The organism is Streptomyces sp. NPDC028928 (assembly GCF_055564915.1).
The window spans coordinates 11,361-124,538 of record NZ_JBVHVI010000013.1; the positions used below are offsets into that span (position 1 = coordinate 11,361).

Genomic DNA, 113,178 nt, shown 5'->3' on the forward strand with positions numbered 1-113,178 from the left:
GGAGAAGAAGATGTGGGAAGAACGATGGGAAAAAGAAGGTCCGAGAAACAAACGACCCCCCCCCACCCAGCCAAAAGAAAACGGACGGGGGGGCCCCCCCCCCCCTGGTCCCCCCCCCTCACGCGTGCCCTCAGCCCCGCTGCCCCGACGGCCGGCGCAGCGTCGGCCGGCGCAGCGTCGGCCGGGCCGCCGCGGCCCGGGTCCGCAGCGCCGACCAGCGGGCCGCGACCGCCCACAGCACCCGGACCGAGGAGCGGGGCAGGAACAGCGCCCGCAGCCGGGTCCCGGTGCCCACCGTGGCCCGCAGCCCCTCGACCACCCGGCGCACATCCTCCGCCGCTCCCGCCGCCGGGCGCGGCCGGGGCGCGTACAGCACCTGCTCCACCGCGTCCGCCACCCGGTGAACGGCGCCGCCGGCGGCCGGATCGAGCCGCCCGAGCCGGACGATCCGGTCGGCGGCCCCCCGCGGGGTCAGCGACTCGTCCGGCGTGATGCCGTGGTCCCAGGCGCTGTCCGTCAGCTCCTGCCAGGCCGCCAGGGTGTGCGCCGCCGCACCCTCGGCGGTCCGGGCGTGTCCGCCCAGCCGCCGCGCGCGCACCCGCTGCCGCCACAGCAGCGGCGACAGCGGAACGGCCAGGACCACCAGCGCGCCCAGCCCGATCAGCAGCCAGCCCCACCAGTCCGTACCGCCGTCCTCGTGGTGCGGGACCGCCGCCGCGGACGGGCTGTTGCAGGCCTGCAGCCGGCGCAGCTCACCGGCGCAGCTCTCGCTCGGCGAGGCCGCCGCCGAGGGTGCCGAGGACGCGCCCTTGGACGGCAGCGCCTCCTCCGGCAGCGAACTGCCGGGCGTGTCCGGCTGGGTGTACGACGGGGTGGTGCCGCGGGTCGGGGTCGGCTCGAACCGGGTCCAGCCCACGCCCTCGAAGTACAGCTCGGGCCAGGCGTGCGCGTCCCTCTGGTTCACCGCGATCGTGCCGTCGGCCTGCGGGGTGCCGGGCGCGAAGCCCACCGCGACCCGGGCCGGGATGCCGAGGGTGCGGGCCATCGCCGCCATCGCGAAGGAGAAGTGGACGCAGAAGCCCTCCTTCTGCTTCAGGAAGTTCGCTATGGCGCCGGGACCGCGGCCCACCTTCACGGAGGTGTCGTACTGGAAGCCCCCGGTGACGGCGAACCAGTCCTGGAGCTTGACGGCCTCCTCGTAGTGGCTGTCCGCGCCCTCGGTGATCTCCTCCGCGGTACGCGCCACCACCTTCGGCAGCGAGGACGGCACCTTGGTGTACTCGCTCTGCAGCGCGGCCGGCGGCTCGGGCGCGGCGGCCAGCTGCCGCGCGGTCGGCTGCACGTCCAGGCTGGTCACCTGGTAGGTCTCGCCGCGGGTGGTCTGGCCGCGGTCGCCGACCACGGTCATCCCGACGGGTTCGTACCGCCACCGGCCGCTGACCTTCACCCCGCTCGGCGGGTAGGGCATCGGCAGCCAGTTCTGGGCGTACCAGTCCGCGGCCCGGACGGTCGTGCGCACCGTGCCGCGCTTGACGTCCTGGCCCAGGCCGGCGGGCGTGGGCAGCTGGTCCGGCACGCCGATGATGTGCCGCTGCGCCGGGGTCCAGGTGGTGCCGTCGAACTCGTCCAGGGAGACGATCCGCAGATACAGGTCGGAGATGTCGTTCGTGCTGGTCCGCAGGGACAGCACCTGGCGGTCGTCGTTCGTGTTCAGGTTGTCGCGCAGCGACACCAGCGGGTTGACCGCCGAGACCGTGCCGCCGTTGCCGCTGCCCCCTCCCACGCCGGTGCCGGCGGCGTCCAGCAGGCCGCCGTGCATCGCGGGCAGGGCGAGCGGCACCATCAGGGCCACGCCGAGCGCGACCGCGCCGATCCGCCGTCCCGTGCGCACCGGTGCCAGGGCGCCCGCCTCCGGGGCGCCCGGGGCGCGGGGCGCGCCGCCGAAGACCCGGCCCCACTGGGCGAGCCGGTCCCGGCCCTCCGCGAGCAGCAGCATCAGATAGCCGCCCGCCGCCACCAGGAACCACAGCCCGTCGGCGCCGCCGTCGGAGAGCCCCGCGGCCACCGAGTACAGCGCGAGCAGCGGCAGCCCGGCCGGGGCCGCGCTGCGGAAGGTCACCGCGAGCGTGTCCACCAGCAGCCCGATGATCAGCACGCCGCCGATCAGCATCAGCTTGATGCCGTCGGTGACCGGCGCCGGTATCGCGTACCGGCTGACGTCGTCCGCGCCCTGCTGGAGCAGCTCCGCGAAGTACCGGAAGGTGTCCGGGCCGGGGACCAGCCCGGCGACGGCGTGCTGCCGGGCGAACACCAGGGTCAGCAGCACCAGGGTGACCAGGGCCTGCGCCGCCACGGTCAGCGGCCGGCCCAGCGGCACCCGCCGGGCCGCCGCGCCCACCCCGGTCTGCACGGCCACCAGCGGCACCAGCTGCAGCAGCCAGGTCGGCTCGGCGACCAGCGGCAGCAGCGCGCAGGAGGCCATCAGCGTGGCCGCCGCCGCGCACAGCGCCAGTCGTGCCCGCCCGCTCATCCCCGTGCCTCCCCGTTCACCGCGGCCAGGCCCGAGCGCTCCCGGTCCGCCTGCCGCCACAGTCCGTCCAGCGAGGCGCCGCGCGGCACGCTCAGCGCCGTCCAGCCCGCCTCGCGCAGCATCCGCAGCCGCTCCGCGTGCCGGTCGCCCGGGCGGGGCACGTCGGTCGCCTCCCGCGTCCAGGTGTCCGGGTCCAGCACGAAGGCGACGGCGCCCCCGCTGCGCCGGCTCATCTTGGCGACCGTCGTCGCCTGCTCCTCGTCCAGATCGCCGAGGAAGGCGACCAGCAGCCCCTCGTTGCCGCCGCGCAGCACGTCGTACGCCCGGGACAGCCCGGTGCCGTCGGAGTGGTCGATCACCGCGAGGGTGTCCATCATCAGCCCGGCCGCGTCCGCCGTCTCCTGGCCGCTGCCCGCGAAGCCGTCGCCGCCCTCGCCGGGCACCGCGCTGCCGCTGTCGGTCAGCAGCCGTACCGAGAAGCCGCGTTCCAGCATGTGCACCAGCACCGAGGCGGCACCGGAGACGGCCCACTCGAAGGCCGCGTCCGGGCCCGCGCCCTCGTAGGCACCGCCGCGGGTGTCCAGGAGCACGGTGCACCGGGACCGCCGGGGCTGCTCCTCACGGCGCACCATCAGCTCGCCGTAGCGGGCGGTGGACCGCCAGTGCACCCGGCGCAGATCGTCGCCGTAGCGGTATCCGCGCGGGATCACGTCGTCCTCGCCGGCCAGGGCCAGCGAGCGCTGCCGCCCGTCGCCGTAGCCCTGGGCCTCGCCGCCGAAGCGGACCGGGGCCAGCGGCTCCACGCGCGGGATCACCGTCAGGGTGTCGTACGTCGAGAAGGAGCGGGTCAGCTCGCACATGCCGAAGGGGTCCGTCAGCCGCAGCTGGAGCGGGCCCAGCGGATAGCGGCCCCGCAGGTCCGAGCGGACCCGGTAGGACACCTCGCGGCGGCCGCCCGGCTCGACCCGGTCCAGCACGAACCGGGGCCGCGGCCCGAGGACGTACGGCACCCGGTCCTGGAGCATCAGCAGACCGGTGGGCAGCCGGGAGACGTTGTCCATGCGCAGGTGCACCCGGGCCTCGCTGCCGGCCGGGACGCGCGCGGGGGCGAGGCGGCGGCTCGCGGCCACCCGGTAGCGGGTGCGGTACAGCACGGCCGCGCAGATCAGGGGCAGCACGGCGAGCAGCAGGCCGACCCGCAGCAGTTCGCTCAGACCCAGCACGAACGAACAGATCGCGGCGGCGATCCCGGCCGCGAGGAAGGAGCGGCCCCGGGTGGTGAGACCCGCCAGGGCCGTCCGCACCCCGCTCGCCTCACCGCGGTCGGCCTCGGCCGGCGCCGGCCCCCCGGAACTCATCACAGACTCCGCGGCGGCTGCTGGGGATAGGCCGGGACGTTCCGGCCCAGGCCGCCGAAGCCGCTCTGCCGGCCCGGGGCCGCGGGCACCGGGGTGTGCTGCAGGATCTCCAGCACGACCTGCTCGGCCGTACGGCGGTTGAGCTGGGCCTGGGCGGTGGGCAGCAGGCGGTGGGCGAGGACGGCGACGGTGAGCGCCTGCACGTCGTCCGGCAGCGCGTACTCCCGGCCGGCCAGGGCCGCGGACGCCTTGGCCGCGCGCAGCAGGTGCAGCGTCGCGCGCGGGGAGGCGCCGAGTCTGAGGTCGGGGTGGGTGCGGGTGGCGGCGACCAGCTCGACCGCGTACCGCCGGACCGGCTCGGAGACGTGCACCCCTCGCACCGCCTCGACCAGCTTCACGATCTCGTGCGCGTGCGCCACCGGCTGGAGGTCCTCCAGCGGGCTGACCCCGCCGTGGATGTCCAGCATCTGCAGCTCGGCCTCGACGCTCGGGTAGCCGACGGAGACCCGGGCCATGAAGCGGTCGCGCTGCGCCTCGGGCAGCGGGTAGGTGCCCTCCATCTCGACCGGGTTCTGGGTGGCCACCACCATGAACGGGCTGGGCAGTTCGTACGTCTGCCCGTCGATGGTGACCTGCCGCTCCTCCATGGACTCCAGCAGCGCGGACTGGGTCTTGGGCGAGGCGCGGTTGATCTCGTCGCCGATCACGATCTGCGCGAAGATGGCGCCCGGCTTGAACTCGAAGTCCCGGCGCTGCTGGTCCCAGATGGACACACCGGTGATGTCCGAGGGCAGCAGGTCCGGGGTGAACTGGATGCGCCGCACCGAGCAGTCGATGGACCGCGCCAGCGCCTTGGCGAGCATCGTCTTGCCCACTCCGGGGACGTCCTCGATCAGCAGGTGGCCCTCGGCGAGCAGCACGGTCAGCGCGAGCCGTACGACCTCGGGCTTCCCCTCGATCACGCCCTCCACCGAACCGCGTACCCGCTCCACCGTGGCGGTCAGATCAGTGAGGCTCGCTCGATCGTCATAGGTCGTCACCCGGCCCTCCTCGGCCCGTTCATTACGGGCCGACGCTCTGTCGTGCGCAACCGGCCCACCCCGAAACACGGACACCACGCGGGAAAGGTTCCGCGTGACGTCACACCCCGCATTCTTGCTGCCGTTACCGATTCGTGTCACTCGCCTGTGGACAACTGCCCGCACGATGTCGGTCTTACGGAGTTTTCGACCGTGTTTTCGACACGGCACGGCAGGGTACGGAGCGGCAGGATACGGGGCGGGGCGGCCGGCCGGTTCGCTCGCACGCCCGGATTCAGGCCGGGTCGACCTCGCGCAGCAGACCGGTGCGCACGTCGAAGACGAAGCCGCGGACGTCGTCCTTGTGCAGCAGGAAGGGCGAGGTGCGCACCCGCTGCATGGACTGGCGCACGTCCTGGTCCACGTCCCGGAAGGACTCCACCGCCCAGGCCGGACGCTGGCCGACCTCCATCTCCAGCTCGGTGCGGAAGTCCTCGGTGAGGGACTCCAGGCCGCAGCCGGTGTGGTGGATCAGCACGATGCTGCGAGTGCCCAGCTTGCGCTGGCTGATGGTCAGGGACCGGATGACGTCGTCGGTGACCACACCGCCCGCGTTGCGGATCGTGTGACAGTCGCCGAGCTCGAGGCCGAGGGCCTGGTGCAGGTCGAGGCGGGCGTCCATGCAGGCGACGACGGCGACGTGGAGCACGGGACGGGCGTCCATGCCGGGGTCCGTGAAGGCCTCGGCGTAGCGCCGGTTGGCCTCCACGAGGCGGTCGGTCACGGCGTCGCCAGGAGTTATGGCGCCTTCGGATCCAGTGGGCACTGCTGCAGAAGTCGTCATACCGACGACGTTACTGGTCACGCACCGTTCCGGCCTGCTGTGAGAGGGGACAAAGAACGTCATCGTGGCTTGTTGTGAGCTAACCCACAGGGTGGGCAAAGCCGTGCTGAACGGGTGGATCGGCCCGAATCGCGGTTCCCGCTGTGTCGCGGTGCACGACGCGCAGGCCGGTTGATTGACCATGGGACACCGTGGACTAAAGTGACGCGAAAGCGGGAGACGAGTCTCTTCCCGCTGACGAAACCCCCGGAGACCCCGGCAGCCCGGACCCGTCTCCCCGCGCGCGCGGCGCGTACGTACGGCTCGGGGGACCGACGGTGCGTACGGCCCGCCGGAACTGAGAGGCCCCCTTGAGCCAGAGTCGACACGTCCCGGTGATGCTCCAGCGGTGCCTGGACCTGCTGGCGCCCGCCCTGGAGCGCCCCGGAGCGGTGGTCGTCGACTGCACACTCGGCCTCGGCGGGCACAGCGAGGCACTGCTCACCCGGTTCCCCGAGGCCCGGCTGATCGGCCTCGACCGGGACAAGGAGGCGCTGCGCCTGTCCGGCGAGCGGCTGGCTCCGTACGGGGACCGCGCCACCCTCGTGCACGCCGTCTACGACGAGCTGCCCGACGTACTGCACCGGCTCGGCATCGCGCGCGTGCAGGGCGTGCTGTTCGACCTCGGGGTCTCCTCCATGCAGCTGGACGAGGCCGACCGCGGCTTCGCCTACGCGCAGGACGCGCCGCTGGACATGCGCATGGACCAGACGACCGGGATCAGCGCCGCCGAGGTCCTCAACACCTACCCGGCCGGGGAACTGGTGCGGATCCTGCGCGCGTACGGCGAGGAGAAGCAGGCCAAGCGGATCGTCGCCGCGATCGTGCGGGAGCGGGAGAAGGAGCCGTTCAGCAACAGCGCGCGGCTCGTGGAACTCATCCGGGACGCGCTGCCGCAGGCCGCCAAGCGCACCGGCGGCAATCCGGCCAAGCGCACCTTCCAGGCGCTGCGCATCGAGGTCAACGGCGAACTGTCCGTCCTGGAGCGGGCGATCCCGGCCGCCGTGAAGGCGCTGGACGTCGGCGGGCGGATCGCCGTGCTGTCGTACCACTCGCTCGAAGACCGGCTCGTCAAGCACGTGTTCGCGGCCGGGGCCGCCTCCACCGCGCCGCCCGGGCTGCCCGTCGTGCCCGAGCGCTACCAGCCGCGGCTCAAGCTGCTCACCCGTGGTGCCGAACTTCCCACCGAGGAAGAGATCGCCGAGAACCGCCGGGCCGCGCCGGCCAGGCTGCGGGGTGCCGAGCGCATCAGGGAGGACGTCGAGTGAGCGAGACGGGTCGGAAGGTCTCCCCCGCGCACCGGGGAAGCGGCTGCCCCCACGCACCGGGGGAGCAGTGAGCAGGAAACCCGAGCTGAAGGGGAGGGCCGCCCGGCTCGCCCGGCTCCTCCCGGCCGGCCGCGCCCAGGCGGCCCGTACCCCGTTCGTCCTGCTCGTCGTCGTGCTCCTCGGCGGCGGCCTGATCGGGCTGCTGGTGCTGAACTCCGCGCTCAGCGAAGGCTCGTTCGAACTCGACGACCTGCAGAAGCAGACGAAGAACCTCACCGACCAGGAACAGGCGCTCCAGCGGGACATCGACGCCTACTCCTCCCCCGACGCCCTCCAGCGCCGCGCCCGCGAACTCGGCATGGTCCCCGGCGGCGACCCGGCCTTCCTCGGCCCCGACGGCTCCGTCAAGGGCGTCCCCAGCGCCGCCGCCCCCGAGCCCGCGGCCCTCACCGCCCCCGCCGCCCAGCTGCCCCCGGCCGCCCCCCTCGCCACCACCCCGCAGCCCTCCGCTCCGCCGTCCCAGCCCCAGGGCACCCCCGCACCCGCTACCCCGGCCGCCGCCCCACCGGCCCCGCCCGCCTTCCCCCAGTCCGTTTCGACCCCGACTCCCGGCAGGTGACGGAAGTGTCCGACAGGGAACGCCGCCGTGTGCCCGGGTCCGCGTGTGCGCTCCGCTCGGCCGGGCGGAATGGTTGTGGCGGGTTCGGGTGCGGTGTGCGGCCGGCCGCGCGTGGGGGGCGGCGATGTCCGGTCGTGCGGCCCTGTGCCGCGGCAGGCGCGATGACGCCGCCCGCCTCCCCCCAGTCCGTTTCGACCCCGACCCCCGGCAGGTGACGGAAGTGTCCGACAGGGAACCGCGCCGCCGTGTGCCCGGGCCCGCCAAGCCTCCGCGGCCGCGGGGTGCCGTCCGGCGGCAGGCCGGGCCCGGTGCCCGGCCGGTGCGCCGGCCCGGTGGGGCCCGGCCCCCGGCCACGCCTCCCCTCCGGCTCGGCAGCCCCCGGCCCCGGCTGCGCCTGGTCAGCCTCGCCCTGACCCTGGTGCTGCTCGCCTTCGTCGTACGGCTGCTCCAGGTCCAGGCCGTCGACGCCAGCTCCTACACGGCACGGGCCGAGCAGAACCGGTACGTGGTGCACACCCTGGCCGCCGAGCGCGGCGAGATCACCGACCGCAACGGGGTCGCGCTCGCCGTCAGCGAGGACGCCTACGACATCACGGCCGACCCGACCATGTTCAACGCCAAGCAGCTGAAGATCGCCGACGGCCCGGAGCAGGCCGCCGCGCTGCTCGCCCCGATCCTCGGCCAGGACCAGGCCGCGCTCGTCAGGAAGCTGCGCCCCGAGAACAAGAACTCCCGCTACACCCGGCTCGCCACCCGGCAGACCCCCCAGGTCTGGAAGCAGATCAAGGACCTGAAGACCGCGCTCGCGAACAAGGCCGAGACCGACCACACCACCGTCAACGTGCTGGCCGGCGTCTTCGCCGACCCCAGCAGCCAGCGCGTGTACCCCAACGGCGACCTGGCCGCCGGGATACTGGGCTGGGTCAACGCCGACGGCCAGGGCGGCGGCGGCATCGAGCAGCAACTGAACAAGCAGCTCAGCGGGAAGGACGGCAAGGTCCGGTACGCGCAGGCCGGCGGGCGCGAGGTCCCCACGGCCGGGTCCACCGAGACACCCGCCGTGCCCGGGGCCGACGTCGAGCTGACCATCGACCGCGACATCCAGTGGGCGGCGCAGAACGCCATCACCGAGCAGGTGAAGAACTCCAAGGCGGACCGCGGCTACGTCATCGTCCAGGACACCCGCACCGGCCAGATCCTGGCCATGGCCAACTCGCCCGGCTTCGACCCGAACGACCTGTCGAAGGCCGACGGCGACGCCATGGGCAACGCGGCCCTCCAGGACGCCTACGAGCCCGGCTCCACCGCCAAGGTGATGTCGATGGCGGCCGTGCTGGAGCGGAACGTGGCGACGCCGCTCACCCACGTCGTCGTACCCAACCGGCTGCACCGCGGCGACCGCCTCTTCCAGGACGACATCGACCACGCCACCTGGTACCTCACGCTCAACGGCGTGCTCGCCAAGTCCAGCAACATCGGCACCATCCTGGCCACCGGGGAACTCGCCAAGAGCCAGCCCGAGGCCAACAAGGTCCTCTACACATACCTGCGCAAGTTCGGCATCGGCGGCTACACCGGCCTCGGCTTCCCCGGCGAGACGCCCGGCATCCTCGCGCCGCCGCAGAAGTGGTCCACCTCTCAGCAGTACACGATCCCTTTCGGCCAGGGCTTCTCCATCAACGCCATGCAGGCCGCCTCCGTGTACTCGACCATCGCCAACGGCGGCGTCCGCGTCGAGCCCACCCTGGTGCGCGGCACCAAGGGCGCCGACGGGCGCTTCACCTCGGCGCCGAAGCCCGAGCAGACCCGGGTCGTCAGTGAGAAGACCGCCAAGAGCCTCGCCCAGATGCTGGAGTCCGTCGTCGACGACGAGCAGGGCACCGGCGTGAAGGCCCGCATCCCCGGGTACCGGGTCGCGGGCAAGACCGGCACCGCCAACCGCGTGGATCCGGCCACCGGCCGCTACCGCGGCTACACCTCGTCGTTCGCCGGTTTCGCCCCCGCCGACAACCCGCGGATCACCGTCTACTGCGCCATCCAGAACGCCACCTCGGGCAACTACTTCGGTGGCCAGATCTGCGGCCCCATCTACAAGCAGGTGATGGAGTTCGCCCTGAAAACCCTCCAGATCCCGCCGACCGGGGCGAAGGCCGCCAACCTGCCCGTCGAGTACAAGCCCTGATCAGCATCCCTGATCAGCACGGAAACACCAGGAACAGCTCGTGACAACGATCACCCCGGACCCCGGGAACCAAGGCGCCCCGAGCCCCTCGCTTCGCTCCGGAGCGGGTGCGCCCGGTACGCTCACCGCCGTGCCACACGCTGATCAGTCCCAAACCACCCAGAAGGGCCAACCCGTGACCTATCCGGGACTGCCCAGGCCGACGCAGCTCCCCGCCACCCCCCTCGCGGAGCTCGCCGACCAGCTGGGTGTCACCGCGCCGGAGGGCGCCGCCGAGATCACGGGTATCACCCACGACTCGCGCGCCGTCCGCCCCGGCGACCTGTACGCCGCCCTCCCGGGCGCCCGTCTGCACGGCGCGGACTTCGTCGCCCAGGCCGCGAGCCTGGGCGCCGTCGCCGTGCTCACCGACCCCACGGGCGCCGAGCGCGCCGCCGCGACCGGACTGCCCGTCCTGGTCGTCGCGGACCCGCGCGCGCGGATGGGGGAGCTGGCGGCCACCATCTACCGCCACCCGGGCCGCGACCTGCTCCAGATCGGCATCACCGGCACCTCCGGCAAGACCACCACCGCCTACCTCGTCAAGGGCGGCCTGGACGCGTCCCGCCCCGCCGGGCTCATCGGCACGGTGGAGATCCGCATCGGCGACGAGCGGATCAAGTCCGAGCGCACCACCCCCGAAGCCACCGACCTCCAGGCCCTGTTCGCCGTCATGCGCGAAGGCGGCGTCGAGGCGGTCGCCATGGAGGTCTCCAGCCACGCCCTGGTCCTCGGCCGGGTCGACGGCTGCGTCTTCGACATCGCCGTCTTCACCAACCTCAGCCCGGAACACATGGAGTTCCACTCCGACATGGAGGACTACTTCCGGGCCAAGGCACAGCTCTTCACGCCGCAGCGCAGCAAACTCGGCGTGGTCAACGCCGACGACGACTACGGCCGCCGGCTCGCGCGCGAGGCGACCGTGCCGGTCGTCACCTTCTCCGCCGAGGGCCACCCGGACGCCGACTGGCGCGCCGAGGACGTCCAGGTCGGCCCCATGGACTCGACGTTCACCGTGCTCGGCCCGAACGGCGAGCGCGTGCACGCCAAGTCGCCGCTGCCCGGCCCGTTCAACGTGGCGAACACCCTCGCCGCCATCGTCGCCCTCTCCGTGGCCGGCCTCGATCCGCAGGCGGCCGCCGACGGCATCGCCGCGGTACCGGGCGTCCCGGGCCGCCTGGAGCGCGTCGACGCCGGGCAGCCCTACCTCGCGGTCGTCGACTACGCCCACAAGACCGACGCCGTCGAGTCGGTGCTCAAGGCGCTGCGCAAGGTCACCAAGGGCCGGCTGCACGTCGTCCTCGGCTGCGGCGGCGACCGCGACCAGACCAAGCGCGCCCCGATGGGCGCCGCCGCGGCCCGGCTCGCCGACACGGCCGTACTGACCTCCGACAACCCCCGCTCCGAGGACCCCCTCGCGATCCTCGCGACCATGCTCCAGGGCGCGGCCTCCGTGCCCGCGCACGAGCGCGGCGAGGTCCTCCTCTTCGAGGACCGGGCCGCCGCCATCGCCGCCGCCGTGGGCCGTGCCCAGGCCGGCGACACCGTGCTGGTCGCGGGCAAGGGCCACGAGCAGGGCCAGGACATCGCCGGCGTGGTCCGTCCCTTCGACGACCGCCAGGTGCTCCGCGAAGCCATCCAGAACACCCAGGGATGAAAATCCAGAAGACCCAGGGGATGAACTTGTGATCGCCCTCTCCCTCGCCGAGATCGCAGCAGTCGTCGGCGGGCAGACGCACGACATACCGGATCCGTCCGTAGCTGTCACGGGACCGGTCGTCCGGGACTCCCGCGAGGTGGTGCCCGGCAGCCTGTTCGCCGCCTTCGTCGGCGAGCGCGTGGACGGCCACGACTACGCCGCGCAGGTCGTCGCGGCCGGCGCGGCCGCCGTACTGGCGTCCCGCCCGGTCGGCGTCCCCGCGATCGTCGTGGAGGACGTCCAGACGGCCCTCGGCGCCCTCGCCCGGCACGTCGTACGCCGGCTCGGCGCGACCCTCGTCGCCCTGACCGGCTCGGCCGGCAAGACCAGCACCAAGGACCTCATCGCGCAGGTGCTCCAGCGCAAGGCGCCGACGGTGTTCACGCCCGGCTCGCTCAACAACGAGATCGGGCTGCCGCTGACCGCCCTGTCCGCCACCGAGGAGACGAAGTTCCTCGTGCTGGAGATGGGCGCCCGCGGCATCGGGCACATCCGCTACCTCACCGGCCTCACCCCGCCGAGGATCGGCCTGGTGCTCAACGTCGGCACCGCCCACATCGGCGAGTTCGGCGGACGCGAGCAGATCGCCCAGGCCAAGGGGGAACTGGTCGAGGCACTCCCCGAGGACGGCGCGGCGATCCTCAACGCCGACGACCCGCTGGTGAAGGCCATGGCCTCCCGTACCAAGGCGAAGGTGGTCCTTTTCGGAGAGTCGGCCGAAGCGGACGTACGCGGTGAGAACGTACGACTCACGGACAGCGGACAGCCCGCCTTCAGGCTTCACACACCCTCCGGTGCAGCCGATGTGACCATGCGCCTGTACGGTGAGCACCACGTGTCGAACGCGCTCGCCGCGGCCGCCGTCGCCCATGAGCTGGGCATGTCCGCGGAAGAGATCGCCACCGCGCTCTCCGAGGCGGGCTCCCTCTCCCGCTGGCGCATGGAGGTCACCGAGCGCCCGGACGGCGTGACCATCGTCAACGACGCCTACAACGCCAACCCCGAGTCCATGCGGGCCGCCCTCAGGGCGCTCGCGGCCATGGGCAAGGGGCGCCGCACGTGGGCGGTGCTCGGCAAGATGGCCGAGCTGGGGGACGAGGCGCTCGCCGAGCACGACGCCGTCGGACGGCTCGCCGTCCGGCTCAACGTCAGCAAGCTCGTCGCTGTCGGGGGGATCGAGGCCTCCTGGCTGCAATTGGGCGCATATAACGAGGGTTCGTGGGGTGAGGAGTCGGTGCACGTGTCCGACGCACAGGCGGCGATCGACCTGTTGCGCAGCGAGTTGCGCCCGGGGGACGTCGTGCTCGTGAAGGCGTCCCGTTCGGTGGGGCTGGAGAGCGTCGCCCAGGCGCTCATCGAGACCGGTGCCGAGGGTGAGGTTGCCGCCCGATGATGAAGCAGATCCTGTTCTCGGGAGTCATTGGCCTCTTCCTGACGCTGGTCGGCACCCCGCTGCTGATCAAGCTTCTCGCCCGCAAGGGCTACGGCCAGTACATCCGTGACGACGGCCCGCGCGAGCACGCCAGCAAGCGCGGTACGCCGACCATGGGCGGCATCGCCTTCATCCTGGCGACGATCGCCGCGTACTTCCTGAGCAAGCTCATCACCGGTTACCCGCCGACCTACTCCGGACTGCTGGTCCTCGGCCTGATGTTCGGCATGGGCCTGGTCGGCTTCCTCGACGACTACATCAAGATCGTCAAGCGGCGGTCGCTGGGTCTGCGGGCCAAGGCCAAGATGGCCGGCCAGCTGATCGTCGGCATCGCCTTCGCCGTGCTGTCGCTGCAGTTCGCCGACGCCCGCGGCAACACCCCGGCCTCCACCAAGCTGTCGTTCATCACCGACTTCGGCTGGTCGATCGGCCCGGTGCTGTTCGTGGTCTGGGCGCTGTTCATGATCCTCGCGATGTCGAACGGCGTGAATCTCACCGACGGTCTGGACGGCCTCGCCACCGGCGCCTCCGTCCTCGTCTTCGGCGCCTACACGTTCATCGGGGTGTGGCAGTTCCAGGAGTCCTGCGCCAACGCGGGCACCCTGACCAACCCGGGCGCCTGCTACGAGGTGCGCGACCCGCTCGACCTCGCGGTCGTCGCCTCCGCGCTGATGGGCGCCTGCCTCGGCTTCCTGTGGTGGAACACCTCGCCCGCCAAGATCTTCATGGGTGACACCGGTTCGCTCGCCCTCGGCGGTGTTCTGACGGGTCTGGCCATCCTCTCCCGCACGGAGCTGCTGGTGGCCATCATGGGCGGCCTGTTCGTCCTCATCACCATGTCGGTCGTCATCCAGGTCGGCTCCTTCCGGCTCACCGGGAAGCGCGTCTTCCGGATGGCACCGCTCCAGCACCACTTCGAACTCAAGGGCTGGTCCGAGGTCCTGGTGGTGGTCCGCTTCTGGATCATCCAAGGCATCTGTGTGATCGTCGGACTGGGCCTCTTCTACGCGGGATGGGCAGCGGACAAGTGACCTCCTCGGTGCCTTCTGAATCGCCTTCCGGATCGTCTTCCGCGTTCCAGGGCAAGCACGTCACCGTCGCCGGACTCGGCGTCTCCGGCATCCCGGCGGCGAAGGCGCTGCACGCGCGCGGGGCGGTCGTCACGGTCGTCAACGACGGCGACGACGCACGCGCGCGCGAACAGGCCGCGGAACTGGAGGCGCTCGGCATCACCGTGCGCCTCGGCGACGGGGCCACGCTGCCGGAAGGCACCGAACTGATCGTCACCGCGCCCGGCTGGAAGCCCGACAAGCCGCTGTTCCTCGCCGCCGAGAAGGCCGGTGTACCGGTCTGGGGCGACGTGGAGCTGGCCTGGCGGCTGCGCGGGCCCGACGCGGCCCCCTGGCTGGCCGTGACGGGCACCAACGGCAAGACCACCACCGTCCAGATGCTCGCCTCCATCCTGAAGGCGGCGGGCCTGCGCACGGCCGCCGTCGGCAACATCGGCGTCTCCCTGCTGGACGCGGTCCTCGGCGAGGAGGAGTACGACGTCCTCGCCGTGGAGCTGTCCAGCTACCAGCTCCACTGGGCGCCCTCCCTGCGGGCGCACTCCGCGGTGGTCCTCAACGTCGCGCCGGACCACCTGGACTGGCACGGCTCCATGGAGGCGTACGCGCGCGACAAGGGCCGTATCTACGAGGGCAACAAGGTCGCCTGCGTCTACAACGCCGCCGACAAGGCCACCGAGGACCTGGTGCGCGAGGCCGACGTCGAGGAGGGATGCCGGGCCATCGGGTTCACCCTGGGCACGCCCGGACCCTGCGAACTCGGCGTCGTGGAGGGCATCCTGGTCGACCGTGCCTTCGTGGAGGACCGGCAGAAGAACGCCCAGGAGCTGGCCGAGGTCTCCGACGTCCACCCGCCGGCCCCGCACAACATCGCCAACGCCCTTGCCGCGGCGGCCCTCGCACGCGCCTTCGGGGTGCCCGCCACGGCCGTACGGGACGGTCTGCGGGCCTTCCGCCCGGACGCCCACCGCATCGCGCTCGTCGCCGGCATCGACGGCGTCGCGTACGTGGACGACTCCAAGGCGACCAACACCCACGCCGCGGAGGCGTCGTTGGCGGCATATGAGTCGATCGTATGGATTGCGGGCGGTCTGGCGAAGGGCGCGACCTTCGACGAACTGGTCGCCAAGTCGGCGAAGCGGCTGCGCGGTGTGGTCCTGATCGGCGCCGATCGTGCCCTGATCCGTGAGGCCCTCGCGCGACACGCGCCGGAAGTACCCGTGGTCGACCTCGACCGGACCGACACTGGGGCGATGCTCCAGGCGGTGACGGAAGCGAAGCGGCTGGCTCAGCCCGGCGACACGGTGCTGCTGGCCCCGGCCTGCGCCTCCATGGACATGTTCACCAACTACAACCAGCGCGGTGACGCGTTCGCGGCGGCGGTCCGCGAACTCGAAGCCGGAGCCTGACCCGGCCGCCCGCCGGGCGGATCTTGGGAGGGACGCGTGGGACGGTCGACGTTCAGTGGAGGCGCCGATGCCCAGTAGCCGTACCGGAAAGCCGCCCGTGCAGCGGGCGTCCCGGCGCCCGCGTCCCGCCGTTCCCCGGCCCCCGCGCGAGAACCCCGTCCAACGGCTCTACACGCGTGCGCGCAGGGCCTGGGACCGGCCGCTGACCGCCTACTACCTGATCGTCGGCGGCAGCGTGCTGATCACCGTGCTGGGTCTGGTGATGGTCTACTCGGCCTCCCAGATCACCGCGCTCCAGCTCTCGCTGCCCGGCTCGTACTTCTTCCGCAAGCAGGCCCTCGCCGCGCTCATCGGCGGCGCACTGCTGTTCGTCGCCTCCCGCATGCCGGTGAAACTGCACCGGGCGCTGGCCTACCCGATCCTCGCCGGCGCCGTCTTCCTGATGGCCCTGGTGCAGGTCCCCGGGATAGGGATGGCGGTCAACGGCAACCAGAACTGGATCTCCCTCGGCGGCTCCTTCCAGATCCAGCCCAGCGAGTTCGGCAAGCTCGCCCTGGTGCTGTGGGGCGCGGACCTGATCGCCCGCAAGCAGGAGAGGAAGCTGCTGACCCAGTGGAAGCACATGCTGGTGCCGCTGGTCCCGGTCGCCTTCCTGCTGCTCGGGCTGATCATGCTCGGCGGCGACATGGGCACCGCGATCATCCTCACGGCGATCCTCTTCGGCCTGCTGTGGCTCGCGGGGGCGCCGACCCGGCTGTTCGCGGGCGTGCTGTCCGTCGCCGGCCTGATCGGTGTGACCCTCATCAAGACCAGCCCCAACCGGATGGCCCGGCTCGCCTGCATCGGCGCCACCGAGCCGAAGACCGGGGTCGCCGACTGCTGGCAGGCCGTGCACGGGATCTATGCTCTCGCCTCCGGCGGACTCTTCGGTTCCGGACTCGGTGCGAGTGTGGAAAAATGGGGCCAACTCCCGGAAGCCCACACCGACTTCATCTTCGCCGTCACCGGTGAGGAACTGGGCCTGGCGGGGACGCTGTCGGTGCTCGCCCTGTTCGCGGCTCTAGGCTATGCGGGTATCCGCGTGGCCGGACGCACGGAGGACCCCTTCGTGAGGTACGCCGCGGGAGGCGTGACCACCTGGATCACCGCCCAGGCGGTGATCAACATCGGTGCGGTGCTCGGTCTGCTGCCGATCGCCGGCGTCCCGCTCCCGCTGTTCTCCTACGGAGGGTCCGCCCTGCTGCCGACCATGTTCGCCATCGGGCTGCTGATCGCCTTCGCGCGCGACGAGCCCGCTGCGCGGGCAGCGCTTGCGATGCGGCAACCTCGCTTTGGTAGAAAGCGGGCGGGAGGCTCCGGTGCCGAGCGGGGGCCTCGGAGATGGAACACGATGCGACGGCGTGCCTCGGCGGCGCGTTCGTCCGGAGAGCGGTGAATTTCGGTGCATGTCGTACTCGCCGGTGGGGGGACCGCCGGCCACATCGAGCCCGCGCTCGCCCTCGCGGACGCCCTGCGCAGGCAGGACCCGACCGTGGGGATCACGGCCCTGGGCACGGAGCGCGGCCTGGAGACCCGGCTCGTCCCGGAGCGCGGCTACGAGCTGGCGCTGATCCCGGCGGTTCCGCTGCCGCGCAAGCCCACCCCTGAGCTGATCACCGTCCCGGGCCGGCTGCGCGGCACGATCAAGGCCGCCGAGCAGATCCTGGAGCGCACCAAGGCGGACGTCGTGGTCGGCTTCGGCGGTTACGTCGCCCTGCCCGGCTACCTGGCCGCCAAGCGCCTCGGCGTGCCCATCGTGATCCACGAGGCCAACGCCCGCCCGGGCCTGGCCAACAAGATCGGCTCGCGGTACGCGGCCAGGGTCGCCGTCTCCACCCCGGACAGCAAGCTGCGTGACGCCCGCTACATCGGCATCCCGCTGCGCCGCTCCATCGCCACGCTGGACCGCGCCGCCGTCCGGCCCGAGGCCCGCCACCGCTTCGGGCTCGACCCGAACCTGCCCACGCTGCTGGTCTCCGGCGGCTCGCAGGGCGCCCGCCGGCTGAACGAGGTGACGCAGACGGTCGCCCCGTGGCTGCAGCAGGCCGGCATCCAGATCCTGCACGCGGTCGGCCCGAAGAACGAACTGCCGCAGGTGCAGCAGATGCCGGGGATGCCCCCCTACATCCCGGTAAGTTACCTGGACCGGATGGACCTCGCGTACGCCGCGGCCGACATGATGCTCTGCCGCGCGGGCGCGATGACCGTCGCCGAACTCTCCGCCGTAGGGCTCCCGGCCGCCTACGTCCCGCTGCCCATCGGCAACGGCGAACAGCGGCTCAACGCCCAGCCGGTGGTCAAGGCGGGCGGCGGACTCCTCGTGGACGACGCGGAGCTGACGCCCGAGTGGGTGCAGCAGAACGTGCTGCCCGTGCTCGCCGACCCGCACCGGCTGTACGAGATGTCCCGCGCGGCAAGCGAGTTCGGCCGCCGGGACGCCGACGACCTGCTCGTCGGCATGGTGTACGAGGCGATCGCCTCGCGCCGATAGGACCGTATGACGAAAGGGCAGTGAGCAGCGTGGCCGGACCCTCCACCGCCGAGCGCGGTGAACGCCAGCAGGAGTCGTCCGGCCCGCCGCCCGCCCGTGGGCCCAAGTGGCCCCGCGTTCGTACGATCGTCATCCTGGCCGCCGTTCTGGTGCTCCTCGTGGCCGGTTCCGCCTGGGCGTTGTACGGCTCGCGGTGGCTGCGCGTCGACCACGTCTCGGTGTCGGGCACGCGCGTGCTGACGCCCGCCGAGGTGCGGGCGGCGGCGGCCGTGCCCGTCGGGAAGCCGATGATTTCCGTCGACACGGAGGGCATCGAGGCCCGGCTCCGCCGGAAATTGCCCCGAATCGACACCGTGGATGTGGTTCGTTCCTGGCCGCATGGAATCGGTCTGAAAGTGATCGAGCGCACTCCGGTTCTGCTGGTCCGAAAGGGCCGGAACTTCGTCGAAGTCGATGACGAAGGTGTCCGGTTCGCTACGGTTTCGCAGGCGCCGAACGGCGTTCCGATGCTGGAATTGTCCGCTTCCCGGACCGGTCCGGGCGCCGCGAGCTTCCGGCGCTTCGGCAGGGACCGCCTGGTGCGCGAGGCCGTCCGGGCCGCCGGTGACCTGCCCGCCGCCGTGGCGCGGGCCACCCGGAACGTCCGAGTCCGCTCCTACGACGCCATCTCGCTGGAGTTGGGCGACGGCCGCACGGTGGCATGGGGCAGCGGCGAGAACGGCCGCGCCAAGGCACGAGCCCTCACGGCTCTCATGAAAGCAGCTCCCGGCGCGCGGCACTTCGATGTCAGCGTTCCCACCGCCCCTGCGTCATCGGGGAGTTGACGCACATCAGCGCAGGCCAGCACCCTGGTTGGGCACTGCTACGGCTGATCACATAGGGTGAAAAGAAAAACGGGAGGTTCGGCGTGTTCGTTGAACGGGCGCCACTTGTCGACTTAGTGTCCTGTTCAGAAGACTCCAGGGAACAGACACACTGGTAACCCTAAACTTCAGGGTTAGGGTTCGGGTCGGCGCTACGGACCGTCCCATTCGGCATCCGTCGTCCCGGCGCGGGGCACCGCCCGGCGGCGACAACGTAATTCGAGGCGAGAGGCCTTCGACGTGGCAGCACCGCAGAACTACCTCGCAGTCATCAAGGTCATCGGTGTCGGCGGCGGTGGTGTCAATGCCATCAACCGGATGATCGAGGTCGGTCTCAAGGGCGTCGAGTTCATCGCCATCAACACCGACGCACAGGCGCTGTTGATGAGCGACGCCGACGTCAAGCTCGACGTCGGCCGCGAACTCACCCGCGGACTCGGCGCCGGAGCCAACCCGGCCGTCGGCCGCAAGGCCGCCGAGGACCACCGCGAGGAGATCGAGGAGGTCCTCAAGGGGGCCGACATGGTCTTCGTGACGGCCGGTGAAGGCGGCGGCACCGGCACCGGCGGGGCCCCCGTCGTGGCCAACATCGCGCGCTCGCTCGGCGCCCTCACCATCGGCGTGGTCACCCGCCCGTTCACCTTCGAGGGACGGCGCCGTGCGAACCAGGCCGAGGACGGCATCGCCGAACTCCGCGAAGAGGTCGACACCCTCATCGTGATCCCGAACGACCGGCTGCTGTCCATCTCCGACCGCCAGGTCTCGGTCCTGGACGCCTTCAAGTCCGCCGACCAGGTCCTGCTCTCCGGTGTCCAGGGCATCACCGACCTCATCACCACCCCCGGCCTGATCAACCTCGACTTCGCCGACGTCAAGTCGGTCATGTCCGAGGCCGGTTCGGCCCTCATGGGCATCGGCTCGGCCCGCGGCGACGACCGCGCGGTGGCCGCGGCCGAGATGGCGATCTCCTCGCCGCTGCTGGAGGCGTCCATCGACGGCGCCCGGGGCGTGCTGCTCTCCATCTCCGGCGGCTCCGACCTCGGCCTGTTCGAGATCAACGAGGCCGCCCAGCTGGTCAGTGAGGCCGCCCACCCCGAGGCCAACATCATCTTCGGCGCGGTCATCGACGACGCCCTCGGCGACGAGGTGCGGGTCACCGTGATCGCGGCCGGCTTCGACGGCGGCCAGCCGCCGGCCCGCCGGGACAACGTCCTCGGCTCGGCCTCCTCCGGCTCGGCCTCCGCCCGCCGCGAGGAGCCCGCCCCGGCCGCCCGGCCGAGCGAGCCCAGCCGTCCGTCCTTCGGCTCGCTGGGCAGCGTCAAGCCGAAGGAGGAGCCGGAGCCGGCGCCCGAGCCGGTGGCCGACATCCCGGTCCCGCCGCCGGTCACGCCGGCGCCGCGGCCCGCCTACTCGGACAGCGCGGCCGAGGAACTGGACGTCCCGGACTTCCTCAAGTGATAGGACAGCGCGAGAGCGTGAGCGGCGCGCACTTCGCCTTCACCGACCGGTGGGGCGGGGTGAGCGCCGCTCCGTATGAGGAGCTGAACCTCGGCGGCGCGGTCGGCGACACGCCCGAGGCGGTGCGGGGCAACCGGGAACTGGCGGCCAAGTCGCTGGACCTGGACCCCGCCCAGGTCGTCTGGATGAACCAGGTGCACGGGGCCGATGTCGCCGTGGTGGACGAGCCGTGGGGCGAGAAGACGGTGCCGGAGGTCGACGCGATCGTCACCGCCCGCCGCGGACTCGCCCTCGCCGTCCTCACCGCCGACTGCGTCCCGGTGCTGCTGGCCGACCCCGTCGCCGGGGTCGCCGCCGCGGTCCACGCGGGCCGGCCCGGCATGGTCAAGGGGGTCGTCCCCGCCGCCGTACGGGCCATGGCCGAACTCGGCGCCGAACCGGGCCGGATCGTCGCCCGCACCGGACCGGCCGTCTGCGGCCGGTGCTACGAGGTGCCGGAGGCGATGCGCGCCGAGGTGGCCGCCGTGGAGCCGGCGGCGCACGCCGAAACGAGCTGGGGCACGCCGGCGGTCGACGTGAGCGCCGGCGTGCACGCGCAGCTCGACCGGCTCGGGGTGTGCGACCGGGCGCAGGCGCCGGTGTGCACGCTGGAGTCGGGCGACCACTTCTCGTACCGCCGCGACCGCACCACCGGGCGGCTCGCCGGCTACGTCTGGCTGGACTGATGGGGCATGACGGACCGTAAGACCGAACTCGCCGCGAATCTGGCGAAGGTGGAGGAGCGCATCACCGCCGCGTGCGCGGCGGCCGGGCGCGCGCGGGAGGAGGTGACCCTGATCGTGGTCACCAAGACCTACCCGGCGAGCGATGTGCGGATGCTGTCGGAACTCGGTGTGCGCCATGTCGCCGAGAACCGCGACCAGGACGCGGCCCCGAAGGCCGCCGCCTGTGCGGATCTGCCCCTGAAGTGGCACTTTGTCGGTCAGTTGCAGACCAACAAGGTGCGATCCGTGGTCGGTTACGCCGACGTCGTGCAGTCCGTCGACCGGTCCCGGCTGGTCACCGCGCTGTCGAAGGAGGCGGTGCGGGCGGGGCGCGAGGTGGGCTGTCTCATCCAGGTCGCGTTCGACGCCGGCGCGAGCGGCAGGGGTGACCGTGGTGGCGTGGCCCCGGAAGGAATCGAAGAGTTGGCCGACCTCGTCGCCGAGGCGCCCGGGCTGCGGCTCGACGGGCTGATGACCGTCGCTCCGCTCACCGGGGAGTACGCGGGGCGCGAACAGGCGGCGTTCGAGCGGCTCATGGATTTGTCGACTGACCTGCGCCGAGCTCATCCGGCTGCAACCATGGTGTCGGCAGGGATGAGCGCGGACCTCGAACAGGCCGTGGCCGCCGGGGCGACACATGTGCGCGTCGGCACCGCGGTACTCGGAGTCCGCCCCAGGCTCGGGTAACGTCGCCAGGAAGTCGGACCACAGCAGAAAATATGGTCAATGCGCGCCAAGGCGGGCGCAAGGACCACGTGGATCGCGGGCACTTGGCAGTCGTCAGTCGATCCACCACAGAGCGGAGGACTCAGAGCATGGCCGGCGCGATGCGCAAGATGGCGGTCTACCTCGGCCTCGTGGAGGACGATGGGTACGACGGCCGCGGATTCGACCCCGACGACGACTTCGAGCCCGAACTGGACCCGGAGCCGGAGCGGGACCACCGACGGCACGAACCGTCACACCAGTCGCACGGCGCACATCAGTCCCAAAGGGACGAAGAGGTGCGAATCGTGCAACCGCCCGCGCCTCGCGAGCCGGTGGCCCGTTCGGCTTCGCTCGCCGCGGAATCCGGACGTCCGGCGCGCATCGCGCCCGTGGCATCCATCACACAAGAACGTCAGTCCCTGGAGAAGAACGCACCGGTGATCATGCCCAAGGTCGTGTCCGAACGAGAGCCTTACCGGATCACCACGCTTCACCCGCGGACCTACAACGAGGCCCGTACCATCGGGGAACACTTCCGTGAGGGCACCCCGGTGATCATGAATCTGACTGAGATGGATGACACAGACGCGAAGCGACTTGTCGACTTTGCGGCCGGTTTGGTGTTTGGTCTTCACGGCAGCATCGAGCGGGTGACGCAGAAGGTGTTCCTGTTGTCTCCTGCTAACGTCGATGTCACGGCGGAGGACAAGGCCCGCATCGCAGAGGGCGGGTTCTTCAACCAGAGCTGAGACGTACGACCGGACCGAAGCACGGAAGAGCACGGACAGGGGAGAGGGAACCACAGGCCATGAGCGTGTTCGCGCAGGTGATCTACATCGCGCTGATGGTGTTCCTCGTCGTGCTCATCTTCCGGCTCGTCATGGACTACGTCTTCCAGTTCGCCCGCTCGTGGCAACCCGGCAAGGCGATGGTGGTCGTACTGGAGGCCACCTACACTGTCACCGATCCACCGCTGAAGCTTCTGCGGCGGTTCATCCCGCCGCTGCGTCTCGGGGGCGTGGCGCTCGACCTGTCCTTCTTCGTACTGATGATCATCGTCTACATTCTCATCTCCATCGCGCAGAGCTTCGTGAGATGAGGGTGGGGACGATCCGGTCTTGCCGACTGCCGATGACTACGTTGAGGTGAAGAGATGCCGTTGACCCCCGAGGACGTGCGGAACAAGCAGTTCACGACCGTCCGCCTCCGAGAAGGCTATGACGAGGACGAGGTCGATGCCTTCCTCGACGAGGTCGAAGCCGAACTGACCCGTCTGCTCCGCGAGAACGAGGACCTGCGCGCCAAGCTGGCTGCGGCCACGCGGGCTGCCGCGCAGAACCAGCAGAACATGCGCAAGCCCCCGGAGCAGGACCAGCAGCAGCATCCTCAGCAGCAGGGCATGCGAGGACCCGGCCAGCCGGTGCCCGCCGGCATATCGGGCCCGCCGCAGCAGCAGATGGGCGGCCCCATGGGTGGTCCGCCCCAGCTGCCGAGCGGTGCCCCGCAGCTGCCCGCCGGCCCCGGCGGTCAGGGCGGCCCGCAGGGTCCCGGCCCGATGGGCCAGGGTCCGATGGGTCAGGGCCCGATGGGCGGCCAGCCGCCCATGCAGCAGCAGATGGGTGGTCCGATGGGCGGCCCCATGGGCGGTCCGATGGGCGGCCCCGGTCAGGGCCCCGGTGGCGACAGCGCCGCCCGTGTCCTCTCGCTGGCCCAGCAGACCGCCGACCAGGCGATCGCCGAGGCCCGCTCCGAGGCCAACAAGATCGTCGGCGAGGCCCGCAGCCGCGCCGAGGGTCTGGAGCGTGACGCCCGTGCCAAGGCCGACGCCCTGGAGCGGGACGCGCAGGAGAAGCACCGCGTCGCCATGGGCTCCCTGGAGTCCGCGCGTGCCACGCTGGAGCGCAAGGTCGAGGACCTGCGCGGCTTCGAACGCGAGTACCGCACGCGCCTGAAGTCGTACCTGGAGTCCCAGCTGCGTCAGCTGGAGACCCAGGCCGACGACTCCCTGGCCCCGCCGCGCACCCCGGCCACCGCGTCCCTGCCGCCGTCCCCGGCGCCCTCCATGGCCCCGGCCGGTGCGAGCGCCCCGTCCTACGGCGGCAACCAGACGATGGGCGGTTCGCCCGCTCCGTCGGCTCCGTCCTACGGCGGTCAGCAGCAGATGACCCCGGCCATGACCCAGCCCATGGCCCCGGTCCGTCCGCAGGGTCCGTCCCCGATGGGTCAGGCTCCCTCGCCGATGCGTGGGTTCCTGATCGACGAGGACGACAACTGACGGGTCACGAAGACCGGTACGACAACGGCGTCGGCAGCGTCTGATAGGGCGGGCCCCCCGGACTTCGGTCCCGGGGGCCCGCCCTATTTACGCGGGTTGCGGTGTCGGTGCCGGGTCAGTGCCCCAGGGGCGCGGGGCTGATCGTTTCCGGTAGCGTTCTCCGTGCGCCGGGGCGCGTAGCGCAGATGGTCGTCGCGCCTCGATGGCATCTAGGAGGACGCCGGTTCGAATCCGGCCCGCCCCGGCGCACCTGGTCGCTCTTCCGTGACACCGAAGGCCCGGCCCCCGTACAGGGACCGGGCCTTCCGGCTGCTCGGCGCTTACGCCTTGCGCAGTCGGAACGTCAGCGACAGACCCTCGTCGGTGAACGGCTCACCGAAGCTGTCGTCGGCCTCACCCTGGCCGAAGTCCGTCGCGAGGACCTCGTCGGCGATCAGGCCCGCGTGCTCGGTGAGCGCCGCGACGACCGCGGTGTCCGTGGAGGTCCACCGCAGAGCGATCCGGTCGGCCACGTCCAACCCGCTGTTCTTGCGGGCCTCCTGGATCAGCCGGATCGCGTCACGGGCCAGGCCCGCCTGCCGCAGTTCCTCGGTGATCTCCAGGTCCAGCGCCACCGTGGCACCGGAGTCGGAGGCCACCGACCAGCCCTCGCGCGGGGTCTCGGTGATGATCACCTCGTCCGGGGCGAGGGTGACCGTCTCACCGTCGACCTCCACGGAGGCCGTGCCCTCGCGCAGGGCCAGGGACAGCGCGGCGGCGTCGGCGGCGGCGATCGCCTTCGCCACGTCCTGCACCCGCTTGCCGAACCGCTTGCCGAGGGCCCGGAAGTTCGCCTTGGCGGTCGTGTCGACCAGGCTGCCGCCGACCTCGGACAGGGAGGCGAGCGACGAGACGTTCAGCTCCTCGGTGATCTGCGTGTGCAGCTCCGGGTCCAGGGCCTCGAACCCGGTCGCCGCGATCAGCGCCCGGGACAGCGGCTGACGGGTCTTGACGCCCGACTCCGCGCGTGTGGCGCGGCCCAGCTCCACCAGCCGGCGGACCAGGACCATCTGCTTCGACAGCTCCGGGTCGATCGCCGACAGGTCCGCCTCCGGCCAGGCGGCCAGGTGCACGGACTCCGGTGCGCTCGGGGTGACCGGGACGATCAGGTCCTGCCACACCCGCTCGGTGATGAACGGGGTGATCGGCGCCATCAGCTTGGTGACCGTCTCCAGCACCTCGTGCAGCGTGCGCAGCGCGGCCTTGTCGCCCTGCCAGAAGCGGCGGCGGGAGCGGCGGACGTACCAGTTCGAGAGGTCGTCCACGAACGCGGACAGCAGCTTGCCGGCGCGCTGGGTGTCGTACGCCTCCAGCGCCTGGGTGACCTGGTCGGTCAGCGCGTGCAGCTCGGACAGCAGCCAGCGGTCCAGCACCGGGCGCTCGGCCGGGGCCGGGTCCGCCGCGGAGGGCGCCCAGTTCGACGTACGGGCGTACAGCGCCTGGAAGGCGACCGTGTTCCAGTAGGTCAGCAGCGTCTTGCGGACGACTTCCTGGATGGTGCCGTGGCCGACCCGGCGCGCGGCCCACGGGGAGCCGCCGGCCGCCATGAACCAGCGCACCGCGTCCGCGCCGTGCTGGTCCATGAGCGGGATCGGCTGCAGGATGTTGCCCAGGTGCTTGGACATCTTGCGGCCGTCCTCGGCCAGGATGTGGCCGAGGCAGACCACGTTCTCGTACGACGACTTGTCGAAGACGAGGGTGCCGACGGCCATCAGCGTGTAGAACCACCCACGGGTCTGGTCGATCGCCTCGGAGATGAACTGCGCCGGGTAGCGGCTCTCGAACAGCTCCTTGTTCTTGTACGGGTAGCCCCACTGCGCGAACGGCATCGAGCCCGAGTCGTACCAGGCGTCGATGACCTCCGGCACGCGCGTGGCCTTCTTGCCGCAGCCCTCCTGCGGGCAGGCGAAGGCGACCCCGTCGATGTACGGGCGGTGCGGGTCCAGGCCCGACTGGTCGGTGCCGGTCAGCTCGGTCAGCTCCGCGCGGGAGCCGACGCAGGTGAGGTGGTCGTCCTCGCAGCGCCAGATCGGCAGCGGGGTGCCCCAGTAGCGGTTGCGGGACAGCGCCCAGTCGATGTTGTTGTTCAGCCAGTCGCCGTAGCGGCCGTGCTTGACCGTCTCGGGGAACCAGTTGGTCTTCTCGTTCTCCTGGATCAGCCGGTCCTTGACGGCCGTCGTGCGGATGTACCAGGAGGGCTGCGCGTAGTAGAGCAGCGCGGTGTGGCAGCGCCAGCAGTGCGGGTAGCTGTGTTCGTACGGCAGGTGCTTGAAGAGGAGGCCGCGCTGGTTCAGGTCCTCGGTGAGCTTTTCGTCCGCCTTCTTGAAGAAGACGCCCCCGACCAGCGGGACGTCCTCCTCGAAGGTGCCGTCCGGGCGGACCGGGTTCACGACCGGCAGGCCGTAGGACCGGCAGACCTTGAGGTCGTCCTCACCGAAGGCCGGGGACTGGTGGACCAGACCCGTACCGTCCTCGGTGGTGACGTAGTCGGCGTTCACCACGAAGTGCGCGGGCTGCGGGAACTCGACCAGCTCGAACGGACGTTGGTACGTCCAGCGCTCCATCTCGGCGCCGGTGAAGGTCTGGCCCGTGGTCTCCCAGCCCTCGCCGAGCGCCTTGGCGACGAGCGGCTCGGCGACGACGAGCTTCTCCTCGCCGTTGGTCGCGACGACGTAGGTGACCTCAGGGTGCGCGGCGACCGCCGTGTTGGACACCAGGGTCCAGGGGGTCGTCGTCCACACCAGGAGCGCGGCCTCGCCGGCGAGCGGACCGGAGGTGAGCGGGAAACGGACGTACACGGACGGGTCCACGACCGTCTCGTAGCCCTGCGCCAGCTCGTGGTCGGACAGGCCGGTGCCGCAGCGCGGGCACCAGGGGGCGACGCGGTGGTCCTGGACCAGCAGGCCCTTGTTGAAGATCTCCTTCAGCGACCACCAGACCGACTCGATGTACTCGGGGTCCATGGTGACGTAGGCGTCGTCCAGGTCGACCCAGTAGCCCATGCGGGTCGTCAGGTCGGAGAAGGCGTCGGTGTGGCGGAGCACGGACTCCCGGCACTTGGCGTTGAACTCGGCGATGCCGTACGCCTCGATGTCCTTCTTGCCGGAGAAGCCCAGCTCCTTCTCGACGGCCAGCTCCACCGGGAGGCCGTGGCAGTCCCAGCCGGCCTTGCGGGCCACGTGGTAGCCGCGCATGGTGCGGAAGCGGGGGAAGACGTCCTTGAAGACGCGGGCCTCGATGTGGTGGGCGCCGGGCATGCCGTTGGCGGTGGGCGGGCCCTCGTAGAACACCCACTCGGGGCGGCCCTCGGACTGCTCCAGGCTCTTGGCGAAGATCTTCTGCTCGCGCCAGAAGTCGAGCACGGCGTGCTCAAGAGCGGGCAGGTCGACCTGTGCGGGCACCTGGCGGTACGTCGGCGCTGTCATCTGCGAGCATCCTCCAACGGACTTGCTGCCTTCCGTCGGAGGGACGAGAGCCTTCATTCCTGTCTACGCCGTGTGCGGCGCGCTCCCGCGGTACCACCCTCCTTGGCCCTCCGCCGCGCCGTACGCGCCGGTGAGCCCCCTCATTGGGGTCGCGAAGCCGGTTCTACTCGCCGTCGCCCTGCGGCTGCGGCTTTCTTCCGGCGGCTCCGGGGTGATCTTCACGTCGCGCTCGCCCCCGGGCTCACACCGTCCCCGGGTCGCTGTGGGCTGCGTACGCCGCTACTCGTCCCCATCCACGCTTTTCGCTCCGCCCAGTGTACGGCGCCGCGCGGACAGCGGCGGACCGGTTTTCCGCGCGGCGCCGGCGGACGCCGGGTGACCGGGGCGGATGACCCGAATGGCGAGGGGGCGGGCGTCCGGGTCCGGGCGGCGCGGGCCCGCCGGATTACCCGGCGGGGAGCTGGGCACAACGGATGCAGGCCCGCGGCTCGGGGGGTGCGGGCGGGCGAATCGGGCGGTGTGCCCCGTTGCCGCGGGACTCGAGTCGATTTATCGTCCCAGCACGATTCGCGAGCAAGATCACAATATGTGAAGGGGCCGCGGCCATGGTGGCGAAGAAGACCGCCGTACAGCAGCCGGCGACCGGGAAGACCGGCGCGAGGCCTGCCACCAAGAAGGCGGCCCCCGGCAAGACGGCCGCGACGAAGACGGCTGTCGAGCAGGCGGCTGCCGAGAAGACGGCCGCGACGAGGACGGCTGCCAAGAAGGCGGCTGCCAAGAAGGCGCCTGCCGGGAAGACGGCGACTGTCGACGCGGTCGCCAGGAGGAGCGCGGCTGCGAAGACGGCCGACAAGAAGGCGGTCGCCGACAGGAAGGCGGTCGCCGAGAAGACGGCGCTGAAGGAGGTGGCGGCGAAGAAGACGGCTGTAGCCGTGAAGGCCGGAGCGAAGAGGACGGCCACGCAGCAGACGGCCACGAAACAGGCGGTTGCGAAGAAGACGGCCGTGAAGAAGACGGCCGTGAAGAAGACGGCCGACGCCGAGACGACCGTCAAGAAAGCGGCTGCCAAGAAGGCTGCCGAGAACGCGGTTGCCAAGAACGCGACCGTCAGGGAAACCGTCGGCAAGGAGACGGTCATCGAGGAAACGGCCGGCGAGAAGACCGGCGCCGAGAAGAGCACGGCCAAGAAAGCGGGCGCGGCGCGGGCCGCGAAGCAGACGGGAGCCACGACAGTGGTTGCGAAGAAGACTCCTGGCACGGCCACGGCGGCACAGTCCGCCGTTCCCAAGGCACGCGTCGCCGCGGCGGATCCCGGCGAGCTGGCGGTGCGCCCCGGCGAGGACCCCTGGACCCCGGAAGAGGTCGCCGAGGCCCGCGCGGAGCTGCAGTCCGAGGTGGAGCGGCTGCAGGAGGAGATCAGCTCGTCCGAGGCGTCCCTGGTCGGCCTGATGCGGGACTCCGGGGACGGCGCCGGCGACGACCAGGCCGACACCGGCACCAAGAACATCACGCGCGAGCACGAACTGGCGCTGGCCGCCAACGCGCGCGAGATGCTGATCCAGACCGAGCGCGCCCTGGAACGGCTGGACGCGGGCACCTACGGCCTGTGCGAGAACTGCGGCAAGCCCATCGGCAAGGCCCGTATGCAGGCGTTCCCGAGGGCCACCCTGTGTGTGGAGTGCAAGCAGAAGCAGGAACGTCGCTCCTGAGCGTGAGGGGCCCTCGGGGCGTGCCGTAGTCTCGTCCTCAGTCAGGCACCTAGGTTGAGGGACTCACGTGGCAGAGGCGGAGCGCATCATCGGTACGCCGGACACCCCGGACGGCGGCGGCGAGCAGACGGCGGCGGCCGGAGCACCCGCCGGCTCGGCCGCGCCCGGCCAGGGGGCCCCGGCGCGGCGGCCCGGCCGCGGGCGCCGGATCGCCGTGCTGTTCGCGGTGGCCGCGTTCGCGTACGCCGTCGACCTGATCAGCAAGATGCTCGTCGTGTCCCGGCTGGAGGGCCGTGCGCCGATCCAGGTCGTCGGGGATCTGCTGGAGCTGCACGCGATCCGCAACCCCGGTGCCGCCTTCGGGTTCGGCGCGGCCTTCACGGTGATCTTCACGCTGATCGCCGCGGCCGTGATCGTGGTGATCATCCGCCTGGCCCGCAAGCTGTACAGCTTCCCCTGGGCGGTCGCGCTCGGCCTGCTGCTCGGCGGCGCGCTCGGCAACCTCACCGACCGGATCTTCCGGGCGCCGGGCGTCTTCGAGGGCGAGGTCGTGGACTTCATCGCGCCCAAGGGCTTCGCGGTGTTCAACCTCGCCGACTCGGCGATCGTGTGCGGCGGCGTCCTGATCGTGCTGCTGTCCTTCCGCGGCCTGGACCCCGACGGCACCGTCCACAAGGACTGAGCCCGGGTTTTCCACAGGCCCGTGCGGGGCCGTCCGCCCCGTCCGGCATACTCGACGGGTGAGCACGATTCCCGAGATCCGTACCCTGCCCGTGCCCGACGGCCTGGAGGGCGAGCGCGTCGACGCCGCCATCTCCCGCATGTTCGGCTTCTCCCGCACGAAGGCGGCGGAGCTGGCCGCGGCCGGCAAGGTCCAGGTCGACGGCGCGGTGGTCGGCAAGTCCGAGCGAGTGCGCGGCGGCGCCTGGCTGGAGGTCGAGATGCCGCAGGCGCCCGCGCCGGTGCAGGTGGTCGCCGAACCGGTCGAGGGCATGGAGATCGTGCATGACGACGATGACGTGGTCGTGATCGTCAAGCCGGTCGGCGTGGCCGCGCACCCGTCGCCGGGCTGGTCCGGCCCCACCGTCATCGGTGGCCTCGCCGCCGCCGGATACCGGATCTCCACCTCCGGTGCCGCCGAGCGCCAGGGCATCGTGCACCGACTGGACGTCGGGACCTCGGGCCTGATGGTGGTCGCCAAGTCGGAGTACGCGTACACGTCGCTCAAGCGCCAGTTCAAGGAGCGCACGGTCGACAAGCGCTACCACACCCTGGTCCAGGGCCACCCGGACCCGACGAGCGGCACCATCGACGCCCCGATCGGCCGCCACCCGAACCACGACTACAAGTGGGCGGTCACGGCCGAGGGCAAGCCGTCCGTGACCCACTACGACCTCATCGAGGCGTTCCGCGCCGCCTCCCTGCTGGACGTGAAGCTGGAGACGGGCCGCACCCACCAGATCCGCGTCCACATGGCCGCCCACCGCCACCCCTGCGTCGGCGACCTCACCTACGGCGCCGACCCGACCCTCGCCAAGCGGCTGCGCCTGACCCGCCAGTGGCTGCACGCCGTACGCCTCGGTTTCGAGCACCCGGGGGACGGCAGCTGGGTGGAGTTCGAGAGCGACTACCCCGAGGACCTCCAGAAGGCCCTCGACCAGGTCCGGGAGGAGACGTACGCGTGAGCCTGCCGTACACCGTCCGGGTCGCCGAGGACCCCGCCGACCGCGAGGCCTGCTTCGCGGTCCGCAAGGAGGTCTTCGTGGTCGAACAGGGTGTCGCCGAGGACATCGAGTACGACGCCCACGACGCCGTGGCCGTGCATGTGCTGGCGGTGCGCGCGGACGGCGTGCCGCTGGGCACCGGGCGGCTGCTGTACGGCGAGGCGGCGGCCGCCAAGACCGGCGGTGACCCGGCGGTGGGCTCCCTGGGCCGGCTCGCCGTCTCCCGCGAGGCGCGCGGGCTCGGCGTCGGCGCGGCCCTGGTGCGCGCCATCGAAGACGCGGCACGCGCGCGGGGCCTCACCGCCGTGGACCTGCACGCCCAGACCCATGCCCTGGGCTTCTACGAACGGCTCGGCTACGAGGCGTACGGCCCGGAGTTCCCGGACGCAGGGCTTCCGCACCGGGCGATGCGCCGGTCGCTGTAGCGGCCCGGCACCGCCGGGGGAGGCCTCGGAACGGGGCCGGGGTGCGGGCGTCATGGCAGGCTTGAGGTCTGCCGTGTGATCGTCGACCCCCGGAGCGCCGTCCGTGGATCAGCTGGCTCTGTTGTTCGTACTGCTGCTCGGGGCCCTGGTGAGCGTCCCGGTGGGGGACCGGCTCGGGGTGCCGGCGCCGGTGCTGATGACCCTGTTCGGCGGGGCCCTGGCGGTAGCCGAGTTCGTGCCCAACGTGGACATCCCGCCCGAGCTGATCCTGCCCGGGCTGCTGCCGCCGCTGCTCTACGCCGCCGTACGCCGGACGTCCTGGCGGCAGTTCGCGGCCAACGTCCGTCCGATCTTCCTGCTGGCCGTGGCCCTGGTCTTCGTGACGACGGTGTGCGTGGCGTTCGTCGCGGGCGCGATCGTGCCCGGGCTGCCGATCGCCGCCGCCGTCGCGCTGGGAGCCCTGGTGGCGCCGCCCGACCCGGTCGCCGCGACCAGCGTCGCGGGCCAGCTGGGGCTGCCGCGCCGTCTGGTGTCGATCCTGGAGGGCGAGGGACTCTTCAACGACGTGACCGCCATCGTGCTGTACCACGTGGCGATCGCGGCCGCCGTGAGCGGTGCGTTCTCCCCCTGGCAGGCCGGGCTCGACCTGGTGCTGTCCGCCGTGGTCGCGGTGGCCGTCGGCCTGGTGCTGGGCTGGGGCGCGAACAAGCTGATGGACCTGCTGGGTGATCCCACCCTGCAGATCGGCATGACCCTGCTGGTGCCGTACGCCTCCTACATGCTCGCGGAGAAGCTGCACGGCTCCGGGGTGCTCGCCGTGCTCACCACGGCCCTCTTCCTCGCCGAGTACGCCAGCGACGCCGACGACGTGATGACCCGGCTCGCCGGGCACACCTTCTGGGACATCATCGACACCCTTGTTACGGGCGTCGCCTTCGGACTCATCGGGCTCGAACTGCACAACGCCATCCGCACGGCCCAGGGGCGGTGGGGCGAGATGCTCGGCTGGGCCGCCGCCGTCGTGGGCGTGGTGGTCGTCGTACGGCTGCTGTGGCTGCTGCCGGCGACCTGGCTGACCAAGCGGCTGCACGCCCGCCGGGACTACGACGAGGAGATCCCGGTGAGCTGGCGGGAGACCGTCGTGATGTGGTGGTCCGGGATGCGCGGGGTGGCCTCGGTGGCGCTGGCGCTGGCCGTGCCGCTCACGACGGAGGACGGATCTCCGTTCCCGGACCGGGACGAGATCGTCTTCATCGCCTTCGGGGTGATCATCGCCACGCTGGTGGTGCAGGGGCTGACGCTGCCGTGGCTGGTGAAGCGGCTCGGGGTGCGCGCCGACTCGGAGCGGGAGAAGGAGTTCGAGAAGGAGCTGGCGGTGCGGGCCGCGAAGGCGGCGAAGCGCAGGCTGCGGGAGATCGAGCAGGTGGAGGAGCTGCCCGAGGACCTGTCCGAGCAGATGCTGCGGCGGGCCTTCGACATCGGCATCCGGATCAGCCCGGACATGGGGGAGGAGGAGCGGCGGGAGGCACAGCACCAGCGGGTCAAGCGCCTCAAGCGGGTGCGGCGCATCCAGAACGAGATGCTGAGCGCCGCGCGCCACGAGGTGCTGGCGGCGCGCAGCGAGCCCGGCGCGGATCCGGAGATCGTGGACCGGGTGCTGCGGCACCTCGACGTCCGCAGCCTGCGCTGAGCGGCACGGCCAGATGTGCCCCATCAGTCATACAAATGTGCCGACCCTGTGGACAACTCCCGACGCCGCCGACGCCTGGCTCGTACGCTCGGATCATGACTCGCAACATCGTGATCAGCGGCGGCGGTACGGGCATCGGGCTGGCCGCGGCGCATGCCTTCGCGGCGGACGGGGACCGTGTGCTGTTGCTCGGGCGGCGCGCCGAGGTGCTGGAGAAGGCCGGGGTGGCCGGGGCCCTCACCTACGCCGCGGACCTCTCCGAGCCCGGCCAGGTGCGCGGTGTCGCCCGCTTCGTCGCCGAGGAGCTGGGCACCGTCGACGTGCTGGTGAACAGTGCCGGGGGCGCCGGATACCTGGAGCCCGCGGCCGGCAGCGACGACCCCCTCGACCGGGTCGCCCACGACTGGACCCTCAACTTCCGCCTGAACACCCTGACCGCCGCCCTCCTCACCGAGGCGCTGAAGCACCGGCTCGCCGAGCCCGGCGGGCGGGTGCTGTTCCTGAGTTCCATCGCCGCCTACCGCGGTTCGGGCACGGGAGCCTACGCGGCGGCCAAGGCGGGGCTGCACCCCTACGCCCACGACCTGGCCCGTGAGCTGGGCCCGCGCGGCATCACCGTGAACGTGGTCGCCCCCGGGTACGTGGAGGACACCGAGTTCTTCGGGGACACCATGGACGAGGCCCGGCGGAACAGGCTCATCGCCGACACCTCGACCGGTCGTGCCGGCATACCCGGGGACGTGGCCGAGACCCTGCACTGGCTGGCCTCGCCCGCCGCCGGCCACATCACCTCGCAGGTGATCCAGGTGAACGGCGGCGCCGAACGCGGCCACTGAGCACCGGCCGGTCAGCCGCGGAGGTCAGCCCCTGCCGGTGCGCGGGAAGTCGTAGGCCCGGCGCAGGGAGGTGCCGTCGGGAGACGGGACGCGGGACGGCGGGAGCACCGACTCCGCGGTGTTGACACGAGGCAGCGCGTAGGGGTGCTCCGCCGACAGCCAGCTGATCATCTGCTCGCGGACCGTGACCCGCACCGTCCAGATGTCGTCGGCGTCCTTCGCCGTCACCAGCGCGCGCACCTGGACGGTGTTCGGTGTGGTGTCCGTCACCTGGAGGTTGCAGGCGCGGCCGTCCCACGCGGGGCACCCGCGCAGGATGTCCCGGAGCTTCTCACGCATTGCCTCGACGGGCGCGCTGTGGTCGAGGTGCCAGTAGACGATCCCGGTCATCTGCGGGGTGCCGCGGGACCAGTTCTCGAAGGGTTTGGAGGTGAAGTACGACACCGGCATGGTGATCCGGCGCTCGTCCCAGGTCCGTACCGTCAGGAAGGTCAGGGTGATCTCCTCGACGGTGCCCCACTCGCCGTCGACCACGACGGTGTCGCCTATGCGCACCATGTCGCCGAAGGCGATCTGCAGCCCGGCGAACATGTTCGAGAGGGTCGACTGGGCGGCGACACCGGCGATGGCGGCGATGATGCCCGCGGAGGCCAGCAGGGAGGCGCCCGCCGCGCGCATCGCCGGGAACGTCAGCAGCATCGACGAGACGGCCACGACGATCACGATCGCGGACACCACCCGCATGATCAGTTCCACTTGGGTGCGCACCCGGCGGACCCGAGCCGCGTCGCGGTGGGCGCGGGCATAGCGGGTGTAGGAGGTCTCGACGATCGCCGCGGCGATCCGGATCACCAGCCAGGCGGCCGACCCGATCAGCACCAGCGTCAGTGCCCGGCCGATGCCGACCTGGTGCCGCTCCAGCAGCTTCGTCTGGTCGTACGACCCGCGCAGCATGGCGCAGCACAGTACGAGCTGGTAGGGGATGCGGGCACGGCGCAGCAGCCCCCACAGGGGGGTGTCGTGGTCGCGTTCGTCGGCCTTGCGCAGCAGCAGGTCGGTGCCCCAGCCGATGGCCAGGGTCAGCAGCACCGTGCCGCCGAGCACGATCAGGGGGCGGAGTACGTTCTCCATGCCTCCGCTCCTAACCGGCGCGTGGAGGGCATGAACATGTGAGTTCGGCGCGTTCCTGGGTACGGCACGCCGCCACTGTCGTACCTGACTGGCACCATGGCCTCATGAACATCATGCTCTTTCACTCGACCTACGGGCTGCGGCCCGCGGTGCGCGAGGCCGCGGACCGGCTGCGCGCGGCGGGCCACGAGGTGTGGACGCCGGACCTCTTCGAGGGGCGCACGTTCGACACCGTCGAGGAGGGCATGAAGTTCAAGGAGGGGATCGGCAAGGAGGAGCTGCTGAAGCGGGCCGTGCTGGCGGCGGCGCCGTACTCGGACCGGGGGCTGGTGTACGCCGGCTTCTCGCTCGGTGCCTCCATCGCCCAGACCCTCGCCCTCGGCGACGACAAGGCGCGCGGGCTGCTGCTCCTGCACGGCACGTCGGACATCGCGCCGAACGCGCAGGTGGACGAGCTGCCGGTGCAGCTGCACGTGGCCGAGCCGGACCCGTTCGAGACGGACGACTGGCTGAGCGCCTGGTATCTGCAGATGGGCCGGGCGGGCGCCGATGTGGAGATCTACCGGTACGCCGGGGCCGGGCACCTCTACACCGACCCGGAACTGCCGGACTACGACGCCGAGGCCGCCGAGGCCACCTGGCGGGTGGCGCTCGGCTTCCTCGAAACGCTCGGCTGAGCGGTTGCACCGGGGCGGTTACATCCGGGCGGTTTACACCGGGTCGTAGGTCCGCTCGACCTTCTGCGTGCCGCTGCGGGTGCGGTAGGAGCGCGCCCAGCTCGCGGTGGCGTTCGGGTCGGTGCGGTCGGACAGCACGTAGTAGTCCATCTGCGCGCGCTGCGCGGTGATGTCCAGCACGCCGTAGCCGTGCCGGTCGGTGTCCACCCAGTGGACGTGCCGGTTGGCGGCCTTGATGACCGGCGCGGCGACCGCGGAGACCGTGCCCTCGGGCACCTTCACGATGTCGTCCAGGTTGTCGGAGGTCACCGAGGTCACCACGAACTCGGTGGCCGCCGACGCCGACAGCGGGTAGGTGCCCGCGTCCACCGGCACGTCGTTGGCCCATGCCATGTGGATGTCACCGGTCAGGAAGACGGTGTTGCCGATGGCGTTGGAGCGCAGATGGGCCAGCAGTTCGCGGCGGTCGTCGGTGTAGCCGTCCCACTGGTCGGTGTTGGCGGCGATGCCCTCCTGCGGCAGCCCCAGCAGCTTGGCGAGCGGCTTGAACAGGTCGGCGGAGAGCGAGCCGAAGGAGAACGGCGAGATCATCACCGAGTTGCCGACCAGCCGCCACCTGGTGTCGGAGGCCTTCAGCCCGGCCTTGAGCCAGTCGAGCTGGGCGCGCCCGGTCAGGGTGCGGTCCGGGTCGTCCACGGAACCGCTGGCCGTGGACGCCTGCTGGGAGCGGAAGGAGCGCAGGTCCAGCAGGGACAGGTCGGCGAGCTTGCCGAAGCGCAGCCGCCGGTAGGTGGTGCCGGCGATGGCCGGGCGGACCGGCATCCACTCGAAGTAGGCCTGCTTGGCGGCGGCCTGACGGGCCGACCAGGTGCCCTCGGCGCCCTCGGTGTGGTTGACCGCGCCGCCCGGCCAGGCGTTGTCGGCGAACTCGTGGTCGTCCCAGATCGCGACGACCGGCGCCTTCAGGTGCAGGGCCTGGAGGTCGGGGTCGGTCTTGTACTTGGCGTGCCGGATCCGGTAGTCGGCGAGGGTGAGGATCTCGTTGGCCGGTGCGTGCGGGCGGACGACCTTGCCGCGGTTGGCGTACTCGCCGGACTTGTACTCGTAGATGTAGTCGCCGAGATGGAGCCAGGCGTCGAGGTCGTTGCGGGCGGCGAGGTGGCGGTAGGCGGAGAAGTGGCCCGCCTCCCAGTTGGCGCAGGAGACCACGCCGAAACGCAGGGAGGAGACGTCCGCGTCCGCCGCCGGCGCGGTGCGGGTGCGCGCCACCGGGGAGTCGGTGCCGCCGGCCGAGAAGCGGAACCAGTAGTCCGTGGCCGGTTCCAGGCCGCGGATGTCGGCCTTCACGGTGTGGTCGGAGGCGGCCGTCGCGGTGACGGAGCCCTTGGCGACGATGCTGGTGAACGCCTTGTCCTTGGCGACGACCCAGCTGACCTCGGTGTCCGGGCCGAGTCCGGAGCCCGGTATGGCCTCCGGGGCCGGGGTCACGCGGGTCCACAGCAGGATGCCGTCGGGCAGCGGGTCGCCGGAGGCGACGCCGTGCAGGAAGGCGGGGGCGTCCGTGGTGGCGTGGGCCGGCAGGGCGGCGGCCAGCGGGCCGGCCAGGACAGCGGTCGCCGCCGCGGCCTTGACGACCGTACGGCGGCGGGGCGAAAGCGAGCCGAGGCCCTGGGAGGCCTCGGATGATCTGTATCGACTGGTCACGGACGATCAGGTTACTGATCGGTATGCGCAAGGGCGGGCAAACTCGCAAAAGTTCGCCCGCCCTTTGACTGAACGTCGGCTCAGCCCTTGAGGGCCGCCTCGATCGCGGTGTTGAACTCGGCGACCGTCATGGGCGGGTTCTCGCCGTCGGCGCCCGTCAGCTTCTTGCCGTCCATCTTCAGGGTCGGGGTGGCGGAGACGCCGTCCTTGTCGAAGATCTTGGACTCCTCCAGCGCCCAACGGTCATAGGTGCCCTGCTTCACGGCCTTCTGGAAGGCCGCGTTGCCCTTCAGGGCGGGGACCGTGTCGGCGATCTTGATGAGGTAGGCGTCGTCCTTGAACTCGTCGGTGGTCTCCGCGGGGTGCCACTTCTTCGCGTACATCGCGGACTTGTACTCGAGGAACGCCTCCGGGCTGACGTTGAGCGCGGCGCCCAGCGCGCTGAGCGCGTTCTTGGAGCCCTCGCCGGTCAGGTTCTTGTCGAGGAAGGTGGCACCGACGTACTGGATCTTGAACTTGCCGGCGTCGAGGTCCTTCTTGAGGGTCGGGCCGACCGCCTGCTCGAAGTCCGCGCAGACCGGGCAGCGCGGGTCCTCGTACATCACCAGGGTCTTCTCGGCGCTGCTCTTGCCGATGACGATCGTCGTGCCGTTCTTGCCCGTGGTGTTGGCCGGCTTGACGAGCCTGTCGTCCTTCGCGGCCTCCCAGTGGGCGGGCTTGTTGGCCTGGACGACGGCGTAGCCGATGCCGCCGGCCACGGCCAGGACGCCGACGACCGAGGCGGCCACGATCAGCTGCCGCCTGATCTTGTCGCGCTTGGCCTGCCGCTCGCGCTCCTGGCGCAGCCGCTCCCGGGCCGCCGTCTTCGCCATCTGGCTGTTCCGCTTGCTCATGTTGGTGATCTCCATGTGGGACGCGCACATGTCGTACGCGGGATACGTGTAGGGGACTGACCGTGCTCAGGCGAATGCCGGTGAGCACGGCGGTCCACGCCGTCCCAGGGAGTGCACGAGGAGCCGGTCGCGGGCTGCGGCCCGGCGCGGGGCCGGGCGGGGCAGCCGGCGGGCCGGGAGCGGCCGTACGGCGACCGCGGCCACCGCCAGCAGCAGGGGCCGGAAGGTGGTGGCGGCGACCGCGCACAGCAGCTGGGTCAGCGCCCGCTCGCCCCGGCGCAGCCAGGCGGCGGCGAGCAGGCCCACGCCGATGTGCGCGGCCAGCAGCAGCCAGGCGGCGGCCGGGCTGGCGTGCGCGAGCAGCGCTCCGGTCCGGTCGGTGCCGCCCGTCATCTGGGCCAGCGGGGTGCCCACGCGGCCCTCGCACAGCACGTCCAGGCCGACCGCCCGCAGCGGGCCCGCGACCGGACCGCCCGCCCGGCCGTAGCAGGCGTGCTGGCCGGTGGTGAACACCGTGTCGGCGGCCAGTTCCAGCGGGATCAGCAGGGCCGCGATCCGGCCGAAGCCGCGCTCGCGGCCCGCCAGCGCGTACGCGGTGACGAACACCCCGGCGGCGACCGCGCCGACGGTCGCCAGCGGCAGCGGAGCACGGGACAGCAGCACGTGGGACGCGGTGCTGAGCGTCACGACGAAGGCCGTGAACAGCACCGCGCGCACGGCTCTGAGCTGGATCCCGGATATGTCCATAGCGAGAGGAGAGTGTGTCACGTACGCGAGTAAGGGACCCCTAAAGGGTGCCTGTGAATCCGCGGGGACTACAGCCCCGGAATCCGGCCGTTGCGGAACAGGTCGACGAAGATCTGGTGGTCGGCACGCGCGCGTGCGCCGTAGGCGTGCGCGAAGTCCACCAGCAGGGGCGCGAAGCCCTCCTCGTCGGCCGCGATCGCCGCGTCGATGGCCCGCTCGGTGGAGAACGGCACCAGGGACTCGCCGGAGGTGTCGTCCGCCGCCGCGTGCATCGTGGCGGTGGCCCGGCCCAGGTCGGCGACGACGGCCGCGATCTCCTCCGGGTCGTCGATGTCGTCCCAGTCCAGGTCCACGGCGTACGGCGAGACCTCGGCGACCAGCTGGCCGGCGCCGTCCAGCTCGGTCCAGCCGAGCCACGGGTCGGAGTGCGCCTGCAGGGCGCGCTGGGAGATCACCGTGCGGTGGCCCTCGTGCCGGAAGTACTCCGCGATGGCCGGATCCGTGATGTGCCGGGAGACGGCCGGCGTCTGGGCCTGCTTGATGTAGATCACGACATCGTTCTCCAGGGCGTCGCTGTGGCCCTCCAGGAGGATGTTGTACGACGGCAGGCCCGCCGAACCGATGCCGATGCCCCGGCGGCCCACGACGTCCTTGACCCGGTAGGAGTCCGGGCGGGCCAGGGAGGAGTCCGGCAGGGTCTCCAGGTAGCCGTCGAAGGCCGCCAGGACCTTGTAGCGGGTCGCCGCGTCCAGCTCGATGGAGCCGCCGCCCGGCGCGAAGCGGCGCTCGAAGTCGCGGATCTCGGTCATCGACTCCAGCAGCCCGAACCGGGTCAGGGAGCGGGCGTCACGCAGCGCGTCCAGCAGCGGACCCTGCGCGGTGTCCAGCGTGAACGGCGGCACCTCGTCCCGCTTGGCGCCCGTGGCCAGGGCGTGGACGCGCTCGCGGTAGGCGGCGGCGTAGACCGTCACCAGCTCGGTGATCTGCGCGTCACTGAGCGCCTTCGCGTACCCGATCAGCGCGACGGAGGCCGCGAAGCGCTTGAGGTCCCAGGTGAACGGGCCGACGTAGGCCTCGTCGAAGTCGTTGACGTTGAAGACCAGGCGGCCGTTGGAGTCCATGTACGTGCCGAAGTTCTCCGCGTGCAGATCGCCGTGGATCCACACGCGCGAGGTGCGGTCGTCCAGGTACGGACCGCCGCGCTTCTCGGCGTCGAGGTCGTGGTAGAAGAGGGCCGCCGTGCCCCGGTAGAACGCGAAGGCCGAGGCCGCCATCTTCCGGAATTTCACCCGGAACGCTGCCGGGTCGGCGGCCAGGAGCCGGCCGAAGGCGGTGTCGAAGACGGCGAGGATCTCCTCGCCGCGCTGCTCCTCGTCGAGCTGGGGGACCGACATCGCGGGGTGCCTCCTGGTGCATTGCCTGTACGACAGCGTTTCTGCCGTGTCCAACGCACGAAGGTACGCGTAGGTGCCCACCCGTCGCCCGACCGCCACCCCTCGTCGAGGCGCTTCGCGCCACAGTGTTCTGTCTCGGATGTCAGTGCCGGGGCATAGACTTCGACGCTGTCCCCCAGAGTGTCCGCCCACCTGTCGCCGAGTGTTTCCGTTGGAGGCCAAACCGTGTCGAAGCCGCCCTTCACGCACCTGCACGTCCACACCCAGTACTCGCTGCTGGACGGTGCCGCGCGGCTGAAGGACATGTTCAACGCGTGCAACGAGATGGGCATGACGCACATCGCCATGTCCGACCACGGCAACCTCCACGGGGCGTACGACTTCTTCCACTCCGCGAAGAAGGCCGGAATCACCCCGATCATCGGGATCGAGGCATATGTCGCCCCCGAGTCCCGGCGGAACAAGCGCAAGATCCTCTGGGGCCAGCCGCACCAGAAGCGGGACGACGTCTCCGGTTCCGGTGGTTACACCCACAAGACGATGTGGGCCGTGAACAAGACCGGCCTGCACAACCTCTTCCGGCTCTCCTCCGACGCCTACGCCGAGGGCTGGCTGCAGAAGTGGCCCCGGATGGACAAGGAGACCATCGCCCAGTGGTCCGAGGGCATCGTCGCCTCCACCGGCTGCCCCTCCGGCGAGGTGCAGACCCGGCTGCGCCTCGGCCACTTCGACGAGGCCCTGAAGGCCGCCGCCGAGTACCAGGACATCTTCGGCAAGGACAAGTACTTCCTGGAGCTGATGGACCACGGCATCGAGATCGAGCGCCGGGTCCGCGACGGCCTGCTGGAGATCGGCAAGAAGCTCGGCATCCCCCCGCTGGTCACCAACGACTCGCACTACACGTACGCGCACGAGGCGGGCGCCCACGACGCCCTGCTGTGCATCCAGACCGGCAAGAACCTCTCCGACCCGGACCGCTTCAAGTTCGACGGCACCGGCTACTACCTGAAGTCCACGGACGAGATGTACGCCATCGACTCCTCGGACGCCTGGCAGGAGGGCTGCGCCAACACGCTCCTCGTCGCCGAGATGGTGGACACCACCGGCATGTTCGAGAAGCGCGACCTCATGCCCAAGTTCGACATCCCCGAGGGCTACACCGAGGTCACCTGGTTCAAGGAGGAGGTCCGCCGCGGCATGGAGCGCCGCTACCCGGGCGGCATCCCCGAGGACCGCCAGAAGCAGGCCGAGTACGAGATGGACACGATCATCTCGATGGGCTTCCCGGGCTACTTCCTCGTGGTCGCCGACTTCATCATGTGGGCCAAGAAGCAGGGCATCGCGGTCGGCCCCGGCCGAGGCTCCGCCGCCGGCTCGATCGTCGCCTACGCCCTGGGCATCACCGACCTCGACCCGATCCCGCACGGCCTGATCTTCGAGCGGTTCCTCAACCCCGAGCGCATCTCGATGCCCGATGTCGACATCGACTTCGACGAGCGCCGGCGCGTCGAGGTGATCCGGTACGTGACCGAGAAGTACGGCGCCGACAAGGTCGCCATGATCGGCACCTACGGCACCATCAAGGCGAAGAACGCGATCAAGGACTCCGCGCGCGTGCTGGGCTACCCGTACGCGATGGGCGACCGGATCACCAAGGCCATGCCCGCCGACGTCCTCGGCAAGGGCATCCCGCTGTCCGGCATCACCGACCCCAGCCACCCCCGGTACTCGGAGGCGGGCGAGGTCCGCGCGATGTACGAGAACGAGCCGGACGTGAAGAAGGTCATCGACACCGCGCGCGGTGTGGAGGGCCTGGTCCGGCAGATGGGTGTGCACGCCGCCGGCGTGATCATGTCCAGCGAGACCATCACCGAGCACGTCCCTGTGTGGGTGAGGCACACCGACGGCGTGACCATCACCCAGTGGGACTACCCGAGCTGTGAGTCGCTCGGCCTGCTGAAGATGGACTTCCTGGGCCTGCGCAACCTCACGATCATGGACGACGCGGTCAAGATGGTGAAGGCCAACAAGGGCCTCGACATCGACCTGCTCTCCCTGCCGCTCGACGACCCCACGACCTTCGAGCTGCTCCAGCGCGGCGACACCCTCGGCGTCTTCCAGTTCGACGGCGGCCCCATGCGCTCCCTGCTGCGCCTGATGAAGCCGGACAACTTCGAGGACATCTCCGCCGTCTCGGCCCTGTACCGGCCGGGCCCGATGGGCATGAACTCCCACACGAACTACGCGCTGCGCAAGAACGGGCAGCAGGAGATCACGCCGATCCACCCCGAGCTGGAGGAGCCGCTCAAGGAGGTCCTGGACGTCACCTACGGCCTGATCGTCTACCAGGAGCAGGTGCAGAAGGCCGCCCAGATCATCGCGGGCTACTCGCTCGGCGAGGCCGACATCCTCCGCCGCGTGATGGGCAAGAAGAAGCCCGAGGAGCTGGAGAAGAACTTCGTCATCTTCCAGGCCGGCGCCCGCAAGAACGGCTACAGCGACGAAGCCATCCAGGCGCTCTGGGACGTGCTGGTCCCGTTCGCCGGCTACGCGTTCAACAAGGCGCACTCGGCCGCGTACGGCCTGGTGTCGTACTGGACGGCGTACCTGAAGGCGAACCACCCCGCCGAGTACATGGCCGCCCTGCTCACCTCGGTGAAGGACGACAAGGACAAGTCGGCGGTCTACCTCAACGAGTGCCGCCGCATGGGCATCCGCGTGCTCCCGCCGAACGTCAACGAGTCGGAGGCGAACTTCGCCGCCCAGGGCGACGAGGTGATCCTCTTCGGCCTCTCCGCCGTCCGCAACGTCGGCACCAACGTGGTCGAGTCGATCATCAAGTGCCGCAAGGCGAAGGGGAAGTACACCTCCTTCCCCGACTACCTCGACAAGGTCGAGGCGGTGGTCTGCAACAAGCGCACCACCGAATCGCTGATCAAGGCCGGCGCCTTCGACTCCATGGGACACACCCGCAAGGGCCTCATGGCGCAGTACGAGCCGATGATCGACAACGTGGTCGCGGTCAAGCGCAAGGAGGCCGAGGGCCAGTTCGACCTCTTCGGCGGCATGGGCGAGGAGACCAGCGACGAGCCCGGCTTCGGCCTCGACGTGCAGTTCACGGACGAGGAGTGGGACAAGACCTATCTGCTCGCCCAGGAGCGGGAGATGCTCGGTCTGTACGTCTCCGACCACCCGCTCTTCGGCCTGGAGCACGTGCTGTCCGACAAGGCGGACGCGGGCATCGCCCAGCTCACCGGCGGCGAGCACGCCGACGGCGCGGTCGTCACCATCGGCGGCATCATCTCCGGCCTCCAGCGCAAGATGACCAAGCAGGGCAACGCCTGGGCGATCGCCACCGTGGAGGACCTGGCGGGCTCCATCGAGTGCATGTTCTTCCCGGCCACCTACCAGCTGGTGTCGACCCAACTGGTCGAGGACGCCGTGGTGTTCGTCAAGGGCCGGCTCGACAAGCGCGAGGACGTGCCCCGGCTCGTCGCCATGGAGCTGATGGTCCCCGACCTGTCCAACGCGGGTGCCAACGCCCCCGTGGTGCTCACCATCCCGGCCGTGAAGGTGACCCCGCCGATGGTCAGCCGCCTCGGTGAGATCCTCAGCCACCACAAGGGCGACAGCGAGGTCCGGATCAAGCTCCAGGGCCCGCGCAAGACCACCGTGCTCCGCCTGGACCGGCACCGGGTCAAGCCCGACCCGGCCCTGTTCGGTGATCTCAAGGTGCTCCTCGGTCCGTCCTGCCTGGCCGGCTGAGCCACGCAGCGGTAACCGCAGCGGCACAGGCAGCGGTAAGCAGGGCGAAGGGGCGCACCCGTGACGAGTGCGCCCCTTCCATGTGCCTGGGCTTCAACTGCCCTTTAGTTGTGGCCGAAGCTCTTCTGCTTCTTGCGAGCAACATCCGCCGGGCTGCCCTGGATGTGCGACACCGGCGACTCGTGCTCCTCCGCCGGAGGACGCTGTGCGTGCTCGTTCTGCCGATCGCGGTTCTGCGGGCCGGCCTGCTTGCGGTTCTTGTTCTTGGCCATGGTGATCTGCCTCCTGTGGGGGATCTAGGGGCCAGGGCCGGGACCAGATTCACATACGCTGACATCAGGCGCATGTCGGATAATTACCGTCTGTGACAGGGCAGCTGGGCGCAGAAGAACCGGAAACGCCACGCCGAAGATCGAGTTCGGGCCGTTAACCCCCGCGCGGTCGGGCAGACTCGAAGGAAGTCCGAAGCAAAACCTCCCGGGAAGAGGGTGAGTCGCGTGGACCGCTGCATCGTCCTGGTGGACGCCGGGTATCTGCTGGGCGCCGCCGCCAGCCTCCTCGCCGGCGAGCCCTCGCGGTCCCGGATCACCGTCGACCACGCCGCGCTGATCCAGGCCCTGCGGGAACGCGCGGAGTCCGACACCGAGCGTCCCCTGCTGCGCATCTACTGGTTCGACGGCGCCCCCGATCGCGTCCCCCAGCCGGAGCATCGCCGGCTGCGCGTGATGCCCCGGGTGACCGTCCGGCTGGGCGCCCTCACCCGCAGTGACGGACGCTGGGCCCAGAAGGGCGTGGACGCCGCCATGCACGCCGAGCTGACCGAGCTGGCCCGCAACCGCGCCTGCTCCGACGTCGTCCTGGTCACCGGCGACGGCGATCTGCTGCCCGGCATGATGGCCGCCAAGGAGCACGGCGTCGCCGTCCACCTGTGGGCCGTCCAGGCCGCCGACGGCGACTACAACCAGTCCGAGGACCTGGTCGCCGAGGCCGACGAGCGGCGCGTGCTGGACCGGGCCTGGATCACCCAGGCCGTCCGCGCCAAGGAGCTGACCGGCGTCTGCGCCCCGCCGCCCGCGCCCCGCCCGGAGATCGCCGCGATCCTCTCCGCGCCGCTGCCCGAGTCCGCGCTCGCCGGAGCCGAGCGGGCCGCCGAACAGCCCGCGCACCCGCCGGCCGCCGCGGCCGCGCAGAACGGCGCCCCGGAGCGGGTCCCGGCCCCCAAGGGCGTCCCCACCCCCAAGGACCTGGCGGCGCTGCGCGCCCACGGCACCCAGCCCGTGCAGCCGGCGACCGCGACCCTGCGCTGGTCCTCCGACAAGGGCTGGGTCGACCGGCCGGGCGTGGTCGCCGAGCCCCCCGAGGTCGCCTCCATGCCGACGCTGGCCCAGCTGACCACCGCCGAGCAGCGGTGGGCCGACCGGGAGGAGGACATCACCACCGTCGGCGGCGATCCCTACGAGGTGGGGCAGGTCTTCGCCCGCCGCTGGATGTCCCGGCTCGGCGACCAGAGCCATCTGCAGCGGCTGTCGCAGATGTACCCGCGCATCCCGCACCGGATCGACGGGGAGCTGCTGCGGTACGCGGCCCGGTTCGGGCTGCTCGCGCACAAGGACGACCAGATCGACGAGCACGACCGTTACGCCATCCGGGCGGGTTTCTGGCGGGAGATCGACGTCCCGGCGGCGGCCGAGCAGCAGGCGCCCGCCGCCGACTGACTCCGCGGAGCTCCCCCCGAAGGCGAGTAAAGGCCCCCGACCCCGTAGGCTCGTCCCTTGTGAGTACGCGCGCGGGAGAGGCACTTCGGTACGACGAGGTCGTACGCGTGCGTGGGCTCGGCAAGACCTACCCCGCCGTGAAGGGCCGGCGGGGCACACCGGGCATCCCCGCGGTGCGGGCCACCGACGGGGTGGAGCTGGACGTGCGGCGCGGTGAGGTCTTCGGGCTGCTCGGCCCGAACGGCGCAGGCAAGTCCACCCTCGTACGGCAGCTCACCGGCCTGCTCCGGCCGGACACGGGCAGCGTCGAGATCCTCGGCCACGACATCGTGCGCCACCCCGAGCGGGCCGCCCGGATCCTCGCCTACCTCGGCCAGGAGTCGACCGCCCTGGACGAGCTGACCGTCTCCCTCGCCGCCGAGACCACCGGACGCCTGCGCGGCCTGGACGTACGGCGGGCGCGGGCCGAGCGGGACGCCGTACTGGATGAGCTGGGGCTGACCCCGATCGCCGGGCGGGCGCTGAAGAAGCTGTCCGGCGGGCAGCGGCGGCTCGCCTGCTTCGCCGCCGCCCTCGTCGGCGAGCGTCCGCTGCTCGTGCTGGACGAGCCGACCACCGGTATGGACCCGGTGGCCCGGCGCGCCGTCTGGGCGGCCGTGGACCGGCGGCGGGCCGAGCACGGTACGACGGTGCTGCTGGTCACCCACAACGTCATCGAGGCCGAGACGGTCCTGGACCGGGTCGCCGTTCTCGACCAGGGCCGGGTCATCGCCTGCGACACCCCCGCCGGACTCAAGGCGCAGGTCGCCGGCGAGGTGCGGGTCGAGCTGGTGTGGCGGGAGCGGGCGCCGCTGGACGTGCCCGAGGTCGCCGTGCTGCGCGAGCGGGCCGTGGCCTCCGGCCGGCGCTGGACGCTGCGGCTCGCGCCCGAGGAGGCCCGCGCCGTCGTCGCCACGGTGACCGGCGGTGCCGCGTTCGCCGCCCTGGACGACTTCACACTCGCCACGCCCAGCCTGGAGGACGTCTACCTGGCGCTGGGCGGCGCGGCCCGGCAGGGGCTGGTGAAGGCGTGAGCGCACCGGCCGCGGAATGCGTAAGGGTCTGTGCGACTGCCGTAGGAAAGAGGAGCAGCTCGTCGTGAGTGTCGTACCCGCCGAGGTCCTGCCGGGCGGTGCCCGGGCCGTGCCGGAGACGGCGCCCGGCGCGGCCGAGCTGGGGCCGCCCGCGCGGCTGTGGCCGTCGCTGGCGGCCGTCTACCGGGCGCAGCTGTCCCGGGCCCGGGTGGCGCGGATCCCGCTGCTGTTCGTGGCGACCTTCCAGTCCATCGGCATCACCGTGATGATGCGCGGTGTCGTCGACAGCGGCCATGAGGCCCAGTCCGTCGTGGCCGGCTCCTCCGTGCTGGTCGTCGCGTACGTCGCGCTGAACCTGCTCTCCCAGTACTTCGGGCAGCTGCGGGCCAGCGGCGGACTCGACCACTACGCCACGCTGCCGGTGCCGCCGGCGGCCGTGGTGCTGGGCGCGGCGGCGGCGTACGCGTCCTTCACCGTGCCGGGCACCCTGGTGACCGCCGTCTTCGGCTGCGTGCTCTTCGGGCTGCCGTTGTCCAACCTGTGGATCCTGGTGGCCGTCATCCCGCTCGCCGGAGCCGCGCTGGCCGGGCTCGGCGCCGCCTGCGGGCTGCTCGCGCCCCGGCCGGAGCTGGCCACGCTGCTCGGCCAGCTGGGCATGTCGGCGGCGCTGCTGCTGGGGGTGCTGCCGGCCGACCGGATGCCGGAGATCGTACGGCTGGCCCGCGATCTGCTGCCGTCGACCTACGGCGTGGAGGCGTACGCGCGGACCTTCGGGGCACACCCCGACTGGGCCGTCGTCCTTGTTGACCTGGGGGTGTGCGCGGGTGTCGGAGTGGTCTCGCTGGCGGCGGCGACCTGGGCGTACCGCAGGGCCGCCGTCCGGTGACGCGGCGCACAGCGCGACCTGGCACGATGTTCAGGTGACCGCACCGCTGACTCCGCCTCCGCCGCCGCACGACAACTCCGCGCACCAGGTCTGGCAGGCGCCGCCGCCCGCCGGGGCGCCGGGCGCGGGCGCGTACGAACAGGACGGCCCCGGAATGAAGACGGAACTGCGGGAGGCCGCCGTGGTCACGGTCGCGGTGGCGCTGGGCGGGGTGCTGCTGGGACTGCTGTGGTGGTGGCTGGCGCCGCACGTGCCGCTGGTCGGTGACGAGATCGACAAGAACTGGGTCGTCTACCTCAAGGACACCGAGGGGGAGCAGGCGGTCGGGGTGGACGGTACGTTCGCCCTGCTGGGGCTCGCCTTCGGGCTGGTCAGCGCGGTCGTGGTGTTCCTGCTGCGGCGGCGTGGGGGCGTGCCGCTCGTCGTGGCCCTGGGCCTCGGCGGGCTGCTGGGGTCCCTGCTGGCCTGGCGGCTCGGGGTGTGGCTCGGACCCGAGTCCGACGTGCTCGCACACGCACGGGCCGTCGGCAAGGGCGTGACGTTCTCGGCCCCGCTGAAGCTGTCGGCCAAGGGCGCGCTCCTGGCCTGGCCGCTCGCCGGACTGCTGGCGCATCTCGGGCTGACGGCGCTGTTCGGCCCCCGGGATCCCGAGCCGCCCTTCCCTCACCAGCCGTAACGTTTCCCACCCACCCGACCCGGTCGCCCGACGGGTGTGTGCCGCGCCCGGTCCGCGCCGGCACCGTGAGGGGCGAGCCCCTTGCCGATCGGTGCCGGCGTCGTGAGCGGCCGGCTTCTCAGCCCCGGCCGATCGGGGCCAGTACCGCCTCCGTCAGTTCGGCCAGGTCCGTGGGGGTCAGTTCGACCTCCAGGCCGCGGCGGCCCGCGGATACGCAGATCGTGGGGTGGGACTGTGCCGAGTCGTCGAGGACCGTCGGGAGCTTCTTGCGCTGGCCGAGGGGGGAGATGCCGCCGCGGACGTAGCCCGTGGTGCGTTCGGCGAGGGCCGGGTCGGCCATGGTGGCCCGCTTGCCGCCCACCGCCGCCGCGAGGGCCTTGAGGTCCAGGGAGCCGGCCACCGGGACGACGCCGACCACCAGGGAGCCGTCCACGTCGGCGACGAGTGTCTTGAAGACGCGGTCGGGGGAGACGCCCATGGCCTGTGCCGCCTCCTCGCCGTAGGAGGGGTGGGAGGGGTCGTGGTCGTAGGCGTGGACCGTGAAGTCCACTCCCGCGGCCGTCAGGGCGACCGTCGCGGGCGTGCCCCCGGACTGCTGCTGCTTCTTCGGCTTCTTCGCCATCAGGGTCGGGCTTCCCTCAGTTCAGACTCGTCGGCGTCCGCGTCAGCTCGAACGCGGGCAACGACGGCAGGTTACGGATGATGGCCGTCTCCGCGCGAAGGAGTTTCAGTTCGTCCCGCAGCCGGGACGCGGTGTCCGGGGCCTGGAGCAGCCGCTGCTTGGTCGGCGTGTCGTGCACCATCGCCGCGGCCACCAGGTACGACACCACGCTCGGGTCGTCCGGCAGGTCGGCGCCGGTGGACAGTGAGCGCTCGCGGGCGCCGGCCAGCCGCTTCTGGTACTGGCGGAAGGAGCGCAGCACGCCCTCGGCCAGCGCGCCGGCCTCGTCCCCGGGCTCCTCCGGCAACTCCTCCAGCTCCGCGGTCAGGAACGGCCCCGACGCGTCCACGGACAGCAGCCGGACCCGGGTCGTGCCCGTCGCCAGCACCTCGAACGTGCCGTCGGGCCGCTCCCGGATGGTCGCCGCGTCCGCCACACAGCCCACCCCGTGGAAGGCCCTGAGCGGGTCGGGGCCGAAGCCGGCGGCCGGGCCCCGCTCGGGCTGGGCCGTGGGATCCGGCATGCCCGGGTCGCTCGGCGCGACCTCGTGGCCGTCACGGATGGCGACGACGGCGAACCGGCGCGGCTCGTCCTCGGGGGCCTTCAGCAGCTCGCGCATCATGGCGCGATAACGCTCCTCGAAGACGTTCAGCGGCAGCACGAGCCCCGGGAACAGCACCGAGTTCAGCGGAAAGAGCGGGAGACGGACGGTGGTCACGGCGCCCCAGCCTAGTGGTCGTCGGCGCACACGTGTCCGCCCCGGTCGCCGAGGGGCCCCGCGGACGCCGTCAGCAGCCCGGCCGGGGCGGGCCGGGAACCCGCCGTCTCCAGGTGCTCGCGCAGGCGCAGGAAGTGGCCGAGGGGGTCGTCCGAGAACCGGTCCCAGGGGAAGGACGTGGCGTACGGGCCGATCAGGCGCAGCTGGGTGCGGGCGTCCTCGTAGCGGTCCAGCCGCAGCAGCACGTACAGGAGCTTGTTGCGGACCTCGGCGGGCCACGGGTCGGCCGCCGGGAAGCGTCCGGACAGCTCGATCGCGCGGTCGGCCGCCGCGTCCAGCCGCGCGCGCGGCACCTCGGGCCCGCAGCCGTCGGTCAGCCAGCCGAACGCGGCCCGGGCGGGCAGGGCCTGCACGAGCGAGCCGGCCGGGGCGTCCTGCGCGGCCCGGTCGGCGAAGTCGAAGCACGCGCGGTGGCAGCCGTGCCCGAAGGTGGCCAGGTAGCGCAGGGCGGCCACATGGCAGCCGTAGTGGTGCGGGGCGCGCCGGACCGCCGCCTCCCACAGCTCCTCGAAGTAGCGGTGCCCGGCCCGCGAGCCGCGGGCGTGGTCGAGCGCGATCCGCCAGGGCACCGGGTCGCGGTCGTCGGCGCGGGCGGCGGCGGTGATGAGCGGGCTCACCTCGCGCAGCAGCTCGGCGCGGGCCGGCGAGGGCCAGGCGCGGTCCACCGCCAGCTGGGCCCCGACCAGCAGCATCCCGGGGTCGTCCGGGGCGGCGGCGCGCCACTCCTCGTACCACTCGGGGCGTGAGCGGGCGAAGGCGGTCAGGCGTCGTAGGTACCGGTCCCGGTTCTCCCACTCGGCCGCGGCGCGGGTGGCGGCGAGCAGGCCGGCCGCGGTGGCGTACTCGCCCCGGCCGGCCGCGACCAGCGCGGGGGAGAGGCGGTCGTCGGGCGCGTCGAGTACGGCCTCGTCCCCGGCCGGCGGCCGTCCGGCCGGGCGCGTGGCGCGTTTGGTCATCCGGGTGGGGCGGATGAACGAGGGCAGCAGAGCCATGGTGCCGACCATTGAAAGTCCGCAGGTCGGGGCCGCGCCAGTGGGCCTGGACAAGTTACGGAAAGTTGTACGGCCGACGGTCAAGGACCGGTAAAAGGTGAAGGTTCAAGTGGTGACGGAATTGTGTGTTCCGTCAGCACTGCCGTCACAGCCGCTTCACTCCGCCGCGCCGGCCCCGTCACCCCGCCGCGGCAGCACGCGTCAGCTCCGCCGCAGCAGTCGCGTCACTCCGCCCGGGCAGCCGCTGTCAGTTGTGCCGCAGCAGTCGCGTCACTCCCCCGGGCGACCGCCGTCAGCTCCGCCGCAGCAACCTGGTCGCCCCCGCCGCCACCGTCGTCGCCAGGATCCAGCCGAGCAGGATCAGCACCGTCGCCAGCCACTGCCAGCCGCCGCTCAGCTGCCACTGGCCGGCCTGGCCCAGGTCGATCACCGGCAGCAGCAGGTCCAGCGTGAACAGCGCCGGGCTCCAGACCGGATGGCCGCCGGAGTTCAGCGGCGGATGGTCCGCGTGCGCGAACGCCAGCGTGCCCGCCGCCCACAGCACCGCCATCCACACCAGGGCCCGGCCCGGGCGGTAGCCGTAGGCGACCGCCAGGTCCTGGACGTACCCCCAGAACTTGGCGGCCAGCGGCAGCGTCTCGCGCCGCCGGCGCTGCTTGGCGAGCAGCACCTCGCGAGCGTCCTCGTCCTCCCCGGCGGCGCGCAGCACCGAGGCCAGCCGCTCGTACGGCTCCGGCGCGTACTCGGCGGTGGCCGCCGCCACCCAGTCCAGGCGCTCGGTCAGCGGGAACGGGCCCTGCGGCACCAGGGCCTCGTAGGTGAACCCGCCCATGTGCAGCCGGCCCGCGTCCGGCCAGCTGCTCGCCCGGTCCACCAGGTTCACCACCCGCGCACCGGACAGCACCACCTTGCCGTGCTGCGGCTTGTCCCCGAGGAAGCGCAGCTCCGGCGTCTGCACCCGGCGCAGCGACAGCTCCTGGTCGTCGGTGAGGGCGAACCGGGCCCGCTCCAGGTCGACGGCGTCCCCGAACCGGCCGTCGTCCAGGCGCACCCCGCCCCGGCAGTCGAACCGCTGGATACGCGTCCCGCGCGCGGGCGTCGTGCCGCTCAGCAGAGGGCTGCCCACCCCGGCCGGGGTCAGGTACAGGGTGCGCTCGACCGTCAGCTGGGGGGCGTTCAGGGCGAAGCGGGCGTAAGGGTTGGCGAGCTTCGCGCCGCGCAGGCTGAGCGAGACGCCGATCTGGGCGCCGCGCAGGCTGAACTCGCCGTGCGACTCCAGCATCTCCGCCTGGAGGTCCTGGCCGACGGTCAGGCCGTCCGCCGCGATCGACCGCCCGCTGCGGTCGCGGTGCGCGATCACCTGGTTGAGCAGCAGATCGGTGCCGATGTGCGCGTCCGTCAGCCGGACCCCGCTGCGGAACCGGCAGCGCGGCAGATGCAGGTCGCCCTCGGTGTGCACGCGGGCCGCCTCCAGGCGCGGCACCGAGCAGTCCACCAGCCGTACGGTCGTGAACCGGGCCTCCGGCAGCCGCACCTCCTCGTCGAAGCGGCAGCCGGTCAGCTCGACGTACGGCGTGACCTGGCCGCCCGCCAGGTCCAGCGCGCCGGTGATCCGCACCCCGACGAGCTTCAGCGCGGACACCCGGCCGGCCAGCGCCGGCGGGCCGTCCAGCAGCAGCCAGCAGACGATGCGGGCCCGCACGGTCCGCTCGGGACCCCAGGGCTGCCCGCCGTGCGGATCGTCCACCACGAAGTCCCCGCGGCTGAGGTCGTACACGCTGCCGTTGCGGAAGGCCTGCCACATGCCCGCCTCGGTCGCGGTCAGGTCGTCCGGCAGGTCCCCGGTGCGGATGCCGGCACCCTCGGTCACCGTTCTCCTCTCCCGGTTCAGTGGGTTTCAGTGGTTTTCGTACAGCCGTTCATGCCCGCTGCGTGACCCCCGGAACACCACACGTGAAGGTGATCTTCCGCGTTCCGGCCAGCCTATGTACCACCCGTTGGCCCACGTTCTGTATCAGCCATTGATACGCGCGGACGGCTCCCGACACCGGTCTGAGAGAATTGGGACTGTGATTTCCCGAATCGATCTGCGCGGCGACGCCCTTCCCGAGGGCCCCGCCCTGCGCGACCTGCTGCCCCGAGCCGACTTCGACGTTCAGGCCGCCCTGGAGAAGGTGCGCCCGATCTGCGAGGCCGTGCATCATCGCGGCGACGCGGCGCTGATCGACTTCGCCGAGAAGTTCGACGGAGTACGGCTGGAAACCGTCCGTGTCCCGGCCCAGGCGCTCACCGACGCGCTCGCCGGTCTCGACCCGGCCGTCCGCGCCGCCCTGGAGGAGTCCATCCGCCGCGCCCGGCTGGTCCACCGCGCGCAGCGCCGCACGACGCACACCACGCAGGTGGTGCCCGGCGGCTCGGTGACCGAGAAGTGGGTGCCGGTGCAGCGCGTCGGCCTCTACGCGCCGGGCGGCCGCTCGGTCTACCCGTCCTCCGTGGTGATGAACGTGGTCCCCGCCCAGGAGGCCGGGGTCGAGTCCATCGCGCTGGCCTCGCCGGCCCAGGCCGAGTTCGGCGGCCTGCCGCACCCGACGATCCTCGCCGCCTGCGCCCTGCTCGGCGTGGACGAGGTGTACGCCGCGGGCGGCGCCACCGCCGTCGCGATGTTCGCGTACGGCACCGAGTCCTGCCCGCCCGCGAACATGGTCACCGGCCCCGGCAACATCTGGGTCGCCGCCGCCAAGCGCTACTTCACCGGCAAGATCGGCATCGACGCTGAGGCCGGCCCGACCGAGATCGCGATCCTCGCGGACGCCGGCGCCGACCCGGTGCACGTCGCCGCCGACCTGATCAGCCAGGCCGAGCACGACCCGCTCGCGGCGGCCGTCCTCGTCACCGACTCCGTCGAGCTGGCGGAGGCGGTGGAGAAGGAGCTGCAGCCGCAGGTCGCGGCCACCAAGCACAGCGACGACCGGATCGTGCCCGCGCTCAAGGGCAGGCAGTCCGCGATCGTCCTCGTGGACGGCATCGAGGAGGGACTGAAGGTGGTCGACGCCTACGGCGCCGAGCACCTGGAGATCCAGACCGCCGACGCCGCCGCGGTCGCCGACCGGGTCAGGAACGCGGGCGCGGTCTTCATCGGCCCGTGGGCTCCCGTGTCGCTCGGCGACTACGCGGCCGGGTCCAACCACGTGCTGCCCACCGGCGGCTGCGCCTGCCACTCCTCGGGCCTGTCCGTCCAGTCCTTCCTGCGCGGCATCCACATCGTGGACTACACGAAGGACGCGCTCGCCGAGGTCGCCCACCACGTGGTGACGCTGGCGGAGGCGGAGGACCTGCCCGCGCACGGCGCGGCGATCAAGGCGAGGTTCGGTTGGAAGGTGCCTGAGAGCAAGTGAGCTTCGGAATCGACGATCTCCCCGTACGGGACGAGCTGCGCGGCAAGTCCCCCTACGGCGCGCCCCAGCTGGACGTCCCCGTACGGCTGAACACCAACGAGAACCCCTACCCGTTGCCCGAGCCGCTGGTCGAGCGGATCGCGGAGCGGGTGCGGGAGGCCGCCCGGAACCTGAACCGCTACCCCGACCGGGACGCGGTCCAGCTGCGCACCGAGCTGGCCAAGTACCTGACGAAGACCGGCAAGTACCCGCTCGGCATCGAGAACGTGTGGGCCGCCAACGGCTCCAACGAGGTCATCCAGCAGCTGCTGCAGACCTTCGGCGGACCGGGCCGTACGGCGATCGGCTTCGAGCCGTCGTACTCGATGCACGCGCTCATCGCGCGCGGTACGGGCACGGGCTGGATCCCGGGCCCGCGGAACGAGGACTTCACGATCGACCTCGCCGCGGCCGAGCGGGCCATCGCCGAGCACCGGCCCGATGTCGTCTTCATCACCACCCCCAACAACCCCACCGGCAACGCGGTTCCGCCCGAGACGGTCCTCGCGCTGTACGACGCGGCCCAGGCGGCCAAGCCGTCCATGGTCATCGTGGACGAGGCCTACATCGAGTTCAGCCACGGCGACTCGCTGCTGCCGCTGCTGGAGGGCCGGCCGAACCTGGTCGTCTCCCGCACCATGTCGAAGGCGTTCGGCGCCGCCGGCCTGCGCCTCGGCTATCTCGCCGCGCACCCCGCGGTCGTGGACGCCGTCCAGCTCGTACGGCTGCCGTACCACCTGTCGGCGATCACCCAGGCGACCGCGCTGGCCGCGCTGGAGCACACCGACACGCTGCTGGGCTACGTCGAGCAGCTGAAGGCCGAACGGGACCGGCTGGTCGCCGAGCTGCGCGCGATCGGCTACGAGGTCACCGAGTCCGACGCGAACTTCGTCCAGTTCGGCCGGTTCGCCAGCGCCCACGAGGCCTGGCAGAAGATCCTCGACCGGGGCGTCCTGGTCCGGGACAACGGCGTACCGGGGTGGCTGCGGGTGTCCGCCGGCACGCCGGAGGAGAACGACGCGTTCCTCGACGCGGTCCGTGAGTTGAAGAAGGAGCAGAGTTCATGAGCCGCGTTGGACGCGTGGAGCGCACCACCAAGGAGACCTCGGTGCTGGTCGAGATAGACCTCGACGGCACCGGCCGGACCGACATCGCCACCGGCGTCGGCTTCTACGACCACATGCTCGACCAGCTCGGCCGGCACGGTCTGTTCGACCTGACCGTGAAGACCGACGGCGACCTGCACATCGACTCCCACCACACCATCGAGGACACCGCCCTCGCCCTCGGCGCCGCCTTCAAGCAGGCCCTCGGCGACAAGGTGGGCATCTACCGCTTCGGCAACTGCACGGTCCCGCTGGACGAGTCGCTGGCGCAGGTGACGGTCGACCTGAGCGGCCGGCCCTACCTCGTGCACACCGAGCCCGAGAACATGGCGCCGATGATCGGCGAGTACGACACGACGATGACCCGGCACATCCTGGAGTCCTTCGTCGCCCAGGCGCAGATCGCGCTGCACGTGCACGTGCCGTACGGGCGCAACGCGCACCACATCGTGGAGTGCCAGTTCAAGGCGCTGGCCCGGGCCCTGCGTTACGCCTCCGAGCGCGACCCTCGCGCGGCCGGTATCCTCCCCTCCACGAAGGGCGCGCTGTAACCCCATGAACGGTCTGTCGACCCTCCTGATCGTCGTCGGCCTCTTCCTGGTCGGCGGCATCATCTCCTTCGTCAAGCAGAAGATGCCCACCAGCCTGATCGTGCTGCTCTCGATCGGCGCGGGCCTGTGCCTGGTGGCGGGCGTCATGCGGCTGGAGGTGTGGAATTGAGCACCAAGAAGGTCGTCGTCTTCGACTACGGCTTCGGCAACGTCCGCTCCGCCGAACGCGCCCTCGCGCGCGTGGGCGCCGACGTCGAGATCACGCGTGACTTCGACAAGGCGATGAACGCCGACGGTCTGCTCGTGCCGGGCGTCGGCGCGTTCGCCGCCTGCATGCAGGGTCTGCGCGCCGCCCGCGGCGACTGGGTCGTGGACCGCCGGCTGTCCGGCGGACGCCCGGTCATGGGCATCTGCGTCGGCATGCAGATCCTCTTCGCGCGCGGCATCGAGCACGGCGTGGAGGCCGAGGGCCTGGACGAGTGGCCCGGCACGGTCGAACCGCTCCAGGCCGACATCGTGCCCCACATGGGCTGGAACACCGTCGACGCCCCGGCCGGCTCCCAGCTGTTCGCCGGCCTGGACGCCGACGCCCGCTTCTACTTCGTGCACTCCTACGCCGTCCACGAGTGGCAGCTGGAGACCCACAACCCCGTGATCGAGGCCCCCAAGATCACCTGGTCGACGCACGGCAAGCCGTTCGTGGCCGCCGTGGAGAACGGCGCCCTGTGGGCCACCCAGTTCCACCCCGAGAAGTCCGGCGACGCCGGTGCCCAGCTCCTCACCAACTGGATCGGAACCCTGTAGACCATGGCCAAGCTCGAACTCCTCCCCGCCGTCGACGTCCGCGACGGCCAGGCCGTCCGCCTCGTGCACGGCGAGTCCGGGACCGAGACGTCCTACGGCTCCCCGCTGGAGGCCGCCCTCGCCTGGCAGCGCTCCGGCGCCGAGTGGCTGCACCTGGTCGACCTGGACGCCGCGTTCGGCACCGGCGACAACCGCGCCCTGATCGCCGAGGTCACCAAGGCGATGGACATCAAGGTGGAACTGTCCGGCGGCATCCGCGACGACGACACCCTGGCGGCCGCCCTCGCCACCGGCTGCACCCGGGTCAACCTCGGCACGGCCGCCCTGGAGACCCCCGAGTGGGTCGCCAAGGTCATCGCCGAGCACGGCGACAAGATCGCCGTCGGCCTGGACGTGCGCGGCACCACCCTGCGCGGCCGCGGCTGGACCCGCGACGGCGGCGACCTGTACGAGACGCTGGAGCGCCTCAACAAGGAGGGCTGCGCGCGGTACGTCGTCACCGACATCGCCAAGGACGGCACGCTGCAGGGCCCGAACCTGGAGCTGCTGCGCAATGTCTGTGCGGCGACGGACCGCCCGGTCGTGGCCTCCGGCGGCGTGTCGTCCCTGGACGACCTCCGCGCCATCGCCGACCTCGTCCCGCTCGGTGTCGAGGGGGCCATCGTCGGGAAGGCCCTGTACGCGAAGGCGTTCACCCTGGAAGAGGCCTTGGAGGCTGTGTCGTCATGAGCGATGCCGTGCGGCGTGTGCAGAACGGAAGTCCCTGGGAAGAGTCCTTCGGTTTCGCACGCGCCGTCGCGGCGGGCGACCGCGTCCTGGTGGCGGGCACGACGTCCTTCAAGGGCACCGTGCTGTACGGGGAGGGCGACCCCTACGAACAGGCCAAGGTGGCCTTCACCAGCGCGGTCGAGGCGATCGGCGAGTTCGGGCTCGGCATCGAGTCCGTGATCCGTACGAGGATGTACCTGACCCATGCGCGGGACGTGGACGCCGTCGGGCGGGCCCACAAGGAGCTGTTCGACACCGTCCGCCCGGCCTCGACCCTGCTGGTCGTGGAGGGCTTCGTCGATCCGCGCATCCTGGTCGAAGTAGAACTTGAAGCATTCAGAGGAGCCTGAGCAGTCATGACCCTGGCGGTCCGAGTCATCCCCTGCCTGGACGTGGACAACGGCCGGGTCGTCAAGGGCGTCAACTTCCAGAACCTTCGCGACGCGGGCGACCCCGTCGAGATGGCCAAGGTGTACGACGCCGAGGGCGCCGACGAGCTGACGTTCCTGGACATCACCGCGTCCTCCGGCAACCGGGAGACGACGTACGACGTGGTGCGCCGCACCGCCGAGCAGGTGTTCATCCCGCTGACCGTCGGCGGCGGTGTCCGCACGGCCGAGGACGTGGACAAGCTGCTGCGGGCGGGCGCCGACAAGGTGGGCGTGAACACCGCCGCGATCGCCCGCCCCGACCTGATCCGCGAGATCGCCGAGCGGTTCGGCCGCCAGGTCCTGGTCCTGTCGGTCGACGCCCGCCGCACCCCCGAGGGCACCTTCGAGGTCACCACCCACGGCGGCCGGCGCGGCACCGGCATCGACGCGGTGGAGTGGGCGCACCGGGCGGCCGAGCTGGGCGCGGGGGAGATTCTGCTGAACTCCATGGACGCGGACGGCACGAAGGACGGCTACGACCTGGAGATGATCGCGGCGGTCCGCAAGCACGTGACCGTCCCGGTGATCGCCTCCGGCGGCGCCGGCAAGCTCGCCGACTTCCCCCCGGCCGTCGAGGCGGGCGCGGACGCGGTCCTGGCCGCGTCGGTGTTCCACTTCGGCGACCTGAGGATCGGCGAGGTGAAGCAGACCCTGCGGGACGCCGGCCACCCCGTGAGGTGACCGCGTCACCTGAGACCCCGGCCGGGCGCGGCCGGGGTCTTTTCGCGTCCGGATGAGAAAGAAAAATTGCGCAAGGAATATTGTGCAGTTTCGCTTTCGTATCTAGGCTCCAGGGCATGGCACGTGAGGGGAACCGCCGGATCACCGACATCGGCACGCTCAAGGCGCTCGCCCATCCGCTGCGCATGAGGCTGTACCGCCTCCTGTTCGTCGCCGAGGCGGCCACCGCCTCACAGCTGGCCGAGCAGGTGGACGAGGCCGTCTCCCTCGTCAGCTACCACCTGCGCAAGCTGGCCGAGCACGGTCTGGTGGAAGAGGCCGAGGCGCGCAGTGCGGACGCGCGGGAGCGCTGGTGGCAGCCGTCGTCCGAGGGTGTCACCGTCCGCGACGCGGACTTCCAGGACGCCCCCGAGAAGGTGGCCGCGCACCTGGCTGCCTCGCGGCTGTTCCTGGAGCAGCGTGTCGAGATGTACCGCAGGTACCTGGACGAGCGTGCCCACTGGGGTCCCGAGTGGAATGCGGCGGCAGGCGACTCCGAGACCCTGCTGCGGCTCACCGCCGGTGAACTCGCCGCGCTGCAGAGGGACCTGACCGAGCTGCTCGAGCGGTACGACGAGCGGGGGCGAGCGCGGGAGGCGGCCGGGGACACCGAGGGCCGCGGGCATGTCGCGCTGCACGTGTACGGCTTCCCGTTCCGTGTGTGACCTCCGCGTCTGACCTCCGTGTCTGACCTCCGCGTCTGGCCTCCGTGTCTGACTTCCGTGTCTGACTTCCGCGTCTGAGAGGACACCCTCCCGTGACCGCCACGCTCGTGCCGCCGGCGACCGTGCAGGCCCACCGCGACCCCAACGTCCTGCGCTGGCTCGGTGCCTACACCTCCTCGATGCTCGGCGACAGCGTCTACTACCTCGCCCTGTCCTGGGCCGCCGTCCAGGCCGGCACCCCCGCTCAGGCCGGGCTGGTGATGGCGGCGAGCGCCCTGCCCAGGGCCCTGCTGATGCTCGGTGGCGGCGTGATCGCCGACCGGCTGGGACCGAGACGCGTGGTCATCGCCGGCGACGCCGTACGCTGCGCCGCCGTCCTCGCCGTCGCCGCCCTGCTGTTCCTCACCAGCCCCGGGCTGTGGCCGCTCGCCCTGCTGGCGGTGGTCTTCGGTGCCGTCGACGCCGTCTTCATGCCCGCCGTGGGCGCCCTCCCGGCCCGGATCACCGGCAAGGACCAGCTCGCCCGCGTCCAGGGCATGCGCGGCCTCGCCATCCGCTGCGCGAGCGTCGTGGGCGCCCCCCTCGGCGGCCTCGGCGTGGCCACCGGCGGCGCCCCGGCCGCGTTCACCCTCGCCGGGCTGCTCATCGCCGTCTCGGTGCCGCTGCTGGTGGCGGTGCGGGTGCGGGAACTGCCGAAGGACGGCGCCACCGGCACGACGGGGACCGCCTGGAGCGACCTCGCAGCCGGTCTGCGCTACGTCCGCCGGCACCGGGTCCTCGGCCCGCTCATGCTCGCCATCGCCCTCGGTGACCTCGGGTTCGTCGGGCCGCTGAACGTCGGTCTGACCCTGCTCGCCGACCGGCGTGGCTGGGGTGCCGCCGGGATGGGGTGGGTGCTGGCCGGGTTCGGGGCCGGGGCGGGGGCCGCCTCGTTGCTGTTGGCCGTCCGGGGGCGGTTGCCCCGGGCCGGGCTGGTCACCGGGTGCGCCGTCATCGCGGGGTCCGCGGCCATCGGCGCCCTCGCCTACGTGCCGGCCCTCGCGGCCGCCGTCGCCACCGCCGTGCTCGTCGGCCTGCTCACCGGGCTCAGCGGCGCGATGTGCGGGGCCCTGCTCCAGACCCAGGCCGACCCCGCCTACCTCGGCCGGGTCACCTCCGTCTCCAGCCTGGTCAGCCTCGGCCTCACCCCGCTGAGCATGCCGTTCGCCGCCGCGGCGATCGGGGCGTGGGGCCTCGGCCCGGTGTTCGTCGTCAGCGCGGCCGTCTGCGGACTCGGCGGGGTCGTCGCCCTCGCCGTACCGGGCCTGCGCCGCGCGGAACTCCCCGGCTGACCGCCGTCACTCCTTCGGCTGAACCAGCTGCACCAGGTTGCCCACCGTGTCGTCGAACACCGCCGCCAGCATCGGGCCCTGCTCCTGCGGCGGATGCGTGAACCGGACGCCGAGGCCGCTCAGCCGCTCGTACTCGCCCCGGATGTCGTCCACGGAGAAGACGATGCACGGCAGCCCCGCCTCGTGCAGCGCCCTGCGGTACGGCTCCGCGATCGGGCCCTGGCCCGGTTCCAGCAGCAGCTGCAGATCCGGCTGGGCGCCGTCCCGCGCCCCGACCGTCACGAAGAGCGTGCCGTCGCCGAGGTCCATGTGCGTGCGGGTCTCGAAGCCGAGGACCTCGGTGTAGAAGGCGTGCGCCTTCGGCACGTCGTCCACGTACACGCCGGTCATCGCCACCTTGATCATGCCGGTCCTCTCAGATGCCCAGCTGCTTCGACTCGTGCAGCCGGTCGATCGCCTCGGCGTCGCCGTCCAAATCCACCTTGGCCGCGCGCTGCCGGCCGTACGCGAACATCAGCAGCTCCGACGGCTCACCGGTCACCGTGACCACCGGCGTGCCCCGGTGCGCCACCGCCGTCTGGCCGTCCGGCCGGCGCAGCACCAGACCCGTCGGCACGCCCCGGCCCATCAGCCGCGCGGCGCGTTCCAGGCGGGACCACAGCGCGTCCTGGAAGACGGGGTCCAGCTCACGCGGAGTCCAGTCCGGCTGGGCACGGCGGACGTCCTCCGTGTGGACGTAGAACTCCACGATGTTGGCCGCCTCGTCGATCTGCTTGAGCTGGAAGGGCGAGAACCGCGGCGGGCCGGTACGGATCAGCTGGATCAGCTCCTCGTACGGCTTCGCGGTGTACTCGGCCATCACCTTCTCCAGGCGCGGCGCGAGCTGCTTGAGCAGTGTGCCCCCGGCCGCGTCCGGGCGGCGCTCGCGCACGACCACGTGCGCGGCCAGGTCCCGCGTGCGCCAGCCCTCGCAGAGGGTCTCGGCGTCCGGCCCGACGGTTTCCAAGAGGTCGGCGAGAAGAAGCCGTTCACGCTTGGCGAAGGTCGACATGCTGTCAGCCTACGACCACGTAAACATTCCGCCCAATGGACACAGCCCGGGCGATGTCAGTGCCGCGCGGCACAATGGCACCCATGACCAGTACGACCGGTGCACCCCGGCCCAGCAGCCTCGACCCGGAGATCGCCGCGCGGCTCAAGCGCAGCGCCGACGGGCTCCTCCCCGCCATCGCCCAGCAGTACGACACCGGCGAGGTGCTCATGCTCGGCTGGATGGACGACGAGGCGCTGCACCGGACGCTGACCACCGGCCGCTGCACCTACTGGTCGCGCAGCCGCCAGGAGTACTGGGTCAAGGGCGACACCTCCGGCCACTTCCAGCGGGTGAAGTCGGTCGCGCTGGACTGTGACGCCGACACCCTGCTGGTGAAGGTCGACCAGGTGGGCGCCGCCTGCCACACCGGCGCGCGCACCTGCTTCGACGCGGACGTGCTGCTCAAGGACGCCGGTTCCGGCGTACCCGGATCCGATCAGTAAGGTCAGCGGCCATGGAACTGGAGACCTTCCGCAAGCTGGCCACCGACCGGCGAGTCATCCCGGTCACGCGCAAGCTCCTCGCCGACGGCGACACCCCGGTCGCGCTCTACCGCAAGCTCGCCGCCGAGCGCCCCGGCACCTTCCTGCTGGAATCCGCGGAGAACGGCCGTTCCTGGTCGCGCTACTCCTTCGTCGGCGTCCGCAGCGCCGCCACGCTCACCGTGCGGGACGGCCAGGCCCACTGGCTGGGCGCCCCGCCCGTCGGCGTCCCCACGGACGGCGACCCCCTCCAGGCCCTGCGCGCCACCCTCCAGGCCCTGCACACCCCGCACCAGGAGGACCTGCCCCCCTTCACCGGCGGCATGGTCGGCTACCTGGGCTACGACATCGTCCGCCGCCTGGAGAAGATCGGCCCCGGCGAGCGCGACGACCTGGGGCTGCCCGAGCTGACCATGCTGCTGACCAGCGACCTCGCGGTGATGGACCACTGGGAGGGCTCGGTCCTGCTGATCGCCAACGCGATCAACCACAACGACCTGGACACCGGCGTCGACGAGGCGTACGCGGACGCCGTGGCCCGCCTGGACGCCATGGAGGCGGACCTGACCCGCCCGGTCGCCCAGCCCCCCGCCCACCTCCCGCCCTCCGAGCTGCCCGAGTACACCGCGCTGTGGGGCGGCCCGGACTTCCAGGTGGCCGTCGAGGACATCAAGGAGCGCATCCGCGCGGGCGAGGCCTTCCAGGTGGTGCCCTCCCAGCGCTTCGAGACCCCGTGCACGGCGAGCGCCCTGGACGTCTACCGGGTCCTCAGGGCGACCAACCCCTCCCCGTACATGTACCTGTTCCGTTTCGAGGGGTTCGACGTCGTCGGCTCCTCCCCCGAGGCCCTGGTGAAGGTCGAGGACGGGCGCGCGATGGTCCACCCCATCGCCGGCACCCGGCACCGCGGCGCCACCCCGCAGGAGGACCAGGCCCTCGCCGAGGAACTGCTCGCCGACCCCAAGGAGCGCGCCGAGCACCTGATGCTGGTCGACCTCGGCCGCAACGACCTCGGCCGGGTCTGCGAGCCCGGCTCGGTCGAGGTGGTCGACTTCATGTCCATCGAGCGCTACTCGCACGTGATGCACATCGTCTCCACCGTCACCGGCAGGGTGGCCCCCGGCCGCACGGCCTTCGACGTCCTCACCGCGTGCTTCCCGGCCGGCACCCTCTCCGGCGCCCCCAAGCCCCGCGCGATGCAGATCATCGACGAACTGGAGCCGTCCCGGCGCGGTCTGTACGGCGGCTGCGTCGGCTATCTCGACTTCGCCGGCGACTCCGACACCGCGATCGCCATCCGTACGGCCCTGCTCCGCGACGGCACCGCCTACGTCCAGGCGGGCGCCGGCGTCGTCGCCGACTCCGACCCGGTCGCGGAGGACCAGGAGTGCCGGAACAAGGCGGCCGCGGTCCTGCGGGCGGTGCACACGGCGAACCGCCTGGGGCGGTAGGGCGCTTCTCATACCAACCCCGGGTGACGGTTCGCCCGGGGTTCAGGCGATAGTGGAGTACGTGACTGCCGTACCTCACCCCCGTTCCGAAGCCGCCGCGACCGCCCGGTCCGGCCGGCGGAGCCTCGCCGTGGCCCTCCTGTGCGGTGCGCTCGGCGCGGCCGTGGCGCTGCTCGCGACCCGGCAGCGCTGGGCGGAGGGCACCGCGACGGTGGCCGGCGGCGCGTTCCCGCTGACCGCCAAGGGCAGCGATGTCACGGGCGTCCCCGCGGCCCTCGCCATAGTGGGCCTCGCCGCCCTCGTCGCCGTCTTCGCCGTCCGCCGCGCCGGCCGGCTCCTCGTCTCCGGGCTGCTGGCGCTCTCCGGCGCCGGGATCGCCGCCGCCGCCCTGGTGGCCGCCGCCGACGGCTCCGCCCTGGACGAGCAGGCCGCCAAGGCCAGCGGCGACACCTCCGCCACCGTCGACGCGCTCACCCACACCGGCTGGCCCTACGTCGCGGCCGTCGGCGGCCTGCTGATCCTGCTCGCCGGACTGCTCGCCCTGCGCTACGGCAGCCTGTGGCCCGCGATGTCCGGACGCTACGAACGCGGCACCGCCCGCCCGCGGCGCGGCGCCCGCCCGGCCGACCCGGAGCGGCCCGAGGAGATCTGGAAGGCCCTGGACCGGGGCGAGGACCCGACGGGCGCCTGAACCCGGATGTGGTGAACCAGACGCCACCCCCGCGTCCGGCACACGCACGCGTACGGGACAATGGACGGCGAGCGTCCGGCTCGTACGACACACAGACAGCAACGAGGAGCAAGTCATGGCGGGCAGCAGCCACGGTCACACCCCGGCCGCCTGGACCGGTGTCATCATCGCCTTCATCGGTTTCTGCGTCGCGGGTGCCTTCATGGTGATGGCCCAGCCCGTCGGCTTCTGGGCCGGCATGGCTCTCACCCTCCTCGGCGGTGTGGTCGGCGGCATCATGCGCGCCATGGGCCTCGGCCAGCCGAAGCAGGCCCGCGCCCTGCCGCACACCGCGCCCGCCGCGAAGCGCGAGCCGGTGGCCGCGGAGAGCTGAGTCCCGGGTTTCCGCGAGGGGCGGTCCGGCATCCGAAGGGGTGCTGCGGACCGCCCCTCGCGTTTGCCCCGTGAGGCAGGGTCGTGATCGGCGGGGGAGAATGCCCGCGTGAACGTCCACAGCCGACCGGCCGCCGCCCTCGTCCCCGTCTGGCGGCGCATCGCCGTGCCGGTGGGGCTGCTCGCGGCCGTGGCGGGGGCCTTCGGCTACGTGGGGGCCGTGGACCCGAACGAACCCGGCCACTACCCCGTCTGCCCCCTCTTCCAGCTCACCGGGCTGTACTGCCCGGGCTGCGGGGGCCTGCGCAGCGCGCACGCCTTCGTGCACGGTGATCTGCTCGGCGCGCTGCGCGACAACGCGCTCGGTGTGCTGGCCTACCTGGGCTTCGGCGTGCTGTGGACCTTCTGGACGGCCCGCGCGGCACGCGGCCGGCCGGTGCGGATCGGGCTCGGAACGGCACAGCTGTGGGCCCTCGGCGCACTGCTGCTGGTGTTCACCGTCGTGCGTAACCTGCCGTTCGGTGGCTGGCTCCACCCTTGATCGAACAGCGAATGTCCAGGTAGTGGGACCGGCATCCGCTGGATGCGAAGCCTCGGCGTTCCTGCGGATACCATCGCATTGACCACGGGTTTTCAGAACCTGAAGGAACCACCGTCTGGAAGGGGGCCGCTCGCGTGAGTGTGCTCGACGAGATCATCGACGGAGTCCGTGCCGACCTCGCGGAGCGGCAGGCACGCGTCACCCTCGACGAGCTCAAGGAGCGTGCGGCGAAGGCCCCCGCCGCCAAGGACGGGGTGGCCGCACTCAAGGGCGACGGCGTCAAGGTGATCTGCGAGGTCAAGCGCTCCAGCCCCTCCAAGGGCGCGCTGGCCGCGATCGCCGACCCGGCCGGACTCGCCGCGGACTACGAGGCGGGCGGCGCGGCCGTCATCTCCGTCCTCACCGAACAGCGCCGCTTCGGCGGTTCGCTCGCCGACCTGGAGGCCGTCCGCGCGCGCGTGGACATCCCCGTCCTGCGCAAGGACTTCATCGTCACGTCGTACCAGCTCTGGGAGGCCCGGGCGTACGGCGCCGACCTCGCGCTGCTGATCGTGGCCGCCCTGGACCAGCCGGCCCTGGAGTCGCTGATCGAGCGGGCGGTGTCCATCGGCCTTACCCCGCTGGTCGAGGTGCACGACGAGGACGAGGTCGAGCGGGCGGTGGACGCCGGCGCCAAGATCATCGGCGTCAACGCGCGCAACCTGAAGACGCTGGAGGTCGACCGCGGGACGTTCGAGCGGGTCGCCCCGGAGATCCCGGACCACCTCGTCAAGGTCGCCGAGTCCGGCGTCCGCGGCCCGCACGACCTGATCGCCTACGCCAACGCCGGCGCCGACGCGGTGCTGGTCGGCGAGTCCCTGGTGACCGGCCGCGACCCGAAGGCGGCGGTCGCCGATCTGGTGGCCGCGGGCGAACATCCGGCTTTGCGCCACGGGCGGGGCTGAACCTCGGTAGGCTGACCGACGATGACGACTCACACCCTCCCGGCCAGGGACCCGTACGCCCGCCTCGCGCGCGGCTGCCGGCCCCGTGGCTGCCGCGCGCCCGCGAGGCGTGTGCACGGGCGACGGGTGCGGTACGTCATCGGTGACGAACCCGGGCAGGTGAACGGCCGTCGATGGCAGCGCGCCCTGTAGGGGCGCGGGCCTCCGTCCGACCAGCGGCTGCCGCCGCGTGCGCGCGACACGCCACGCTCGGCCGGCAGCCGACAGACAACCCGAGCCCCCACGGCGATTAGTTCTCCCAAGACCACTCACCGTGAGGTTTCCGCATGCCCAGCGACTACTTCATCCCTGACCCCGAGGGTCACATCCCCAGCGCCGAGGGCTACTTCGGCGCGTTCGGCGGCAAGTTCATCCCGGAGGCCCTCGTCGCCGCCGTGGACGAGGTCGCCGTCGAGTACGACAAGGCCAAGAACGACCCCGAGTTCGCCCGCGAGCTCGACGACCTGCTGGTGAACTACACCGGCCGCCCGTCGGCGCTGACCGAAGTCCCCCGTTTCGCCGCGGAGGCGGGCGGCGCCCGCGTGTTCCTCAAGCGCGAGGACCTCAACCACACCGGCTCCCACAAGATCAACAACGTGCTCGGCCAGGCCCTGCTCACCAAGCGCATGGGCAAGACGCGGGTCATCGCCGAGACCGGCGCGGGCCAGCACGGGGTCGCGACGGCCACCGCCTGCGCGCTGTTCGGCCTCGACTGCACCATCTACATGGGCGAGGTCGACACCCGGCGCCAGGCCCTCAACGTCGCCCGGATGCGCATGCTCGGCGCCGAGGTGGTCGCCGTGAAGTCCGGCAGCCGCACCCTCAAGGACGCCATCAACGAGGCGTTCCGGGACTGGGTCGCCAACGTCGACCACACCCACTACCTGTTCGGTACGGTCGCCGGCCCGCACCCCTTCCCGGCCATGGTCCGCGACTTCCACCGGGTCATCGGCGTCGAGGCCCGCCGCCAGCTCCTGGAGCGCGCCGGCCGCCTCCCGGACGCCGCCATCGCCTGCGTCGGCGGCGGCTCCAACGCCATCGGCCTCTTCCACGCCTTCATCCCCGACACGGACGTCCGCCTCATCGGCTGCGAGCCCGCCGGTCACGGCGTCGAGACCGGCGAGCACGCGGCCACCCTCACCGCCGGCGAGCCCGGCATCCTGCACGGCTCCCGGTCGTACGTCCTGCAGGACGACGAGGGCCAGATCACCGAGCCGTACTCGATCTCGGCCGGTCTGGACTACCCGGGGATCGGCCCCGAGCACTCCTACCTCAAGGACAGCGGTCGCGCCGAGTACCGCGCGGTCACCGACGACGCCGCCATGCAGGCCCTGCGCCTGCTGTCGCGGACCGAGGGCATCATCCCGGCCATCGAGAGCGCCCACGCGCTGGCCGGCGCCCTGGAGGTCGGCAGGGAGCTGGGCAAGGACGGCCTGATCGTCGTCAACCTGTCCGGCCGCGGCGACAAGGACATGGACACCGCCGCCCGCTACTTCGGCCTGTACGACACCGACGCCGAGGTGGCCGCCAACGCAGCCGACACCGCCGAGATCGAGGGGGACGCCAAGTGAGCGGGACCATCCAGCTGCTGACCGACACCCTCGCCGCCGCCAAGTCCGAGGGACGCTCGGCGCTCATCGCCTACCTCCCGGCCGGCTTCCCCACCGTGGACGGCGGCATCGACGCGATCAAGGCCGTCTTGGACGGCGGCGCCGACATCGTCGAGGTGGGCCTGCCGCACAGCGACCCGGTCCTCGACGGCCCGGTCATCCAGACCGCCGACGACATCGCTCTGCGGGGCGGTGTGAAGATCGCCGACGTCATGCGTACGGTCCGGGAGGCGTACGAGGCCACCGGGAAGCCGGTGCTCGTCATGACCTACTGGAACCCCATCGACCGCTACGGCGTCGAGCGCTTCACCGCCGAGCTGGCCGAGGCGGGCGGCGCGGGCTGCATCCTGCCCGACCTGCCGGTGCAGGAGTCGGCGCTGTGGCGGGAGCACGCCGAGAAGCACGGCCTGGCGACGGTCTTCGTCGTGGCGCCGAGCAGCAAGGACGAGCGGCTCGCCGAGATCACCGCGGCGGGCAGCGGCTTCGTCTACGCGGCCTCGCTGATGGGCGTCACCGGCACCCGTGAGTCGGTCGGCGAGCAGGCCCAGGACCTGGTCCGGCGCACCCGCGGCACGGGCACCGGACTGCCCGTCTGCGTCGGACTCGGCGTCTCCAACCAGGCCCAGGCCGCCGAGGTCGCCGGCTTCGCCGACGGCGTGATCGTCGGTTCGGCGTTCGTGAAGCGGATGCTGGACGCACCGGACCACGCCTCCGGTGTCGCGGCGGTCCGCGAGCTGGCCGGGGAACTGGCGAAGGGCGTGCGCGGACAGGCGTGACAGGTCGAGCGGACGGGCGTCACCGTCTGCGAATGTCCCGTTTCGGATGATTCGGTCACTCGAACGGGTGGACCTCGGGCCGGGGAGGCGCGCTGCGCCTCCCCGGTTCGTTCTGGGGGTGTGAGCGAGAAGAACCGTGACGGAAAGCGCACCGCCCGGGAGCGGCTGGCGGTCGAGCGCGAGAAGCAGAAGGCCGCGGAGAAGCGACGGCGTGCGCTGATCGTGGGCGCGAGCGTCGTCTGCGTCCTGGGCCTCGCGGCGGTGATCGGCGTGCTCGCCGCGAACGCCGGCAAGGACAGCAAGGACAAGGAGAGCAGCGCCGGCCCGGCCGTGGCACCCTCGGGCGCGCAGGGCAAGGACAGCCTTGCCATCCCGGTCGGCAAGGACGGTGCCAAGTCGACGCTCACCGTCTGGGAGGACTTCCGCTGCCCGGCCTGCCAGGCCTTCGAGGTGGCGTACCGCCCGACACTCCATGAGCTGGCCGACGCCGGCAAGCTCAGAATCGAGTACCACCTGGTCCGGCTCATCGACGGCAACCTCGGCGGCAGCGGCTCGCTGCGCGCCGCCAACGCCGCGGCGTGCGCCCAGGACGCCGGAAAGTTCCGCGACTACCACGACGTGCTGTACGCGAACCAGCCCCAGGAGGCCGACGACGCCTTCGCGGACAACGACAAGCTGATCGAGCTGGCCGGCAAGGTGAAGGGGCTGGACACGCCCGCCTTCCGCAGATGTGTCAAGGACGGCACCCACGACAGCTGGGTGGACAAGTCCCACAAGGCCATGGCGACCGCCGGTTACAACAGCACGCCGACGGTCGTGTTCGGCGGCAAGAACATCTACCAGGACCGGACGATGACCCCGGCCAAGCTCAAGCAGATGGTGGAGGCCGCCGACCGAGGGTAAGCGTTTCTCACGCCCCCGTTATGGACCCGTAGCCGGGCTGCTTGCCGTCCCCACGGCCCGGCACGGTAGCGTCGGACCTGCCATGAACCTTGCCTATATCCCCAGCCCGTCGCACGGGGTGCAGTACCTCGGCCCCATCCCGCTGCGCGCCTACGCCTTCTGCATCATCATCGGCGTCTTCGTCGCCGTCTGGCTCGGCAACAAGCGCTGGATCGCCCGTGGTGGGCAGTCCGGCACAGTCGCCGACATCGCCGTCTGGGCCGTGCCGTTCGGCCTGGTCGGCGGCCGGCTCTACCACGTGATCACGGACTACGAGCTGTACTTCAGCGAGGGCCGTGACTGGGTGGACGCCTTCAAGGTGTGGGAGGGCGGCCTGGGCATCTGGGGCGCGATCGCCCTCGGCGCGCTCGGCGCGTGGATCGGCGCGCGGCGCCGGGGCGTGCCCATGCCCGCGTACGCCGACGCCGTCGCGCCCGGCATCGCGTTCGCGCAGGCCATCGGCCGCTGGGGCAACTGGTTCAACCAGGAGTTGTACGGCCGCGAGACGCATCTGCCCTGGGCGCTGCACATCACCTCCTCCGAGGGCGGCCGGGTCCCGGGCTACTACCACCCGACCTTCCTCTACGAGTCCCTGTGGTGCGTCGGCGTCGGCCTGCTGGTCATCTGGGCGGACCGCCGCTTCAAGCTGGGTCATGGCCGGGCGTTCGCCCTGTACGTCGCCGCGTACTGCGCGGGCCGCGGCTGGATCGAGTACATGCGGGTGGACGACGCCCACCACATCCTCGGCGTGCGCCTCAACGTCTGGACCGCGCTGGTCGTGTTCCTGCTCGCGGTGACGTACCTCGTCGTGTCGGCGAGGAAGCGGCCGGGCCGGGAAGCCGTGGTGGAGCCAGGTGCCTCCGGCGGTTCGGCGGACAGTGTCTCCGACGGTCCGGCCGAGGGTACGCGGGCCGTTGCCGAGGGCGAGGAGAAAGCCGGGGACCCCGAGGAGTCGCCGAAGGACGAGGCGGAGTCGGCCAAGAAGAGCTGACCGCCGGTTCCATGACACCGAGGGCGCCCGGCCGCGCGGCGGTAGCCGCACAGGGAAACGGCCGGGCGCCCTCGGTGTGCGTCGGGCGGAGGGGAACTAACCTCTGCCGACGAGCGACAGTGTGCGCCGGGCCATGGCCACCACCGCCGCGTCGATGAAGCGGCCGTCCGGGAGGGCCTGGGCGCCCTCGTCGGCCGATGCCGCCTTGATGACCGTCTCCGCGTGTTCGATCTCCGCCGCCGTGGGCAGATAGGCCCGCTCGATCACCGGCAGCTGGCGGGGATGGATGGCGGCGCGGCCCAGGAAACCGAGGGCGCGGCCGTGGGCGCAGGAGGCGGACAGACCGTCGAGGTCGCGGATGTCCGGATGGACGGTCTGGGACGGTGGCGCCAGCCCCGCCGCACGCGCGGCGACGATCACCCGGGAGCGCGGCCAGTCCAGGCCCGCGTCGGCCCGTACCCCCAGGTCGGCCCGGAGGTCCGCCTCGCCCAGGGCGATGCCCCGCAGGGCGGGGTGGGCGGTGGCGATGGCGTAGGCGTGCTCGACGCCGAGGGCCGACTCCAGCAGCGCGTAGAGGGGGACCGGGGTGGCCACGGCGACCTGCCGTACCTGGTCCGGGGTCGTCACCTTCGGGAGCCGTAGGCCGGACAGCCCCGGCAGGCTGGCCAGGGCGGTGAGGTCGGCGGCGGCCCACGGGGTGTCCGGGGCGTTGACGCGGACGTGCACCGGAACCGGCTGGGGCTCCGAGAGGAGTTCCGCGGTGGCCGCGCGGGCGTACTCCTTGCGGTCCGGGGCGACCGCGTCCTCCAGGTCGACCACCACCACGTCGGCGCCCGCCGCCAGGGCCTTGGCGACGACGTGCGGGCGGTCGCCGGGGGCGTAGAGCCAGGTGAGCGGGAAGCCGGTCACAGGGCACCCTCCGCGCGCAGGGCCGCGATGTCGGCCGGGGCGAGGCCCAGTTCGGTGAGCACGGCATCCGTGTCGGCGCCGTGCGGACGGCCGGCCCAGCGGATGGCGCCGGGCGTGGCGGAGAGGCGGAACAGGACGTTCTGCATGCGCAGCGGGCCCAGCTCCGGGTCGTCCACGGTGGTGACCGTGTCCAGGGCCTGGTACTGGGGGTCGGCCAGCACGTCCCGGACGTCCTGGACCGGCGCCGCCGCGGCCTCCGCCTTCTCGAAGGCGGCGAGCACCTCGGCGCGGGTGCGGCCGGCGATCCAGGAGCCGACCGCCTCGTCCAGGACGTCGGCGTGGGCGGCCCGGCCCGTGCCGGTGGCGAACCACGGCTCCTCGGTCAGCTCCGGGCGGCCCACCAGCCGGAGCACCCGCTCGGCGACCGACTGCGCGGAGGTGGAGACGGCGATCCAGGAGCCGTCGGCGGTGCGGTAGGTGTTGCGCGGGGCGTTGTTCGCGGACCGGTTCCCGGTGCGCTCCTGGACGTAGCCGAGCTGGTCGTACCAGGTGGGGTGCGGGCCGAGGACGGACAGGATCGGTTCGATGATCGCCATGTCGACCACCTGCCCGGTGCCGGTGCGCTCGCGCGCCGCCAGTGCGGTCAGCACGGCGTACGCGGTCGCCAGGCCCGCGATCGAGTCGGCGAGGCCGAACGGCGGCAGCGTCGGGGGCGCGTCCGGTTCGCCGGTGACCGCGGCGAAGCCGCTCATCGCCTCGGCGAGGGTGCCGAAGCCGGGGCGGCGGGCGTACGGGCCGAACTGGCCGAAGGCGGTGACCCGGGCGAGCACCAGCCGGGGGTTGGCCGCGGACAGCTCGGCCCAGCCCAGGTCCCATTTCTCCAGAGTGCCGGGGCGGAAGTTCTCGATCACCACGTCGGCGGTGGCGGCGAGCCGCAGCAGGGTCGTACGGCCGCCGGGCGTGGACAGGTCGAGGGTGAGGGCGCGCTTGTTGCGGCCGAGCACCTTCCACCACAGGCCGACGCCGTCCTTGGCCGGGCCGTGGCCCCGGGAGGGGTCGGGCCGGCGGGGATGCTCGACCTTGATCACCTCGGCACCGAAGTCACCGAGCAGGGTGGCGGCCATCGGCCCGGCGAAGAGCGTCGCCAGGTCCAGCACGCGCAGGCCGTCCAGAGCGGGGGGTGTCCGTGTCGTCGTACTCATGCGCTGTACTGGGCCTCGATCTCCGGGCGGTACGGCATCGACGCCGACGCGCCTTCGCGCTGGACGGAGATCGCCGCCGCGGCGGCCGCCCAGGACAGGGCCTCCCGTACCGGTTTCTCCTCGGCGAGGGCCACGGCGAGCGCGCCCACGAAGGTGTCGCCCGCGCCCGTGGAGTCCACGGCGGTCACCTGGGGCGCGGGGACCACGAGCGGTTCGGTGCCCCGGGCCAGGTACAGGCAGCCCGTGGCGCCCAGGGTGACGACGACCTCCGGCACCTGGTCCAGCAGGGCGGTCGCCGCCTCGCGCGGGTCGGGGCGGCCGGTGAGGGTGACGGCCTCGTACTCGTTCGGCACCAGCAGGTCGGTGGCGCGCAGGAGTTCGGGGGGAAGCGGCTGGGCCGGGGCGGGGGTGAGGACCGTACGGACGCCGTGCCGGCGGGCCGCCTCCGCGCCCGCGACGACGGCGGCCAGCGGGATCTCCAGTTGCAGCAGCAGGGCGTCGGCGGTGGCGATCACCCCCTCGTCGCCGGGGGAGAGGTGGTCGACGGTGCCGTTGGCGCCGGGGATGACGACGATCGCGTTGCCGCCCTCGTCGTCCACCACGATGTGCGCGGTGCCGGACGGGCCCTCCACGGTGCGCAGGAAGTCGGTGTCCACGCCGGAGTGTTCGAGGGTGTCGCGCAGCCGCGCGCCGTAGGCGTCGTTGCCGACCGCGCCGATCATCGAGACGGTGGCGCCGGCGCGGGCCGCGGCGATCGCCTGGTTGGCGCCCTTGCCGCCGGGGATCGTACGGAACTCCCGTCCCGTCACGGTCTCCCCGCGCTGCGGGGCCTTGGCGACGTAGGTGACGAGGTCCATGTTGGTGCTGCCGAGGACGGCGATATGGGTCATGGGCGGATCGCCTCCAGGTGGGTGAGGTGGGCGAGGGTGTCGAAGCCGGTGCCGTCGAAGTCGGCGACGGTGGTGGCGAGCCGGTTCTTCAGCGGTGTCCGCCAGCGGTCGGGGAGCGCGCCAGGGGCGCCGGCGAGGAGGCCCGCGATGCTGCCGGCGGTCGCGCCGTTGGAGTCGGTGTCCCAGCCGCCCGAGACGGCACGGCGGATCGAGCCGGTGAAGTCGCCGTCGGCGTGGGTGAGGGCGGCGACGGTCAGCGCGGTGTTGGGGACGGCGTGGACCCAGTGGTGGCCGGGCGCGTAGAGGGAGTGGAGTCTGTCCACGACGTCGTCGAAGTCACCGGTCGTCGTGGCCAGGTGGACGGCGTGGTCGATCGCCTTCGCCAGCCGTGAGCGGGACGGGACCACCGTGCGGCCGGTGCGCAGGCAGGCGTGGACGTCCTGGGTGCCGGTGGCGGCCGCGGCGATGGTGGCGGCCGTGAACATCGCCGCGTAGACGCCGTTGGCGGTGTGGGTGAGGACGGCGTCGCGGTGGGCCTGTTCGGCGGCGGCGGCCGGGTCGCCGGGGTTGCTCCAGCCGTGCATGTCCGCGCGGATCAGGGCGCCGATCCACTCACGGAACGGGTTGCGGTGGCGGGCCGTGTGCGGGGGCTCGATACCGGTGAGGAGATTGCGGTACGCGACGCGCTCGGCGGTGAAGGTGCGGCCGGGCGGGAGTTCTTCGAGCCAGAGCCGGGCGACGTCGTCGGTGGTGAAGTCCCTGCCGTGCCGCTGGAGCAGGAGGAGGTTGAGCAGGGGGTAGTTGAGGTCGTCGTCCTCGGGCATGCCGTCGATGTTCTCGGCGAGGGAGGTGGCGGCGGAGCGGCGGTTCCAGGGGTGGGTCTCCAGCAGCTCCCGGGGGACGCCCCGCGCGGTGAAGTAGCCGGACAGCGGCCAGTTGCCGGCGGCCCGGGCCAGGGCGCGGATGCCGTCCAGGGGCAGCTTCTCGACGGGCTTGCCGAGGAGACAGCCGATGGCCCGGCCGAGCCAGGCGGCTTCCAGGGCGCGGGGGTCCGGTGCGGCGGCGGACCGCCCGGTGGGCCAGTGCGGGCACAGGGACTTGATGCGGCCGAGGTCCGTCGGCTCCTCCTCGGCGAAACGGCTGGGCAGGTCGGCGAGTTCGTCCAGCAGGTCCTCGGCCAGCAGCCGCAGATAGCGGGACGCCCGGGGCGCGGACGCGCCCGCCCGCTCCGGGGCCTCCGGGCCGCCCGCCGCCCGCCAGCGCGCCTCGATCGCCGCCGGCTCGCGCCCGTCCAGGCGGGCCTGGCGCAGTTCATGGCCCAGCAGGTCCTCCGGCTGGACCCAGGTCAGTCGGAGCACGGCCGGCCTCCGAGCGCGGTGAACGCCTCCTCATGGGCGCGCCGGCGGCACACGTCCCGGTCGAAGATCTCGCGGGTGACCTCGGTGAGCGTCCGGGCCGGCGCCCACAGGTCCAGGCGGCTGGCGTCGGATACCGTCTTCGCCCATTCCTGTGGTGCCGGCGAGCCGAGCGCGCCCGCGAGGGCACCGGCCATCGTCGCGATCGAGTCGCAGTCGCGGCCGTAGTTGACCGAGCCGAGCACGGCGTGGCGGTAGTCGCCGCCGGAGACGACCAGCATGCCCAGGGCGACGGGGAGTTCCTCGACGGAGTGCAGCCGGGAGGGGCGGCGGGCGGCGAGGGAGGGGGCGCGGTAGTCCGGACCGACGGTGTCGTACGGGGCCACCGCCGCGCGCAGCGGGCCGAGCGCCGACTCGAAGTCCCGGTGGCGGGCGGCGACTTCGCAGACCTTCTCGATCGCCGTGCGGGTGCCGTCCTTGGCCAGGGACAGACAGGCGGCCACCACCGAGTCCGGGGTCGCGCCGGGGGCGGTCGCGGCAGCTACCGCGGCGGCGAGGACCCCGGCCGCCTCACGGCCGTACGACGACTGGTGCGCGCCCGCGATGTCCAGCGCCTCGGCGTAGGCACCGGCCGGGTTGGCCGCGTTGACCAGGCCGACCGGGGCCATGTACATCGCGGCGCCGCAGTTGACGATGTTGCCGACGCCCGCCTCCCGGGGGTCGGTGTGGCCGTAGGCGAGCCGGGCCACCAGCCACTTCTCGGCGAGGAAGAGCCGGTGCAGGGGCAGGGCCTCGGCCTCCAGTTCGGGGATCCAGCGGGGCGCGGTCATCAGGTCCGGGACCAGGTGGTCGGCGATCGCGTACGCGTCGAGGTGGTCGCGGACGCGGTCGTAGACCCGGATCAGCGCGTGCGTCATCAGGGTGTCGTCGGTGACGTGGCCGTCGCCCTTGTGGTACGGCGCGAGGGGGCGGGCGGTGCGCCAGGCGTCGCCGTGCCAGGGGCCGACGACGCCGCGCACGCGACCGCCGTGGCGCTCGGCGATCTGCTCGGGGGAGTAGCCCTCGACGGGACCGCCGAGGGCGTCGCCGACGGCGGCTCCGACCAGGGCGGCGGTGATGCGGTCGGCGAGGGTGTACGAGGTGTTCTGTTCGAGTTTTTCGGGAGATCGGGCTTCTGTTGGTGCTTCGGGTGCCATGCCCCGAATCATCCTCCTGGGCGGGCCGGTTGTGCGGCTTCCAGGAGTCCGGCGAGTTCCACCAGGTCGGTGCCGGTGAGGCGGGGCAGGGTGCAGCCGGGCAGGACACGGCAGGCGTCCCGCCAGGTCTGCGGGACGGCCGCACCGCCGCCGAGGGCACCGGTGAGGGCGCCCGCCAGGGCGGGGGCGGAGTCGGCGACCCGGGACAGGCAGGCGGCGGCCGGTACCGCCTCGGCGATGCGGCCCCGGGCGGCGGTGGCCAGGGCGAGCGCGACGGGGACGGTCTCGGCGGCGGCGATGCCGTAGCTGTAGACGTGGTCGACGATCTGGTGTTCCAGGAGGGGCACGAGGGCGAAGGCGGACTCGCTGTCCTCGGCCAGGGCGAGGGCGTGCCGGGTGTTGCGGCCGATCTCCGTGTCCGCGGGCAGCTCGGCGAGGGCGGCGGTCACGCAGGTGTCGGTCTCCGCGTCGGCGAGGGCGAGGGAGAGGGCCGCCGCCATGGCGCGGGCGCCGTGCACGCCGTCGCCGTCCTGGGTGTAGCGGGCGTCGAACTCGGCGAGCGCGGCCGCCTGTTGCGGGTCGCCGGGGTGCGCCACGGCGAGGACGCAGGCGCGGACGCAGGCCGCGTCGTCGAAGTAGTGCGGGTTGTCGTGGCCGGTGGCGGGCGGGCGCAGCCCGGCGGCGAGGTTGCCGAGGCCGGCGCGGACGGAGATGCGGGCGCGCAGGGGCAGTACGGCGGACTCGATCTCCGGGGCGCGGTCCGCGGCGGCGGCGACCTCGGAGGCCACGGCGGTCCAGGTGAGGTCGATGGCGGCGCGCATACGGCGGGCTCGGCTGAGGTCGCCGAGGACGTCGTCGTCGCCGGCCCTGAGGACCGCCTCCGCGGCGAACGCCGCCCACTCGGCGTCGTCGGAGGGGCCGAGGCGGAGGGGTTCGGGGGGCTGGTTGAGGGCGATCGGCACCGGCAGGGTGGTGGTGGCGTTCTGCTCGGCGAAGGTGTCCAGTTCCCGGGTGAGGCGGCGGGTCCACTCGGGCATACGGGCGGCGCGGTGGCGTGCCGCGGGCCAGCCGGCGGCGTCTCCTGCGGCGAGGCCGAGGAGGAGCCCCTCGATACGGCGCGCGCTCATACCCGACCCTCACTGTCCTGCTGCCCCGCGTTGCCGGCCCCGACCAGCGGGCTCCGCTCCCTGGACCCCGGGTGCCCCGCCCGGGGGTCGGTGGGCTGGGAGGCGGGGGCCGGGGGTGGGGGGAGTTCGGTGGGTGGGGTGGCGGCGGGCAGGGGTGCGAGGGGGGCGGTCGGCGGGGGGAGTTCCGTGGGTGGGGTCGCGGTCGGCAGGGGTGTGAGGGGGGCGGTCGGCTGGGTGGTGGCCGGCAGGGGTGGGACGGGGCCGGTTGCCGTCGCCGCCTCTCCGGTCTCCCCCTCCGCCGCCCCCACCAGCAGTTCCGCCACCTCCAGTACGTGATGGCCGGCCATCGACGGCAGGCAGCGCCCCCGGGCCGGGCCGATGGCGGAGGCCCAGGCGGCGGGGATCGCGGAGGGGCCGAGGGTCGCGCCGGAGAGGGCGCCTGCCACCGCAGCCGTGGTGTCCGCGTCGCGGCCCATGTTGACGGCTGTCAGGACCGCCTCCCGGAAGTCGCCGTCGGCCGCCGCGTACGCGCCGAAGGCGAGGGCGACCGCTTCGGGGGCCAGGTCGGTCCACGGGTAGCCGCCGATGACGACGGCGGAGCGGACCGCGCGTTCGCCGCGGTGGGCGACCGCCACCGCACGCCGCAGGGAGCGGGCCGTCCAGGAGTCGTCCGGTACGACCGCGAGGGCGGCGGCGATCACCACCGGAACCGTGGCTCCGGTCATCGCCGCCGCCACACCGGCCGCGACCGCCTGGCCGCCGTAGATGCCCTCGCCCTCGTGGCTGACCGAGCCGTCGATGGCCACCAGCCGGGCCGCCTCGGCGGGGCGTCCGGCCGCGAAGACGCCGAAGGGCGCCGCCCGCATGGCGAGGCCGTCGCTCCAGGCGTGCCGGTGCTGGGCCGAGATGGGGGCGGCCAGGCCGCGGCGGAGGTTCTCCAGCGTGCCGCGCTCGCTGAAGCCGGCGCCGCGGAAAGGGCCCTCGGCCCGGTCGGCGATCCACTCGTGCCAGGCCGCCTCCACGTCCGCCGGGGTGAGCGCCGAGCCGTGCCGGGCCAGCAGCAGCCCGGAGAAGATCGCGTACTCGGTGTCGTCCGTGCCGTGGGGGTGCTCGGTCACGTACCCGGTGATCCGGCCCCAGCGGGCGCGGATCTCGGAGGGCTTCAGGTTCTCCGCCGGCGCCCCGAGCGCGTCCCCGACGGCCAGGCCGAGCAGCGCACCGCGGGCCCGCTCACGGAGTCCGGCGGTGGCGTCCTCGGGTGCCGGGACCGGGGGAGTGCAGGCGATCGATGCCATGGACGGCCTCCTTCGGCGGGGTCGCGGGGGACCCTTTGCGGATGTGTCCCACGGGAGGTGGCCGGGCGAGCGCGAGGCTCCCTTCTGTCACCCGCTCGGCATGTGAGCTGCCCATCGCACATGTGAGCGTCTGTAAGGAAAAGTGCAGGTTAGCCCAGCCTTTCCTTGCTGGCGCCGAGGGAGGGAAAGGCGTAAGTTCGGTGATGTCGAAAAGTAGAACTCGTCCAAAGTTAGCTTTGGCTAAGCTTCCCTGGGGGGCCCGCATGGCCATCATCGAAACCGAGGCCGCGCTGCACGAGGCGCACCGCGACAACCACACCCACCGGGATGTGAACGGGGGGTGGCTGCGGCCCGCCGTGTTCGGCGCGATGGACGGCCTGGTCTCCAACCTCGCCCTGATGACGGGCGTGGCCGGCGGATCCGTGAGTCAGCAGACCATCGTCCTCACCGGCCTCGCGGGACTCGCCGCGGGCGCCTTCTCCATGGCGGCCGGCGAGTACACCTCCGTCGCCTCCCAGCGGGAACTCGTCGAGGCCGAACTCGACGTCGAGCGCCGCGAGCTGCGCCGGCACCCGCAGGACGAGGAGAACGAGCTGGCCGCGCTGTACGTGGCGCGCGGGGTCGAGCCCGAGCTGGCCCGGCAGGTCGCCCGGCAGCTGTCCAAGGACCCCGAGCAGGCCCTGGAGATCCACGCCCGCGAGGAGCTGGGCATCGACCCCGGCGATCTGCCCTCGCCGCTGGTCGCCGCCGTGTCGTCCTTCGGCGCGTTCGCCCTCGGCGCCCTGCTGCCCGTCCTGCCCTACCTGCTCGGTGCCAGCGCGCTGTGGCCCGCCGTGCTGCTCGCCCTGGCCGGACTCTTCGCCTGCGGTGCCGTCGTGGCCAAGGTGACCGCGCGGACCTGGTGGTTCAGCGGGCTGCGGCAGCTGGCGCTCGGCGGTGCGGCGGCCGGTGTGACGTACGCCCTGGGCACGTTGTTCGGAACGGCCGTAGGATAGCGCGACCGGTACCTATGCGATGGGCCGCATAAGTACCCGTTACTCGCTGGTTTCGAGTCCTTAACCACCGGGCATGAGCCGTAAGCGCTGTGGGCAATGACGCCTGCCGCACCCTTCGGGGCGAGCGATGACGCCCGCCTCGAATTCCGGACCGACAGGCATTGATCTGTCCTGATTTGGTCCCTCATACTTCTCGCCACGGAGTTGCGCGCCACCCCCGCCCGCGCACCCTGCGGCGTCCGCATGCTGGAACGGTGTATCCGGTTCCCGAGAACCGCTCCATCATGTAACCTGCACGAAATTTTGATCTCCTAGCAGATCTCACGCAGAGGGCCAACGTCGTCCCTCGGCACCTGCCACATGCCACATGACGACGACGGGAGAGCCGATGCGTACGCCGCGCCAGCCGTCCCAGCACTCCGAGAACGGCCAGAACTGGTCGTTCATGGATGCTCGCCCTGCTGCGCAGGGTATGTACGACCCCCGCAACGAACACGACGCGTGCGGCGTCGGTTTCGTCGCCACCCTCACCGGCGAGGCGTCCCACACCCTGGTCGAGCAGGCCCTCACGGTCCTGCGCAACCTGGAGCACCGTGGCGCCACCGGCTCCGAGCCCGACTCGGGTGACGGCGCGGGCATCCTCTCCCAGGTGCCGGATGCCTTCCTTCGCGAAGTGGCCGGATTCGACCTTCCCGCGGCCGGTGCCTACGCGGTAGGCATCGCGTTCCTGCCGGAGGAGGGCACCGAGGACGCCGTCTCACGTATCGAGACGATCGCCGGCGAGGAGGGGCTGACCGTCCTCGGCTGGCGCGAGGTCCCGGTCGCCCCCGAGCTGCTGGGCGCCACCGCGCGCTCCACCATGCCGGCCTTCCGGCAGATCTTCGTGACCGACGGCGCCAGCGAGGGCATCGCGCTGGACCGCAAGGCGTTCGTGCTGCGCAAGCGCGCCGAGCGCGAGGCAGGGGTCTACTTCCCCTCCCTGTCCGCCCGGACGATCGTCTACAAGGGCATGCTGACCACCGGCCAGCTGGAGCCCTTCTTCCCGGACCTGTCCGACCGCCGCTTCGCCTCCGCGATCGCGCTCGTGCACTCCCGGTTCTCCACGAACACCTTCCCGTCGTGGCCGCTCGCGCACCCGTACCGCTTCGTCGCGCACAACGGTGAGATCAACACCGTCAAGGGCAACCGCAACTGGATGGTCGCCCGCGAGTCGCAGCTCGTCTCCGACCTCTTCGGCAGCGAGAAGCTCGACCGGATCTTCCCGATCTGCACGCCCGACGCCTCCGACTCCGCCTCCTTCGACGAGGTCCTGGAGCTGCTGCACCTCGGCGGCCGTTCGCTGCCGCACTCCGTGCTGATGATGATCCCGGAGGCGTGGGAGAACCACGACTCCATGGACCCGGCCCGGCGCGCCTTCTACCAGTTCCACTCCACGATGATGGAGCCCTGGGACGGCCCCGCCTGTGTCACCTTCACCGACGGCACCCAGGTCGGCGCCGTGCTCGACCGCAACGGTCTGCGCCCCGGCCGCTACTGGGTGACCGACGACGGCCTCGTCGTCCTCGGCTCCGAGGTCGGCGTCCTCGACATCGACCCGGCCAAGGTCGTCCGCAAGGGCCGCCTGCAGCCCGGCAGGATGTTCCTGGTCGACACCGCCGAGCACCGCATCATCGAGGACGACGAGATCAAGGCCCAGCTCGCCGCGGAGAAGCCGTACGCGGAGTGGCTGGAGGCCGGCGAGATCGAGCTGTCCGACCTGCCCGAGCGCGAGCACATCGTGCACACGCACGCCTCGGTCACCCGCCGCCAGCAGACCTTCGGCTACACCGAGGAGGAGCTGCGCGTCATCCTCGCCCCGATGGCCCGCACCGGCGCCGAGCCGATCGGCTCCATGGGCACGGACTCGCCGATCGCGGCCCTGTCCGAGCGCCCGCGGCTGCTCTTCGACTACTTCACCCAGCTGTTCGCGCAGGTCACCAACCCGCCGCTGGACGCGATCCGCGAGGAGCTGGTCACCTCCCTGCGCTCCTCGCTGGGCCCGCAGGGCAACCTGCTCGACCCGACCGCTGCCTCCTGCCGGTCCGTCGTGCTGCCCTTCCCGGTCATCGACAACGACGAGCTGGCCAAGCTCATCCACATCAACGCCGACGGCGACATGCCCGGCTTCAAGGCCGCGACCCTGTCCGGCCTGTACCGGGTCTCCGGCGGCGGTGACGCCCTCGCCGCGCGCATCGAGGAGATCTGCGCCGAGGCCGACGCGGCGATCGAGAACGGCGCCCGCCTGATCGTCCTGTCGGACCGCCACTCCGACGCCGAGCACGCGCCGATCCCGTCGCTGCTGCTCACCGCGGCCGTCCACCACCACCTCATCCGCACCAAGCAGCGCACCCACGTGGGCCTGCTGGTCGAGGCCGGTGACGTCCGCGAGGTCCACCACGTCGCCCTGCTCATCGGCTACGGCGCCGCCGCCGTCAACCCGTACCTGGCGATGGAGTCGGTGGAGGACCTGCTGCGCGCGGGCACCTTCATCGACGGTCTGGAGCCCGAGCAGGCCATCAAGAACCTGATCTACGCCCTCGGCAAGGGCGTTCTGAAGGTCATGTCCAAGATGGGCATCTCCACCGTCGCCTCCTACCGCGGCGCCCAGGTCTTCGAGGCCGTCGGCCTGGACGAGGCCTTCGTGGAGAAGTACTTCAACGGCACCGCCACCAAGATCGGCGGCGTCGGCATCGACGTCATCGCCCAGGAGGTCGCCGCCCGCCACGCCAAGGCCTACCCGGCCTCCGGCATCGCTCCCGCGCACCGCGCGCTGGAGATCGGCGGCGAGTACCAGTGGCGCCGCGAGGGCGAGCCGCACCTGTTCGACCCGGAGACGGTCTTCCGCCTCCAGCACTCCACGCGCACCGGCCGGTACGACATCTTCAAGAAGTACACGTCCCGCGTGAACGAGCAGTCCGAGCGCCTGATGACGCTGCGCGGCCTGTTCGGCTTCAAGTCGGACCGCAAGCCGATCCCCGTCGAGGAGGTCGAGCCGGTCTCCGAGATCGTCAAGCGGTTCTCGACGGGCGCGATGTCGTACGGCTCCATCTCCAAGGAGGCGCACGAGACCCTCGCCATCGCCATGAACCAGCTGGGCGGCAAGTCCAACACCGGTGAGGGCGGCGAGGACCCGGACCGTCTGTACGACCCCGCGCGCCGCTCGGCGATCAAGCAGGTGGCCTCCGGCCGCTTCGGCGTGACCTCCGAGTACCTGGTCAACGCGGACGACATCCAGATCAAGATGGCCCAGGGCGCCAAGCCCGGTGAGGGCGGCCAGCTGCCCGGTCACAAGGTCTACCCGTGGGTCGCCAAGACGCGTCACTCGACGCCGGGCGTCGGCCTGATCTCCCCGCCGCCGCACCACGACATCTACTCCATCGAGGACCTGGCCCAGCTGATCCACGACCTCAAGAACGCCAACCCGGCGGCACGTATCCACGTGAAGCTGGTGTCGGAGGTCGGCGTCGGCACGGTCGCCGCGGGTGTGTCCAAGGCGCACGCGGACGTCGTGCTCATCTCGGGTCACGACGGCGGTACGGGTGCCTCCCCGCTCACCTCGCTGAAGCACGCGGGCGGCCCCTGGGAGCTGGGCCTGGCCGAGACCCAGCAGACCCTGCTGCTCAACGGCCTGCGCGACCGGATCGTGGTGCAGACCGACGGCCAGCTGAAGACCGGCCGTGACGTGGTCATCGCCGCGCTGCTCGGTGCCGAGGAGTTCGGTTTCGCGACCGCTCCGCTCGTCGTCTCCGGCTGCGTGATGATGCGCGTCTGCCACCTGGACACCTGCCCGGTCGGCATCGCCACCCAGAACCCGGCCCTGCGCGACCGCTTCGCCGGCAAGGCGGAGTACGTGGTGAACTTCTTCCAGTTCATCGCCGAGGAGGTCCGCGAGCTGCTGGCCGAGCTGGGCTTCCGCTCCATCGAGGAGGCCGTCGGCCACGCCGAGGTGCTGGACGTCGAGCGCGCCGTCGACCACTGGAAGGCGCAGGGCCTGAACCTGGAGCCGCTGTTCCACGTGCCCGACCTGCCCGAGGGCGCCGTCCGTCACCGGGTCGTCGAGCAGGACCACGGCCTGGAGAAGGCCCTGGACAACGAGCTGATCAAGCTCGCCGCCGACGCCCTGGCCGCGAACGACGCGACCGAGGCCCAGCCGGTGCGCGCCCAGGTCGCCATCCGCAACATCAACCGCACGGTCGGCACCATGCTCGGCCACGAGGTGACGAAGAAGTTCGGCGGTGCGGGCCTGCCCGACGACACCATCGACATCACCTTCACCGGCTCCGCCGGCCAGTCCTTCGGCGCGTTCCTGCCGCGCGGTGTCACGCTGCGCCTGGAGGGCGACGCCAACGACTACGTCGGCAAGGGCCTGTCCGGCGGCCGGATCGTCGTCCGCCCGGACCGGGCCGCCGACCACCTCGCCGAGTACTCGACCATCGCGGGCAACACCATCGCCTACGGCGCCACCGGTGGCGAGCTGTTCCTGCGCGGCCGTACCGGTGAGCGGTTCTGCGTCCGCAACTCCGGCGCGCTGGTCGTCTCCGAGGGCGTGGGCGACCACGGCTGCGAGTACATGACCGGCGGTCACGCGGTCGTCCTCGGCCCGACCGGCCGCAACTTCGCGGCGGGCATGTCCGGCGGTATCGCCTACGTCATCGACCTCGACCGCGACAACGTCAACGCGGGCAACGCCGGGTCCGTCGAGGCGCTGGACGAGACCGACAAGCAGTGGCTGCACGACGTGGTGCGCCGCCACGCCGAGGAGACCGGCTCGACGGTCGCCGAGAAGCTGCTCGCCGACTGGGACACGGCCGTGGAGCGGTTCAGCAAGATCATCCCCAGCACGTACAAGGCAGTGCTCGCCGCCAAGGACGCCGCCGAGCGAGCCGGTCTCTCCCAGACCGAGATCACCGAGAAGATGATGGAGGCGGCGATCAATGGCTGACCCGAAGGGCTTCCTGAACCACGGCCGTGAGGTCGCCAAGACCCGCCCCGTCGCCGAGCGGGTCAAGGACTGGAACGAGGTCTACGTCCCCGGCTCCCTGCTGCCGATCATCAGCAAGCAGGCCAGCCGCTGCATGGACTGCGGCATCCCGTTCTGCCACAACGGCTGTCCGCTGGGGAACCTGATCCCCGAGTGGAACGACTACGCCTACCGCGAGGACTGGTCGGCCGCGCAGGAGCGGCTGCACGCGACCAACAACTTCCCGGAGTTCACCGGTCGCCTCTGCCCGGCCCCCTGTGAGTCGGCGTGCGTGCTGGGCATCAACCAGCCGCCGGTCACCATCAAGAACGTCGAGGTCTCGATCATCGACAAGGCGTGGGAGACCGGGGACGTCGCCCCGCAGATCCCCGAGCGCCTGTCCGGCAAGACGGTCGCGGTCATCGGCTCGGGCCCGGCGGGTCTCGCCGCCGCCCAGCAGCTGACCCGGGCCGGTCACACGGTCGCCGTCTACGAGCGCGCGGACCGCATCGGAGGCCTCCTCCGGTACGGCATCCCCGAGTTCAAGATGGAGAAGCGGCACATCAACCGCCGTATCGAGCAGATGCGCGCGGAGGGCACCCGCTTCCGCACCGGTGTCGAGGTCGGCCGTGACATCAACGCCCGCGACCTGAAGAAGCGGTACGACGCGATCGTGATCGCCGCCGGCGCCACGACCGCCCGTGACCTGCCGGTGCCGGGCCGCGAGCTCAAGGGCATCTACCAGGCGATGGAGTACCTGCCGCTGGCCAACAAGGTGCAGGAGGGTGACTACGTCACGGCTCCCATCTCGGCCGAGGGCAAGCACGTCGTCGTGATCGGCGGCGGCGACACCGGCGCGGACTGCGTGGGCACCGCCCACCGCCAGGGCGCGGCCTCCGTCACCCAGCTGGAGATCATGCCCCGCCCGAACGACGAGCGGCACCCGACGAACCAGCCCTGGCCGACCTTCCCGATGCTCTACAAGGTCACCAGCGCCCACGAGGAGGGCGGCGACCGCGTCTACTCGGTCTCCACCACCCACTTCGAGGGCGACGAGGACGGCAACGTCCAGTGGCTGCACCTCACCGAGGTCGAGTTCGTGGACGGCAAGCTGACCCCGAAGCCGGGCACCGAGCGCAAGATCCCGGCCCAGCTGGTCACCCTCGCCATGGGCTTCACCGGCACCGACCGGGAGAACGGCCTGGTCGAGCAGTTTGGTCTAGACCTCGATGAACGCGGTAACATCGCCCGCGACGCCGACTTCCAGACCAACGTGCCGGGTGTGTTCGTCGCCGGTGACGCCGGCCGCGGCCAGTCCCTCATCGTGTGGGCGATCGCGGAGGGCCGCTCGGCCGCCCGCGGAGTCGACCGCTTCCTGACCGGAGCCAGCGACCTGCCGGCCCCGATCCGCCCGACGGACCGCGCCCTGGCGGTCTGACACAAGGGACCCGAGGTCCCTCACAGACGTCCCGTACAAAGGCGTACGGAACATGAACGGCGCCTGCCCGCCTGTCCCCGACCGGACGACTGGGCAGGCGTCGTCGCATCTGTGGCGTGCGGGTACGCTCGGGCGTCCGAACAGCCGAGGGGGGAGCCGTGGCCGCGATCAGTCTGCGCAAGGTGGAGGAGGCCGCGCCCGCGCTGGTCGGGCCCTACCGCGAGGCGGGGGTGTCCCTGCGCAAGCACGGTCTGGACGGGCTGCGGGCGGCCGTCTACCTCGTGGTCGACTACTCGGGCTCGATGAGGCCGTACTACCAGGACGGCAGTGTGCAGGCGCTCGCCGACCGGGTGCTGGGCCTGTCCGCGCACCTGGACGACGACGGCCGGGTGCCCGTCGTGTTCTTCTCCACGGACGTCGACGCGGTCACCGACATCGCCCTCGCCGGACACGAGGGCCGCATCGAGCGGATCGTGGCCGGGCTCGGCCACATGGGCAAGACCAGCTACCACCTGGCGATGGACGCGGTCATCGACCACTACCTGGACAGCGGCGCCACCGCGCCCGCCCTGGTCGTCTTCCAGACCGACGGCGGCCCGATCAACAAGCTCGCCGCCGAGCGCTATCTCTGCAAGGCCGCGCGGCTGCCGCTGTTCTGGCAGTTCGTCGGCTTCGGCGACCCGGACAGCCGGCAGTTCCAGTTCCTCCGCAAGCTGGACGAACTGGCGGTGCCCGGCAGACGGATCATCGACAACGCCGGCTTCTTCCACGCCGGCCAGGACCCGCGCCGCGTCTCCGACGCCGAACTGTACGACCGTCTCGTCGGCGAGTTCCCCCAGTGGCTCGCGGCCGCGCGCGCGGCGGGCGTCGTACGGCCGGACTGAGTCATGACGCCCGCGTCGATCCGCCCGAACCGGTCCTCGGTGCGGGTGCGGATGCGGGTGCGGGTGCGGCCGACGGCTGACCGTCTGTTCCCAGGCGCCGGCAGAAGGGACCGCCCGCCTACGTCCGCGTCAGGTCACGCACGAGGCGGGTCAGCCGGGGCGACGGCGCAACCTTCAACTCCAGTTGCAGCAGACGCCGGTACTCCTGGTACCGCTTGACCGCGCAGGCAACGTTGCCTTCGGCCAGGTGCACCTCGACCGCGATCCGGTGCGGGGTCTCGCGGTACGGGTCGATGGATGCGGCGGCGAGCGATGCCTGCAGCGCGGACAGATTGCGGCCCTCGGTCTGGTAGCGCTGGGCGAGAGCCTCGAGGGCGTAGAGCCGTAGCTGGTCCCAGTGTTCGCGTTCGAGAACCAGCCATTCGTCGTCCCAGCCGGGGAGCAGGACCTGGCTGAGATCCGACACCAGTCGGTCCCCGTCGGGGCCGGCGCTGTCACCGACGGCGAGGCGATGGGCCGCGTCGCACGCGTCGTGGAAGTCGACCGACAGGGAGGGCGCGAGGGTGAGGATGTGGTCGGAGCTGTCGATGGCGGGGGCCGATCCGAGTCGTCTGCCCTGGCAGAGCGCGGTGCGCAGATTGGCGGCTGCCCGGCGATACGTGCAGTCGGGCCACAACTGCTCGGCGGCTGAGCGCCGATGCGCTCCCTCGCGGTGCAGGGACAGGTAGGCCAGCAGCCGCTGAGCCCCGGTGGGGACGGTCACGCGCCGCTCTCCACAAGTGGCTTGGAAGGGGCGCAGGATTTCGATCCGGGCTTCTTGCGACACGCTTTTCACTCTGCGCGACGTCATATGCGCCTGCAACCCGAGAGAGGTGGCAGCGCGTTGCGGACCCGGCGGCCCCGCCGTGCACACACATTGCATTAACGTTTCTGCAACGCGTCGCGGCACATTCCCCCAACGCCTCCGCGACGACCGCCGCACGCCTTCCACCGAGCAGCGGCACAGTCTCGAAACGCGCCGATGGGACACCTGAGTTCGGGCCGGGCGCGGCAGAGCGCCTGGCGGACCGCATCGGACCGCATCGGTGCGCGGAGGCTCAGCATGGACATCCGGTCAGTGGTGCGTGGGGTTGTCGGGGAACCACAGGTCCTCGGCAGTCCCGAAGTCCGCGTGGCGGTCCTCGACGGTCCGGTGGACGTGACACATCCCTGTTTCGTGGGAGCGAACCTCACTCGCCTGCCCACGCTGGTGTCCGACCCGGCCGGCCCGGGCCCCATGTCGTTGCACGGCACCCATGTCACGAGCCTGCTCTTCGGGCAGCCCGGTTCGCCGGCACCCGGTCTCGTGCCGCGCTGCACGGGCCTGCTGCTGCCGGTGTTCCGGGAGTCCCCGGACGGCCGGGTCACGCGCGTGCCACAGCTGGACCTGGCGCGGGCCGTGGAACAGGCCGTCGAGGCGGGGGCCCATGTCATCAACATCAGCGGAGGGGAGCGTACCCCGCAAGGAGTGCCGGACAGCATGCTGGCGCGGGCGCTCCGGCTGTGCGAGGAGAACGGGGTGCTGGTGGTGGCGGCCGTCGGGAACGACGGGTGCGACTGTCTCCAGGCCCCCGCCGCCACACCGTCCGTGCTCGCCGTGGGGGCGGCCGACGCCGCCGGAGAGCCACTCGACATCAACAACCGGGGAGCCGCGTACCGGCTGAACGGTGTGCTGGCGCCCGGACAGGACATCCAGGGCGCCGCTCCCGGCGGCACGCTCGCTGCGATGACCGGCAGCAGCTTCGCCACCCCCGTGGTCACCGGGGTCGTCGCACTGCTGCTGGCACGGCAGTTGGCCAGGGGTCGCAAGGCCGACCCCCTCGCCGCCGGCCGTGCCGTACGCGAGTCCGCGATCCGCCCGCCCTGCGCCCCGGACGACGCGCCCGAGTGCCGCAGGCTGCTCGGCGGCCGGCTGAACGCCGCCGGTGCCTTCGCCCTGATCGACAGGGAACAGAACCCGGCTTTTGCCGCGTCCCGGACGATTCACGCCGAACCGAAGGAGAGAGCCATCGCCATGGACACGAACGCCGTACACACCCATGCCGAGGAACCGGGCGAGGCCATGCCCGCCGCCGCGTTCCAGGCACCTGCCGGCACCGGAGCCCAGGCGCCCGCCCCGCAGACCACGTCTTCGCAGCCCGGTTTCGCGCAGCCCGGTTTCGCGCAGCCCGGTTTCGCGCAGCCCGGCTCCGCACCGGCTGCGGCCGCACCGGCTGCGCCGGCACAGGCACCGGTCCCAGGCGAGACGCCCCCTCCCGTGCCCCCGCCGCCGGACTCGTGGCCCGCCATGCCGCAGTGGCAGCCCGCGTCCGCGGCCTCGTGGCCGGCGCCTCCCGCTGCTGGGCCGGCGGTGTCCGCGGCGTCGTGGCCGGCGCCTCCCCCTTCCTGGCCGGCGGCGCCGGCGATGCAGCCTGGCGTACAGGCCGCCGCGCAGACCGCCGCACCCCCTCCCGCTGCCGCCTACGCGGCGAACACGGGCGCCGGCCCGTCGTGCGCCGGATGCGGTGGCACCTGCGGGGGCGGAGGCGGGCATCCCAGCGGGAACGCCGCCGTCGCCCCCGCCCCGTCCGCCTCGGTCCCCACTCCCGGACAGCAGTTGATCTACGCGATCGGCACCATCGGGTACGACTTCCAGACCGAGGCCCGCCGGGACAGCTTCCGCCAGCAGATGCCGAACACCGTGGTGGACGCCACGCCGGACCAGCCGGAGAAGGAGGTCCAGCCGAACATCTACGACCCCAGGCAGATGCACGCCTACCTGAGCAAGAACCCGTGGGCGTCCGACAAGCTGACCTGGACGCTCAACATGGACGCCACCCCGCTCTACGCTCTTGAGGCGGAGATGCCGGTGGGCATGGACTGGACCCGGCCCATCATCACGGACCCCAAGGCGTCGCCGCAGGACGTGGGGGAATCCGCGGAGGACGCGGCGGGCGCTCCCGACAAGCTCGCCCGACTCCTGGAGACCATCTCTTACCCGCCGGTCTCCTACGTGTACCGGACCTTCCGGGACGCCATTCTCGGCCAGGCCAAGAACAAGGAAGACGCCGACTTCATCTCCCGGGTCTCGGTACCCGGAGTCCTCACGGACCGCACGGTCCGGCTGTACTCCGGTCAGATCGTCCCGGTGGTCGAGGTCAAGAGCCGCGGCCTGTTCACCTGGAACGAGACGCTGCTGGTCAATGCCGTGTTCGACGCGGTGGTCCAGAGGCGTGTGCAGGAGGCGCGCAAGGAGGTCGCGGAGGCCGGGGGAACCATGGCGGAGCAGGATGCCGCCGAGGAGAGGGTCCGCAAGGAGTTCAAGGGCGTCAAGGGCAAGTTCCTCAAGAAGTCCATACGCGCTCTGCTGGACAAGATCTACTGGCAGTTCCGCAACCTCGGCCAGAGTTCCGGCGACCGCGCGCTGAACGCGGCGGGCACCAACGCGTTCCTGGTCGGAGCCGAGATCCAGGACGGCATCCTGTCCGCGGAGCACGTCCCCGGCTCGCACAACAACTTCTACTCGCTGAACACCGTCAAGGTCTCCAAGAGCCCCTTCTGCCGACCGGGTTCGGACTGCCAGGACGTCGTCATGACCTTCTTCGACCCGGAGAACGACCAGCGGGCGCCGGTGTCGTACCTGTTCACGTTCGACGTGAGCGACGAACTCCCGGTCAGCCTCGCTCCGGTCCACACCTTCATCGGCGGCGTCTGACCGCCGGACCACACCGAGGAGCCCTCATGGACAAGACCAGAACCCCCGGACTTCCCTCGCCGCCCCTGCAGGTGGCACCGGTCGGCCGCGAACTGTGGCAGGAGCCGCAGCAGCAGCGCGACGGCCACGGTGTGGAGGCGGCCCGCTCGGGCTGCGCGGAGCTGTGGGGCCCTGCCCGGCAGATGTGTTACCTGCAGCGTTCGCAAGAACTCTGAGACCGCCGCAGCGAGACGCGGCACAAAGCCTCCGGCGGCAACCGCCCGCCGGCCGGTCACCAGGTGAAAGGTGGGAAACATGAACCAGCCACTTACGCGGCGCGAGCAGAGGCCGGCTCCGTCCGGCTCTCCGCGGACGCCGTTCCAGACCCCTGCCATCGACCGCGACCCGATCGGGCCCAAGGGATCTGGCGACGGCGCCGACGGCGTCGAGGCGGCCAGCATCTGGGGCAAGATCTTCGACGTCGCCAAGAACGTCCTCTTCTAGAGGCCGTCACGCACCATCCGTCGCAGCGGTGGTGGCGGTGCCTGCACCGTCACCACCGGGCGGCTCCGAGAGGACACAGGGATGAACAGCGAAACCCCGCAGCGCAGGCCGCTGTCTGCCACCCCGCAGACGCCCTTCCAGGCACCGGCGATCCACCGCGGCCCCGCCGCCCCCGCACACGCCGACGACGACTCGACGGGTGCGGAAGCGAACTGGAGCATGCCCTGGCAGCTGATCGGCCACGGGGCCAAGGGCATGCTGGACGCCTGGCTCTCCGGCAAGGCCTAGCACCTCGGCACGTACAGACAGGGATACGGACATGAACGAGGACTTCTCACAGCGAGCGGCCCCGTCGACCGTGCTCCGGGCGCCTTTCCAGGCACCGGCGGTCGACCGCACCCCTGCGGCTCCGAAGGCCGCGGGCCCCGAGAACGGGGGCGGCGTCGAGGCGGACTTCGCCTGGCTGCTGCCTCTGGCCACGAAGGCGATCGGCGCCTTCTTCAAGTGAGGCCGCTTGCCGGCGGCGGGTTGTCCCACGGCCGCCGGCGAGGTCCTGAAAGGACGGCGGCATGAACAAGAAGTCCCAAGCGAGCGCGACGGACTCAGGCGTCCGGCTCAACCTTCCCGTGCTGGGGTCGGTGGAGCGCCGCTGGGACACGTACCAGCCTTTCCTGAAGGCGGTGCGTGTCTACACGTACAAGGACGAGGAGGGCAACAAGCAGACGGGCTACCTCTGGGAGGAGCCCCCGCCCAAGTCCGTCTTCGGCTCCGATGTCTCGGACCCGGCCGCCTTGAACGACCAGGACAACCGGGGTTGGAGCTGTCCGCCGGGTGAGCCGTGCACATGGCTCGGTCCGGTGTAGGACGCGGCACTCTCCCCGGCCCCCGATGATGACGGGCCGGGGAGAGCGAGCGGCACCGCCGGCCGGTCGATCGGCGCCCGTACTTCCAGGCCGCCTCCTAGAGTCCCGCCGCGAGCACCAGCTCCCGGCACTCCTCCGGCGTCCCCCACGCCGAGCGCAGCGCCCGCGCCTTGGTGAGCCACAGCGACAGGTCGTACTCCGCGGTGTACCCGATCGCGCCGTGCAGGTGCAGCGCCGTACGGGCCGTCCGGTACGCCGCCTCGCACGCCGTCAGCTTCGCGGCGGCCACCTCCGCCGGGCGCAGGGACACCGCCGCGCCGAAGAGCAGCGGGCGGGCGAACTCCAGGGCCGTCCTGGCGTCGGCCAGGCGGTGTTTGACGGCCTGGAAGGACCCTATGGGGACTCCGAACTGGGTGCGCTGTCCGACGTGGGTCACGGTCCGGTCGAGCAGGGCGAGGCCGATGCCCAGGGCCTGGGCGGCGGTGGCCAGACGGATCCAGGTGAGCGCCCGGTCGTACGGCACGTCGCGGGCGAGGAGTTCACCGGCGGGGGCGAGCCGGGTCAGCCGGCGGGCGGGGTCCAGGGAGCGGTGCACCGGGCCGGGGGCCGCCGTGGACAGGTAGAGGCCGTCGGGGGCGGGGGACAGGCGCAGTGCGGCCGCGTCCCCGTCGAGGGCGTACCCGCCGGGCGCCGCCACCGTCGCCGGCTCCTTGCCGGCCGTGAGCCCGGGCAGGAAGCGCCCCGCCAGCGCGGGATCGCCGAGGAGTACGGCCGCCCCGACCGTCTCCGCGAGCGGACCGGGCACCGCGTGCCGGCCCAGCTCCACGAAGGCCACCGCCAGTTCCACCGGGTGCCGCCCCGCCCCGCCGTACTCCTCCGGCACCGCGAGGCCGAACACCCCCGCCTCGGCGATCCGTGACCACAGCGCGCGCCCGCGCGCGTGGTCGCCGCGGCTCCAGGACCGGATCACCGCCGGGGTGTCCGCCGTGGTGAGCATCGCGTGCAGCGCATCGGCGAAGGCGCGCTGGCCGGCGTCGAGGAGGAAACGCATCAGCGGCGTCCCTTCGGCAGGCCGAGCAGCCGCTCGGCGACGATGTCCCGCTGGATCTCGTTCGTGCCCGCGTAGATGGGGCCGGCCAGTGAGAAGACGTACCCCTCGGACCAGGCGCCGTCCGCGAGTTCGCCCTCCGCGCCCAGCAGATCGAGCGCCGTCTCGTGCAGCGCGAGGTCCAGCTCGGACCAGAACACCTTGTTCATGCTGGACTCCGGGCCGAGCCGGGCGCCGTCCAGGAGCCGGGAGGCGGCGGCGTACGTGAACAACTGGTAGGCGCGGGCCGCTGTCAGGACGTCGGCCACCCGGTCCCGGGCGTGCCCGGGCGACCCCTGGGCCCGCCACAGGTCCCGCAGCCGGGCGGCGGAGGCGAGGAAGCGGCCCGGGGAGCGCAGGGTGAGCCCGCGTTCGTCGGCCGCCGTGGACATCGCGATCCGCCAGCCCTGGCCCGGCTCCCCGATCACGTCCTCGTCCGGGACGAACACGTCGTCCAGGAACAGCTCCGCGAAGGCCGGTTTGCCGTCGAGGCGACCGATCGGGCGGACGGTGACGCCGGGGGCCCGCAGGTCGAACATCAGGTAGGTGAGCCCCTGATGCGGCCTCTCGGTCCGCGGGTCGCTGCGGAACAGGCCGAAGGCCCGGTCGGCGAACGCGGCGCGCGAGGACCAGGTCTTCTGCCCGCGCAAGCGCCAGCCGCCGTCCGCACGCACCGCCCGGGAGCTGAGCGCGGCGAGGTCCGAGCCCGCCTCCGGCTCGGACCAGGCCTGTGCCCAGACCACCTCGCCGGTGGCCATCGGCGGCAGCACGCGCGCGCGTTGCTCCTCCGTGCCGTACGCGAAGAGCGTCGGCGCGAGCAGGCCGATGCCGTTCTGGCCGACCCGGCCCGGCGCACCCGCCGCCCAGTACTCCTCCTCGAACACCAGCCAGCGCAGCAGCCCGGCGTCCCGCCCGCCGTACCGCTCCGGCCACGACACCACCGACCAGCGGTCCGCGGCCAGTTCGGCCTCCCACGCGCGGTGCGCCGCGAAGCCCTCCTCCGTCTCCAGGGACGGCAGCGGCGTGCGCGGGACGTGCGCGTGCAGCCAGGCCCGGGCCTGCGCACGGAACTCCTCGTCGGCCGGGGAGTGGGTGAGATCCACGGTGACGTCACCGCCCTTCCCTAACAAGTGTTTGGTAGGTTAGCGTGGCCCTATGACAGGCGTCGAGAGCCCGGCCTACGTCCCGGGGCACGGACTGCTGCGCGGGCGCACCGCCGTCGTCACCGCCGCGGCCGGCACCGGCATCGGCGGGGCCACCGCCCGCCGCTTCCTGGAGGAGGGCGCACGGGTGCTGATCAGCGACGCCCACCCGCGCCGGCTGAAGGAGCACGAGGCCGAACTGGGCCGGGAGTTCCCCGGCGCGGTCACCGCGCTGCCGTGCGACGTCACCGACGAGGACCAGGTGCGGGCCCTGTTCGACGCGGCCGTGGCCGCGCACGGACGGCTGGACGTGGTCGTCAACAACGCCGGGCTCGGCGGCACATCCGCCCTCGTCGACATGACCGACGAGCAGTGGTCCCGAGTGCTGGACGTCACCCTGAACGGCACCTTCCGCTGCACCCGGGCAGCCCTGCGCGCCATGCGCCGGGCCGGCGGCGGGGTGATCGTCAACAACGCCTCCGTCGTCGGCTGGCGCGCCCAGGCAGGGCAGGCCCACTACGCCGCCGCCAAGGCCGGGGTGATGGCGCTGACCCGGTGCGCGGCGGTCGAGGCCGCCGCCTACGGCGTGCGCGTCAACGCCGTCGCCCCCAGCCTCGCCATGCACCCGCACCTGGAGAAGGTCACCTCCGCCGAACTGCTCGCCGAACTGACCGAACGGGAGGCCTACGGGCGGTACGCCGAGCCCTGGGAGGTGGCCAACGTCATCGTCTTCCTCGCCTCCGGCTACTCCTCCTACATGACCGGCGAGGTCGTCGCCGTCAGCAGCCAGCACCCCTGAGGAGCGGAGCAGACCACAATGGGTGCGTGCCGACCAAGAAGAAGCCCCAGGTGACCGCGGCAGCGGCCCGGCGCGGAGAACTCCTGAGCACCGCCGCCGAGGTCTTCGCCGAGCACGGCTACAACGCCACCACCGTCCGCAGGATCGCCGACCACGCCGGAATGCTCGCGGGCAGCCTCTACTACCACTTCGACTCCAAGGAGTCGATGCTGGAGGAGATCCTCCGGACCTTCCTCGACGAGCTGTGGGACGGCTACGACACCGTCCTCGCCTCCGGACTAGGGCCCCGCGAAACGCTGGAGGCGCTGGTCACCGAGTCGTTCCGGGAGATCGACCGGCACCGCGCGGCCGTCGCGATCTACCAGAAGGAGAGCAGGCAGCTCGTCGCCCAGGACCGGTTCGCCTTCCTCGCCGAGTCCCAGCGCCGGTTCGAGAAGGCGTGGCTCAGCACGCTGGAACGCGGCGTCGCCGAGCGGGTCTTCCGCGCCGACCTGGACGTCCGGCTCACCTACCGGTTCGTCCGCGACACCGTGTGGGTCGCCGCCTCCTGGTACCGGCCCGGCGGCAAGCACAGCCCCGAGGAGATCGCCCGCCAGTACCTGTCGATGGTGCTGGACGGGATCGCCGTACGCGAATAGCCCCTTTCCACCAGAGGGAGTTGCCATGGCCGAGGCCTACATCGTCGAAGCGGTCCGCACACCGGTCGGACGGCGCGGAGGAGGACTCAGCGCGGTCCACCCGGCCGACCTGGGCGCACGGGTGCTGACCGCACTGGTGGAGCGCTCCGGGATCGACCCGGCCGCCGTGGACGACGTGGTCTTCGGCTGCCTCGACACGGTCGGGCCGCAGGCCGGCGACATCGCCCGCACCTGCTGGCTGGCCGCGGGCCTCCCCGAGGAGGTGCCCGGCGTGACCGTCGACCGGCAGTGCGGCTCCTCCCAGCAGGCCGTGCACTTCGCCGCGCAGGCCGTGCTCTCCGGCACCCAGGACCTGGTGGTCGCGGGCGGCGTGCAGAACATGTCCCAGGTCCCCATCGCCTTCGCCTCCCGGCAGGCCGCCGTCCCCCTCGGCCTGACCGAGGGCCCCTTCCTGGGCAGCACCGGCTGGCGCGCCCGGTACGGCGACCGGCCCGTCAACCAGTTCGCCGGCGCCGAGATGATCGCCGCCCAGTGGGGCATCTCCCGCGAGGAACAGGAGGAGTTCGCCCTGCGCTCGCACCGGCGCGCGATCTGGGCGATCGACACCGGCCGCTTCGCCCGCGAGACCGTCCCCTGCGGCGCGACCACCGTGGACGAGGGCCCGCGCCGGGACACCTCCCCGGAGAAGATGGCCGCGCTCAAGCCCGTCCTCGAGGGCGGCACCGTCACCGCGGCCTGCTCCTCCCAGGTCTCCGACGGAGCCGCGGCCCTGCTGCTCGCCTCCGAGCGGGCGGTACGCGACCACGGACTGCGCCCGCGCGCCCGCGTCCACCACCTCTCCGCGCGCGGCGAGGATCCCATCCGCATGCTCACCGCGCCCATCCCGGCCACCGCCCACGCGCTGAAGAAGACCGGCCTGACCCTCGACGCCATCGACCTCGTGGAGATCAACGAGGCCTTCGCACCGGTCGTCCTCGCCTGGCTGAAGGAGACCGGCGCCGACCCCGACAAGGTCAACGTCAACGGCGGCGCGATCGCCCTCGGCCACCCGCTCGGCGCGACCGGCGCCCGGCTGATGACGACCCTCCTCCACGAACTGGAACGCACCGGCGGCCGGTACGGCCTGCAGACCATGTGCGAGGGCGGCGGCCAGGCCAACGTGACGATCATCGAACGGCTGTGACCGAGCACCGGACGGCTGTGGCCGAGCACCGGACGGCTGTGACCGAGCATCGAACGGCTGTGGCCGAGCATCGAACGGCTGTGGCCGAGCGCCGGAAGGGCGGCCACGCGACGCTCACCGAGCGGCCCTGAGTCCCGCCAGTCCGGTCAGCACCTCCTCCGCCTCCCGCATGATCCGCTCCACCAGCTCCGCGCACGAGGGCAGGTCGTCGATCACCCCGGCGACCTGCCCCGCCGCCATCACCCCCAGGTCCGTACGCCCGTCCACCATCGCCGACCTCAGCAGCATCGGCGTGTTGGCGGCGAGCAGCACCTGACTCCAGGACAGCTCCTTGCCGTGCCGGAGGGCGAGGCCGTCGCGGACCAGCTGTCGCCAGGTCAGCCCCGACAGCCGCCGGAAGCCCGCCGCCCGCCGCACCGCGTGCGCGAAGGCGCGTAGCCGCCCCGACCGCTCCAGCGACGCCACCAGATCGGTGCGCAGCATCCGGTGCGGCAGGCCGTCCACCGCCCGGGTCACCGTGACGTCCCGGACCGTCGCCGCCAGATACCGGGCCTTCACCGCGTCCGGCACCGTCGAGTCCGAGGTCAGCAGGAACCGCGTGCCCATCGCCACCCCGGCCGCCCCGTACGCCAGCGCCGCCACCAGGCCCCGCCCGTCGAAGAAACCGCCCGCCGCCACCACCGGTATCCGCACCGCGTCCACCACCTGCGGCAGCAGCACGCTCGTCGCCACCTCGCCGGTGTGGCCGCCGCCCTCGCCGCCCTGCACGAGCACCGCGTCCGCGCCCCAGGCCGCCACCTTCTCGGCGTGCCGCCGGGCCCCGACGGAGGGGATCACCACCACCCCGGCCGCCTTCAGCTCGGCGATCAGCTCGGCGGACGGCGCCAGGGCGAAGGAGGCCACCCGGACCCCCTCCTCCAGCAGGATCCGCACCCGGTCCGGTGCGTCACCCGCGTCGGCCCGGAGGTTCACCCCGAACGGCGCGTCCGTGCGGGACCGCACCTCCCGTATCGCGTCGCGCAGTCGGTCGAGCGTCATCGTCGCGGAGGCCAGGATGCCCAGGGCGCCGGCGTTCGCCGCCGCCGAGACCAGGCGCGGCCCGGCCACCCACCCCATCCCCGTCTGCACCACCGGATGGCGGACCCCGACCAGCCGGGTGAGCGCGGTCTCCATCAGCCCCCCACCCCCTGAGGCACCTCGCGCGTGCGCGCCCCCCGCGGGTCCAGCACCTCACGGATCAGCCGCAGTTCCGCCGCCTCCGGCTCCCGTGTGCACGGCACCTCGTCCGGCACGGCCAGCGGGAACCCCGTCGCCTCCCGCACCTCCTCCACGCTCACCCCCGGATGCACCGAGACCAGCCGCATGGTGTGGTCGGGCGTGGCGAAGTCGAGCACGGCGAGGTCGGAGACGACCCGCGCGATGCGGTGGTAGCGGGCCGCGCCGCCCAGCTCCGCCGCCCGGTCGTACCCCACCCCGCACACCATGTCCACCCGCTCCACGAACACCCGCCGGGAGTGTCTGGGGACCCAGTAACTCGTCGGGTTGTTCAGCGTGTTCAGCGGGGCCCCGCGCACCCCGAGCAACTGTCTGCGGGGGCGCGCCCAGTCGCCGACGCAGGAGATGTTCTGGTTGCCGTACCGGTCGAGCTGGCTCGCGCCCATCATCACGTGCCGCCGGCCGCCCGCCACCAGCTCCAGGTGCTGCCGATAGGGCAGCCAGCCCTCGGGGGTGCCGTCCGGGCGCACCAGCAGCGCCTCGCCGTCGGTCAGCAGCAGGTCCGGCGCGAAGGTGAGCCGGGCCAGCCGCGCACCCAGCGACGGGATCAGCCCCATCGGGCTCGCCAGCACCTCCCCGGCGCCGCGCCAGGCCTCGGCGCAGGCGATCACGCAGTACTCGGCGCGGGTGGCCCTCATCGCTCCTGCTCCTTGCGCCAGTCCCGGACAGCCGCCCGGTAGGCGGTCTCGTCGGAGCCGAGGAAGCGTGCGGCGAACTCGGGCCAGGGCGTGGTCGCGTACCGCTGCTGGAACTCCTCGTCCCGGCCGTACTCCGGTGCGCAGGAGGTGAAGTGCGCGCCGTTCGGCGCCTCCACCACCCCGGTCACCGCGAGCCGTTTCAGCAGCAGCGACTGCGGGGCGGCCTCCTTGGTCAGCTCCGCCGTGTCCACGATCCGTTCGCAGGAGACGTAGGCCGCGTCCGCCGCCTCGCAGAACAGGTCGTCGAAGTACGGATCCGGGCCCAGATACCGGCCGTTGCCCAGCCGGTCGGCGCGGTTGACGTGCACCAGGGCCGCGTCCAGCCGCAGCGCGGGCATGGCCACCAGCGTCTCCCCGTCCGCGTACGGCGAGGTCACCGTCCTCAGCTCCGGATTGACCCGCATGACGTCCGAGCCGATCCCCGCCCGCACCGGCAGGAAGGGCAGGCGCTGCGCCGCCGCGCGCAGCCCGCACTGGAACATCCCCTCGTCCACCTCCGTCAGCTCGAAGCCGCCGCGCTCGCGCGCCGCCCGGTAGTGCGGTTCCAGCGGGATGGAGTCGAGGGTGACGAACGCGGTGACCAGCCTGCGGATCCGGCCGGCGGCGGCCAGCATGCCGACGTCCGGACCGCCGTACGAGACGAGCGTCAGATCGCCGATGCGGGACCGCAGCAGCGCCCGGACCAGCGCCATCGGCTTGCGGCGCGAGCCCCAGCCGCCGATGCCGAGGGTCATCCCGCTCGCCAGCCGGGACACCACCTGCTCGGCGGTCATCGTCTTGTCGGCCATCTACACCCCCTCCGTCCCGGATCTGCCGAATGTGTCGCGGACCCGGTCGGCCAGTCCGCTCAGGTTGGCTTCGAAGGTGAAGCCCTGCTCGAAGCGGTAGCTGCGGCGCACGTCGACCGGATCGATGCCGTTGAGGGCGGATTTGGCCATGCGCAGCAGCCGTCCGTCCTTGGCGGCGATGTGCCGGGCCAGCTCCAGCGCCGCCCCCGGCAGCTCCGCGCGCGGCACCACCGCCCACACCGAGCCGTGCCCGTGCAGCTCGGCGGCGCTCGCCGTGCGCCCGGTGTAGTACAGCGCGCGCATCAGGTGCTGTGGGACCAGCCGGGCCAGATGGGTCGCCGCGCCCAGCGCACCCCGGTCCAGCTCGGGCAGCCCGAAGGTCGCGTCCTCGCTCGCCACCACCGCGTCCGCGTTGCCCACCAGGCCGATCCCGCCGCCCAGGCAGAAGCCCTGCACCGCCGCGACCACCGGTGTCTCGCACTCGTAGACCGCCGCGAAGGCCTCCGCACAGCCCTGGTTGGCGCCGATCAGGGCCTCGTGCCCGGCCGCCTGTATCTCCTTGATGTCCACGCCCGCGTTGAATCCGCGCCCCTCGGCGGCCAGGACCACGCACCGGACCTCCGGGTCCTGTCCGGCCGCGCGCACGGCCTCGGCCAGCGCGAACCAGCCGCGCACCGGCAGCGCGTTGACCGGCGGATAGTCGACGGTGACCACGGAAATCCCCTTTTCCGGGGACGAACGGGAGACACCCATGGGCGCATCAGCTACCTTTCCACCAAACATTTGTTAGGTGTGAGGCTTCGAAGCTAGCAGTCGCCACGGACGAGCGGGAGAGCCTGTGGATAACTCACTGCGCGGCAGCACCGTCGTGGTCACCGGCGGCACCCGGGGAGTGGGCGCCGGGATCGCCCGGGCCTTCGCCGAGACGGGCGCCCACGTCCTGACCTGCGCCCGCCGCCCGCCCGAACGGCCGCAGCGGGGCGTCGAGTTCACCCCGCTCGACCTGCGCGACCCGCCCGCCGTCCGGGCCTTCTTCGCCGGACTGCCCCGGCTGGACGTGCTCGTCAACAACGCCGGTGGCACGCCGTACCGGCGCCTCGCCGACGCCAAGGCCGAACGGCACGCCAAGGTGGTCGAGCTGAACCTGATCACCCCGCTGATCGCGTCCCTCGCCGCCTACGACCACCTCCGCCGCAGCAGGGGCTCGATCGTGATGGTCGGCAGCGTCAGCGGGGCCCGCCCCTCGCCCGGCTCGGCCGCCTACGGCGCGGCCAAGGCGGGGCTCGCCCACCTGGCCGCCTCCATGGCCGTGGAGTGGGCGCCGGAAGTCCGTGTCAACACCCTCGTCGTCGGCATGGTCCACACGGATCTGGCCCACCTGCACTACGGCGGCCCCGACGGCGTCGCCGCCGTCGCCCGGACCGTCCCGCTGGGCCGGCTGGCCCTGCCCGCCGACGTCGGTGCCGCCGCCGTCTTCCTCGCCTCCGACGCCGCCGCCTACATCAGCGGGGCGAGCCTGCACGTGCACGGCGGCGGGGAACGGCCCGCCTTCCTCGACGCCGCCACCGCCGACAAGGAGAGCTGAGATGAGCGGAATCTGCACGGGCCGGGTCGTCGTCGTCACCGGCGCCGGCCGGGGTCTGGGCCGGGCCCACGCCCTGGCCTTCGCGGCCGAGGGTGCCCGGGTCGTCGTCAACGACCTCGGCGTCGGGCTGGACGGGGCGCCGGACGCGGACAGTCCGGCGGCGGCTGTCGTCGCGGAGATCAGGGCGGCCGGTGGTGAGGCGTTCGCGCACGGCGGGGACATCGCCACGAGCACGGGGGCGGCCGACCTGATCGGCAGCGCCGTGGAGAGATACGGCCGGCTCGATACCCTCGTCAGCAACGCCGGTTTCCTGCGCGACCGCATGCTGGTCAACCTCGACGAGGACGACTGGGACGCCGTGATCCGCGTGCATCTCAAGGGCCACTTCCTGCCGCTGAAGCACGCCGCCGCGCACTGGCGGGCCGAGGCCAAGGCCGGGCGCACCCCGGTGGCCCGGGTCGTGCACACCAGCAGCGGGGCGGGCCTGCTGGGCTCGGTCGGGCAGGTGAACTACAGCGCGGCCAAGGCCGGGATCATCGGGCTCACCCTGGTCGCGGCGGCCGAACTGGCCCGCTACGGCGTCCAGGTCAACGCCATCGCGCCGGCGGCCCGCACCCGCATGACGGAACGTACCTTCGCCGCGACCATGGCGGCACCGGCCGCCGGTTTCGACGCCATGGCGCCCGAGAACGTCTCCCCGCTCGTGGTCTGGCTCGGCTCGGCCGGGAGCGCCGGGGTGACCGGCCGGGTGTTCGAGGCGGAGGGCGGCCGGATCACCGTCATGGAGGGCTGGCGCCCCGGCCCCACCCGTGACAACGGGGCCCGTTGGACCCCGGCCGAGGCAGGGGAGGCGGCCCGGAAACTGCTGGCGCAGGCGGAGCCGCCGGGGCGGGTGTACGGGGCGTAGCTCCCGCGGGCCCTCCTAGGAGGTGGGCCGGGCGGCCCTAGGAGGTGGGCCGGGCGGCCCTAGGAGGTGAGCCGGGCGGCGGCCTCGCGCTGCCGCTCCGCCGCCACGGTCAGGAACCGGACCACCGTCTCCAGCTCCTCCGTGCTGAACTCGTCGCACGCAGCCGCGATGTCGTGCGCCCAGTCCTCGAAGAACACGGCGAGTTCACCGATCCTCTCCTGGACCGGCTCGACCAGTACCCGGCGCTTGTCGGTGGGGTGGGCGACCCGCCGGGCGAAGCCTTTGGCCTCCAGACGGTCGACGAGGCCGGTGACGGAGGCGGGGGCCAGGCCGGTCAGCCGGGCCAGGTCCTTCGCGGTGAGCGGGCCGTGCCGCTCCAGCAGGTCGAGGGTCTTCTCCTCCGTGGCGCTCAGCCCCTGCTTCGCGGCGATCGCCGAATGGAACATCACGGTGACGCCGCTGTGGACGCGGCCCACCTCCATCAGGCGCCGGAGCGTCTCGTCCCGCTTCTCGTCTCCCTCGGTCATGGGTCCAGGCTAGCAAATATTTCGTTCGGTCGAACTAACGACTTGCGGCGCGAGTCCTGCCGGTGCAACTATTTCGTTCGGACGAACGAAACAATCCGAGCGAGGGGGGACTCCCGTGTCCACGACCGTCACCACACACCCGCCGACCGAGGCGGAACCCCATCCGCGCCGCTGGGCCGCCGCCGTCGTGATGATGGCCGCGGCCCTGATGGACCTGCTGGACACCACGATCGTCAACGTCGCGGTCCCGTCCATCAGCCGCGACCTGCACGCCTCCGGCAGCGACCTGCAATGGGTCGTCTCCGCCTACCTGCTGGGCTTCGCCGCCGCCCTCGTCGTCTCCGGCCACCTCGGCGACCGCATCGGCCGCCGCCCGCTCTTCCTCACCGGTACGGCGGGCTTCGGGCTGGCCAGTCTGGCGTGCGGAATCGCCCAGTCACCGGGTCAGCTGATCGCCGCCCGAGCGGTCCAGGGCGTCCTCGCGGCCGTGCTCATACCGCAGGTGATCGGCTCGTTCCGCACCCTGTTCCAGGGCAAGGAGCGCGGGGCCGCCTTCGGGATGTACGGCGCGGTCGCCGGGTTCGCCTCGGCGGTCGGGCTGCTGCTCGGCGGGGTGCTCACCGACGCCGACCTGTTCGGCTGGGGCTGGCGCTCGGTGTTCCTCGTCAACGTGCCGGTCGCGCTGGTCACGTTCACGGGCGGACTGCTCCTGGTGCCGACCACGCGGGAGCGGTCGGCGGGGCGCCCGGACGCCCTCGGCAGTCTGGTTCTTGCCGGCGGGCTCGTCGCGATCGTGCTGCCGCTGGTGCAGGGCCGGGAGAACGGCTGGCCGCTGTGGGGCTGGATCTGCCTCACGGCGGGTGCGGTGACGGTGGCCGGGCTCGGCGTGTACGAGGCCCGGCGGCACCGGCCGGGCACGGTGCCGCTGCTGCCCTCGCGGGCGTTCCGGCTCCCCGCCTTCTCCGTGGGTGTGATCGTCCAGTTGCTCTTCTCCCTCGGCATGCAGGGCTTCTTCCTGGTCTTCGCGGTCTGGCTGCAGGGCGGCGAGGGCTACACGCCGATGCAGGCCGGCCTGGTCACGGCCGCGTTCTCGGCCGGCGGCTTCCTGACCGCGCCCGTCGCGGACGGGCTCGCCGTGAGGTACGGGCGGCTGGTGCTCGGTGCCGGGGCGCTGCTCATGGCCGGTGGCCTCGGCTGGGTCTGGGCCGCGGCCGACCGGGCGCCGGCGGTGCACACGGGCGCGTGGCCGTTGGTGCCGGGACTGGTGGTCGCCGGGGCCGGACTCGGGTTCCTGGTGGTGCCGCTCGTGAACGTGGTGCTGTCGGCGGTGCCGGGGGAGTTGGCCGGCGGAGCGTCCGGGATCTTCTCCACCGCCCAGCAGTTCGGGGGCGCGCTGGGGGCGGCGGTGATCGGCACGGTGTTCTTCGGGGCCGTGGGGGAGGGGCCCGGCGAGGCGCTTTCCGAGGCGATGCCCTGGGCCGTGGGGGCGTTCGTGGTGTGCGCGGTGCTGTGCGCGGCACTTCCCCGCCGGGCGGTGTCGGACCACGTGGGCTGACCCCACAACCTGGTGAACACAGCGGTGACAGTGCTACGTGTCGCACTCCAGCACCGTCCGGCACAACCCGCACCGCGCCCGTACCCGCCCCTGCACCGGCACCCTGATCCGCTGGTGACAGGTCGGGCAGGGGAAGCTCACCCGGAGCCGGCCGCCGCTGTCGGGAGTGAAGGAGTACGCGGCCGTCGGCGGGGCGGGCGCGGCGTGCCGGCGATCGTGCGCGTAGCGGCGGCGGCCCGCCCAGCCGGCCCCGGTCAGCGGCGGCTGCTGCCCGTCGCGGCGGGCCCGGTCCATCCCCTTGGCGTAGGCGGTGTACGCCTGCGGGCTGGTGAACCACACGGACGGGTCCTCACCGAAGAGCAGAGCCCGCTTGGCCAGGACGTAACCGAACTCCTCCGGGGTGAGATAGCCGAGTTTCTGCGAGGAGACCCCGTCCTCCCGGTAGGCGTCCAGCAGCAGCCAGCCCGCGCCCAGGTAGGTCGTCGCCGTGTCCGTCAGGATCTCGTTCTCCGCCGTGGTGGGGAAGGAGAGGTCCAGGCGGTGCAGGTAGACGTGCGCCACCTCGTGGGCGAGGGCCGCGCCGATGTCCCTGCGGTGGGTGCGGAACCGGTCGTTCAGCTCGACGAAGTACTCGGGTCCCGCCGCCAGTTCGACGTTCGCCGCATGCGTCATCTCCCGGAAGCCGACGATCAGCCGCGCGTCCGGCAGCCGGAAGTGCCGCACGATCTCCCGGGCCACGCGCTGCGCGCCCAGATGCAGGTCGTCGGTGTCGCAGAAGGCCACGTCGGCGGGGGCCACGCTGGCCGAGAACGTCTCGACGGTGTCCCGGGAGAGCCTCCGGTACAGCGCGGTGACGGCGGCCCGCACCGTCTCCAGGTGCGGGTAGCCGTGCTCGACCGGTCCGCCGTTCGCCACCTCGGCACCCCCAAAGACGCGGAACTCCACTCCACTGTAGGCCGCGGGCCCGCGCCGGACGGCCGGTCACACAGGCAGCAGACGCGGCGCCGACCGGTCCGGTCCGCCCCCGTCCAGCTCCAGCAGCCACACCTCGTTCTCGCCCTCCCGCAGCACCGGTCCGGGCACGTACAGCGACCGCTGCGGGCCCACCGACCAGTAACGGCCCAGCCCGAAGCCGTTGACCCAGACGAAGCCGCGCGTCCAGCCCGGCAGCTCCAGCCGGGCGTCCCCGGCCCCGCGGACCGTGACCGTGCCCCGGTACAGCCCCGGCGCTCCCTCCCCGGGCAGCCCGCCGAAGGGCACCGCGGCCACACCGTCGGCGAACGCGTCCAGATCCAGCCCACGCGCGCGTACCCCGTGCAGATACTGCCGCTCGTGCAGGACGCCGCCGGTCACGCCCTTCGCCTCGCCGAGCCGCGGCCCGTAGTTCACCCTCCCCAGGGACTCCACCCACAGCTCCACGCGCGCGGGGCCCGCGACGGGCTCCTTCAGCCGCGGCTCCTCCTCGGTGAGCACCCCGGCCCGCTCCCCGTCGACGTACACCACGGCGAGATCCCGCAGCCCGCGCACGGTCATCGGGTACGGCTGCCGCGGTCCGGGCACGTCCACCGTGTAGCGCACCAGACCCCGGGTGACCCCCAGCTCCTCGAACGTCGGCGGCACCGGGGCGGCCGTCTCCGGGCCGCCCAGCGCCTGAAGCACGTCCGCCAGGGAGGCCCAGCCGGTGAACGCGGCCTCGGCCGGGACGCCCAGCGGCGGGGGCAGCGGCGGCAGGTCGGGCAGCGGGCCGGGGTGGTACGCCGACAGCACCTCGCGGAAACGCCAGAACTTCTCCGTGGGCCGGCCGCACTCGTCCACCGGCGCGTCGTAGTCGTACGAGGTGACGTCCGGCTCCAGCGGGCCCTCGTGCAGCGCGCCGCCGCCCCGGTTGGCGCCCGCCCAGCCGCCGAAACTCGTGCCGCCGTGCGCCATGTACAGGTTCACCGACGCCCCGCACTCCAGGATCTCCCGCAGCGCCCCGGCGGCCTCGTCCGGATCCCGTGCGACGTGCTCGCCGGCCCAGTGGTCGAACCAGCCGCACCAGAACTCCATGCACATCAGCGGGCCGTCGGGGCGGTGGCGGCGCAGCGTCTCGAACGCCTCGCGCGCGTGGGAGCCGAAGTTCACCGTGGCGAGCACTCCGGGCAGCGAGCCCCCGGTCAGCATGTGGTCCTCGGGGCCGTCCGAGGTGAACAGCGGCACCGTGACCCCCTTCGCACGCAGCAGACCGGCCAGCTCCTCCAGATAGCCGGTGTCGCTGCCGTAGCTGCCGTACTCGTTCTCCACCTGCACCATGACCACGGGGCCGCCGCGGTCCCGCTGGCGGGGCACGATCTCGTGCAGCAGGTGGTGGAACCAGTTCCGGACGTGGAACAGATAGCGCTCGTCACGCGTACGCGCGCGCGTGCCCGGCTCGCCCGTCACCCACGCCGGCAGCCCGCCGTTCTCCCACTCGGCGCAGATGTACGGCCCCGGCCGCACGATCGCCCACAGGCCCGCCTCCCGGACCGCGTCCAGGAACCGGCCCACCGCCTGCACGTCCCGGAACGTCCCCGGGCGCGGCTGGTGCAGGTTCCACGGGACGTACGTCTCCACGCAGTTCAGGCCCATCGCCCGCAGCATCCCCAGCCGGTGCCCCCAGTGGGCCTCGTGCACCCGGAAGTAGTGCAGCGCCCCGGACAGCAGCCGCACCGGCCGCCCGTCCAGCAGGAAGTCCGATTCCCCCACCGAAAACCCGCTCATGCGCCGGCCCCCGCCATGATCTCGTCCATGCCTCCAGCCTCGCCCCCTTCCGGTGATCGGCGCCATGGACGAAGATCGGCGCTGCTTGGACAAAAACGCGCCGCACGCCGGGAGGAGCGCCGATGTACCAGACCTGGATGCGGTTCTTCAGCCCCGGCCCCGCCCACCACCGCCTCGGCCTGGTCTGCCTCGGCGTCGGCCTGCAGCACGGCGCGCTGCCCACGGTCGGCCCGCGCACCCTCGACCACCACGTGGCCGTCGTGATCAGCTCGGGCGGCGGCTGGTACCGGGGCGCCGACGGCCGCCGTACGACCGTGACCGCGCCCGCCCTGCTGTGGCTGACCCCCGGCGTGCCCCACCACTACGCGCCCGACCCGGACACCGGCTGGGACGAGGGCTTCGTCGACTTCGCCGGGCCCGCCACCGCGGCCTACGGCGAACTCGGCTACATCGAACCCGAGCGGCCCGTCGTCCCGCTCTCCGACGCCTCCGGCCCCCGCGCGGTCATCGCCCGCATCGTCCGGGCCGCCCGCCGCGGCAACCCCCTGCTGGAGGTGGAGACCGCCGCAGCCGTCCACGAACTCCTCGTCGCCCTGCGCCGGGCCCGCGCCGACCTCGCCCCCGACGGCGACCAGGTGCTGGCCGCCCTGGCCCGGGACGCCTGCGCCCCGCTGAGCGTCGCCGACCACGCCGCCCGGCACGGGATGACCACCGCCGAACTGCGCGGCGCGGTCCGCCGGGCGGCCGGGTGCACCCCGAAGGACTACCTGCTCGGCATCCGGCTCACCCGGGCCAAGGAACTCCTCGCCGCCACCGAGCTGCCCGTCGCGGCCGTAGCCCGCCGCGTCGGCTACGACGACCCCGCCTACTTCTCCCGGCTGTTCACCCGGCGCGTCGGCCTCGCCCCGGTCCGGTTCCGCGCCCAGCAGGGCCGTACCGTCCCCGGCGGCTGGAGCGACCGCGTCCCGGACCCCGGCGATCCACCGGTGATCCAGTCCCCGGACACCCCTTAGGGCCGGCCGGTCCAGCGCATAAGGTTGGCCCTCATGACCACCAGCAACACCGGCCCCGGTGCCGTCGATCCCGAGGTCCGCCAGGAACTGGAGCGGCTGCGCGACAGCATCGACAACATCGACGCCGCCGTCGTCCACATGCTCGCCGAGCGCTTCAAGGCCACCCAGCAGGTCGGCCGCCTCAAGGCGCTGCACCAGCTGCCGCCCGCCGACCCGGCCCGCGAGGCCCGGCAGATCGACCGGCTGCGCGCCCTCGCCGAGAACGCCAAGCTCGACCCCGCCTTCGCCGAGAAGTTCCTGAATTTCATCATCGCCGAGGTGATCCGGCACCACGAGCGGATCGCCGAGGACACCCACAACGGGCAACCGGCGCACGACGCCTGAACAGCGGACCGACCAGCGGCTGACCAGGGGACCGGCGGGGCGGCAGGCCCGGGGGCGCGCACAACGGACAAAAGCCGTGTACCGATCCGCCCCTGTGCGCTGTCGGTCCCATCAGGCAGCATGGCGTGCATGTCCGTTCTCACGCGCGACGAAGCGCAGCTCCGAGCACAGTTCCTCGACGTCCACCGGTACACGGTCGAACTGGACCTCACGACCGGTGCCGAGACCTTCGACTCCCGTACCGCGATCCGGTTCACCGCGCGGGCCGACGGGGACACGTTCGTCGAACTGAAGCCCGCCGAGCTGCGCAGCGTCACACTCGACGGACACCCCCTCGACCCGGAGTCGCTGACCGAGAACCGGCTGCCGCTGAAGAACCTCACCGCCGGAGAGCACGAGCTGCGCGTCGACGCCGCCATGCGCTACTCCCGCACCGGCGAGGGCATGCACCGCTTCACCGACCCCAGTGACGGCGAGACCTACGTCTACACGCAACTGTTCATGGACGACGTCCAGCGCGTCTTCGCCGCCTTCGACCAGCCCGACCTCAAGGCCGTCTTCGAGGTCTCGGTCAAGGCGCCCGAGGGCTGGACCGTCCTCGCCAACGGCGTCACCGCCCGCCGCGACGACGGCCTCTGGCAGGCCGCGCCCACCCCGCTGATCTCCACCTACCTGGTCGCCGTCGCCGCCGGCCCCTGGCACTCGGTGCGCACCGAACACCGCGGACTGCCCTTCGCCCTCCACTGCCGCCGCTCGCTCGCACCCCACCTCGACGCCGACGCCGACGAGATCCTCGACGTCACGCGCGCGTGCTTCGACCGCTACCACGAGAAGTTCCAGGAGCCGTACCCCTTCGACTCCTACGACCAGGCCTTCGTGCCCGAGTTCAACGCGGGCGCCATGGAGAACCCGGGCCTGGTCACCTTCCGCGACGACTTCGTCTACCGCTCCGCCGTCACCGACACCGAGCGGCAGACCCGCGCCATGGTCATCGCACACGAGATGGCCCACATGTGGTTCGGCGACCTCGTCACCCTCAAGTGGTGGGACGACATCTGGCTGAACGAGTCCTTCGCCGAGTACATGGGCTACCAGACCACCGCGGAGGCCACCCGGTTCACCGACCCCTGGACCGAGTTCGGCGTCACCCGCAAGGCCTGGGGCTACGACGCCGACCAGCGCCCCACCACCCACCCGGTCGCCCCCGAGAACGTCGACGACACGGCCTCCGCCCTGCTCAACTTCGACGGCATCTCCTACGCCAAGGGCGCCTCCGCACTGCGCCAGCTGGCCGCCTGGCTCGGCGAGAAGGACTTCCTCGCCGGCATCAACACCCACTTCGAGCGGCACAAGTTCGCCAACGCCACCCTCGCCGACTTCATCGACTCCCTCGCCTCCGCCACCGACCGCGACGTGCACGCCTGGGCCGACAGCTGGCTGCGCACCACCGGCGTCGACACACTCACCCCGGTGATCGCCCCCGCCGGTGGCACCTGCACGCTGACCGCCGACCGCGCGGGCAGCCGCCCGCACCGCATCAGCGCCGGCCTGTACGACCACGACGTCGCCGACGAGGGCCGGCTGGTGCTGCGCGAGCGCGTCGACCTCGACGTCCCGCAGACCGCCCCGCAGCCCATCGGCAAGCGCCCCGCACTCGTCCTCCTCAACGACGGCGACATCACCTACGCCAAGCTCCGCTTCGACACCACCTCCTTCGCGACGGTCCGCACCAGCCTGTCCGGCCTGCCCGACCCGCTCACCCGCGCCGTCGTCTGGAACGCCCTCCGGGACGCCGTCCGCGACGGCGAACTCCCGCCCGCCGCATACCTGGACGCGGCCCGCACCCACCTGCCGTACGAGACCGACCTGGCCGTCGCCCAGGGCGTCCTCGCCTTCGCCGCCGGCCAGCTCACCGAGCAGTACCTGACGCCCGAGGACCGCCCGGCCGCCCTGGCCACCCTCACCTCGCTCTGCCGCGACCTGCTGCGGCGCACCGAGGACGGCGACCACCCCGGCCTGCGGCTGATCGCCGTACGGCACCTGATCTCCGTGGCCGCCCACCCCGAGACCATCGCCGCCTGGCTCGCCGACGGCACGGTGCCCGGCGGGCCGGAACTCGACCCCGAGCTGCGCTGGCGCATCCTCGCCCGGCTCGCCGTGCTCGGCGCCACCGACGAGGACGCCATCGCCGCCGAGCTGGCGCGCGACCCCAGCGCCACCGGCCAGGAGGGCGCCGCCCGCTGCCGCGCCGCCCTGCCCGACCCGGAGGCCAAGCGCGCCGCCTGGGAGGCGATGTTCGCCGGCGACGACCTGTCCAACTACCTCTTCACGGCCACCGCCCAGGGCTTCTGGCAGCCCGAACAGGCCGACCTGGTACGGGAGTACGTGCCGCGCTTCTACCCGGACGCGGTCGCCGTCGCCGCCCGCCGCGGCCCCGCCATCGCCGTCGCCGCCGGCCGCTGGGCCTTCCCGGCCCACGCCGTCGACGCCGAGAACCTGGCGCTCGGCGAGGCCTGTCTGCGCGACGGCGACCTCACCCCGGCGCTGCGCCGCACCCTCGCCGACCGCCTGGACGACCTCTCCCGCGCCCTGCGGGTACGGGCAGGACAGCCGGCGGAGTAGGTCCGGCGACGTAGGACGCGGCTGGTCCCCGCCGACGATGCGGCGGGCCGGCCGCCGTCCCTAGGCTCGGGCAGTCAGACCCAGCTCCGAAAGGCGGCACCGTGATCGTAGTGACCGGCGCGACCGGCAACGTCGGCCGAGCCCTCGTCGACCGTCTCCTCGCCGCGGGACAGCCCGTCCGGGCGCTGACCCGCGACCCGGGACGGGCCGCGCTGCCCGAGCGCGCCGAGGTGGTGCGGTTCCGGCCGGACGACCCCGCCGCCCTGTTCACCGGGGCGACGAAACTCTTCCTGTACGCGCTGCCCGACGCGGCCCCGCTGCTCGCCGCGGCCCGCGAGCACGGCGTGCGGCACGTCGTCCTGCTCTCCAGCGCCATCATCCGGGAGGGCGCCGACGAGACCCACCCCATCCACGTCATGCACGCCACCGCCGAGCGGGAGATCCGCGACAGCGGCCTCGCCTGGACGTTCCTGCGGCCGGGCGCCTTCGCCACCAACGCCCTCCAGTACGCCCCGCAGGTCCGCGCCGGCGACACCGTCCGCGGCGTCTTCGCCGACGGGCTCTCCGCGCCCGTCCACGAGGACGACATCGCGGCCGTCGCCGAACGCGTCCTCCTCGACGCCGGGCACGAGGGCGCCGTGCACCGGCTGACCGGGCCCGCGGCGACCAGCAACGCCGAACAGGTCGCGGCGATCGGCGAAGCCCTGGGCCGGAAGCTGACGTTCGTGGAGACCGACCCGGCCGAGGCGGGCCCGGAACTCTTCCCGCACGTGCCGCCGCAGATGCTCGAACGGCTGCTGCGGAGCTTCGCGGAGACCGTCGGCGTCCCCCCGGAGATCACCGGCACGGTGGAGCAGCTCACCGGCACCCCGGCCCGCGCCTTCGACCAGTGGGCCCGGGACCACGCCGACGACTTCCGCGCATAGGCCCCGAGCAAGACCAACCCCTCTCCGGGGCACGGCAGTACACACTTTCGGGTTCCGTTCGCCTGGCTTTCGGGACACAGGGCTCCCTTCCGGTACAAGCTGGAACTCCGCCCACAGCCGGAAGCCCCGGGCCCGGAAGCCCGCCGGACGTGCCCTGCCCGGAGGAGAGCCCATGAGCCTGCCGCCCCTCGCCTCCGGCCCGTCCGGCCCCGACGCCCTGCGGCCCCTCCTCGCCACCGTGCTCGACGCGCTCGCGGCCGGCGGCGCCGAGCGCGGCGGTCCACTGCCCGCCGGCGGACCGCAGGCCGTCGCCGAACGCGTCGCCGACGCCCTCGGCGACGTCCTGCCCGACACCGGCGACCCGGACGCCCTGCGTACCCTCGTCCACCTCCTCGCCACGGGCGCCGCCGACCCCGCCGACCCCCTGTGCGCGGCCCACCTGCACTGCCCGCCGCTCGCCGTGGCCACCGCCGCCGACCTCGCCGCGAGCGCCCTCAACCCCTCCCTGGACTCCTGGGACCAGGCCCCGGCCGCCTCCACCCTGGAAGCCGCCGTCGCCCGCACCCTCGCCCGCACCGCCGGCCTCGCCGACGCCCTCGTCACCACCGGCGGCACCGAGTCCAACCAACTCGCCCTGCTCCTCGCCCGCGAGGCGCACGGCGGCAGCGTGCGCCTCGTGTGCGGCGCGAACGCCCACCACTCGCTGCCACGCGCCGCCTGGCTGCTCGGCCTGCCCGACCCGGTCGTCCTCCCGACACCGAACGGCACCCTCGACCCGGCCGCCCTCGACGAGGCCCTCACCGCGCTCCCCGGCCCGCTGCTGGTCGCCGCCACCGCCGGCACCACCGACGCCGGCCTCATCGACCCGCTGCCCGAGATCGCCGGCCTGTGCACCGCCCACGGCGCCCGACTGCACATCGACGCGGCCTACGGCGGCGGCCTCCTCTTCAGCGACCGCCACCGCGACAAACTCGCCGGCCTCGAAGCCGCCCACACCGTCACCCTCGACCTGCACAAACTCGGCTGGCAGCCCGTCGCCGCCGGACTCCTCGCCGTCGCCCGCCCGCACGAACTCGCCGCACTCCACCAGCACGCCGACTACCTCAACGCCGACGACGACACCGAGGCCGGCCTCCCCGACCTGCTCGGCCGCTCC

Annotated in this window: 103 protein-coding genes, 1 tRNA gene and 1 pseudogene (1 of these 105 cut by a window edge); 71 read left to right on the forward strand and 34 right to left on the reverse strand. The window is 72.2% G+C overall.

Annotation, left to right across the window (positions count from 1 at the left end; genetic code table 11):
• Nucleotides 1-130: 130 nt before the first annotated feature.
• From ACZ4U1_RS28745 to ACZ4U1_RS28760, 4 genes are all read right to left on the reverse strand, one after another.
• The gene (locus ACZ4U1_RS28745; protein ID WP_467907062.1) at nt 131-2,530 is read right to left on the reverse strand and encodes a transglutaminase TgpA family protein; all 2,400 of its coding nucleotides are present in this window, start codon (nt 2,528-2,530) and stop codon (nt 131-133) included.
• Nucleotides 2,527-3,888: a DUF58 domain-containing protein gene (locus tag ACZ4U1_RS28750; RefSeq protein ID WP_467907063.1), complete on the reverse strand. Its 1,362-nt coding sequence runs from the start codon at nt 3,886-3,888 to the stop codon at nt 2,527-2,529. The genes ACZ4U1_RS28745 and ACZ4U1_RS28750 overlap by 4 nt, the downstream gene beginning before the upstream one ends.
• Entirely contained in the window at nt 3,888-4,928 is a 1,041-nt protein-coding gene (locus ACZ4U1_RS28755) for an AAA family ATPase (RefSeq protein WP_467907064.1), read from the reverse strand. The genes ACZ4U1_RS28750 and ACZ4U1_RS28755 overlap by 1 nt, the downstream gene beginning before the upstream one ends.
• A gap of 274 nt (nt 4,929-5,202) precedes the next feature.
• Nucleotides 5,203-5,814 carry a beta-class carbonic anhydrase gene (locus tag ACZ4U1_RS28760; RefSeq protein ID WP_467907065.1) on the reverse strand — a complete coding sequence of 204 codons (612 nt, stop codon included), beginning with the start codon at nt 5,812-5,814 and terminating at the stop codon, nt 5,203-5,205.
• A 287-nt stretch (nt 5,815-6,101) separates the two neighbouring features.
• On the opposite strand from ACZ4U1_RS28760, the gene rsmH reads away from it, so the two are divergent.
• The 17 genes from rsmH (at nt 6,102) to ACZ4U1_RS28845 (ending at nt 24,347) form a co-directional block, all read left to right on the forward strand.
• Nucleotides 6,102-7,058: a 16S rRNA (cytosine(1402)-N(4))-methyltransferase RsmH gene (rsmH, locus tag ACZ4U1_RS28765; RefSeq protein ID WP_467907066.1), complete on the forward strand. Its 957-nt coding sequence runs from the start codon at nt 6,102-6,104 to the stop codon at nt 7,056-7,058.
• A gap of 67 nt (nt 7,059-7,125) precedes the next feature.
• Entirely contained in the window at nt 7,126-7,677 is a 552-nt protein-coding gene (ftsL, locus tag ACZ4U1_RS28770) for a cell division protein FtsL (protein ID WP_467907067.1), read from the forward strand.
• A gap of 220 nt (nt 7,678-7,897) precedes the next feature.
• Complete coding sequence (locus tag ACZ4U1_RS28775) at nt 7,898-9,859, forward strand: peptidoglycan D,D-transpeptidase FtsI family protein (RefSeq protein ID WP_467907068.1); 1,962 nt, start codon at nt 7,898-7,900, stop codon at nt 9,857-9,859.
• 40 nt (nt 9,860-9,899) lie between these two features.
• Nucleotides 9,900-11,555 carry a UDP-N-acetylmuramoyl-L-alanyl-D-glutamate--2,6-diaminopimelate ligase gene (locus ACZ4U1_RS28780; RefSeq protein WP_467907069.1) on the forward strand — a complete coding sequence of 552 codons (1,656 nt, stop codon included), beginning with the start codon at nt 9,900-9,902 and terminating at the stop codon, nt 11,553-11,555.
• Nucleotides 11,556-11,583: 28 nt separating this feature from the next.
• A complete protein-coding gene (locus tag ACZ4U1_RS28785; protein ID WP_467907070.1) occupies nt 11,584-12,990 on the forward strand; it encodes a UDP-N-acetylmuramoyl-tripeptide--D-alanyl-D-alanine ligase in 1,407 nt (468 codons plus the stop codon).
• Entirely contained in the window at nt 12,990-14,060 is a 1,071-nt protein-coding gene (mraY, locus tag ACZ4U1_RS28790) for a phospho-N-acetylmuramoyl-pentapeptide-transferase (protein ID WP_208887054.1), read from the forward strand. Before ACZ4U1_RS28785 ends, mraY begins: the two co-directional genes overlap by 1 nt.
• On the forward strand, nt 14,042-15,505 hold the full coding sequence (gene murD, locus ACZ4U1_RS28795; protein ID WP_467907071.1) for a UDP-N-acetylmuramoyl-L-alanine--D-glutamate ligase: 1,464 nt from the start codon (nt 14,042-14,044) through the stop codon (nt 15,503-15,505). The genes mraY and murD overlap by 19 nt, the downstream gene beginning before the upstream one ends.
• 67 nt (nt 15,506-15,572) lie before the next feature.
• A complete protein-coding gene (ftsW, locus tag ACZ4U1_RS28800; protein ID WP_388313352.1) occupies nt 15,573-16,940 on the forward strand; it encodes a putative lipid II flippase FtsW in 1,368 nt (455 codons plus the stop codon).
• Between the two features lie 6 nt (nt 16,941-16,946).
• On the forward strand, nt 16,947-18,035 hold the full coding sequence (gene murG / locus ACZ4U1_RS28805; protein WP_467907072.1) for an undecaprenyldiphospho-muramoylpentapeptide beta-N-acetylglucosaminyltransferase: 1,089 nt from the start codon (nt 16,947-16,949) through the stop codon (nt 18,033-18,035).
• A 29-nt stretch (nt 18,036-18,064) separates the two neighbouring features.
• On the forward strand, nt 18,065-18,859 hold the full coding sequence (locus ACZ4U1_RS28810) for a cell division protein FtsQ/DivIB (RefSeq protein WP_467907318.1): 795 nt from the start codon (nt 18,065-18,067) through the stop codon (nt 18,857-18,859).
• A gap of 279 nt (nt 18,860-19,138) precedes the next feature.
• On the forward strand, nt 19,139-20,356 hold the full coding sequence (gene ftsZ, locus ACZ4U1_RS28815; protein WP_467907073.1) for a cell division protein FtsZ: 1,218 nt from the start codon (nt 19,139-19,141) through the stop codon (nt 20,354-20,356).
• Nucleotides 20,353-21,081 (forward strand): peptidoglycan editing factor PgeF, encoded by a 729-nt coding sequence (pgeF, locus tag ACZ4U1_RS28820; RefSeq protein WP_467907074.1) that lies wholly within the window; start codon nt 20,353-20,355, stop codon nt 21,079-21,081. Before ftsZ ends, pgeF begins: the two co-directional genes overlap by 4 nt.
• A 6-nt stretch (nt 21,082-21,087) precedes the next feature.
• The gene (locus ACZ4U1_RS28825) at nt 21,088-21,807 is read left to right on the forward strand and encodes a YggS family pyridoxal phosphate-dependent enzyme (RefSeq protein ID WP_467907075.1); all 720 of its coding nucleotides are present in this window, start codon (nt 21,088-21,090) and stop codon (nt 21,805-21,807) included.
• A 128-nt stretch (nt 21,808-21,935) separates the two neighbouring features.
• Nucleotides 21,936-22,577 carry a cell division protein SepF gene (locus tag ACZ4U1_RS28830; RefSeq protein WP_055633826.1) on the forward strand — a complete coding sequence of 214 codons (642 nt, stop codon included), beginning with the start codon at nt 21,936-21,938 and terminating at the stop codon, nt 22,575-22,577.
• Between the two features lie 59 nt (nt 22,578-22,636).
• Nucleotides 22,637-22,927: a YggT family protein gene (locus ACZ4U1_RS28835; protein WP_059248823.1), complete on the forward strand. Its 291-nt coding sequence runs from the start codon at nt 22,637-22,639 to the stop codon at nt 22,925-22,927.
• Nucleotides 22,928-22,981: 54 nt separating this feature from the next.
• Nucleotides 22,982-24,103: a DivIVA domain-containing protein gene (locus tag ACZ4U1_RS28840; RefSeq protein ID WP_467907076.1), complete on the forward strand. Its 1,122-nt coding sequence runs from the start codon at nt 22,982-22,984 to the stop codon at nt 24,101-24,103.
• A 169-nt stretch (nt 24,104-24,272) separates the two neighbouring features.
• Nucleotides 24,273-24,347: transfer RNA gene (locus ACZ4U1_RS28845), tRNA-Ala, on the forward strand.
• 76 nt (nt 24,348-24,423) lie between these two features.
• Here the strand turns inward: ACZ4U1_RS28845 and ileS are convergent.
• Nucleotides 24,424-27,567 (reverse strand): isoleucine--tRNA ligase, encoded by a 3,144-nt coding sequence (gene ileS, locus ACZ4U1_RS28850; protein WP_467907077.1) that lies wholly within the window; start codon nt 27,565-27,567, stop codon nt 24,424-24,426.
• A 605-nt stretch (nt 27,568-28,172) separates the two neighbouring features.
• Here ileS and ACZ4U1_RS28855 point away from each other — a divergent pair.
• From ACZ4U1_RS28855 to ACZ4U1_RS28880, 6 genes are all read left to right on the forward strand, one after another.
• Nucleotides 28,173-29,276, forward strand: a complete 1,104-nt coding sequence (locus tag ACZ4U1_RS28855) for a TraR/DksA C4-type zinc finger protein (protein WP_467907078.1) — start codon at nt 28,173-28,175, stop codon at nt 29,274-29,276.
• Between the two features lie 67 nt (nt 29,277-29,343).
• Entirely contained in the window at nt 29,344-29,958 is a 615-nt protein-coding gene (gene lspA, locus ACZ4U1_RS28860) for a signal peptidase II (RefSeq protein WP_467907079.1), read from the forward strand.
• 58 nt (nt 29,959-30,016) lie between these two features.
• The gene (locus tag ACZ4U1_RS28865; protein ID WP_189303773.1) at nt 30,017-30,961 is read left to right on the forward strand and encodes an RluA family pseudouridine synthase; all 945 of its coding nucleotides are present in this window, start codon (nt 30,017-30,019) and stop codon (nt 30,959-30,961) included.
• Nucleotides 30,958-31,425, forward strand: coding sequence for a GNAT family N-acetyltransferase (locus ACZ4U1_RS28870; protein WP_467907080.1), 468 nt, complete (start codon nt 30,958-30,960; stop codon nt 31,423-31,425). Before ACZ4U1_RS28865 ends, ACZ4U1_RS28870 begins: the two co-directional genes overlap by 4 nt.
• Nucleotides 31,426-31,528: 103 nt before the next feature.
• Entirely contained in the window at nt 31,529-33,115 is a 1,587-nt protein-coding gene (locus tag ACZ4U1_RS28875) for a Na+/H+ antiporter (RefSeq protein ID WP_467907081.1), read from the forward strand.
• A 95-nt stretch (nt 33,116-33,210) separates the two neighbouring features.
• A complete protein-coding gene (locus tag ACZ4U1_RS28880; RefSeq protein ID WP_467907082.1) occupies nt 33,211-33,951 on the forward strand; it encodes an SDR family NAD(P)-dependent oxidoreductase in 741 nt (246 codons plus the stop codon).
• 24 nt (nt 33,952-33,975) lie between these two features.
• On the opposite strand, the gene ACZ4U1_RS28885 is transcribed toward ACZ4U1_RS28880, so the two are convergent.
• On the reverse strand, nt 33,976-35,082 hold the full coding sequence (locus tag ACZ4U1_RS28885; protein WP_467907083.1) for a mechanosensitive ion channel family protein: 1,107 nt from the start codon (nt 35,080-35,082) through the stop codon (nt 33,976-33,978).
• Between the two features lie 38 nt (nt 35,083-35,120).
• Here ACZ4U1_RS28885 and ACZ4U1_RS28890 point away from each other — a divergent pair, with 38 nt between their 5' ends.
• Nucleotides 35,121-35,759 (forward strand): dienelactone hydrolase family protein, encoded by a 639-nt coding sequence (locus ACZ4U1_RS28890; protein WP_467907084.1) that lies wholly within the window; start codon nt 35,121-35,123, stop codon nt 35,757-35,759.
• A 33-nt stretch (nt 35,760-35,792) separates the two neighbouring features.
• Here ACZ4U1_RS28890 and ACZ4U1_RS28895 read toward each other — a convergent pair whose 3' ends face one another.
• The 4 genes from ACZ4U1_RS28895 to ACZ4U1_RS28910 all read right to left on the reverse strand — a co-directional run bounded on the left by ACZ4U1_RS28895 (nt 35,793) and on the right by ACZ4U1_RS28910 (nt 40,497).
• The gene (locus ACZ4U1_RS28895) at nt 35,793-37,463 is read right to left on the reverse strand and encodes an alkaline phosphatase D family protein (protein ID WP_467907085.1); all 1,671 of its coding nucleotides are present in this window, start codon (nt 37,461-37,463) and stop codon (nt 35,793-35,795) included.
• 80 nt (nt 37,464-37,543) lie between these two features.
• Complete coding sequence (locus tag ACZ4U1_RS28900; protein WP_467907086.1) at nt 37,544-38,356, reverse strand: thioredoxin domain-containing protein; 813 nt, start codon at nt 38,354-38,356, stop codon at nt 37,544-37,546.
• A gap of 66 nt (nt 38,357-38,422) precedes the next feature.
• Nucleotides 38,423-39,103 (reverse strand): hypothetical protein, encoded by a 681-nt coding sequence (locus ACZ4U1_RS28905; RefSeq protein ID WP_467907087.1) that lies wholly within the window; start codon nt 39,101-39,103, stop codon nt 38,423-38,425.
• A gap of 68 nt (nt 39,104-39,171) precedes the next feature.
• Complete coding sequence (locus ACZ4U1_RS28910) at nt 39,172-40,497, reverse strand: DUF2252 domain-containing protein (protein ID WP_467907088.1); 1,326 nt, start codon at nt 40,495-40,497, stop codon at nt 39,172-39,174.
• Nucleotides 40,498-40,722: 225 nt separating this feature from the next.
• Between ACZ4U1_RS28910 and dnaE the strand changes: the two genes are divergently transcribed.
• A complete protein-coding gene (gene dnaE, locus ACZ4U1_RS28915; protein ID WP_467907089.1) occupies nt 40,723-44,262 on the forward strand; it encodes a DNA polymerase III subunit alpha in 3,540 nt (1,179 codons plus the stop codon).
• A 104-nt stretch (nt 44,263-44,366) separates the two neighbouring features.
• On the opposite strand, the gene ACZ4U1_RS28920 is transcribed toward dnaE, so the two are convergent.
• Nucleotides 44,367-44,534, reverse strand: a complete 168-nt coding sequence (locus tag ACZ4U1_RS28920; protein WP_467907090.1) for a hypothetical protein — start codon at nt 44,532-44,534, stop codon at nt 44,367-44,369.
• Nucleotides 44,535-44,759: 225 nt separating this feature from the next.
• On the opposite strand from ACZ4U1_RS28920, the gene ACZ4U1_RS28925 reads away from it, so the two are divergent.
• From ACZ4U1_RS28925 to ACZ4U1_RS28940, 4 genes are all read left to right on the forward strand, one after another.
• A complete protein-coding gene (locus ACZ4U1_RS28925; protein WP_467907091.1) occupies nt 44,760-45,977 on the forward strand; it encodes an NYN domain-containing protein in 1,218 nt (405 codons plus the stop codon).
• A gap of 59 nt (nt 45,978-46,036) precedes the next feature.
• Entirely contained in the window at nt 46,037-47,050 is a 1,014-nt protein-coding gene (locus ACZ4U1_RS28930; RefSeq protein WP_467907092.1) for an ABC transporter ATP-binding protein, read from the forward strand.
• A gap of 64 nt (nt 47,051-47,114) precedes the next feature.
• Nucleotides 47,115-47,936, forward strand: coding sequence for an ABC transporter permease (locus tag ACZ4U1_RS28935; protein WP_467907093.1), 822 nt, complete (start codon nt 47,115-47,117; stop codon nt 47,934-47,936).
• Nucleotides 47,937-47,970: 34 nt separating this feature from the next.
• Nucleotides 47,971-48,612, forward strand: a complete 642-nt coding sequence (locus tag ACZ4U1_RS28940) for an AAA family ATPase (RefSeq protein WP_467907094.1) — start codon at nt 47,971-47,973, stop codon at nt 48,610-48,612.
• Between the two features lie 118 nt (nt 48,613-48,730).
• Here the strand turns inward: ACZ4U1_RS28940 and ybaK are convergent, their stop codons facing one another.
• The 4 genes from ybaK to ACZ4U1_RS28960 all read right to left on the reverse strand — a co-directional run bounded on the left by ybaK (nt 48,731) and on the right by ACZ4U1_RS28960 (nt 52,913).
• Nucleotides 48,731-49,234 (reverse strand): Cys-tRNA(Pro) deacylase, encoded by a 504-nt coding sequence (gene ybaK / locus ACZ4U1_RS28945; protein WP_467907095.1) that lies wholly within the window; start codon nt 49,232-49,234, stop codon nt 48,731-48,733.
• Between the two features lie 16 nt (nt 49,235-49,250).
• Nucleotides 49,251-49,991, reverse strand: a complete 741-nt coding sequence (locus tag ACZ4U1_RS28950) for an LON peptidase substrate-binding domain-containing protein (RefSeq protein ID WP_467907096.1) — start codon at nt 49,989-49,991, stop codon at nt 49,251-49,253.
• 11 nt (nt 49,992-50,002) lie between these two features.
• Nucleotides 50,003-51,055, reverse strand: coding sequence for a hypothetical protein (locus tag ACZ4U1_RS28955; RefSeq protein WP_467907097.1), 1,053 nt, complete (start codon nt 51,053-51,055; stop codon nt 50,003-50,005).
• Between the two features lie 280 nt (nt 51,056-51,335).
• A complete protein-coding gene (locus ACZ4U1_RS28960; RefSeq protein WP_467907098.1) occupies nt 51,336-52,913 on the reverse strand; it encodes an oxidoreductase in 1,578 nt (525 codons plus the stop codon).
• A 199-nt stretch (nt 52,914-53,112) separates the two neighbouring features.
• On the opposite strand from ACZ4U1_RS28960, the gene hisD reads away from it, so the two are divergent.
• The 10 genes from hisD to ACZ4U1_RS29010 all read left to right on the forward strand — a co-directional run bounded on the left by hisD (nt 53,113) and on the right by ACZ4U1_RS29010 (nt 60,853).
• Nucleotides 53,113-54,438 carry a histidinol dehydrogenase gene (gene hisD / locus ACZ4U1_RS28965; protein ID WP_467907099.1) on the forward strand — a complete coding sequence of 442 codons (1,326 nt, stop codon included), beginning with the start codon at nt 53,113-53,115 and terminating at the stop codon, nt 54,436-54,438.
• Nucleotides 54,435-55,544 (forward strand): histidinol-phosphate transaminase, encoded by a 1,110-nt coding sequence (locus ACZ4U1_RS28970; protein WP_467907100.1) that lies wholly within the window; start codon nt 54,435-54,437, stop codon nt 55,542-55,544. The genes hisD and ACZ4U1_RS28970 overlap by 4 nt, the downstream gene beginning before the upstream one ends.
• Entirely contained in the window at nt 55,541-56,134 is a 594-nt protein-coding gene (gene hisB, locus ACZ4U1_RS28975) for an imidazoleglycerol-phosphate dehydratase HisB (protein ID WP_030783530.1), read from the forward strand. Before ACZ4U1_RS28970 ends, hisB begins: the two co-directional genes overlap by 4 nt.
• Nucleotides 56,135-56,138: 4 nt before the next feature.
• On the forward strand, nt 56,139-56,303 hold the full coding sequence (locus ACZ4U1_RS28980; protein WP_189303816.1) for a hypothetical protein: 165 nt from the start codon (nt 56,139-56,141) through the stop codon (nt 56,301-56,303).
• Nucleotides 56,294-56,938, forward strand: a complete 645-nt coding sequence (gene hisH, locus ACZ4U1_RS28985; protein ID WP_467907101.1) for an imidazole glycerol phosphate synthase subunit HisH — start codon at nt 56,294-56,296, stop codon at nt 56,936-56,938. The genes ACZ4U1_RS28980 and hisH overlap by 10 nt, the downstream gene beginning before the upstream one ends.
• A 3-nt stretch (nt 56,939-56,941) precedes the next feature.
• Nucleotides 56,942-57,667, forward strand: a complete 726-nt coding sequence (gene priA / locus ACZ4U1_RS28990; RefSeq protein ID WP_467907102.1) for a bifunctional 1-(5-phosphoribosyl)-5-((5-phosphoribosylamino)methylideneamino)imidazole-4-carboxamide isomerase/phosphoribosylanthranilate isomerase PriA — start codon at nt 56,942-56,944, stop codon at nt 57,665-57,667.
• Nucleotides 57,664-58,056 (forward strand): RidA family protein, encoded by a 393-nt coding sequence (locus tag ACZ4U1_RS28995; protein ID WP_467907103.1) that lies wholly within the window; start codon nt 57,664-57,666, stop codon nt 58,054-58,056. Before priA ends, ACZ4U1_RS28995 begins: the two co-directional genes overlap by 4 nt.
• Before the next feature lie 6 nt (nt 58,057-58,062).
• A complete protein-coding gene (gene hisF, locus ACZ4U1_RS29000; protein WP_467907104.1) occupies nt 58,063-58,818 on the forward strand; it encodes an imidazole glycerol phosphate synthase subunit HisF in 756 nt (251 codons plus the stop codon).
• Nucleotides 58,819-58,934: 116 nt separating this feature from the next.
• Nucleotides 58,935-59,522 (forward strand): ArsR/SmtB family transcription factor, encoded by a 588-nt coding sequence (locus ACZ4U1_RS29005; RefSeq protein WP_467907105.1) that lies wholly within the window; start codon nt 58,935-58,937, stop codon nt 59,520-59,522.
• Nucleotides 59,523-59,614: 92 nt separating this feature from the next.
• Complete coding sequence (locus ACZ4U1_RS29010; RefSeq protein WP_467907106.1) at nt 59,615-60,853, forward strand: MFS transporter; 1,239 nt, start codon at nt 59,615-59,617, stop codon at nt 60,851-60,853.
• A gap of 6 nt (nt 60,854-60,859) precedes the next feature.
• Here ACZ4U1_RS29010 and ACZ4U1_RS29015 read toward each other — a convergent pair whose 3' ends face one another.
• Both ACZ4U1_RS29015 and ACZ4U1_RS29020 read right to left on the reverse strand, forming a co-directional pair.
• A complete protein-coding gene (locus ACZ4U1_RS29015) occupies nt 60,860-61,258 on the reverse strand; it encodes a VOC family protein (protein ID WP_467907107.1) in 399 nt (132 codons plus the stop codon).
• Nucleotides 61,259-61,268: 10 nt separating this feature from the next.
• On the reverse strand, nt 61,269-61,904 hold the full coding sequence (locus ACZ4U1_RS29020) for a TIGR03085 family metal-binding protein (RefSeq protein ID WP_467907108.1): 636 nt from the start codon (nt 61,902-61,904) through the stop codon (nt 61,269-61,271).
• Between the two features lie 83 nt (nt 61,905-61,987).
• Between ACZ4U1_RS29020 and hisI the strand changes: the two genes are divergently transcribed.
• From hisI to lgt, 11 genes are all read left to right on the forward strand, one after another.
• A complete protein-coding gene (gene hisI / locus ACZ4U1_RS29025) occupies nt 61,988-62,389 on the forward strand; it encodes a phosphoribosyl-AMP cyclohydrolase (RefSeq protein WP_467907109.1) in 402 nt (133 codons plus the stop codon).
• An 11-nt stretch (nt 62,390-62,400) separates the two neighbouring features.
• The gene (locus ACZ4U1_RS29030) at nt 62,401-63,879 is read left to right on the forward strand and encodes an anthranilate synthase component I (RefSeq protein ID WP_467907110.1); all 1,479 of its coding nucleotides are present in this window, start codon (nt 62,401-62,403) and stop codon (nt 63,877-63,879) included.
• A 52-nt stretch (nt 63,880-63,931) separates the two neighbouring features.
• A complete protein-coding gene (locus ACZ4U1_RS29035) occupies nt 63,932-64,570 on the forward strand; it encodes a TIGR02234 family membrane protein (protein WP_467907111.1) in 639 nt (212 codons plus the stop codon).
• Nucleotides 64,571-64,685: 115 nt separating this feature from the next.
• The gene (locus ACZ4U1_RS29040; RefSeq protein ID WP_467907112.1) at nt 64,686-64,943 is read left to right on the forward strand and encodes an HGxxPAAW family protein; all 258 of its coding nucleotides are present in this window, start codon (nt 64,686-64,688) and stop codon (nt 64,941-64,943) included.
• A gap of 108 nt (nt 64,944-65,051) precedes the next feature.
• On the forward strand, nt 65,052-65,483 hold the full coding sequence (locus ACZ4U1_RS29045; protein ID WP_467907113.1) for a DUF2752 domain-containing protein: 432 nt from the start codon (nt 65,052-65,054) through the stop codon (nt 65,481-65,483).
• Between the two features lie 134 nt (nt 65,484-65,617).
• Nucleotides 65,618-66,427, forward strand: a complete 810-nt coding sequence (gene trpC / locus ACZ4U1_RS29050) for an indole-3-glycerol phosphate synthase TrpC (protein WP_467907114.1) — start codon at nt 65,618-65,620, stop codon at nt 66,425-66,427.
• Between the two features lie 21 nt (nt 66,428-66,448).
• Nucleotides 66,449-66,619, forward strand: coding sequence for a tryptophan biosynthesis modulator TrpM (gene trpM / locus ACZ4U1_RS29055; RefSeq protein WP_467907115.1), 171 nt, complete (start codon nt 66,449-66,451; stop codon nt 66,617-66,619).
• 134 nt (nt 66,620-66,753) lie between these two features.
• Nucleotides 66,754-68,037, forward strand: a complete 1,284-nt coding sequence (trpB, locus tag ACZ4U1_RS29060; protein ID WP_467907116.1) for a tryptophan synthase subunit beta — start codon at nt 66,754-66,756, stop codon at nt 68,035-68,037.
• On the forward strand, nt 68,034-68,852 hold the full coding sequence (trpA, locus tag ACZ4U1_RS29065; protein ID WP_467907117.1) for a tryptophan synthase subunit alpha: 819 nt from the start codon (nt 68,034-68,036) through the stop codon (nt 68,850-68,852). The genes trpB and trpA overlap by 4 nt, the downstream gene beginning before the upstream one ends.
• 120 nt (nt 68,853-68,972) lie before the next feature.
• Nucleotides 68,973-69,755 carry a DsbA family protein gene (locus tag ACZ4U1_RS29070; protein WP_467907118.1) on the forward strand — a complete coding sequence of 261 codons (783 nt, stop codon included), beginning with the start codon at nt 68,973-68,975 and terminating at the stop codon, nt 69,753-69,755.
• Nucleotides 69,756-69,837: 82 nt separating this feature from the next.
• The gene (gene lgt / locus ACZ4U1_RS29075) at nt 69,838-70,785 is read left to right on the forward strand and encodes a prolipoprotein diacylglyceryl transferase (protein ID WP_467907119.1); all 948 of its coding nucleotides are present in this window, start codon (nt 69,838-69,840) and stop codon (nt 70,783-70,785) included.
• 96 nt (nt 70,786-70,881) lie between these two features.
• On the opposite strand, the gene ACZ4U1_RS29080 is transcribed toward lgt, so the two are convergent.
• From ACZ4U1_RS29080 to ACZ4U1_RS29110, 7 genes and pseudogenes are all read right to left on the reverse strand, one after another.
• Nucleotides 70,882-71,694, reverse strand: coding sequence for an HpcH/HpaI aldolase/citrate lyase family protein (locus ACZ4U1_RS29080; protein WP_467907120.1), 813 nt, complete (start codon nt 71,692-71,694; stop codon nt 70,882-70,884).
• Nucleotides 71,691-72,896: a CaiB/BaiF CoA transferase family protein gene (locus tag ACZ4U1_RS29085; RefSeq protein ID WP_467907121.1), complete on the reverse strand. Its 1,206-nt coding sequence runs from the start codon at nt 72,894-72,896 to the stop codon at nt 71,691-71,693. The genes ACZ4U1_RS29080 and ACZ4U1_RS29085 overlap by 4 nt, the downstream gene beginning before the upstream one ends.
• Nucleotides 72,893-73,786, reverse strand: coding sequence for a ribokinase (rbsK, locus tag ACZ4U1_RS29090; protein ID WP_467907122.1), 894 nt, complete (start codon nt 73,784-73,786; stop codon nt 72,893-72,895). The genes ACZ4U1_RS29085 and rbsK overlap by 4 nt, the downstream gene beginning before the upstream one ends.
• A complete protein-coding gene (locus ACZ4U1_RS29095; RefSeq protein ID WP_467907123.1) occupies nt 73,783-75,144 on the reverse strand; it encodes an ADP-ribosylglycohydrolase family protein in 1,362 nt (453 codons plus the stop codon). The genes rbsK and ACZ4U1_RS29095 overlap by 4 nt, the downstream gene beginning before the upstream one ends.
• Nucleotides 75,132-76,337, reverse strand: a complete 1,206-nt coding sequence (locus ACZ4U1_RS29100) for an ADP-ribosylglycohydrolase family protein (RefSeq protein WP_467907124.1) — start codon at nt 76,335-76,337, stop codon at nt 75,132-75,134. The genes ACZ4U1_RS29095 and ACZ4U1_RS29100 overlap by 13 nt, the downstream gene beginning before the upstream one ends.
• Before the next feature lie 8 nt (nt 76,338-76,345).
• On the reverse strand, nt 76,346-77,464 hold the full coding sequence (locus ACZ4U1_RS29105; RefSeq protein ID WP_467907125.1) for an ADP-ribosylglycohydrolase family protein: 1,119 nt from the start codon (nt 77,462-77,464) through the stop codon (nt 76,346-76,348).
• Between the two features lie 131 nt (nt 77,465-77,595).
• Nucleotides 77,596-78,759: pseudogene (locus tag ACZ4U1_RS29110) on the reverse strand (ADP-ribosylglycohydrolase family protein); the annotation flags it as partial.
• Nucleotides 78,760-79,022: 263 nt separating this feature from the next.
• On the opposite strand from ACZ4U1_RS29110, the gene ACZ4U1_RS29115 reads away from it, so the two are divergent.
• From ACZ4U1_RS29115 to ACZ4U1_RS29130, 4 genes are all read left to right on the forward strand, one after another.
• Nucleotides 79,023-79,754, forward strand: a complete 732-nt coding sequence (locus tag ACZ4U1_RS29115) for a VIT1/CCC1 transporter family protein (RefSeq protein ID WP_467907126.1) — start codon at nt 79,023-79,025, stop codon at nt 79,752-79,754.
• Between the two features lie 472 nt (nt 79,755-80,226).
• On the forward strand, nt 80,227-84,735 hold the full coding sequence (gltB, locus tag ACZ4U1_RS29120; RefSeq protein WP_467907319.1) for a glutamate synthase large subunit: 4,509 nt from the start codon (nt 80,227-80,229) through the stop codon (nt 84,733-84,735).
• Nucleotides 84,728-86,191, forward strand: coding sequence for a glutamate synthase subunit beta (locus ACZ4U1_RS29125; RefSeq protein ID WP_467907127.1), 1,464 nt, complete (start codon nt 84,728-84,730; stop codon nt 86,189-86,191). Before gltB ends, ACZ4U1_RS29125 begins: the two co-directional genes overlap by 8 nt.
• 158 nt (nt 86,192-86,349) lie before the next feature.
• Entirely contained in the window at nt 86,350-87,075 is a 726-nt protein-coding gene (locus tag ACZ4U1_RS29130; RefSeq protein ID WP_467907128.1) for a VWA domain-containing protein, read from the forward strand.
• A 118-nt stretch (nt 87,076-87,193) separates the two neighbouring features.
• On the opposite strand, the gene ACZ4U1_RS29135 is transcribed toward ACZ4U1_RS29130, so the two are convergent.
• Nucleotides 87,194-87,838, reverse strand: coding sequence for an AfsR/SARP family transcriptional regulator (locus ACZ4U1_RS29135; protein ID WP_467907129.1), 645 nt, complete (start codon nt 87,836-87,838; stop codon nt 87,194-87,196).
• 339 nt (nt 87,839-88,177) lie between these two features.
• On the opposite strand from ACZ4U1_RS29135, the gene ACZ4U1_RS29140 reads away from it, so the two are divergent.
• From ACZ4U1_RS29140 to ACZ4U1_RS29165, 6 genes are all read left to right on the forward strand, one after another.
• Complete coding sequence (locus ACZ4U1_RS29140) at nt 88,178-90,808, forward strand: cyanobactin maturation protease PatG family protein (RefSeq protein ID WP_467907130.1); 2,631 nt, start codon at nt 88,178-88,180, stop codon at nt 90,806-90,808.
• 26 nt (nt 90,809-90,834) lie between these two features.
• Complete coding sequence (locus tag ACZ4U1_RS29145) at nt 90,835-91,023, forward strand: hypothetical protein (RefSeq protein WP_467907131.1); 189 nt, start codon at nt 90,835-90,837, stop codon at nt 91,021-91,023.
• Nucleotides 91,024-91,102: 79 nt separating this feature from the next.
• Nucleotides 91,103-91,291, forward strand: coding sequence for a hypothetical protein (locus ACZ4U1_RS29150; protein ID WP_467907132.1), 189 nt, complete (start codon nt 91,103-91,105; stop codon nt 91,289-91,291).
• A gap of 81 nt (nt 91,292-91,372) precedes the next feature.
• Nucleotides 91,373-91,579 (forward strand): hypothetical protein, encoded by a 207-nt coding sequence (locus ACZ4U1_RS29155; RefSeq protein ID WP_467907133.1) that lies wholly within the window; start codon nt 91,373-91,375, stop codon nt 91,577-91,579.
• Between the two features lie 31 nt (nt 91,580-91,610).
• Nucleotides 91,611-91,799, forward strand: coding sequence for a hypothetical protein (locus ACZ4U1_RS29160; RefSeq protein ID WP_467907134.1), 189 nt, complete (start codon nt 91,611-91,613; stop codon nt 91,797-91,799).
• A gap of 61 nt (nt 91,800-91,860) precedes the next feature.
• A complete protein-coding gene (locus ACZ4U1_RS29165; protein WP_467907135.1) occupies nt 91,861-92,154 on the forward strand; it encodes a hypothetical protein in 294 nt (97 codons plus the stop codon).
• Between the two features lie 97 nt (nt 92,155-92,251).
• Here the strand turns inward: ACZ4U1_RS29165 and ACZ4U1_RS29170 are convergent, their stop codons facing one another.
• Together ACZ4U1_RS29170 and ACZ4U1_RS29175 are read right to left on the reverse strand one after the other, a co-directional pair.
• Nucleotides 92,252-93,205 (reverse strand): acyl-CoA dehydrogenase family protein, encoded by a 954-nt coding sequence (locus ACZ4U1_RS29170; RefSeq protein ID WP_467907136.1) that lies wholly within the window; start codon nt 93,203-93,205, stop codon nt 92,252-92,254.
• Nucleotides 93,205-94,344 (reverse strand): acyl-CoA dehydrogenase family protein, encoded by a 1,140-nt coding sequence (locus tag ACZ4U1_RS29175; RefSeq protein ID WP_467907137.1) that lies wholly within the window; start codon nt 94,342-94,344, stop codon nt 93,205-93,207. The genes ACZ4U1_RS29170 and ACZ4U1_RS29175 overlap by 1 nt, the downstream gene beginning before the upstream one ends.
• Nucleotides 94,345-94,396: 52 nt before the next feature.
• Here ACZ4U1_RS29175 and ACZ4U1_RS29180 point away from each other — a divergent pair, with 52 nt between their 5' ends.
• The 3 genes from ACZ4U1_RS29180 to ACZ4U1_RS29190 are packed head-to-tail and all read left to right on the forward strand — an operon-like array spanning nt 94,397 to nt 97,003.
• Nucleotides 94,397-95,182 carry an SDR family oxidoreductase gene (locus ACZ4U1_RS29180; protein WP_467907138.1) on the forward strand — a complete coding sequence of 262 codons (786 nt, stop codon included), beginning with the start codon at nt 94,397-94,399 and terminating at the stop codon, nt 95,180-95,182.
• A 26-nt stretch (nt 95,183-95,208) separates the two neighbouring features.
• Nucleotides 95,209-95,820, forward strand: a complete 612-nt coding sequence (locus ACZ4U1_RS29185; RefSeq protein WP_189815589.1) for a TetR/AcrR family transcriptional regulator — start codon at nt 95,209-95,211, stop codon at nt 95,818-95,820.
• A 25-nt stretch (nt 95,821-95,845) separates the two neighbouring features.
• Nucleotides 95,846-97,003 carry an acetyl-CoA C-acetyltransferase gene (locus tag ACZ4U1_RS29190; RefSeq protein WP_467907139.1) on the forward strand — a complete coding sequence of 386 codons (1,158 nt, stop codon included), beginning with the start codon at nt 95,846-95,848 and terminating at the stop codon, nt 97,001-97,003.
• Between the two features lie 114 nt (nt 97,004-97,117).
• Here ACZ4U1_RS29190 and ACZ4U1_RS29195 read toward each other — a convergent pair whose 3' ends face one another.
• The 4 genes from ACZ4U1_RS29195 to ACZ4U1_RS29210 are packed head-to-tail and all read right to left on the reverse strand — an operon-like array spanning nt 97,118 to nt 100,517.
• Nucleotides 97,118-98,176, reverse strand: coding sequence for an NAD(P)H-dependent flavin oxidoreductase (locus tag ACZ4U1_RS29195; protein WP_467907140.1), 1,059 nt, complete (start codon nt 98,174-98,176; stop codon nt 97,118-97,120).
• Nucleotides 98,176-98,916 carry a CoA-transferase subunit beta gene (locus ACZ4U1_RS29200; protein ID WP_467907141.1) on the reverse strand — a complete coding sequence of 247 codons (741 nt, stop codon included), beginning with the start codon at nt 98,914-98,916 and terminating at the stop codon, nt 98,176-98,178. The genes ACZ4U1_RS29195 and ACZ4U1_RS29200 overlap by 1 nt, the downstream gene beginning before the upstream one ends.
• Entirely contained in the window at nt 98,913-99,764 is an 852-nt protein-coding gene (locus ACZ4U1_RS29205; protein ID WP_467907142.1) for a CoA transferase subunit A, read from the reverse strand. The genes ACZ4U1_RS29200 and ACZ4U1_RS29205 overlap by 4 nt, the downstream gene beginning before the upstream one ends.
• Nucleotides 99,765-100,517: an enoyl-CoA hydratase family protein gene (locus ACZ4U1_RS29210; protein WP_467907143.1), complete on the reverse strand. Its 753-nt coding sequence runs from the start codon at nt 100,515-100,517 to the stop codon at nt 99,765-99,767.
• Nucleotides 100,518-100,602: 85 nt separating this feature from the next.
• Between ACZ4U1_RS29210 and ACZ4U1_RS29215 the strand changes: the two genes are divergently transcribed.
• Together ACZ4U1_RS29215 and ACZ4U1_RS29220 are read left to right on the forward strand one after the other, a co-directional pair.
• On the forward strand, nt 100,603-101,349 hold the full coding sequence (locus tag ACZ4U1_RS29215) for an SDR family oxidoreductase (RefSeq protein ID WP_467907144.1): 747 nt from the start codon (nt 100,603-100,605) through the stop codon (nt 101,347-101,349).
• A 1-nt stretch (nt 101,350) separates the two neighbouring features.
• Nucleotides 101,351-102,256 carry an SDR family oxidoreductase gene (locus tag ACZ4U1_RS29220; RefSeq protein ID WP_467907145.1) on the forward strand — a complete coding sequence of 302 codons (906 nt, stop codon included), beginning with the start codon at nt 101,351-101,353 and terminating at the stop codon, nt 102,254-102,256.
• A 59-nt stretch (nt 102,257-102,315) separates the two neighbouring features.
• Here the strand turns inward: ACZ4U1_RS29220 and ACZ4U1_RS29225 are convergent, their stop codons facing one another.
• The gene (locus tag ACZ4U1_RS29225) at nt 102,316-102,783 is read right to left on the reverse strand and encodes a MarR family winged helix-turn-helix transcriptional regulator (RefSeq protein WP_467907146.1); all 468 of its coding nucleotides are present in this window, start codon (nt 102,781-102,783) and stop codon (nt 102,316-102,318) included.
• 115 nt (nt 102,784-102,898) lie between these two features.
• Here ACZ4U1_RS29225 and ACZ4U1_RS29230 point away from each other — a divergent pair, with 115 nt between their 5' ends.
• Nucleotides 102,899-104,338 (forward strand): MFS transporter, encoded by a 1,440-nt coding sequence (locus ACZ4U1_RS29230; protein ID WP_467907147.1) that lies wholly within the window; start codon nt 102,899-102,901, stop codon nt 104,336-104,338.
• Nucleotides 104,339-104,371: 33 nt separating this feature from the next.
• Here the strand turns inward: ACZ4U1_RS29230 and ACZ4U1_RS29235 are convergent, their stop codons facing one another.
• Both ACZ4U1_RS29235 and ACZ4U1_RS29240 read right to left on the reverse strand, forming a co-directional pair.
• The gene (locus tag ACZ4U1_RS29235; RefSeq protein ID WP_467907148.1) at nt 104,372-105,253 is read right to left on the reverse strand and encodes a hypothetical protein; all 882 of its coding nucleotides are present in this window, start codon (nt 105,251-105,253) and stop codon (nt 104,372-104,374) included.
• A gap of 66 nt (nt 105,254-105,319) precedes the next feature.
• On the reverse strand, nt 105,320-107,077 hold the full coding sequence (locus ACZ4U1_RS29240; RefSeq protein WP_467907149.1) for a glycoside hydrolase family 35 protein: 1,758 nt from the start codon (nt 107,075-107,077) through the stop codon (nt 105,320-105,322).
• A gap of 122 nt (nt 107,078-107,199) precedes the next feature.
• Between ACZ4U1_RS29240 and ACZ4U1_RS29245 the strand changes: the two genes are divergently transcribed.
• The 5 genes from ACZ4U1_RS29245 to ACZ4U1_RS29265 form a co-directional block, all read left to right on the forward strand.
• Nucleotides 107,200-108,090, forward strand: coding sequence for a helix-turn-helix domain-containing protein (locus ACZ4U1_RS29245; protein ID WP_467907150.1), 891 nt, complete (start codon nt 107,200-107,202; stop codon nt 108,088-108,090).
• Nucleotides 108,091-108,123: 33 nt separating this feature from the next.
• The gene (locus ACZ4U1_RS29250) at nt 108,124-108,474 is read left to right on the forward strand and encodes a chorismate mutase (RefSeq protein ID WP_467907151.1); all 351 of its coding nucleotides are present in this window, start codon (nt 108,124-108,126) and stop codon (nt 108,472-108,474) included.
• A gap of 129 nt (nt 108,475-108,603) precedes the next feature.
• On the forward strand, nt 108,604-111,096 hold the full coding sequence (gene pepN / locus ACZ4U1_RS29255; RefSeq protein WP_467907152.1) for an aminopeptidase N: 2,493 nt from the start codon (nt 108,604-108,606) through the stop codon (nt 111,094-111,096).
• 101 nt (nt 111,097-111,197) lie between these two features.
• Entirely contained in the window at nt 111,198-112,022 is an 825-nt protein-coding gene (locus ACZ4U1_RS29260; RefSeq protein ID WP_467907153.1) for an NAD(P)H-binding protein, read from the forward strand.
• A 172-nt stretch (nt 112,023-112,194) separates the two neighbouring features.
• A protein-coding gene (locus ACZ4U1_RS29265; protein WP_467907154.1) for a pyridoxal phosphate-dependent decarboxylase family protein crosses the window boundary here: on the forward strand, nt 112,195-113,178 show its 5' portion. 402 nt of this gene lie beyond the right edge of the window; only the first 984 of its 1,386 coding nucleotides appear in the window; its start codon is at nt 112,195-112,197; the stop codon falls past the right edge of the window.

Excerpts from the sequence above, each read along its gene's own strand:
- ACZ4U1_RS29160 (WP_467907134.1), top strand. The coding sequence starts at position 91,611 with ATGAACGAGGACTTCTCACAGCGAGCGGCCCCGTCGACCGTGCTCCGG.
- ACZ4U1_RS29190 (WP_467907139.1), top strand. The coding sequence starts at position 95,846 with ATGGCCGAGGCCTACATCGTCGAAGCGGTCCGCACACCGGTCGGACGG.
- ACZ4U1_RS29195 (WP_467907140.1), bottom strand. The coding sequence starts at position 98,176 with ATGGAGACCGCGCTCACCCGGCTGGTCGGGGTCCGCCATCCGGTGGTG.
- ACZ4U1_RS28840 (WP_467907076.1), top strand. The coding sequence starts at position 22,982 with ATGCCGTTGACCCCCGAGGACGTGCGGAACAAGCAGTTCACGACCGTC.
- ACZ4U1_RS28750 (WP_467907063.1), bottom strand. The coding sequence starts at position 3,888 with ATGAGTTCCGGGGGGCCGGCGCCGGCCGAGGCCGACCGCGGTGAGGCG.
- ACZ4U1_RS29210 (WP_467907143.1), bottom strand. The coding sequence starts at position 100,517 with ATGGGTGTCTCCCGTTCGTCCCCGGAAAAGGGGATTTCCGTGGTCACC.
- ACZ4U1_RS28905 (WP_467907087.1), bottom strand. The coding sequence starts at position 39,103 with ATGGACATATCCGGGATCCAGCTCAGAGCCGTGCGCGCGGTGCTGTTC.
- ACZ4U1_RS28880 (WP_467907082.1), top strand. The coding sequence starts at position 33,211 with ATGACTCGCAACATCGTGATCAGCGGCGGCGGTACGGGCATCGGGCTG.
- pepN (WP_467907152.1), top strand. The coding sequence starts at position 108,604 with ATGTCCGTTCTCACGCGCGACGAAGCGCAGCTCCGAGCACAGTTCCTC.
- mraY (WP_208887054.1), top strand. The coding sequence starts at position 12,990 with ATGAAGCAGATCCTGTTCTCGGGAGTCATTGGCCTCTTCCTGACGCTG.
- murD (WP_467907071.1), top strand. The coding sequence starts at position 14,042 with ATGGGCAGCGGACAAGTGACCTCCTCGGTGCCTTCTGAATCGCCTTCC.
- ACZ4U1_RS28900 (WP_467907086.1), bottom strand. The coding sequence starts at position 38,356 with ATGAGCAAGCGGAACAGCCAGATGGCGAAGACGGCGGCCCGGGAGCGG.
- rbsK (WP_467907122.1), bottom strand. The coding sequence starts at position 73,786 with ATGACCCATATCGCCGTCCTCGGCAGCACCAACATGGACCTCGTCACC.
- ACZ4U1_RS28955 (WP_467907097.1), bottom strand. The coding sequence starts at position 51,055 with ATGGTCGGCACCATGGCTCTGCTGCCCTCGTTCATCCGCCCCACCCGG.
- ACZ4U1_RS29145 (WP_467907131.1), top strand. The coding sequence starts at position 90,835 with ATGGACAAGACCAGAACCCCCGGACTTCCCTCGCCGCCCCTGCAGGTG.
- ACZ4U1_RS29165 (WP_467907135.1), top strand. The coding sequence starts at position 91,861 with ATGAACAAGAAGTCCCAAGCGAGCGCGACGGACTCAGGCGTCCGGCTC.
- ACZ4U1_RS29170 (WP_467907136.1), bottom strand. The coding sequence starts at position 93,205 with ATGCGTTTCCTCCTCGACGCCGGCCAGCGCGCCTTCGCCGATGCGCTG.
- ACZ4U1_RS29245 (WP_467907150.1), top strand. The coding sequence starts at position 107,200 with ATGTACCAGACCTGGATGCGGTTCTTCAGCCCCGGCCCCGCCCACCAC.
- ACZ4U1_RS28920 (WP_467907090.1), bottom strand. The coding sequence starts at position 44,534 with ATGGCCAAGAACAAGAACCGCAAGCAGGCCGGCCCGCAGAACCGCGAT.
- ACZ4U1_RS29115 (WP_467907126.1), top strand. The coding sequence starts at position 79,023 with ATGGCCATCATCGAAACCGAGGCCGCGCTGCACGAGGCGCACCGCGAC.
- ACZ4U1_RS29085 (WP_467907121.1), bottom strand. The coding sequence starts at position 72,896 with ATGAGTACGACGACACGGACACCCCCCGCTCTGGACGGCCTGCGCGTG.
- ACZ4U1_RS29030 (WP_467907110.1), top strand. The coding sequence starts at position 62,401 with ATGGAACTGGAGACCTTCCGCAAGCTGGCCACCGACCGGCGAGTCATC.
- ACZ4U1_RS29155 (WP_467907133.1), top strand. The coding sequence starts at position 91,373 with ATGAACAGCGAAACCCCGCAGCGCAGGCCGCTGTCTGCCACCCCGCAG.
- ACZ4U1_RS29250 (WP_467907151.1), top strand. The coding sequence starts at position 108,124 with ATGACCACCAGCAACACCGGCCCCGGTGCCGTCGATCCCGAGGTCCGC.
- ACZ4U1_RS29105 (WP_467907125.1), bottom strand. The coding sequence starts at position 77,464 with ATGAGCGCGCGCCGTATCGAGGGGCTCCTCCTCGGCCTCGCCGCAGGA.
- ACZ4U1_RS29200 (WP_467907141.1), bottom strand. The coding sequence starts at position 98,916 with ATGAGGGCCACCCGCGCCGAGTACTGCGTGATCGCCTGCGCCGAGGCC.
- ileS (WP_467907077.1), bottom strand. The coding sequence starts at position 27,567 with ATGACAGCGCCGACGTACCGCCAGGTGCCCGCACAGGTCGACCTGCCC.
- ACZ4U1_RS29005 (WP_467907105.1), top strand. The coding sequence starts at position 58,935 with ATGGCACGTGAGGGGAACCGCCGGATCACCGACATCGGCACGCTCAAG.
- ACZ4U1_RS29040 (WP_467907112.1), top strand. The coding sequence starts at position 64,686 with ATGGCGGGCAGCAGCCACGGTCACACCCCGGCCGCCTGGACCGGTGTC.
- trpB (WP_467907116.1), top strand. The coding sequence starts at position 66,754 with ATGCCCAGCGACTACTTCATCCCTGACCCCGAGGGTCACATCCCCAGC.
- ACZ4U1_RS29205 (WP_467907142.1), bottom strand. The coding sequence starts at position 99,764 with ATGGCCGACAAGACGATGACCGCCGAGCAGGTGGTGTCCCGGCTGGCG.
- trpM (WP_467907115.1), top strand. The coding sequence starts at position 66,449 with ATGACGACTCACACCCTCCCGGCCAGGGACCCGTACGCCCGCCTCGCG.
- priA (WP_467907102.1), top strand. The coding sequence starts at position 56,942 with ATGGCCAAGCTCGAACTCCTCCCCGCCGTCGACGTCCGCGACGGCCAG.
- ACZ4U1_RS29220 (WP_467907145.1), top strand. The coding sequence starts at position 101,351 with ATGAGCGGAATCTGCACGGGCCGGGTCGTCGTCGTCACCGGCGCCGGC.
- hisB (WP_030783530.1), top strand. The coding sequence starts at position 55,541 with ATGAGCCGCGTTGGACGCGTGGAGCGCACCACCAAGGAGACCTCGGTG.
- ACZ4U1_RS28825 (WP_467907075.1), top strand. The coding sequence starts at position 21,088 with ATGACGGACCGTAAGACCGAACTCGCCGCGAATCTGGCGAAGGTGGAG.
- ACZ4U1_RS28745 (WP_467907062.1), bottom strand. The coding sequence starts at position 2,530 with ATGAGCGGGCGGGCACGACTGGCGCTGTGCGCGGCGGCGGCCACGCTG.
- ACZ4U1_RS29240 (WP_467907149.1), bottom strand. The coding sequence starts at position 107,077 with ATGAGCGGGTTTTCGGTGGGGGAATCGGACTTCCTGCTGGACGGGCGG.
- ACZ4U1_RS28855 (WP_467907078.1), top strand. The coding sequence starts at position 28,173 with ATGGTGGCGAAGAAGACCGCCGTACAGCAGCCGGCGACCGGGAAGACC.
- ACZ4U1_RS29020 (WP_467907108.1), bottom strand. The coding sequence starts at position 61,904 with ATGTCGACCTTCGCCAAGCGTGAACGGCTTCTTCTCGCCGACCTCTTG.
- ACZ4U1_RS28995 (WP_467907103.1), top strand. The coding sequence starts at position 57,664 with ATGAGCGATGCCGTGCGGCGTGTGCAGAACGGAAGTCCCTGGGAAGAG.
- ACZ4U1_RS29150 (WP_467907132.1), top strand. The coding sequence starts at position 91,103 with ATGAACCAGCCACTTACGCGGCGCGAGCAGAGGCCGGCTCCGTCCGGC.
- gltB (WP_467907319.1), top strand. The coding sequence starts at position 80,227 with ATGTACGACCCCCGCAACGAACACGACGCGTGCGGCGTCGGTTTCGTC.
- ACZ4U1_RS29140 (WP_467907130.1), top strand. The coding sequence starts at position 88,178 with ATGGACATCCGGTCAGTGGTGCGTGGGGTTGTCGGGGAACCACAGGTC.
- ACZ4U1_RS29125 (WP_467907127.1), top strand. The coding sequence starts at position 84,728 with ATGGCTGACCCGAAGGGCTTCCTGAACCACGGCCGTGAGGTCGCCAAG.
- ACZ4U1_RS28885 (WP_467907083.1), bottom strand. The coding sequence starts at position 35,082 with ATGGAGAACGTACTCCGCCCCCTGATCGTGCTCGGCGGCACGGTGCTG.
- ACZ4U1_RS28830 (WP_055633826.1), top strand. The coding sequence starts at position 21,936 with ATGGCCGGCGCGATGCGCAAGATGGCGGTCTACCTCGGCCTCGTGGAG.
- ybaK (WP_467907095.1), bottom strand. The coding sequence starts at position 49,234 with ATGGCGAAGAAGCCGAAGAAGCAGCAGCAGTCCGGGGGCACGCCCGCG.
- ACZ4U1_RS28910 (WP_467907088.1), bottom strand. The coding sequence starts at position 40,497 with ATGTCGGTCCCCCAGCTCGACGAGGAGCAGCGCGGCGAGGAGATCCTC.
- ACZ4U1_RS28980 (WP_189303816.1), top strand. The coding sequence starts at position 56,139 with ATGAACGGTCTGTCGACCCTCCTGATCGTCGTCGGCCTCTTCCTGGTC.
- lgt (WP_467907119.1), top strand. The coding sequence starts at position 69,838 with ATGAACCTTGCCTATATCCCCAGCCCGTCGCACGGGGTGCAGTACCTC.
- ACZ4U1_RS29225 (WP_467907146.1), bottom strand. The coding sequence starts at position 102,783 with ATGACCGAGGGAGACGAGAAGCGGGACGAGACGCTCCGGCGCCTGATG.
- ACZ4U1_RS28760 (WP_467907065.1), bottom strand. The coding sequence starts at position 5,814 with ATGACGTTCTTTGTCCCCTCTCACAGCAGGCCGGAACGGTGCGTGACC.
- ACZ4U1_RS28835 (WP_059248823.1), top strand. The coding sequence starts at position 22,637 with ATGAGCGTGTTCGCGCAGGTGATCTACATCGCGCTGATGGTGTTCCTC.
- ftsW (WP_388313352.1), top strand. The coding sequence starts at position 15,573 with ATGCCCAGTAGCCGTACCGGAAAGCCGCCCGTGCAGCGGGCGTCCCGG.
- ACZ4U1_RS29180 (WP_467907138.1), top strand. The coding sequence starts at position 94,397 with ATGACAGGCGTCGAGAGCCCGGCCTACGTCCCGGGGCACGGACTGCTG.
- ACZ4U1_RS29015 (WP_467907107.1), bottom strand. The coding sequence starts at position 61,258 with ATGATCAAGGTGGCGATGACCGGCGTGTACGTGGACGACGTGCCGAAG.
- ACZ4U1_RS29100 (WP_467907124.1), bottom strand. The coding sequence starts at position 76,337 with ATGGCACCCGAAGCACCAACAGAAGCCCGATCTCCCGAAAAACTCGAA.
- hisF (WP_467907104.1), top strand. The coding sequence starts at position 58,063 with ATGACCCTGGCGGTCCGAGTCATCCCCTGCCTGGACGTGGACAACGGC.
- hisI (WP_467907109.1), top strand. The coding sequence starts at position 61,988 with ATGACCAGTACGACCGGTGCACCCCGGCCCAGCAGCCTCGACCCGGAG.